At 42.1% G+C, this 115,343-nt stretch carries 115 protein-coding genes and 1 other RNA gene (1 of these 116 cut by a window edge); 63 read left to right on the top strand and 53 right to left on the bottom strand.

Features of this window, described 5'->3' with window-relative positions; translation table 11 throughout:
- Positions 1-91: 91 nt before the first annotated feature.
- The 9 genes from ACSSVW_RS06635 to ACSSVW_RS06595 all read left to right on the top strand — a co-directional run bounded on the left by ACSSVW_RS06635 (position 92) and on the right by ACSSVW_RS06595 (position 6,311).
- Complete coding sequence (locus tag ACSSVW_RS06635; RefSeq protein WP_036971394.1) at positions 92-712, top strand: MarC family protein; 621 nt, start codon at positions 92-94, stop codon at positions 710-712.
- A 95-nt stretch (positions 713-807) separates the two neighbouring features.
- Positions 808-1,287, top strand: coding sequence for a hypothetical protein (locus tag ACSSVW_RS06630; RefSeq protein ID WP_075594342.1), 480 nt, complete (start codon positions 808-810; stop codon positions 1,285-1,287).
- Positions 1,288-1,510: 223 nt separating this feature from the next.
- On the top strand, positions 1,511-2,488 hold the full coding sequence (dusA, locus tag ACSSVW_RS06625) for a tRNA dihydrouridine(20/20a) synthase DusA (RefSeq protein WP_454179041.1): 978 nt from the start codon (positions 1,511-1,513) through the stop codon (positions 2,486-2,488).
- Between the two features lie 241 nt (positions 2,489-2,729).
- The gene (locus tag ACSSVW_RS06620) at positions 2,730-3,404 is read left to right on the top strand and encodes a PspA/IM30 family protein (protein ID WP_036971361.1); all 675 of its coding nucleotides are present in this window, start codon (positions 2,730-2,732) and stop codon (positions 3,402-3,404) included.
- Between the two features lie 10 nt (positions 3,405-3,414).
- On the top strand, positions 3,415-3,621 hold the full coding sequence (locus tag ACSSVW_RS06615) for a PspC domain-containing protein (RefSeq protein WP_036971358.1): 207 nt from the start codon (positions 3,415-3,417) through the stop codon (positions 3,619-3,621).
- Between the two features lie 9 nt (positions 3,622-3,630).
- The gene (locus ACSSVW_RS06610) at positions 3,631-3,957 is read left to right on the top strand and encodes a hypothetical protein (RefSeq protein ID WP_036971355.1); all 327 of its coding nucleotides are present in this window, start codon (positions 3,631-3,633) and stop codon (positions 3,955-3,957) included.
- An 80-nt stretch (positions 3,958-4,037) separates the two neighbouring features.
- Positions 4,038-4,544 carry a copper chaperone PCu(A)C gene (locus tag ACSSVW_RS06605; RefSeq protein WP_199525463.1) on the top strand — a complete coding sequence of 169 codons (507 nt, stop codon included), beginning with the start codon at positions 4,038-4,040 and terminating at the stop codon, positions 4,542-4,544.
- An 8-nt stretch (positions 4,545-4,552) separates the two neighbouring features.
- Positions 4,553-5,539: a DUF2333 family protein gene (locus ACSSVW_RS06600; protein WP_065978189.1), complete on the top strand. Its 987-nt coding sequence runs from the start codon at positions 4,553-4,555 to the stop codon at positions 5,537-5,539.
- A 4-nt stretch (positions 5,540-5,543) separates the two neighbouring features.
- Complete coding sequence (locus tag ACSSVW_RS06595; RefSeq protein ID WP_075594345.1) at positions 5,544-6,311, top strand: TIGR04219 family outer membrane beta-barrel protein; 768 nt, start codon at positions 5,544-5,546, stop codon at positions 6,309-6,311.
- 17 nt (positions 6,312-6,328) lie between these two features.
- Here the strand turns inward: ACSSVW_RS06595 and ACSSVW_RS06590 are convergent, their stop codons facing one another.
- Positions 6,329-7,216, bottom strand: coding sequence for a TIGR03899 family protein (locus ACSSVW_RS06590; RefSeq protein ID WP_065978187.1), 888 nt, complete (start codon positions 7,214-7,216; stop codon positions 6,329-6,331).
- The gene (locus ACSSVW_RS06585; RefSeq protein WP_065978186.1) at positions 7,185-7,691 is read right to left on the bottom strand and encodes an SRPBCC family protein; all 507 of its coding nucleotides are present in this window, start codon (positions 7,689-7,691) and stop codon (positions 7,185-7,187) included. Before ACSSVW_RS06585 ends, ACSSVW_RS06590 begins: the two co-directional genes overlap by 32 nt.
- A 254-nt stretch (positions 7,692-7,945) precedes the next feature.
- Here ACSSVW_RS06585 and ACSSVW_RS06580 point away from each other — a divergent pair, with 254 nt between their 5' ends.
- Both ACSSVW_RS06580 and ACSSVW_RS06575 read left to right on the top strand, forming a co-directional pair.
- Complete coding sequence (locus ACSSVW_RS06580; RefSeq protein WP_118843973.1) at positions 7,946-10,141, top strand: bifunctional diguanylate cyclase/phosphodiesterase; 2,196 nt, start codon at positions 7,946-7,948, stop codon at positions 10,139-10,141.
- Between the two features lie 121 nt (positions 10,142-10,262).
- Entirely contained in the window at positions 10,263-12,440 is a 2,178-nt protein-coding gene (locus ACSSVW_RS06575; RefSeq protein ID WP_065978184.1) for a YgiQ family radical SAM protein, read from the top strand.
- Positions 12,441-12,480: 40 nt separating this feature from the next.
- Here the strand turns inward: ACSSVW_RS06575 and mgtE are convergent, their stop codons facing one another.
- The 12 genes from mgtE to ACSSVW_RS06515 form a co-directional block, all read right to left on the bottom strand.
- Positions 12,481-13,839 (bottom strand): magnesium transporter, encoded by a 1,359-nt coding sequence (gene mgtE, locus ACSSVW_RS06570; protein ID WP_036971332.1) that lies wholly within the window; start codon positions 13,837-13,839, stop codon positions 12,481-12,483.
- Between the two features lie 215 nt (positions 13,840-14,054).
- A complete protein-coding gene (locus ACSSVW_RS06565) occupies positions 14,055-14,327 on the bottom strand; it encodes an HPr family phosphocarrier protein (RefSeq protein ID WP_036971331.1) in 273 nt (90 codons plus the stop codon).
- 9 nt (positions 14,328-14,336) lie between these two features.
- Positions 14,337-15,185 (bottom strand): RNase adapter RapZ, encoded by an 849-nt coding sequence (rapZ, locus tag ACSSVW_RS06560; protein ID WP_036971328.1) that lies wholly within the window; start codon positions 15,183-15,185, stop codon positions 14,337-14,339.
- Complete coding sequence (gene ptsN / locus ACSSVW_RS06555; RefSeq protein WP_036971327.1) at positions 15,186-15,638, bottom strand: PTS IIA-like nitrogen regulatory protein PtsN; 453 nt, start codon at positions 15,636-15,638, stop codon at positions 15,186-15,188. It lies immediately after the preceding gene.
- Positions 15,639-15,641: 3 nt separating this feature from the next.
- Positions 15,642-15,929 (bottom strand): ribosome hibernation promoting factor, encoded by a 288-nt coding sequence (hpf, locus tag ACSSVW_RS06550; RefSeq protein WP_036971325.1) that lies wholly within the window; start codon positions 15,927-15,929, stop codon positions 15,642-15,644.
- Between the two features lie 26 nt (positions 15,930-15,955).
- A complete protein-coding gene (locus tag ACSSVW_RS06545; protein ID WP_036971323.1) occupies positions 15,956-17,452 on the bottom strand; it encodes an RNA polymerase factor sigma-54 in 1,497 nt (498 codons plus the stop codon).
- Between the two features lie 114 nt (positions 17,453-17,566).
- Positions 17,567-18,292 (bottom strand): LPS export ABC transporter ATP-binding protein, encoded by a 726-nt coding sequence (lptB, locus tag ACSSVW_RS06540; RefSeq protein ID WP_036971319.1) that lies wholly within the window; start codon positions 18,290-18,292, stop codon positions 17,567-17,569.
- Positions 18,289-18,810, bottom strand: coding sequence for a lipopolysaccharide transport periplasmic protein LptA (gene lptA / locus ACSSVW_RS06535; RefSeq protein ID WP_036971315.1), 522 nt, complete (start codon positions 18,808-18,810; stop codon positions 18,289-18,291). The genes lptB and lptA overlap by 4 nt, the downstream gene beginning before the upstream one ends.
- A complete protein-coding gene (gene lptC, locus ACSSVW_RS06530; RefSeq protein WP_036971312.1) occupies positions 18,800-19,354 on the bottom strand; it encodes an LPS export ABC transporter periplasmic protein LptC in 555 nt (184 codons plus the stop codon). Before lptC ends, lptA begins: the two co-directional genes overlap by 11 nt.
- Positions 19,351-19,902, bottom strand: a complete 552-nt coding sequence (gene kdsC / locus ACSSVW_RS06525) for a 3-deoxy-manno-octulosonate-8-phosphatase KdsC (protein ID WP_036971309.1) — start codon at positions 19,900-19,902, stop codon at positions 19,351-19,353. Before kdsC ends, lptC begins: the two co-directional genes overlap by 4 nt.
- Positions 19,903-19,904: 2 nt before the next feature.
- A complete protein-coding gene (locus tag ACSSVW_RS06520; protein ID WP_036971306.1) occupies positions 19,905-20,876 on the bottom strand; it encodes a KpsF/GutQ family sugar-phosphate isomerase in 972 nt (323 codons plus the stop codon).
- Positions 20,877-20,879: 3 nt separating this feature from the next.
- A complete protein-coding gene (locus ACSSVW_RS06515) occupies positions 20,880-21,848 on the bottom strand; it encodes a calcium/sodium antiporter (protein WP_036971303.1) in 969 nt (322 codons plus the stop codon).
- A 248-nt stretch (positions 21,849-22,096) separates the two neighbouring features.
- On the opposite strand from ACSSVW_RS06515, the gene ACSSVW_RS06510 reads away from it, so the two are divergent.
- The 7 genes from ACSSVW_RS06510 to murA are packed head-to-tail and all read left to right on the top strand — an operon-like array spanning position 22,097 to position 26,753.
- Positions 22,097-22,915 carry an ATP-binding cassette domain-containing protein gene (locus ACSSVW_RS06510; protein WP_074989679.1) on the top strand — a complete coding sequence of 273 codons (819 nt, stop codon included), beginning with the start codon at positions 22,097-22,099 and terminating at the stop codon, positions 22,913-22,915.
- Positions 22,908-23,687: a lipid asymmetry maintenance ABC transporter permease subunit MlaE gene (gene mlaE, locus ACSSVW_RS06505; protein ID WP_036971298.1), complete on the top strand. Its 780-nt coding sequence runs from the start codon at positions 22,908-22,910 to the stop codon at positions 23,685-23,687. Before ACSSVW_RS06510 ends, mlaE begins: the two co-directional genes overlap by 8 nt.
- 13 nt (positions 23,688-23,700) lie before the next feature.
- Entirely contained in the window at positions 23,701-24,249 is a 549-nt protein-coding gene (gene mlaD / locus ACSSVW_RS06500; RefSeq protein ID WP_036971296.1) for an outer membrane lipid asymmetry maintenance protein MlaD, read from the top strand.
- Positions 24,250-24,251: 2 nt separating this feature from the next.
- Positions 24,252-24,929: an MlaC/ttg2D family ABC transporter substrate-binding protein gene (locus ACSSVW_RS06495; protein WP_074989675.1), complete on the top strand. Its 678-nt coding sequence runs from the start codon at positions 24,252-24,254 to the stop codon at positions 24,927-24,929.
- Positions 24,922-25,215 carry an STAS domain-containing protein gene (locus ACSSVW_RS06490; RefSeq protein WP_036971292.1) on the top strand — a complete coding sequence of 98 codons (294 nt, stop codon included), beginning with the start codon at positions 24,922-24,924 and terminating at the stop codon, positions 25,213-25,215. Before ACSSVW_RS06495 ends, ACSSVW_RS06490 begins: the two co-directional genes overlap by 8 nt.
- 5 nt (positions 25,216-25,220) lie before the next feature.
- Positions 25,221-25,478 (top strand): BolA family protein, encoded by a 258-nt coding sequence (locus tag ACSSVW_RS06485; RefSeq protein ID WP_065978178.1) that lies wholly within the window; start codon positions 25,221-25,223, stop codon positions 25,476-25,478.
- Between the two features lie 15 nt (positions 25,479-25,493).
- The gene (gene murA / locus ACSSVW_RS06480; protein WP_036971287.1) at positions 25,494-26,753 is read left to right on the top strand and encodes a UDP-N-acetylglucosamine 1-carboxyvinyltransferase; all 1,260 of its coding nucleotides are present in this window, start codon (positions 25,494-25,496) and stop codon (positions 26,751-26,753) included.
- A gap of 53 nt (positions 26,754-26,806) precedes the next feature.
- On the opposite strand, the gene ACSSVW_RS06475 is transcribed toward murA, so the two are convergent.
- The 3 genes from ACSSVW_RS06475 to ACSSVW_RS06465 all read right to left on the bottom strand — a co-directional run bounded on the left by ACSSVW_RS06475 (position 26,807) and on the right by ACSSVW_RS06465 (position 29,907).
- Positions 26,807-27,889: a trypsin-like peptidase domain-containing protein gene (locus ACSSVW_RS06475; RefSeq protein ID WP_036971284.1), complete on the bottom strand. Its 1,083-nt coding sequence runs from the start codon at positions 27,887-27,889 to the stop codon at positions 26,807-26,809.
- Positions 27,890-27,987: 98 nt separating this feature from the next.
- On the bottom strand, positions 27,988-29,340 hold the full coding sequence (locus ACSSVW_RS06470) for a Do family serine endopeptidase (RefSeq protein WP_454179040.1): 1,353 nt from the start codon (positions 29,338-29,340) through the stop codon (positions 27,988-27,990).
- 123 nt (positions 29,341-29,463) lie between these two features.
- Positions 29,464-29,907, bottom strand: a complete 444-nt coding sequence (locus ACSSVW_RS06465) for a YhcB family protein (protein WP_036971279.1) — start codon at positions 29,905-29,907, stop codon at positions 29,464-29,466.
- Between the two features lie 177 nt (positions 29,908-30,084).
- Here ACSSVW_RS06465 and zapE point away from each other — a divergent pair, with 177 nt between their 5' ends.
- The 8 genes from zapE to ACSSVW_RS06425 all read left to right on the top strand — a co-directional run bounded on the left by zapE (position 30,085) and on the right by ACSSVW_RS06425 (position 36,831).
- Positions 30,085-31,173 (top strand): cell division protein ZapE, encoded by a 1,089-nt coding sequence (zapE, locus tag ACSSVW_RS06460; RefSeq protein WP_036971276.1) that lies wholly within the window; start codon positions 30,085-30,087, stop codon positions 31,171-31,173.
- Between the two features lie 332 nt (positions 31,174-31,505).
- Positions 31,506-31,934 carry a 50S ribosomal protein L13 gene (gene rplM, locus ACSSVW_RS06455; RefSeq protein ID WP_036971273.1) on the top strand — a complete coding sequence of 143 codons (429 nt, stop codon included), beginning with the start codon at positions 31,506-31,508 and terminating at the stop codon, positions 31,932-31,934.
- Positions 31,935-31,942: 8 nt separating this feature from the next.
- On the top strand, positions 31,943-32,335 hold the full coding sequence (gene rpsI, locus ACSSVW_RS06450; RefSeq protein WP_095209788.1) for a 30S ribosomal protein S9: 393 nt from the start codon (positions 31,943-31,945) through the stop codon (positions 32,333-32,335).
- A 760-nt stretch (positions 32,336-33,095) separates the two neighbouring features.
- Positions 33,096-33,686: a ubiquinol-cytochrome c reductase iron-sulfur subunit gene (gene petA, locus ACSSVW_RS06445; protein ID WP_036971266.1), complete on the top strand. Its 591-nt coding sequence runs from the start codon at positions 33,096-33,098 to the stop codon at positions 33,684-33,686.
- Positions 33,686-34,951, top strand: coding sequence for a cytochrome b (locus ACSSVW_RS06440; protein WP_036971263.1), 1,266 nt, complete (start codon positions 33,686-33,688; stop codon positions 34,949-34,951). The genes petA and ACSSVW_RS06440 overlap by 1 nt, the downstream gene beginning before the upstream one ends.
- On the top strand, positions 34,948-35,685 hold the full coding sequence (locus ACSSVW_RS06435) for a cytochrome c1 (RefSeq protein WP_036971260.1): 738 nt from the start codon (positions 34,948-34,950) through the stop codon (positions 35,683-35,685). Before ACSSVW_RS06440 ends, ACSSVW_RS06435 begins: the two co-directional genes overlap by 4 nt.
- Positions 35,686-35,764: 79 nt before the next feature.
- Positions 35,765-36,391 carry a stringent starvation protein SspA gene (gene sspA / locus ACSSVW_RS06430; protein ID WP_036971257.1) on the top strand — a complete coding sequence of 209 codons (627 nt, stop codon included), beginning with the start codon at positions 35,765-35,767 and terminating at the stop codon, positions 36,389-36,391.
- Complete coding sequence (locus ACSSVW_RS06425; RefSeq protein ID WP_036971255.1) at positions 36,391-36,831, top strand: ClpXP protease specificity-enhancing factor; 441 nt, start codon at positions 36,391-36,393, stop codon at positions 36,829-36,831. The genes sspA and ACSSVW_RS06425 overlap by 1 nt, the downstream gene beginning before the upstream one ends.
- 69 nt (positions 36,832-36,900) lie before the next feature.
- Here the strand turns inward: ACSSVW_RS06425 and dolP are convergent, their stop codons facing one another.
- The 4 genes from dolP to ACSSVW_RS06405 are packed head-to-tail and all read right to left on the bottom strand — an operon-like array spanning position 36,901 to position 40,360.
- Positions 36,901-37,467, bottom strand: a complete 567-nt coding sequence (gene dolP, locus ACSSVW_RS06420; protein WP_036971254.1) for a division/outer membrane stress-associated lipid-binding lipoprotein — start codon at positions 37,465-37,467, stop codon at positions 36,901-36,903.
- Positions 37,467-38,054, bottom strand: coding sequence for an SIS domain-containing protein (locus tag ACSSVW_RS06415; RefSeq protein ID WP_036971252.1), 588 nt, complete (start codon positions 38,052-38,054; stop codon positions 37,467-37,469). The genes dolP and ACSSVW_RS06415 overlap by 1 nt, the downstream gene beginning before the upstream one ends.
- A 31-nt stretch (positions 38,055-38,085) precedes the next feature.
- Positions 38,086-38,457: a YraN family protein gene (locus tag ACSSVW_RS06410; protein ID WP_036971250.1), complete on the bottom strand. Its 372-nt coding sequence runs from the start codon at positions 38,455-38,457 to the stop codon at positions 38,086-38,088.
- A 25-nt stretch (positions 38,458-38,482) separates the two neighbouring features.
- Positions 38,483-40,360 carry a penicillin-binding protein activator gene (locus tag ACSSVW_RS06405; RefSeq protein WP_454179039.1) on the bottom strand — a complete coding sequence of 626 codons (1,878 nt, stop codon included), beginning with the start codon at positions 40,358-40,360 and terminating at the stop codon, positions 38,483-38,485.
- A gap of 61 nt (positions 40,361-40,421) precedes the next feature.
- Between ACSSVW_RS06405 and rsmI the strand changes: the two genes are divergently transcribed.
- The 3 genes from rsmI (at position 40,422) to ACSSVW_RS06390 (ending at position 42,502) form a co-directional block, all read left to right on the top strand.
- Complete coding sequence (rsmI, locus tag ACSSVW_RS06400) at positions 40,422-41,279, top strand: 16S rRNA (cytidine(1402)-2'-O)-methyltransferase (RefSeq protein WP_036971244.1); 858 nt, start codon at positions 40,422-40,424, stop codon at positions 41,277-41,279.
- Positions 41,280-41,321: 42 nt separating this feature from the next.
- An RNA gene (gene rnpB / locus ACSSVW_RS06395) (RNase P RNA component class A) lies at positions 41,322-41,687 on the top strand.
- Between the two features lie 293 nt (positions 41,688-41,980).
- A complete protein-coding gene (locus ACSSVW_RS06390) occupies positions 41,981-42,502 on the top strand; it encodes a hypothetical protein (protein ID WP_454179038.1) in 522 nt (173 codons plus the stop codon).
- 30 nt (positions 42,503-42,532) lie between these two features.
- Here ACSSVW_RS06390 and ACSSVW_RS06385 read toward each other — a convergent pair whose 3' ends face one another.
- Together ACSSVW_RS06385 and ACSSVW_RS06380 are read right to left on the bottom strand one after the other, a co-directional pair.
- Positions 42,533-44,059 (bottom strand): histidine kinase, encoded by a 1,527-nt coding sequence (locus ACSSVW_RS06385; protein WP_454179037.1) that lies wholly within the window; start codon positions 44,057-44,059, stop codon positions 42,533-42,535.
- A 4-nt stretch (positions 44,060-44,063) separates the two neighbouring features.
- Complete coding sequence (locus ACSSVW_RS06380) at positions 44,064-44,693, bottom strand: response regulator transcription factor (protein ID WP_075594470.1); 630 nt, start codon at positions 44,691-44,693, stop codon at positions 44,064-44,066.
- Between the two features lie 230 nt (positions 44,694-44,923).
- On the opposite strand from ACSSVW_RS06380, the gene ACSSVW_RS06375 reads away from it, so the two are divergent.
- Both ACSSVW_RS06375 and ACSSVW_RS06370 read left to right on the top strand, forming a co-directional pair.
- Positions 44,924-45,166, top strand: a complete 243-nt coding sequence (locus ACSSVW_RS06375) for a YdcH family protein (protein ID WP_036971241.1) — start codon at positions 44,924-44,926, stop codon at positions 45,164-45,166.
- Positions 45,167-45,337: 171 nt separating this feature from the next.
- Positions 45,338-48,022: a M14 family metallopeptidase gene (locus tag ACSSVW_RS06370; RefSeq protein ID WP_454179036.1), complete on the top strand. Its 2,685-nt coding sequence runs from the start codon at positions 45,338-45,340 to the stop codon at positions 48,020-48,022.
- A 49-nt stretch (positions 48,023-48,071) separates the two neighbouring features.
- On the opposite strand, the gene ACSSVW_RS06365 is transcribed toward ACSSVW_RS06370, so the two are convergent.
- Positions 48,072-49,898, bottom strand: a complete 1,827-nt coding sequence (locus tag ACSSVW_RS06365) for a metallophosphoesterase family protein (RefSeq protein ID WP_454179035.1) — start codon at positions 49,896-49,898, stop codon at positions 48,072-48,074.
- A 52-nt stretch (positions 49,899-49,950) separates the two neighbouring features.
- Positions 49,951-52,707 carry a TonB-dependent receptor gene (locus ACSSVW_RS06360; protein WP_454179034.1) on the bottom strand — a complete coding sequence of 919 codons (2,757 nt, stop codon included), beginning with the start codon at positions 52,705-52,707 and terminating at the stop codon, positions 49,951-49,953.
- Between the two features lie 233 nt (positions 52,708-52,940).
- Here ACSSVW_RS06360 and ACSSVW_RS06355 point away from each other — a divergent pair, with 233 nt between their 5' ends.
- From ACSSVW_RS06355 to ACSSVW_RS06345, 3 genes are all read left to right on the top strand, one after another.
- On the top strand, positions 52,941-53,480 hold the full coding sequence (locus ACSSVW_RS06355; RefSeq protein WP_230237437.1) for an RNA polymerase sigma factor: 540 nt from the start codon (positions 52,941-52,943) through the stop codon (positions 53,478-53,480).
- Positions 53,481-53,525: 45 nt separating this feature from the next.
- On the top strand, positions 53,526-54,407 hold the full coding sequence (locus ACSSVW_RS06350; protein WP_421419265.1) for a FecR family protein: 882 nt from the start codon (positions 53,526-53,528) through the stop codon (positions 54,405-54,407).
- Positions 54,408-54,478: 71 nt separating this feature from the next.
- The gene (locus tag ACSSVW_RS06345) at positions 54,479-57,343 is read left to right on the top strand and encodes a TonB-dependent receptor (protein ID WP_454179033.1); all 2,865 of its coding nucleotides are present in this window, start codon (positions 54,479-54,481) and stop codon (positions 57,341-57,343) included.
- A gap of 250 nt (positions 57,344-57,593) precedes the next feature.
- Here the strand turns inward: ACSSVW_RS06345 and ACSSVW_RS06340 are convergent, their stop codons facing one another.
- Together ACSSVW_RS06340 and ACSSVW_RS06335 are read right to left on the bottom strand one after the other, a co-directional pair.
- Positions 57,594-59,054, bottom strand: coding sequence for a Gfo/Idh/MocA family protein (locus tag ACSSVW_RS06340; RefSeq protein WP_075594468.1), 1,461 nt, complete (start codon positions 59,052-59,054; stop codon positions 57,594-57,596).
- 183 nt (positions 59,055-59,237) lie between these two features.
- Entirely contained in the window at positions 59,238-60,311 is a 1,074-nt protein-coding gene (locus ACSSVW_RS06335) for a mechanosensitive ion channel family protein (RefSeq protein ID WP_454179031.1), read from the bottom strand.
- Between the two features lie 122 nt (positions 60,312-60,433).
- Between ACSSVW_RS06335 and ACSSVW_RS06330 the strand changes: the two genes are divergently transcribed.
- The 3 genes from ACSSVW_RS06330 to ACSSVW_RS06320 all read left to right on the top strand — a co-directional run bounded on the left by ACSSVW_RS06330 (position 60,434) and on the right by ACSSVW_RS06320 (position 63,314).
- Entirely contained in the window at positions 60,434-61,402 is a 969-nt protein-coding gene (locus tag ACSSVW_RS06330) for a YihY/virulence factor BrkB family protein (RefSeq protein ID WP_421419269.1), read from the top strand.
- Between the two features lie 82 nt (positions 61,403-61,484).
- Positions 61,485-62,327 (top strand): pirin family protein, encoded by an 843-nt coding sequence (locus tag ACSSVW_RS06325; RefSeq protein ID WP_036971229.1) that lies wholly within the window; start codon positions 61,485-61,487, stop codon positions 62,325-62,327.
- 9 nt (positions 62,328-62,336) lie between these two features.
- Positions 62,337-63,314 (top strand): glutathione S-transferase family protein, encoded by a 978-nt coding sequence (locus ACSSVW_RS06320; protein ID WP_074988820.1) that lies wholly within the window; start codon positions 62,337-62,339, stop codon positions 63,312-63,314.
- Between the two features lie 28 nt (positions 63,315-63,342).
- Here the strand turns inward: ACSSVW_RS06320 and ACSSVW_RS06315 are convergent, their stop codons facing one another.
- The 4 genes from ACSSVW_RS06315 to ACSSVW_RS06300 all read right to left on the bottom strand — a co-directional run bounded on the left by ACSSVW_RS06315 (position 63,343) and on the right by ACSSVW_RS06300 (position 65,058).
- On the bottom strand, positions 63,343-63,918 hold the full coding sequence (locus ACSSVW_RS06315; protein ID WP_074988821.1) for an AAA family ATPase: 576 nt from the start codon (positions 63,916-63,918) through the stop codon (positions 63,343-63,345).
- A gap of 92 nt (positions 63,919-64,010) precedes the next feature.
- Entirely contained in the window at positions 64,011-64,271 is a 261-nt protein-coding gene (locus ACSSVW_RS06310; protein WP_371915648.1) for a hypothetical protein, read from the bottom strand.
- Entirely contained in the window at positions 64,268-64,714 is a 447-nt protein-coding gene (locus ACSSVW_RS06305) for a hypothetical protein (RefSeq protein WP_454179030.1), read from the bottom strand. The genes ACSSVW_RS06310 and ACSSVW_RS06305 overlap by 4 nt, the downstream gene beginning before the upstream one ends.
- A 5-nt stretch (positions 64,715-64,719) precedes the next feature.
- Positions 64,720-65,058 (bottom strand): DUF883 domain-containing protein, encoded by a 339-nt coding sequence (locus ACSSVW_RS06300; RefSeq protein WP_074988822.1) that lies wholly within the window; start codon positions 65,056-65,058, stop codon positions 64,720-64,722.
- A 470-nt stretch (positions 65,059-65,528) separates the two neighbouring features.
- On the opposite strand from ACSSVW_RS06300, the gene mraZ reads away from it, so the two are divergent.
- From mraZ to lpxC, 16 genes are all read left to right on the top strand, one after another.
- Positions 65,529-65,987, top strand: a complete 459-nt coding sequence (gene mraZ / locus ACSSVW_RS06295) for a division/cell wall cluster transcriptional repressor MraZ (RefSeq protein ID WP_065978167.1) — start codon at positions 65,529-65,531, stop codon at positions 65,985-65,987.
- 29 nt (positions 65,988-66,016) lie between these two features.
- Entirely contained in the window at positions 66,017-66,952 is a 936-nt protein-coding gene (gene rsmH, locus ACSSVW_RS06290) for a 16S rRNA (cytosine(1402)-N(4))-methyltransferase RsmH (protein WP_036971210.1), read from the top strand.
- Positions 66,952-67,278, top strand: a complete 327-nt coding sequence (ftsL, locus tag ACSSVW_RS06285) for a cell division protein FtsL (protein WP_065978166.1) — start codon at positions 66,952-66,954, stop codon at positions 67,276-67,278. Before rsmH ends, ftsL begins: the two co-directional genes overlap by 1 nt.
- Entirely contained in the window at positions 67,275-69,092 is a 1,818-nt protein-coding gene (locus ACSSVW_RS06280; protein WP_036971205.1) for a penicillin-binding transpeptidase domain-containing protein, read from the top strand. The genes ftsL and ACSSVW_RS06280 overlap by 4 nt, the downstream gene beginning before the upstream one ends.
- A complete protein-coding gene (murE, locus tag ACSSVW_RS06275; protein WP_454179029.1) occupies positions 69,085-70,563 on the top strand; it encodes a UDP-N-acetylmuramoyl-L-alanyl-D-glutamate--2,6-diaminopimelate ligase in 1,479 nt (492 codons plus the stop codon). The genes ACSSVW_RS06280 and murE overlap by 8 nt, the downstream gene beginning before the upstream one ends.
- Positions 70,560-71,948, top strand: a complete 1,389-nt coding sequence (locus ACSSVW_RS06270) for a UDP-N-acetylmuramoyl-tripeptide--D-alanyl-D-alanine ligase (protein WP_454179027.1) — start codon at positions 70,560-70,562, stop codon at positions 71,946-71,948. The genes murE and ACSSVW_RS06270 overlap by 4 nt, the downstream gene beginning before the upstream one ends.
- Positions 71,942-73,024, top strand: a complete 1,083-nt coding sequence (mraY, locus tag ACSSVW_RS06265) for a phospho-N-acetylmuramoyl-pentapeptide-transferase (RefSeq protein ID WP_036971198.1) — start codon at positions 71,942-71,944, stop codon at positions 73,022-73,024. Before ACSSVW_RS06270 ends, mraY begins: the two co-directional genes overlap by 7 nt.
- Positions 73,025-74,350 carry a UDP-N-acetylmuramoyl-L-alanine--D-glutamate ligase gene (murD, locus tag ACSSVW_RS06260; RefSeq protein ID WP_454179026.1) on the top strand — a complete coding sequence of 442 codons (1,326 nt, stop codon included), beginning with the start codon at positions 73,025-73,027 and terminating at the stop codon, positions 74,348-74,350.
- The gene (gene ftsW / locus ACSSVW_RS06255; protein ID WP_036971195.1) at positions 74,347-75,522 is read left to right on the top strand and encodes a cell division protein FtsW; all 1,176 of its coding nucleotides are present in this window, start codon (positions 74,347-74,349) and stop codon (positions 75,520-75,522) included. The genes murD and ftsW overlap by 4 nt, the downstream gene beginning before the upstream one ends.
- A complete protein-coding gene (gene murG, locus ACSSVW_RS06250) occupies positions 75,519-76,595 on the top strand; it encodes an undecaprenyldiphospho-muramoylpentapeptide beta-N-acetylglucosaminyltransferase (RefSeq protein WP_036971193.1) in 1,077 nt (358 codons plus the stop codon). Before ftsW ends, murG begins: the two co-directional genes overlap by 4 nt.
- Before the next feature lie 14 nt (positions 76,596-76,609).
- On the top strand, positions 76,610-78,046 hold the full coding sequence (murC, locus tag ACSSVW_RS06245) for a UDP-N-acetylmuramate--L-alanine ligase (protein WP_206770699.1): 1,437 nt from the start codon (positions 76,610-76,612) through the stop codon (positions 78,044-78,046).
- Positions 78,043-78,963, top strand: coding sequence for a D-alanine--D-alanine ligase (locus ACSSVW_RS06240; RefSeq protein ID WP_074988827.1), 921 nt, complete (start codon positions 78,043-78,045; stop codon positions 78,961-78,963). Before murC ends, ACSSVW_RS06240 begins: the two co-directional genes overlap by 4 nt.
- Position 78,964: 1 nt before the next feature.
- Positions 78,965-79,744, top strand: coding sequence for a cell division protein FtsQ/DivIB (locus tag ACSSVW_RS06235; RefSeq protein WP_065978161.1), 780 nt, complete (start codon positions 78,965-78,967; stop codon positions 79,742-79,744).
- Positions 79,741-80,973 carry a cell division protein FtsA gene (ftsA, locus tag ACSSVW_RS06230; protein WP_036971185.1) on the top strand — a complete coding sequence of 411 codons (1,233 nt, stop codon included), beginning with the start codon at positions 79,741-79,743 and terminating at the stop codon, positions 80,971-80,973. The genes ACSSVW_RS06235 and ftsA overlap by 4 nt, the downstream gene beginning before the upstream one ends.
- Before the next feature lie 21 nt (positions 80,974-80,994).
- Positions 80,995-82,245, top strand: a complete 1,251-nt coding sequence (gene ftsZ, locus ACSSVW_RS06225; RefSeq protein WP_036971183.1) for a cell division protein FtsZ — start codon at positions 80,995-80,997, stop codon at positions 82,243-82,245.
- 102 nt (positions 82,246-82,347) lie between these two features.
- Entirely contained in the window at positions 82,348-83,259 is a 912-nt protein-coding gene (gene lpxC / locus ACSSVW_RS06220; protein ID WP_036971181.1) for a UDP-3-O-acyl-N-acetylglucosamine deacetylase, read from the top strand.
- Positions 83,260-83,536: 277 nt separating this feature from the next.
- Here lpxC and yjjG read toward each other — a convergent pair whose 3' ends face one another.
- From yjjG to ACSSVW_RS06205, 3 genes are read right to left on the bottom strand one after another with little or no spacing between them, the layout of a single operon-like run.
- Positions 83,537-84,211: a pyrimidine 5'-nucleotidase gene (gene yjjG, locus ACSSVW_RS06215; RefSeq protein WP_036971178.1), complete on the bottom strand. Its 675-nt coding sequence runs from the start codon at positions 84,209-84,211 to the stop codon at positions 83,537-83,539.
- A 12-nt stretch (positions 84,212-84,223) separates the two neighbouring features.
- A complete protein-coding gene (gene yjjX, locus ACSSVW_RS06210) occupies positions 84,224-84,763 on the bottom strand; it encodes an inosine/xanthosine triphosphatase (protein ID WP_065978158.1) in 540 nt (179 codons plus the stop codon).
- A 49-nt stretch (positions 84,764-84,812) separates the two neighbouring features.
- On the bottom strand, positions 84,813-85,712 hold the full coding sequence (locus ACSSVW_RS06205) for a phosphoribulokinase (RefSeq protein WP_036971173.1): 900 nt from the start codon (positions 85,710-85,712) through the stop codon (positions 84,813-84,815).
- A gap of 168 nt (positions 85,713-85,880) precedes the next feature.
- Here ACSSVW_RS06205 and ACSSVW_RS06200 point away from each other — a divergent pair, with 168 nt between their 5' ends.
- Entirely contained in the window at positions 85,881-86,750 is an 870-nt protein-coding gene (locus tag ACSSVW_RS06200; protein ID WP_454179025.1) for a hypothetical protein, read from the top strand.
- Between the two features lie 64 nt (positions 86,751-86,814).
- Positions 86,815-87,180 (top strand): hypothetical protein, encoded by a 366-nt coding sequence (locus ACSSVW_RS06195; RefSeq protein WP_065978156.1) that lies wholly within the window; start codon positions 86,815-86,817, stop codon positions 87,178-87,180.
- Positions 87,181-87,330: 150 nt separating this feature from the next.
- On the opposite strand, the gene ACSSVW_RS06190 is transcribed toward ACSSVW_RS06195, so the two are convergent.
- The 6 genes from ACSSVW_RS06190 to ACSSVW_RS06165 form a co-directional block, all read right to left on the bottom strand.
- Positions 87,331-89,901: a M1 family aminopeptidase gene (locus ACSSVW_RS06190; RefSeq protein WP_454179024.1), complete on the bottom strand. Its 2,571-nt coding sequence runs from the start codon at positions 89,899-89,901 to the stop codon at positions 87,331-87,333.
- A gap of 112 nt (positions 89,902-90,013) precedes the next feature.
- The gene (locus tag ACSSVW_RS06185; protein WP_065978154.1) at positions 90,014-90,691 is read right to left on the bottom strand and encodes a site-specific integrase; all 678 of its coding nucleotides are present in this window, start codon (positions 90,689-90,691) and stop codon (positions 90,014-90,016) included.
- A gap of 105 nt (positions 90,692-90,796) precedes the next feature.
- Positions 90,797-91,147: a DUF2750 domain-containing protein gene (locus ACSSVW_RS06180; protein WP_036971160.1), complete on the bottom strand. Its 351-nt coding sequence runs from the start codon at positions 91,145-91,147 to the stop codon at positions 90,797-90,799.
- Positions 91,148-91,164: 17 nt separating this feature from the next.
- Positions 91,165-91,743, bottom strand: coding sequence for a glutathione S-transferase family protein (locus ACSSVW_RS06175; protein ID WP_230237408.1), 579 nt, complete (start codon positions 91,741-91,743; stop codon positions 91,165-91,167).
- 60 nt (positions 91,744-91,803) lie between these two features.
- Positions 91,804-92,085: a peptidylprolyl isomerase gene (locus ACSSVW_RS06170; protein WP_036971157.1), complete on the bottom strand. Its 282-nt coding sequence runs from the start codon at positions 92,083-92,085 to the stop codon at positions 91,804-91,806.
- A 75-nt stretch (positions 92,086-92,160) separates the two neighbouring features.
- Entirely contained in the window at positions 92,161-92,700 is a 540-nt protein-coding gene (locus ACSSVW_RS06165) for a glutathione peroxidase (RefSeq protein WP_371915649.1), read from the bottom strand.
- A gap of 111 nt (positions 92,701-92,811) precedes the next feature.
- On the opposite strand from ACSSVW_RS06165, the gene ACSSVW_RS06160 reads away from it, so the two are divergent.
- The 3 genes from ACSSVW_RS06160 (at position 92,812) to ACSSVW_RS06150 (ending at position 96,532) form a co-directional block, all read left to right on the top strand.
- Positions 92,812-93,324 (top strand): GNAT family N-acetyltransferase, encoded by a 513-nt coding sequence (locus tag ACSSVW_RS06160; RefSeq protein WP_036971153.1) that lies wholly within the window; start codon positions 92,812-92,814, stop codon positions 93,322-93,324.
- A 111-nt stretch (positions 93,325-93,435) separates the two neighbouring features.
- Complete coding sequence (locus ACSSVW_RS06155) at positions 93,436-95,385, top strand: hybrid sensor histidine kinase/response regulator (RefSeq protein ID WP_118843982.1); 1,950 nt, start codon at positions 93,436-93,438, stop codon at positions 95,383-95,385.
- 19 nt (positions 95,386-95,404) lie between these two features.
- On the top strand, positions 95,405-96,532 hold the full coding sequence (locus tag ACSSVW_RS06150; RefSeq protein ID WP_036971147.1) for a response regulator: 1,128 nt from the start codon (positions 95,405-95,407) through the stop codon (positions 96,530-96,532).
- Between the two features lie 35 nt (positions 96,533-96,567).
- On the opposite strand, the gene queG is transcribed toward ACSSVW_RS06150, so the two are convergent.
- The 7 genes from queG to ACSSVW_RS06115 form a co-directional block, all read right to left on the bottom strand.
- Positions 96,568-97,719 carry a tRNA epoxyqueuosine(34) reductase QueG gene (queG, locus tag ACSSVW_RS06145; RefSeq protein WP_454179023.1) on the bottom strand — a complete coding sequence of 384 codons (1,152 nt, stop codon included), beginning with the start codon at positions 97,717-97,719 and terminating at the stop codon, positions 96,568-96,570.
- A gap of 59 nt (positions 97,720-97,778) precedes the next feature.
- Complete coding sequence (locus tag ACSSVW_RS06140; RefSeq protein WP_074988893.1) at positions 97,779-98,996, bottom strand: methyl-accepting chemotaxis protein; 1,218 nt, start codon at positions 98,994-98,996, stop codon at positions 97,779-97,781.
- 87 nt (positions 98,997-99,083) lie between these two features.
- Complete coding sequence (locus tag ACSSVW_RS06135; RefSeq protein WP_065978148.1) at positions 99,084-99,782, bottom strand: glycerophosphodiester phosphodiesterase; 699 nt, start codon at positions 99,780-99,782, stop codon at positions 99,084-99,086.
- Positions 99,779-100,645, bottom strand: coding sequence for a DMT family transporter (locus ACSSVW_RS06130; RefSeq protein ID WP_417698937.1), 867 nt, complete (start codon positions 100,643-100,645; stop codon positions 99,779-99,781). The genes ACSSVW_RS06135 and ACSSVW_RS06130 overlap by 4 nt, the downstream gene beginning before the upstream one ends.
- 86 nt (positions 100,646-100,731) lie before the next feature.
- Positions 100,732-102,258 carry a polyamine aminopropyltransferase gene (locus tag ACSSVW_RS06125; RefSeq protein ID WP_256719436.1) on the bottom strand — a complete coding sequence of 509 codons (1,527 nt, stop codon included), beginning with the start codon at positions 102,256-102,258 and terminating at the stop codon, positions 100,732-100,734.
- The gene (locus ACSSVW_RS06120; protein WP_454179022.1) at positions 102,248-103,066 is read right to left on the bottom strand and encodes a hypothetical protein; all 819 of its coding nucleotides are present in this window, start codon (positions 103,064-103,066) and stop codon (positions 102,248-102,250) included. The genes ACSSVW_RS06125 and ACSSVW_RS06120 overlap by 11 nt, the downstream gene beginning before the upstream one ends.
- Before the next feature lie 16 nt (positions 103,067-103,082).
- A complete protein-coding gene (locus ACSSVW_RS06115; RefSeq protein WP_227006840.1) occupies positions 103,083-103,931 on the bottom strand; it encodes a DUF350 domain-containing protein in 849 nt (282 codons plus the stop codon).
- 181 nt (positions 103,932-104,112) lie between these two features.
- Here ACSSVW_RS06115 and rnr point away from each other — a divergent pair, with 181 nt between their 5' ends.
- A complete protein-coding gene (rnr, locus tag ACSSVW_RS06110; RefSeq protein ID WP_182396110.1) occupies positions 104,113-106,578 on the top strand; it encodes a ribonuclease R in 2,466 nt (821 codons plus the stop codon).
- A 14-nt stretch (positions 106,579-106,592) separates the two neighbouring features.
- Positions 106,593-107,339, top strand: coding sequence for a 23S rRNA (guanosine(2251)-2'-O)-methyltransferase RlmB (gene rlmB / locus ACSSVW_RS06105; RefSeq protein ID WP_075594453.1), 747 nt, complete (start codon positions 106,593-106,595; stop codon positions 107,337-107,339).
- Positions 107,340-107,414: 75 nt separating this feature from the next.
- On the opposite strand, the gene ACSSVW_RS06100 is transcribed toward rlmB, so the two are convergent.
- Complete coding sequence (locus ACSSVW_RS06100) at positions 107,415-108,341, bottom strand: manganese-dependent inorganic pyrophosphatase (RefSeq protein WP_036971127.1); 927 nt, start codon at positions 108,339-108,341, stop codon at positions 107,415-107,417.
- Positions 108,342-108,492: 151 nt separating this feature from the next.
- On the opposite strand from ACSSVW_RS06100, the gene ACSSVW_RS06095 reads away from it, so the two are divergent.
- Complete coding sequence (locus tag ACSSVW_RS06095) at positions 108,493-109,002, top strand: hypothetical protein (protein ID WP_454179021.1); 510 nt, start codon at positions 108,493-108,495, stop codon at positions 109,000-109,002.
- Entirely contained in the window at positions 108,995-109,804 is an 810-nt protein-coding gene (gene mutM, locus ACSSVW_RS06090; RefSeq protein WP_196857573.1) for a bifunctional DNA-formamidopyrimidine glycosylase/DNA-(apurinic or apyrimidinic site) lyase, read from the top strand. Before ACSSVW_RS06095 ends, mutM begins: the two co-directional genes overlap by 8 nt.
- Before the next feature lie 50 nt (positions 109,805-109,854).
- Here the strand turns inward: mutM and ACSSVW_RS06085 are convergent, their stop codons facing one another.
- The 4 genes from ACSSVW_RS06085 to ACSSVW_RS06070 are packed head-to-tail and all read right to left on the bottom strand — an operon-like array spanning position 109,855 to position 113,467.
- Positions 109,855-110,343, bottom strand: coding sequence for a DUF3299 domain-containing protein (locus tag ACSSVW_RS06085; protein ID WP_454179020.1), 489 nt, complete (start codon positions 110,341-110,343; stop codon positions 109,855-109,857).
- 8 nt (positions 110,344-110,351) lie between these two features.
- Positions 110,352-111,692, bottom strand: coding sequence for an ABC transporter permease (locus tag ACSSVW_RS06080; RefSeq protein ID WP_454179019.1), 1,341 nt, complete (start codon positions 111,690-111,692; stop codon positions 110,352-110,354).
- Positions 111,679-112,377 carry an ABC transporter ATP-binding protein gene (locus tag ACSSVW_RS06075; protein WP_454179018.1) on the bottom strand — a complete coding sequence of 233 codons (699 nt, stop codon included), beginning with the start codon at positions 112,375-112,377 and terminating at the stop codon, positions 111,679-111,681. The genes ACSSVW_RS06080 and ACSSVW_RS06075 overlap by 14 nt, the downstream gene beginning before the upstream one ends.
- Positions 112,378-112,393: 16 nt before the next feature.
- Positions 112,394-113,467 (bottom strand): CDP-glycerol glycerophosphotransferase family protein, encoded by a 1,074-nt coding sequence (locus ACSSVW_RS06070; RefSeq protein ID WP_454179017.1) that lies wholly within the window; start codon positions 113,465-113,467, stop codon positions 112,394-112,396.
- A 217-nt stretch (positions 113,468-113,684) separates the two neighbouring features.
- Here ACSSVW_RS06070 and ACSSVW_RS06065 point away from each other — a divergent pair, with 217 nt between their 5' ends.
- Positions 113,685-114,791: a phosphoribosylaminoimidazolesuccinocarboxamide synthase gene (locus ACSSVW_RS06065; RefSeq protein ID WP_036971109.1), complete on the top strand. Its 1,107-nt coding sequence runs from the start codon at positions 113,685-113,687 to the stop codon at positions 114,789-114,791.
- Positions 114,792-115,106: 315 nt separating this feature from the next.
- On the opposite strand, the gene ACSSVW_RS06060 is transcribed toward ACSSVW_RS06065, so the two are convergent.
- Positions 115,107-115,343, bottom strand: the 3' end of a protein-coding gene (locus ACSSVW_RS06060; RefSeq protein ID WP_454179016.1) for a glycosyltransferase family 9 protein. It continues 771 nt past the right edge of the window; only the last 237 of its 1,008 coding nucleotides appear in the window; its start codon lies beyond the right edge, outside the window; its stop codon occupies positions 115,107-115,109.

Raw genomic sequence — 115,343 nt, 5'->3', positions numbered from 1 at the left:
TCTTATCCTTACGCTACCGTGATATACTATCATACTGTATTGTAGTTGCAGCGTTTTTATTCGCTAGCAGGTTTTCTTGGGAGTTTTCGGTATGAGTGAATTGCTTGCTGCGTTCATTTTCTTTTTTGCTGTCATTGATCCAATTGGTACTGTGCCGGTCTTTATCGCGGTTACACGAGGCGAAGACGCTAAGTTTAAACGTAAAGTAGCATTAAAAGCGGTGGGAGTGTCGGCACTGGTTTTATTGTTTTTTGTACTCGCGGGTGAACTACTTTTAAACGCAATTAAGATTCCTTTGTCTGCTTTTCAAATTGCCGGCGGAATTGTGTTACTAATATTTGCCTTGTCGATGATTTTTGGTGAAAGTAAGCCTGAAAGTGAAATAAAAAGTGTCCGCAATAGTACCGAAACGGCTATTTTTCCACTCGCTATTCCGTCAATAGCAAGCCCCGGAGCAATGCTTGCTGCAGTACTAATGACTCGAAACAATGAATACACATGGCTGGAGCAGTTAATCACGTCATCAGTGATGTTATCGGTGTTGATTATAGTGCTGGTTTTACTGTTACTTGCAACGCATGTACATAAACTCATCGGTGATAGTGGTGCAAGTATCATAAGCCGTGTGATGGGATTAATTTTATCTTCGGTTGCGGTAACAAATATTCTGGGTGGCATTGCTCATTATTTTGGCTTAACGGTTGCGGTATAGTAAAAATTAAAGCGCATTTTCAGTCATTTAAACTTTGAATTATTGCCTTCTATTATCTAACTTAAAAGGAGGCAATATAATTTAAGGAACAAAGAATGCGACTCAAACATGTTGTTTTATCTGTTTTTCTGCTTTTTAGTTTAGCTGCTTGCATGGAGCCGACCTATGATAGTGGCAAATTAAAAGTGATCGAAGTGACAGATCATGACTTTAAAATCAATGATGAAAGTGCAGTAACCTTGATCATCGGTCATGCCAATGTAGCTGAATATAGCTTTTCACTTCGCAAGAGCGATCTTAAAAAAGGCACTCTGTTGCAGTCGGTGTCTGACAGTAACCCGAATGTGCGCGCTGATGGTACATTCTTCAGTGAATATTATGTGCAATCAAAAGATCATGACACGCACGCATCAATTGAAATTGTAGAAATCGATCCTGTTGAGAAAGTGGCACGCATTGCTGTGGGTGCTAAGCTCGTTAATCTAAAAAATGAAGATTATAAAGAACTCGAAATTACACTATTTGAACTTACCGGCCAAAATTTAGAAAATCTCTTAAATAAAGTAGAGATTTAGTCATTACTTTATTTCCTCCCAGATGAAGTGTGTTAGTTACACACTTCTTCATTATCTGATCTACGATTAAGTCATGCCGTCAGCTTTGTTAAGTGGTATAATCACGCAAACTTTATTTTTATTGTGATGGCTAATTATCTTAGCCGTTACTGCTTTAATAAGCGTTAATGTATTAGGTAATCAAGTTGCAAGTGAACGCATTGATATTTAAAGGGGCCATACTATGAGCACGACGACATTAAATCGCCGTTTGTCGGTGGCACCCATGCTCGATTGGACTGATCGTCATTGTCGAACATTCCATCGTAAAATGACAAAACATGCTGTGCTTTACACCGAAATGGTGACAACAGGTGCTATTTTATTTGGTAAGGGTGATTACTTACACTTTAATCAACATGAAGGTCCTGTTGCGTTGCAGCTGGGTGGGTCTGACCCTGACGCACTTGCTAAATGTGCTAAGTTAGCGGCAGAGCGTGGTTATGACGAGGTTAACCTTAATGTAGGATGCCCATCTGATCGCGTGCAAAACGGTCGTTTTGGTGCGTGTTTAATGGCTGAGCCAAAGCTTGTTGCTGAGTGTGTCGCGGCGATGAAGGCTGAAGTATCGATTCCAGTGACCGTTAAAACACGGATCGGAATTGACGAGCAAGATTCGTATGAGTTTTTATGTGCTCTGATTGAAGCAAGCCACGATGTAGGCTGTGATGACTTTATTATTCATGCCCGTAAGGCATGGCTAAATGGGTTAAGCCCGAAAGAAAACCGTGAAATTCCGCCGCTTGATTATCCGCGAGTTTATCAACTCAAAAAAGACTATCCGCAACTGCACTTGAGTCTAAACGGTGGCGTGAAAACGATTGCTGATACAATTACGCACCTTGGTTATGTTGATGGCATTATGATTGGTCGTGAGGCATACAGTAATCCATTCATTTTAAGTGACGTTGACGAAAAAATTTACGGTGATACCCCGTTTACTCTTAATCGTCATCAGGTTGTGCGAGCTATGTATGATTACATTGAAGATGAGATGAGCCAAGGCGCGAATTTTTGGCATATTGCTCGCCATATGTTGGGTATTTTCCAAGGCCAGCCGGGCGCGCGAGGCTTTAGACGCCACCTTTCAGAAAATGGTCATGGCAAAACGGCCGATTTAAGTGTTATGGATAAAGCATTGAGCTTTGTACCAGAAATTTAATGTTCAAATTGGAACAGAAAAAAAGCCACTCTTTTGTGGCTTTTTTTGATCCTAAAATTTGGTTTAAAAGTTAGTTTTTTAGTCAAATTAGTTATTTTCCATTCAGCTTAAAGTCAGTGTTTAGTTACGTGAAAACTAATTAACCTTATGTATTTTAATGGTTATTTTAAAATTTTTTGTAGTTGGCATAAGAATTGGAATCTCCTTGGTGTATTAACCCAATTATCAACAGGAGAATCACATGGGTGTATTAAATCGCGTAAACGACATTATTCAGGCTAATTTATCTGCTGCACTCGATAAAGCAGAAGATCCTGAAAAGCTGCTTAATTTACTCGTGCAAGAAATGCAGGATGCACTTAATGAGTGTCGTGCAACCGCAGCAACATTCTTAACTCAAGAAAAGCAAATAAAGCGTGAAATTGCAGCAAAACAAGCAAAGCAAGCTGATTGGCAAGCGAAAGCTGAAAAAGCACTTAGTAAAGACAGAGATGATCTTGCTAAAGCAGCATTAATTGAGAAACAGCGTTTAAACGCAGAGATTGAAGCGCAGCAACGTGAAATGGATAAAGTGGCTGACTCATTAGCGAAGTTAACAGACGACTGTCAGCGTTTGCAAAATAAGCTTGCAGATGCCAAAGCAAAGCAACTGACTTACATGCAAAAAGAGCGCGTGGTTACGGCACGCTTAAAAGTCAAAGAGCAGCTTCATAGTAACAAAGTTGCGGATGCGTTAGCGCGATTTGATTATTTAGAGCAGCGCGTTGAAAACATCGAGTCGCAAGTTGAAGCCTATGAGCTTACACACAGTGATGCTGCAAATTCGACAGCGGCGCAAATTGCTGCGTTAGAAAAAAATGATGCTATAGACAAAGAGCTGGCCGATTTAAAAGCCACAATGAAACAGTCGGCTTAGGAGGAAAACGATGAATACTTATCATACATCATCACGTTGGTTTAGAGATTTAACTAATAAGAAAATCTCTGGAGTGTGCAGCGGTTTAGCTGCTCGATTGGGCTTCCCTGTATGGTCAACGCGTTTGCTCATGATCATACTGTTTTTACATATGCCTTTCATTGTTGGGGTGGGTTACCTTGTTGCACATTGTAGCTTGCCAGTAAAAGGTTATTAGGAGCTGGTCATGAAAACGTTAGCTATTATTGTCTTAGCAATTTTACTACTGTGCACAGATACATTTGCATTTGTATCCTTTGATTCATGGCAGCTGCCTTTATCAATAGCCGATATGAGCTGGGCTGGGCTTGAGGTGGTTGGTGCACTTGTCGCTGTTATTGCTCTAGTTGCTGGGGTTGCTTTATTTACCATAGGCTTAATTGGTGCAGGTGTGGTTGCTTTAGTCGGGGTAGTGCTTGCGTTTTTATTTGGTTCTGTGGTGATTGCATGGCCCTTATTATTAATTGCAGCTTTGTGTTGGCTGATTGCTGATAACAAGAAATCACCAGCTTAAGGTACGAATAAACTGCCTTAATAAATAAAGTATGCTAAATTTAGCGGGTAAGTTGATGTCTTAACAAGGATTAAAACATAATGAAACTGTTGCCCGCATTCTCTTTTCTTATCACAAGTTTATTTTATAGTACTTTTTCATCTGCCCACAGCGGTCATGACCATAACGATGTTGCAGAAGTAACCGTGAGCAATGCCCAAGTTCGCGAATTTTTACCTGCCAGTAAGGCCAGTGTCGCTTATTTTACGATTACCAATCCGAGTCAGCAGGCTACAACATTAACAAAGGCAACATTGGATGGTTTAGGGCGCGTTGAAATTCATCAACATACCCATGTTGATGGCATGATGAAGATGGAACAGGTTATTTCGTTAGAGATAGGTGCTCACAGCAGCATTGAATTCAAACCCGGTGGTTATCATTTGATGGTGTTTGACCCTGAAGATGAGTTAAAAGCAGGGCAAGAACGAAAACTCACGCTATATTTTAAAGATGGCAACCGAGTATTTACTCAAGCCAAAGTTGTCTCTTTACATGATATGTCTAAAGAGGCATCACAAAAAAGTAAAGAGCACTCACATCACTAGGAGGTACCATGTCTGAGCATAAAGGAAAAATAGCCAGTGCATTACTTATTATCTTAATTATTTTTTACGCGGTTTCGGTTTACTGGAGTAGTGAACCTGACCGTATGGATGTTGTAGGTAAAGCAAAGCAAGAAGCACAAATGCGTGGCGAAAAGTTTGTCACGGGGTACACCACTACGACAACGTTAATTAATGTAGCTAGTACATTATTGAATAAGCCCGGTGGTTACTTGTCTAACGATATTATGCCACCCAGTGTCATGATGGATAATATGCCTGCATGGGAATATGGGGCGCTTGAAATGACGCGTGACCTTGTATTATCAATGCGTAAGGACTTTAGTCGTTCTCAGTCTCAATCAACAGAGCATGAAGCACTTAAAAAAGCGCAGCCGCAGTTTAACATCAGCTCCGAAGCATGGGCGTGGCCAAGCGCTGAAGCTGAATATCAAAAAGGCATTGATTTACTTGTTGTTTATCGCAGCCAAATTGCCGACCAAAATGACAGAGACAGTCAATTTTATGCACGCGCTGATAATTTACGTGGTTGGCTAAAAGAAGCCGAAAAGCGCTTAGGCAGTTTAAGTCAGCGTTTAAGTGCAAGTGTTGGCCAAGAACGCCTAAACACTGACTTGGCCGGTGATACGGCTGCCCACCAAGCAACTTATGCACCATTACAAAACCAAGTGAAAACGTCGTGGTGGGAAATTGATGATGTATTTTACGAATCAAGGGGAGCCACGTGGGCGCTGTTACACTTTTTACAGGCTGTTGAATACGATTTCGCAGATGTCTTAGAAAAGAAAAATGCCCGTGTTAGCCTACAACAAATTATTCGTGAATTAGAAGCCACACAAGAAACGGTGTGGAGCCCAATGATTTTAAATGGCAGTGGTTTTGGTTTTGTTGCCAATCATTCACTGGTAATGGCAAATTATATTTCTCGAGCCAATGCGGCTCTAATTGAACTTAGCGAACTTTTAGCGCAAGGATAAAATGATGAAAAAGTACTGTTTAGCGGCCGCGCTTTCGATGGCCTGTTTAGCTCCTACAGCTCAAGCTGACACTCTATTAGGTTTATACCTTGGGGTCGATGGCTGGCAATCAGATAATAGCGGTAGCTTTGCTCAAGACGGTAATTTACAAAGTTTTAATTTTGAAGATGAGACTTTCACAAGCTACTATGCAGCACTAGAACACCCAGTGCCTTTAGTACCTAACATTAAATTAAAATACACCGAGCTTGAGCTGAATGGTTCAACCATGTTGGATGAGTCATTTAGTTTTGGTGGTTCAGATTATGTTGTTGGTACACAAGTAGGCACTGTCAGTGATCTTTCTCACGTAGATTACATTCTTTACTACGAAATTTTCGATAATGATTTAGTGTCGATTGATTTAGGTGTGAACGCCAAGCAATTTGACGGTGATATTGTCGTGACAGGCACCTCGCAAGACGGTGGCCCAAGCACAACAGAACGTGTTGATTTCTCTGGTTTTGTTCCACTTGTATACGGCCGCGCAGAAGTGGGTTTACCGTTTACAGGTTTAAGTGTTTTCTTTGAAGGCAGCTTATTAGCGATTGATGACAGCAAAGTACAAGACTACCAAGCCGGTATTGCGTATGCGTTGCTTGATAATCTTGCTATCGATTTAGATGTTAAAGCGGGCTACCGTTCAATGACATTAGAATTGGATGATATTGATGATATCTATACGGATTTAGATGCGTCAGGCCCATTTGCGGGTATCCAAATTCACTTTTAATTGAGTATGCTGGCAGGTTATTTTGTAGCTTGCCAGCTTATTTCAAACTCATCGTCTAATGAGGTTGTTAGTATTTGCTTATAAGCCTTATTGATAGGTGAGACGATCAGTTTTCTTAATTCATCCCCCGTTTGTGTAAACTTATAATAGCTCAATACAAGGTCATTACTTTTAGCTTTTAAAATGAGTCGTTGATTCATAAAGCTTAGTGAGAGTTCTTGGCCAGCTTTCAATACTGCTGACTCTATTTCTTTACGATACAATAAGTTGATATCCATCAACGTTAAAATGTCAGGAAAACTAACAGGGGTTTTACCCAAGTTAAGGGAGACTTTGTTACCTTTTCTGAGTAAATCAAACAAGGATGGCTTTTTATAAAAGCCTAACAAAATTAGGTGACTGTTGTCTTTTTCGTTGTAGCCACATAGCGACGTGCTGCGTTGCAGTGCATCTGCTTCACGTTGTGTCATGTATTTAAGCGTTTGCAAACTCTTGATTGAAAATGTGCCAGGTGAGACGGTTTCACCGGCCAGTATTTTAGCCCATAGTTTTTGCATCGAGATGTTTGCGGTGTCTTCACATAAGCTAATAAATCGTTCTATCCAGTCTGAATCAGGCTGTTGTTGGCCTGTAACATCTGGGCAAAATGCCATCGCCATTGCCATGATGGTTTCAATATTCTCTTGGCGCTTAATAAATTGAATTTCTTGGCGTGTTTGCGCTCGTTGCAGTAAGCTGGCTTCTGCATTTATTTTATACGCCAACTGCTGCTGCCCTTGTGAAGAGTAGCTGTCATCGCTGGGACTGTTGATTTTGACAGTCGATGACTTATGAATGGGATAACCAAGCTGGTTTTCAATGATATTAGCAAGATTAACTCTTGCCTGAGCCGCTTTGACTGTCATCGGGAGCAATGGCCTTGTTGTTAGTAGCTAACTGCGCAGTGGTCTTAATATTATTGAGCGCCAGTTTAACTGTGTTGTTAAGAATATATTGGCTTAGCAAAGCGAGGTAGCCGCCAATAATAGGGGTATTTACTTCACCATGTAGGGTGCAGATAATCTCAACTTCACTGCCTTTACCAACATAGCTTATCGAACCTTGGGCGATATGTTCCTGATTAAACAAAATATTGAAAGTCATTTTATCTGGACTTAACTGGGTGATTGTCATTTCACCTGAGCCAAACTTACTTTGCCAAAATTGATGAGCTCCAACGCCTTTACTTGGCTCAGCGACAGTAAACTTAATACTGGGATCAACTGCTTGCCATGGTTGCCAACGTGGCCATTGTGTGAAATCGCTCACTAAGCTGGCTATTTCATCCGGCGCTGCTGTGACGTTAACCGACTTATTAACGGTGTATTTTTGTGACAGCATTAGGCCAATTACCAAGGCGATTAGCGCACTGATAAACAGCGTTTTTAGGCATAAAATGAATAATTTAATGATCCCACCTCAGGCAATAATTTGATAGCTTTCATAACATTATACGTATCATAGACTATAATCTACACAGTATAAGTTATCACTAATGTATCATAGCCGAATAAGTGATAGAATTTTAAGCAACACTGTAAACCGGAATTGAGCCATCGTTACTGTTTTACGCTGATTTGTCTAAGGAATTATTAATGGCATCAGAATCTAACGACTTTTTGTTTAGTGACCAAGATGATGAGCCGCTATTGAGCGAAACAGCCTCAGAGTTTTGGGATGTCTTAATTGTTGACGATGATCCAGAAATACATTCAGTAACAAAATTGGCGCTCTCAGGCGTTGAGTTTTGGGATAAAGGTCTGCGTTTCCATCATGCGTATTCCGGAGCAGAAGCACTTTCTGTGCTTAAAGATAATCATTCAATTTCCGTTGTATTACTGGATGTAGTTATGGAATCTGATGATGCGGGCTTGCAAGTTGTGAAGCAAGTTAGAGAGTCCCTCAATAATCATAATGTGCGCATTATTTTGCGCACGGGTCAACCAGGCTACGCACCAGAAGAAAAAGTAATTCGTGAATACGACATCAACGACTATAAAACAAAAACAGAGCTTACCCGCAGTAAGCTTATTACTGCGCTCGTGACGGCGATTCGTTCTTATGAGCAGGTCTGTCAGCTGGAGTTTCAAAGTCGAGCACTCAATAACATCCTCTATGCCTCAAAAGCTATTTTAGGTTTCACAGATATCAAAGCGTTTACCATGGCGGTAATAAAACAGCTTTCATTTATTTTAGAGTGTGAGCCACAAGGGTTGCTATGCGGATCATTAGACGATGATAACCAAGTCTGTGTGCTTGGTGGTTGTGTCGAATACAACGAGTTTATTGGCCAAGGTGTTGAGCAGTTAGACAATGGGCGTATTATTTTACAGGTGAAAAACTGTCTAGAGCAGGGCACACATCAACACACTGAAATTGATAGCACTTACCTACTAAAAAGTAAAAATCGCCAAGCCGCTATATACTTAGAGACCGCACATATCCCGAGTGAGTCGCAGTTACAATTTGCAGAAATATTTCTCACCAATGTGAGTGTGGGACTTGATAATGTGCGTTTGTTTAACCGTTTACGTGATGCAGCTTATAAAGATACGTTAACCGGCCTTTCTAATCGCAATGATTTTATGAACAAGGTCGAGCGTTTTTATCATCCTGGTAAAAATGATTATGTTTTTTTACTGATCGACGTTGCGCAGTTTTCAGATATTAACAATGGGTTAGGCCAAGAAATTGGCAATTTAATACTCGTTGCTATCGTTGACAGGTTACGTCAAGAGTACCCTCAAGCTGAGTTGATATCGCGAATTGGTGCTGATGTATTTGGCTTATTACTGCCAAAAGAGCAATGTGATATTGAGATGCTATGTGAGCATTTAAGCTTGCCATTCAATGCGGGTGAGCACATTTTGCCGATCAATTTTAAAATTGGTATGTGCTGCCAAGGGGATTTCAAGCCATCAGGTATCGAAACCCTAAAGCTCGGTTATATTGCATTAAACCAAGCAAAAAAACAGTCAATGGAGGCTGTTATTACTTATACGCCTGACATGGAAGAGCAAATGGCATGGCGGTTAGGCATTATCAGACAGCTTCGCCAAGATTTTGAACAGCGTAAACTCGAAGTGTGGTTTCAGCCACAACTCGATTTGAAAACATTAGACATCATAGGATGTGAAGCTTTATTGCGATGGCCCTCAGGTAATGGCCAGTACATTTCACCCGCCATATTTGTGCCGATGGCTGAAGATGCGGGTTTAATTGTCGAAATAGGTCAATGGGTATTAGAGCAAGCATGCATGCAGCAAAAGCGTTTGGAGCAACTCGGTTTTGCAATTAGCATTGCAGTCAATGTCTCGGTGCCGCAATTTAAAGTGAAAGGTTATGCGCAGCGCGTAAAAGACACCTTAATTAATTACCAAGTTGAACCAAAGTTTATTGAGCTTGAAGTAACCGAGAGCGTTGTAATGGACGAACTTAGTAATGTTATTACGACGTTGCAGGAGCTTAAAGACTTTGGGATCGAAATTGCTATCGATGACTTTGGTACAGGCTTTTCATCGTTAAGTTATTTACAACGCTTACCACTCGATCGACTAAAAATAGACAGGGCATTTATCAAAGACCTTCCCGGTGAAGATTGTGAAGCCATTGCGGCGTTAATTATTTCTTTAGGCGCAAGATTAGGGTTGAAAACGATTGCTGAAGGAGTTGAAACACAAGCCCAAGCAGACTATTTAAGTGAACTTGGTTGCGATGAAGTGCAAGGCTTTATGTACGCTAAACCTATGCCAGAGAAAGAGTTAATTACGTATTTACAAGCTAAGCACTAATTGGCTTTGATAAAACTCAACGATTTAGAAGCGCCCTTCCATTTGAAGGGCGTTTTGTTTTCTATAATAATCCTTAAGAGTGGGGTATAATTCGCCCCTTTTTGGTAGCAGAGTACATTTTATGAGCGCATTAAAAGCCGAGCGTGGCCTGTTTTCTTACCCTAAATATTGGGCCGAATGCTATGGCACAGCGCCATTTTTACCAACCACCCGAGCAGAGATGGATGCGCTAGGCTGGGACAGCTGTGATGTCATTATTGTCAGTGGTGATGCCTATGTAGATCACCCAAGCTTTGGAATGGCTGTTATCGGGCGCATGCTTGAATCACAAGGTTTTCGCGTTGGTATTATTGCCCAGCCAGATTGGAATTCTAAAGATGCTTTTATGACACTTGGAAAACCAAACCTCTTTTTTGGGGTGACTGCGGGCAATATGGACTCAATGATCAATCGTTATACTGCCGAAAAACGTATGCGTCATGACGATGCTTACACACCTGGTAATGTTGGGGGAAAGCGTCCTGACCGTGCAGTTGTTGTTTATAGTCAGCGTTGTCGTGAAGCGTATAAAGATGTGCCATTAGTGATTGGTGGTATTGAAGCGAGTTTACGCCGTATTGCGCATTATGATTACTGGCAAGAAAAAGTGCGCCGAAGCATATTGTTCGACGCCAAAGCTGATATTTTGATCTATGGTAATGCTGAGCGTCCATTGGTCGAGGTTGCTCATCGTATTGCAGCCGGTGAGAGTGTCGATTCAATTCAAGACATTCGTGGTACCGCGGTTATTCGTAAAGAGCCATTACCAGGGTGGCGCGGCAGCGATTCAACAGCCATCGATAAAATTGGCAAAATTGACCCGATCCCTAATCCGTATGGTGCGGATGATGTTGGCTGCAGTAAATCTGAATTTAAACAAGCCGGTATTGATTTAAGTGCTGAGGCGGCAAAGCCGATAACAATTCAGCCTGCGCGTCCTAAGCCTTGGGAAAAAACCTATGTTAAGTTGCCAGCTTATGAGCAAGTAAGTGTAAACAAGCCTTTGTATGCGCATGCATCGCGTATTTTACACCAAGAAACAAATCCCGGATGTGCACGTGCATTATTTCAGCGCCATGGCGATCGCTCTATTTGGGTCAATCCGCCGGCTTTTCCGCTTGAAACAGAAGAGATGGATGGCGTTTTTGGTTTGCCATATCAACGTATTCCACATCCAAGTTATGGTGATGAAAAAATTCCTGCTTACGAGATGATCAAAACGTCCGTGAATATCATGCGAGGCTGTTTTGGTGGGTGTTCATTTTGTTCGATTACTGAACATGAAGGACGTATTATCCAAAGTCGCTCAGAGCAATCTATCATTGACGAAATTGAACAAATTCGTGACAAGGTGCCAGGGTTTACAGGGGTTATCTCTGACTTAGGCGGCCCAACAGCGAACATGTATAAATTACGTTGTAAGAGTAAAAAAGCAGAAAGTACATGCCGTCGTTTATCGTGTGTTTACCCTGATATTTGTAAACATATGGACACCGACCACACGCCGACGATTGAGTTATATAAAAAAGCACGTGATGTAAAAGGGATTAAAAAGATCTTAATTGCATCGGGTGTGCGTTACGATTTAGCCGTTGAAGACCCTCGCTATGTTAAAGAGCTGGTCACTCACCATGTTGGTGGTTACTTGAAAATAGCACCGGAACACACCGAAGATGGCCCGTTATCGAAAATGATGAAGCCAGGTATGGGCGCTTACGACAAGTTTAAAGAGTTGTTTGATAAATACTCGAAAGAGGCAGGTAAAAAGCAGTATTTGATCCCGTATTTCATCTCAGCTCACCCAGGCACCAAAGATGAAGACATGGTGAATATGGCGCTGTGGTTAAAATCGAATGACTTTAAGCTTGATCAAGTTCAGAACTTTTATCCTTCACCCATGGCGAATGCGACGACAATTTATCATACCGAGATGAACTCGTTGCGTAATATTAAAAATAACACGGAGCAAGTACCTGTTCCAAAAGGGGCACGTCAGCGTCGTCTGCATAAGGCAATTTTGCGTTACCATGATCCGGCTGGTTGGCCGATGATCCGTGAAGCTCTTAAAAAAATGGGTAAAGCGAATCTCATTGGTAAAGGCCCTCATTGTTTAGTTCCTGAGGAAGGGCGTAATGAAAAGGCAGCAAAAGGGAAAGGGCGCACAGGCCGAGCTGCACTAACCCGCCACACAGGTTTTAGCCAATTTAAGAAGGCGAACACCAAACCGCGTGTTGGTAAAAATAAGCAACGTGCAACATAGATTATACAAAGTAAAACGGCTCACAAGGGCCGTTTTTAGTTTAAATAAGTAACCAAGTCGCAGTGCCTAAAAAGGCAAAAATACCCACTATATCTGTCACCGTCGTAAGCACTACGCTGCCTGCTAATGCAGGGTCAATTTTCATTCTCTTTAAAATAAGCGGAATACTGGCCCCTGCAATACCTGCTGCCACTAAGTTCATGAACATAGCAAAGGCTAGCACCGCACCGAGTTTAAAGTCCCACTGCCACAGCGCGACAACACCCGCGATTAAAATAGACCAAATTACCCCGTTTAGCGCGCCGATAGCGAGCTCTTTGAGTAATAAAAAGCGTTGGTTAGTTTGGTTTATATGGCCAACAGCAATACCACGAATAACAAGTGTAAGCGTTTGGCTGCCTGCTACGCCTCCCATTGAGGGAACAATACCATTTAGTACAGCAAGAATAGGTAAGATAGCTAATGTATTCTCGAAAAAACTAGCGACTATTGCAGCGAGTAAAGCAGTTAATAAGTTGACTCCTAGCCAAATAGAGCGGCGCTGCGAGCTTTTCAATACGGGAGCAAAAGTATCTTCTTCATCATCAAGACCCGCTAAGCTTAATAAGCTATGTTCGGCATCTTCACGGATAACGTCAACGATATCATCGATGGTAATACGCCCTAGTAAGTGCGCGTTATCATCTACAACGGGGGCTGAAATCCAGTTATGGCGTTCGAATAATTGTGCCACGTCGCTTTCATCCATCGATATTAAGATAGATTCACAGTCTTCATCCATCAGGTCGCGAACCACTTTATCTGAGGGATTGGTCAACAACGTCGTTAAAGATAATGCCCCTAAAAAGCAATTATGTTTATCAACGACGTATAAATCATCGGTGCCTTCAGGTAAATCGCCGCGTAAACGCAGGTAGCGTAAAACAACATCTAGTGTGACGTCTGGGCGAATGGTTACCGTATCGCTGTTCATCAAGGCACCAGCTGAGCGCTCTTGATAAGACAGGGCTTGGGTGGCTCTTTCTCTGTCTTGCGAGTCCATGGCGCCGACAACGTCTTGGTAGACTGTATCAGGTAGGCTTCGAAGAACCTCACCTAAATCATCGTCGTCCATGTCTTCGGTTGCGGCAGCAATGTGCTCAGGTTCCATTTGGGCAATAATGCCTAAACGTACATCTTCTGAGAGCTCTTCTAATACGTCACCACGCACATCAGGGTCTACCAGCTGCCAAAGCATACGGCGAATTTTATGCGGGGATGATTCTAAAAGGAGTGCGGTATCACACGGTGCTGTTTTTGCTAACATGCCGCGCACTTGAACAAATTGACCACTATTGAGTGACTTGGTCACCTGTTTTAGTTGTTGTAGCGGGTAATCTTGTTCAAAGGCTTCTGGCATTGGCGTCCTTACAACTGAAAAAATAGCTTAAAATCTGACTCAGCAAATACAGCATAGTTGCTAAATTTAGTATTTGCAGGGATATCGCCGCACTGAGATAAATTTACTAAGAAAAATGTATTTTAGAGAAGCGAGCGATATAAAAGTAGGATATTTAACAGGAATTTTAAATACCCAATGCAAGTTTAACGTAAACAGTCAAGGCTTAGCAAATGCTATTCTTGTTCATGAAAGCGTTGTGCAATTAATTCGCCTATTGCATTGAGTGCTGCGTCAGCATCGGGGCCTTCACACACCACACGGACTTCTTTGCCTTGGCTGCTCTCGAGTAACATTAAGGCTAATACACTATCGCCTTCGGCTTCTTTATCGTCTTGGTAAAGCGTTATTTTAGCATCGAATTGCAGTGCAAGTTGTGCCAAAACCGTGGCTGCTCGTGCATGTAAACCTAGCTTATTTTGGATTAAAAAAGTGTCTTCAGCATGCATCGTCGTTGCCTATTGGGTATCTTGCTCGCGGTGGCGTATTTTCACGTTTGCGTGACTTTTCGAAAAGCTCTCACCAATGGTTTGCGCTAAGTAAACCGAGCGATGTTGTCCACCTGTGCAGCCAATCGCAATGGTTAAATAACTGCGATTATTTCGCTCTAAGTGAGGGAGCCATGTTTGTACAAAGGTTTGAATTTGCCATGTAAACTTTTGCACTATGCTGTGACTAGCAAGGTAATCTTTTACTGGTTGGTCTAAGCCTGTCAGTGGTTTTAGATCCGGTTCCCAGTGTGGATTCGGTAAAAAGCGAGCATCAAATACGTAATCAGCTTCTTTTGGAATACCGTGCTTAAAGCCAAACGACATAAAAGTAATAATGAGCTTTTTGTCTTTTTTACCCAGTATTTTTTCGCGAATAGATTCGGCAAGCTGATGCACGCTGAGATCGGTCGTATCAATCATAAAATCGGCACGGGTGATCAAAACATCCAGTAATACTTTTTCTTGTTTAATCGCTAAATCAAGCGGCAGCGAGTCAATCGATAATGGGTGTAAGCGGCGTGTTTCAGAGAATCGTTTGATCAGTGTTTGATCATCACTATCTAAATAAAACAACGTGGGTTTTGCAAAGCCCGGTAAATACTCAAGAATATCGTTAAATTCTTGCTGTTCTTTCGGCAGGTTACGCACATCGATACTTACAGCAATTTTGTCGTAATTATCTGACACACTGCGTACTAACGAAGGAAGTAGGTTTACAGGAATATTATCAACGCAGTAATAGCCTAAGTCTTCAAGTACTCGTAAAGCGACCGATTTACCTGAACCAGAGCGACCGCTGATAATAATTAATTCCATTTATGCCTCTGATGCAATGACTTTAAACAGATCACTATCTGTTTTAGCACTGCGTAGCTGTTTACAAAATTCTTTGTCTTTAAGTCTATCAGCAATTGTTGATAAGGTCTTTAGATGAAGTTGACAGTCACCATCTGGTACGATGAGTGCGACAAAAATATCCACTGGACGATTATCAATTGCGTCAAAATTTATAGGTGACTCACTCACAATTACAAATGCGTGTGGCTGATCTGCACCGCTCATACGACCATGTGGAATCGCAATACCTCGGCCAATACCCGTGCTGCCCAATTTTTCTCTGTTCAATAGGGCATTGAGTATATCTTGCTGAGATAAATGAGGGAGCTGCTCATGAGCCAGTTCGCTGATAAATTCGAGAATTCTTTTTTTGCTATTAAAAAGGACCGCAGCTTTGCTGCAGTCCTGGTTAGTAAGTGAACTAAGTTTCATAATTTAGTGTCGAGCTAATTTCTCTTTGTGTTTAATTACTTGACGATCAAGTTTATCGATTAACGAGTCGATGGCTGCATACATATCTTGGTGTTCAGTAGAGGCAAATAACTCGCCTCCGTTTACATGTAAAGTTGCTTCTGCTTTTTGGCTTAGTTTTTCTACATCTAGAATGACATGAACATTATTAATGTGGTCAAAATGCCTTTCTAGTTTCGCAAACTTGGTGTTTACATAGTCTCTTAATGAATCTGTGATTTCTACATGACGACCAGTTAAATTTAGTTGCATAAGCATTTTCCTTCTATGTAAAACGTCTAAATCAGACTCTTACGCTGATTCGACGGAGGTATTGCTAGAGACTCTCGATATTTTGCTATTGTCCGTCTAGCTACTTTAATTCCTTGCTCAGCCAATATATCTGCAATTTTGCTATCACTCAATGGTTTAGCTGTGTTTTCTGCGGCGATTAGCTTTTTGATTAAAGCGCGAATTGCCGTAGATGAACACTCACCCCCATTTTCAGTGCTTACATGGCTGGAGAAGAAATATTTCAACTCAAAAATTCCCCGCGGGGTATGCATGTATTTTTGTGTTGTTACTCGCGAAATTGTTGATTCATGCATTTCGACCATTTCTGCGACATCATTTAATACCATGGGTTTCATGGCCTCAGGACCATGTTCAAAGAAAGCCTGTTGTTGTTGAACAATACAGTTAGTCACTTTTAATAACGTGTCATTACGGCTTTCTAAGCTTTTAATAAACCATTTTGCTTCTTGTAAATGAGAGCGAATAAATTGGCTATCACTGCTTGATTTTACAGAACGTGACATCGCCGCATAGTGGCTATTCACTCTGATTTTCGGCATGCAGTCTGGGTTTAGTTCAACTACCCAACGGCCTTTTATTTTTTTTACGGATACATCGGGTATCACGTATTCAGATTCTTCTCTAACAATGGTATCCGCAGGCTTTGGATTTAAGCTGTGGATCAATGTCATGACTTCTTTCAGCTCACTTTCTTTAAGCTTAGTCTTTTTCATCAAAGTGCGATAGTCACGACTCGCTAATAATTCAATATGTTCTGATAACACCATTTTAGTTTCAGCTAAATAGGGGGTGTCAGCATCGAATTGGCGTAATTGAATACACAAACATTCTTGTAAACTACGGGCGCCAATACCGACAGGATCGAATAATTGAATTCTTTTTAAGACAGCTTCGACTTCATCAAGTTCGATTTCTTCTTCATCGTTATTTTGATTGAAGCTTTCAACAATGTCTTCGCAGCTTACGGTTAAAATACCCGAATCATCAATTGCCTCAACAATCGCAACGGCAATCGCTTCGTCTGTTGGGCTGAATGGAGTCAGTTGTAACTGCCACATTAGGTATTCGTGGAGAGTTTCGGTTGATGCGCCTTGGTAAATTGACTCATCTTCAGGCATTGGACCTGAGGAACTTGATGGGGCAGCACTCATGTACTCATCCCACGTAACATCCATTGCTAAGTCGTCACTTACGGTGTCTTTGTTGAGGGCATCACTGCTTTCTTGCTCGTACTCGCTCGCAGCTTCGTCAGCCGACGCGCTTAGTTGGGTATCGTCAGATTCGGCTTTTTGCTCGTTTTTGCCAATACTCTCTTCTGCATAATCTGCTTCTTCAACTTCAAGCAAAGGGTTAGAGTCTAACGCTTCTTGAATTTCTTGCTGGAGATCCAATGTACTGAGCTGCAACAAACGGATAGCCTGTTGCAGTTGTGGAGTCATTGTAAGTTGCTGGCCCATGCGCAGCTGTAATGATTGCCTCATGTATCCCTAACAATCCTTTTTAGTCTTATCAAACAATAGAACGATGCCGTTAACTATTTATTTGATTTATTGTCATTGTTATAAGTCTAGCAGATGCTCTAGTCGGTGGCGTATTTAAAGCCTGAATTGCTCGCCTAGATACACATCGCGTACAGTTTGGTCGGCTAACACATGTTCAGGTGTACCTGATGCAATTAGCTCCCCATGAGAAACAATGTAGGCTTTTTCACAAACATCAAGGGTTTCTCTCACATTGTGGTCAGTAATTAATACACCAATACCACGATTTTTTAAGTGCTCAATAATTTTCTTTATATCTAACACTGAAATAGGATCAACACCAGCAAAAGGCTCATCGAGCAAAATAAATTTAGGGTCAGCGGCCAGTGCACGTGCTATTTCAACACGACGGCGTTCACCCCCTGACAATGCCATACCTTGGCTGTCACGAATGTGTTGAATGCTAAATTCATCAAGTAAACTGTTAAGTGTTTCTTCGCGGCCTTGTTTATTGAGATCTTTACGGGTCTCTAAAATGGCCATTAAGTTTTGATAAACAGTCAGTTTTCTAAAAATCGATGATTCTTGTGGCAAATAGCCAATACCTAAGCGAGCGCGGCTGTGCATTGGCAATAAGGTGATGTCGTTATCATCAATGCTTATTTTACCTTTGTCACTGGGCACTAATCCCACAATCATGTAAAAGGTGGTTGTTTTACCTGCGCCATTTGGCCCAAGTAAACCGACAATGCTGCCAGCTTCTACCTCAAGGCCTACATTTTTTACAACTTGGCGACCCTTATAGCTTTTAGCTAATAGCTCTGCTTTTAGTGTGCTCATGGCTGGCCTTCATCGTTCTTTTTGTTATCAACAGGCACTAAAATAGTGTGTACACGATCGGTCGAGTTTTCATCTTTCTCGGCACTTATCAGTTGCTGTTCCATATCGTATGTAATGCTCTTGGCACTGACTTTTTGGCCTGCTTGAGTCACTTGTGCATTGCCAACGAGTGTTAATAAGCGTTTAGCAACATCGTATCGAACTTCTTCAGCACTGGCGCTCATAATAGTGCCGTCAGCTTGTTTTTCTTCAAAGTAAGCGGGCTTTCCTGTGGCAATAATTAATTCAACCGTGCCTTCAACTTCACCTGCATGTGCTTCGAGTCGATCCGCTGTAATACGACGGTTACCATGTATGATCTCGACATTATCTTCGAAGATACCAATGCCATTTTTTAGCTGACCTTCTTGGCGATCAGAGCTAATGCTGATTGGTGTGCCAGCCTGCTCAGCAGCTGCGCCAGAAAACGCAATCAATAAGCTTGGGATCAGGAGTAATTTCTTAAGTTTATTGGTCATAGTATATGGTTCGTGTATGGTTAGTTAACTCAACAATTTCGGCTTTTAAATCGGCTTTTAAACCTTTACCGGTAATTTTTAAATTCGGCCCTGTCAGCGTGACAGGTTGCTTAGAAAACATGGTCATTTTGTCAATGTCTATGTTAATGTTCTCAGCTTTAATATCTTCGATCATGCCATTATGGGTAAGGTTTTTAGCAACCACATCCCCTTCGAATACAAGCTGATCGTTTTCATATAACGTGGCTTCTTTGGCTTTTACTTGCCAAACTTGCTGATCACCGTAAATGGTGAAAATGGGTTGCTCAAAAAAGGTAAACCCGAGCTGTTGATACAGCTCCATTTTAGCAGCGGCCACTTTATGACTGATTTTACCTTGATCATCATAGGCTGTTTGCTTTAATGCGATTGCGGTGTAATCAGGTGTAGCGATAATCTCGTCTTCACTGAGCACTGTGTTTGTCGGTTGATTAAAGTACGGATACCATAACCAAACCATGCTACAAACAAAAACAATACTTAGTAAAATACGGGCTATATTCATGCGCTCGTTCCATCGCTAGTTAGCGGTTTGCCATTTTCTAGCATTAATAAATCAGTTAGTTCACGCACAGCTCCAAAGCCACCAGGTAACAGGGTGGTGTAATGAGCCAGTTTTTTGATTAATGGATGAGCATCATTAACAGCAACGGCAAATCCGACTTTTTCCATAACCGGTAAGTCTGGACCATCGTCACCAATATAGGCAATTTGCTCATCTGTTAAGCTAAGTTTATCTTTTAACTCTTGATAAGCAATGAGCTTATTCTCTTGGCCCTGATAAATATGTTGTACCGTAAGGCTAGTCATTCGCTGCTGAACTATTTGTGAATGGCGTCCCGTGATTACGGCCACCTGAAAACCACTATTGATAAGGGCTTTAATGCCGAATCCATCTTTTGTATTGAAAGCTTTAAGCTCTTCGCCTTGATTGCCCAAATAAATACGGCCATCTGAAAAAACACCATCAATATCACAAATAAGCAGTTTTATTTTTTGAGCACGTTGACTCACGTCTGTGCTTACTGGTTGGTAAAGCTCAGCAAATGTCATGCTTAAAGTACTCCTGCTTTTAAAAGGTCTTGCATGTTAAGCGCGCCAATGGGGGTGTTGCTTTTGTCGATTACAATCAAACCATTAATACGTTTACGTTCCATAATATTAAGCGCTTCTGCGGCCAGCATATCAGCGTGTGCAGTTGTGCATGAGCGAGTCATTACTTGGCTAATTGCGGTGCTGTGAATATCAACTCGTTGCTCTAAAATACGACGTAAATCACCATCAGTAAAAAGTCCCGATAGTGTGTTGTCATCACCAACAATTGCGGTCATACCGAGGCCTTTAGCCGACATTTCAATTAATGCATCTTTGATACTTTGCGATTCATTAACAATGGGAGTGGCCTCACCTGCGTGCATAACATCACTAAGACAAAGTAATAAACGTTTTCCTAAGCTTCCGCCCGGGTGAGAAAGTGCAAAATCGTCTGCTGTAAAACCTCTTGCCTCAAGCAGTGCTACAGCCATTGCATCGCCCATGACTAGCGTTGCCGTTGTGCTGGCTGTTGGCGCAAGGCCCAGTGGGCAAGCTTCTTTGCTTACTTTAATACACACATGTACGTCAGAAAGCGTGGCCATTGTTGAGTCTGGGTTACCTGTTAGCGAAATCATTTTTGCGCCAATGCGCTTAATGACAGGAATAATACTGACAACTTCGCTCGTTTCCCCTGAATTTGAAATGCACATAACCACGTCATCACGGGTAATCATACCAAGGTCACCGTGGCTTGCTTCACCTGGGTGAACAAAAAATGCAGGTGTTCCTGTGCTGGCGAGTGTGGCAGCAATTTTATTACCTACGTGGCCTGACTTGCCCATGCCAATAACGATAATTCGCCCAGTACATTGGAACATTAATTGACAGGCATTATTGAAATGCTGGTCAATGTATTGATCAATTTCTTTTAATGCTTGCGCTTCAATTTCGAGTACGCGCTTGCCTTGCGCGATAAAGCTATGTTGCGTCATTGATTATCCTATTTGGCTGAAAATATAGCCTTGATATGCAATAAATGCGACTAACAAAAAGCCACCTTCAATTCTATTGATACGACGTGCACCTTTTAAGTTCAATGACATGGCAATTAACACAATGGTGGCCGCTATCATAATAAGTGCATCGCGGTTAGCGGCTGATGGGTCGATAACCGATGGATTAATAATACCTGCCAGTGGCAGTACAGCCAGCAAATTAAAAATATTTGAGCCAACAATGTTGCCCAGTGCTAAATCGTCTTCATTTTTTAAGACACCTGCAATACAGGCAGCAAGCTCAGGTAAACTGGTACCAATAGCAATAATTGTTAAACCAATAACCAGATCAGAAAGACCAAAATATTTGGCAATATCAACCGCCGAACCCACTAGAAAGTGTGAGCTAATTGGTAGCAAAATCATGCCGACCACAAGCCATAATACTGCCGAACGCGTGCTGACATTATCGGGCACATCTTCACAGGCTTCACTAACAAAAGGGTCATCTTGATTTTTTGCTCGCAATGAAATGATCACTAATCCGGCAATAAATACGGCAAAAGCAAGTATTAAAGCAATCCCTTCGGCGAATGAAAAATAGTTGTCTGAAAATACATACCACGCGCCAATCGATACGATTAACACAAGTGGCATTTCGCGTTTTAGCGTCATTGAAGAAACAGACAGAGGACGTAATAGGGCCGTGACCCCCAGTACAAGCAGAATGTTGGTAATATTAGAGCCAATAGCGTTTCCGACAGCGGTATCTGTTTTGTTTGCAAGTGCTGCAGATGCCGACACCATCATTTCAGGTGCTGATGACCCCATAGCCACAACCGTTAAACCGATAATTAGGGTGGGGATCCCCATATTTTTTGCCAGCGCGGCTGCCCCATAAACAAAACGATCGGCACTCCAAACGAGTGCTGCAAAACCAATAATTAAAATGACAAAAGAAGTCACCATTGTGATACGCCAATATTACTTAAACAGATGACTGCAAATAGTAACAAAACCGAACCTGAAAGTATAAGTAAAAGAATGAGCTGGCAATGATTAAGGGCGGTGTTGTTACAATCTTAATTTAAGCGGGGGTTAAGCCATACGTTATTAGTCTTAGATTCATTTGATAGTAAATATTACAAAATTTTACGATTTGTTTTTTCCATCTTGACTAAAAAACCCTTAAAATGGCAGAACTAGTGAAAAAAGTTATGGAGAGCGACTTGTCGCAATCAATAGTAGAAATCAAGGATGTAACCTTTTCACGGGGCGATAGAATCATATATAAAAATATGAGTTTTAACATTCCGAAAGGCAAAATAACCGCTATCATGGGACCCAGCGGCATTGGTAAAACCACCATGTTGCGTTTAATTGGCGGTCAACTTAAGCCTGATTCTGGTGACATTTTATTTGAGGGCAACAGTATTCCAAGCATGTCGCGCAAGGAGCTGTACGCTGCCCGAACCAAAATGAGTATGCTGTTTCAAAGCGGCGCTTTATTTACCGATATGTCTGTATTTGACAATATCGCTTTTCCTTTGCGTGAACATACTCAACTTAGTGAAGATCTTATTCGCCTTGTCGTGCTCATGAAATTACAAGCGGTTGGTTTGCGTGGTGCGCAAGACTTAATGCCTTCAGAGTTATCTGGAGGAATGGCACGCCGTGCGGCGTTAGCGCGCTCTATTGCGCTTGACCCCGAACTTATCATGTATGATGAGCCATTCGCTGGCCAAGACCCAATTTCAATGGGGGTGCTGGTTAAGTTGATAAAGTCATTAAACCAAGTGTTAGGTTTATCTTCATTAATTGTGACGCACGATGTGACAGAAGTACTCAGTATTGCTGATCATGTCATTATTATTGCTGATCAAGGCGTGATTGGTGAAGGCTCGCCTGAGCAAATGCTAAATCATCAATCAGAGCTTGTTCAGCAGTTCTTAAAAGGGTTGTCGGATGGTCCTGTCCCATTTCATTATCCTGCTCCTGCGTATGAAGAAGAGTTGTTAGGAGTACACCATGCTTGATCTATTACAGAGGTTAGGTCACAAAACGCTAGGGCGTTTTGCTGCGCTTGGTCGCTCTACGCAAATGCTGTTTGGCGCTTTGGTGAGTGTGCCAAACGTTAAAAAAGGCACGCCATTACTGATCCGCCAATTGTATATGGTCGGGTCACAGTCATTACTCATTATCATGGTATCTGGCTTATTTATCGGTATGGTGCTCGCGCTGCAGGGCTACACCGTATTAGTTGGCTATGGCGCCGAAGACAGTTTAGGTCCCTTAGTGGCGCTGAGTTTGCTTCGTGAGTTAGGGCCTGTTGTCACCGCTTTGTTATTTGCAGGTCGAGCAGGCAGTGCGCTGACCGCTGAAATTGGTTTAATGAAAGCCACAGAGCAATTATCAAGCTTAGAAATGATGGCGATAGACCCACTGAAACGCATTATTGCACCGCGTTTTTGGGCGGGCTTTATAAGCATGCCATTGTTGGCTCTTATTTTTTCTGCCGTCGCTATTATTGGGGCGCATTTAGTGGGGGTTGATTGGCTAGGTGTTGACTCAGGTAGTTTCTGGTCGATTATGCAATCGCAAGTGTCATTTCAAGAAGACATTGTAAATGGCATGATTAAAAGTTTTGTTTTTGCCATGATTGTGACGTGGATTGCGCTTTACAAGGGCTATGACTGTATTCCTACTTCTGAGGGGATCAGCAAAGCGACAACAGAAACCGTTGTGCACTCGTCACTGGCAGTTTTAGGTTTTGACTTTATTTTAACAGCGGTAATGTTTACCAGCTAATTAGGGTATAAAGATGAATTCACGGAAATTAGAAATTTTAGTTGGCTTTTTTGTAGCCCTTGGTATTGCTGCGTTTGCTTTATTAGCATTTAAAGTGGCTAACGCTGGCATTAGTGGTAACGGTGAAACTTACCAACTGAATGCAAAGTTTGAAAATATTGGCTCTTTAAAAGCCCGTGCCCCAATTAAAGTCGGGGGCGTGGTGATTGGACGTGTTGAGTCTATTTCAATTCACCCAAAAGAGTTTGTGCCAGTGGTTAATATGGCCATTGACGCCAATTATTTATGTAAGTTTTCAGACACAACGTCTATCTCTATCTTAACATCAGGGATTTTGGGTGAGCAGTATTTGGGGATTAATCCTGTTATTGCACCGCAATCTGCTGAACAACGTTGTATGGGTGAAGATGTGACTGTGGATGAGCAAGATGCAGGATTGGATGATTTGTTCGGTGTTGAAAGTAGAGCGCTCGCCGATGGTGACTTTATTACCGATACAAAATCAGCGTTAGTATTAGAAGAGTTGATTGGTCAGTTCTTATTCAACCAGGGTGGTGAATAATTATGTTTAAGAAATTTTTAATCTGTTTGGCTGTGGTATTTGCGTTTAATACACAGGCCGCTGAACCCGAGGTTGATTTAAAAGACCCTTATAAAATGGTGCGTAAAGTGTCTGATAACACTTTTGCAAGAATCACCAACGATCAACCACTAATAGAGAAAGACAAAGAGTATCTTCGTACCATTGTTGAAGAAGAGTTAATGCCCTACATTGATTACAAATACGCGGCATTGCGTGTATTGGGTAATCATGTCTCAAAAGTGCGTGCGATTGAAGATAAAGAAGAAAAAGCCAAAGCGATTAAAGAGCTTCAGCGCTTTATCGATGTATTTCAAAAATATTTGATCGCCACATACGCCGGTGTGTTTACTCAGTACACCAATCAAAGTGTCGAGTTTGCACCTGCGCAGCCGTTTAAAGGCCAAGATGTTGTCGTTGTAAAAACGAAGATTGTTGAACCAGGTAAACCTGATATTAAAATCGATTTTAAAGTACGCGAAGACAGAGATGGAAATTGGCGTGCATACGATATGATTGCTGAGGGCATCAGTTTACTAGATGCTAAGCAAAGCGAAATGCAAGGTATCCTTCGCCAGCAAGGTATTGAGTATGTGAGTGACTTACTTGAGCAAAAGAGCCAGCTTCCTGTTCAGTTTAGAGGCGAAGGTGGTGATGAGTAAAATATCGATTACTCAGCTTGAAGATAACCAGTTTCGAGTCAGTGGTGAACTGACTCGAAATTCAATCGGCCATGAACGCCTTCTTAACGCTAAGCCAGAATCTAAGCATAAAACATGGTATTTTGACCTTTCTGATGTATCGAGGGTTGACACAGCGGGCTTAGCTTGGTTAATTCACTCTTTCGCAGAATTAAAGCAGCAAGGTATTCGCCTTGAACTGCAAAATACACCTGAGCAATTGCAAAAATTAATGCAGTTGGGACAGGTCACAAACTTATTTGAGTGAGATTTATGGAAACAAGCCAAGTCGAAACGTTATTACGCGACGAACTAAAATTAGATGAAGTCATTGTTAAAGCAAATGGTAGCCACTATGAAGTGATTGCAGTGGGTGAGTGTTTTGACGGTTTAACTCGCGTTAAAAAACAGCAATTGGTGTATGCCCCGTTAATGTCAACTATCTCAGACGGTACAATTCATGCGGTGTCAATTAAAGCATTCACACCCACTGAATGGAAACGCGAACAAAAATTCATTTTACCTCAATAGTCGTAGGCTCCACTTATGGATCAATTCGTTATTCAAGGTGGTACCTCACTGGCAGGTGAAGTTACTATCTCTGGCGCTAAAAATGCCGCTCTTCCAATTCTTTTTGCTGCGCTTTTAGGGCAGGGTAAAAGTACTTTTAGCAATGTGCCTCGTTTACGCGATATTGGTACCACAGAGGCTTTATTAAAGACCTTAGGTGCTAATGTTGAATGGCAACAAGATACGCTGGTTATCGACGGTGCAACCGTTAATAAAACACTCGCTCCGTATGAGTTAGTAAAGCAAATGCGTGCGTCAGTGCTTGCACTTGGCCCGCTTGTGGCACGTTTTGGTGAAGCACAAGTATCGCTGCCTGGCGGCTGTGCGATAGGTGCACGTCCTGTTGATATCCATATCCAAGGCCTTGAGCGTATGGGGGCGGTTATCAAAGTAGAAAACGGCTACATTAACGCCAAAGTAGACGGTCGTTTGAAAGGCGCTGAAATTTTCATGGAAATGGTAAGTGTAGGGGCCACAGAAAATTTATTGATGGCAGCGACACTGGCTGATGGCAAAACGGTGCTTGAGAATGCAGCACGTGAGCCTGAAATCACGGACCTTGCTAACTGTTTAATTGCCATGGGGGCAAAGATAACCGGAGCCGGTACGAGCCGAATTGAAGTTGAAGGTGTCGAATCACTGTCAGGCTGCGAGTACAGTATTTTACCTGACCGTATCGAAACGGGCACTTTTTTGGTTGCTGCTGCGATGGCCGGTGGTGAAGTGCTTTGTAAAAACACCGATCACCATAGCCTTGACCCTGTTATTGAGAAACTGCGTGCGACAAATGCATTCGTAGAAGTAACTGATAACAGTATTTACTTAGATATGCGTGGCCGTGAATTAAAAGCGGTGAATATTAAGACCATGCCACATCCTGGCTTCCCAACAGACATGCAAGCACAATTTACCGCGCTTAATGTCGTGGCGAAGGGCAGTGCAACAATTACCGAAACGATATTTGAAAATCGTTTTATGCATGTCCCTGAGTTACAGCGTATGGGAGCCAATATCCGCTTAGAGGGCAACACGGCGATTTGTGGTGATACCGAAAGGTTATCGGGTGCACAAGTGATGGCGACGGATTTACGTGCGTCAGCCAGTCTTATACTGACGGGGATTGTGGCACAAGGTGAAACAATCGTTGATAGAATCTATCACGTTGACCGTGGTTATCAACGCATAGAAGATAAGCTCAGTGCATTGGGCGCTAATATTAAGCGTCGTTCGAGTTAAGAGCAGCACTGCTTGTTTAAAAAAGGCCTATATTATTTAGGCCTTTTTTATTGCTATAACTTGGTTTCGAGTTCTGCGACGGTGACCATTATTTTTAGAATCTTGCCATCACGGTACAGCTCAAATTCAATTTCTTTACCCGGCTCTGTATTGCCTATTTTCTCAAGCACTTGCTGTGGGTTTGCAACCGATAATCCGGCAATTTTAATGACAATATCTTGCTCTTTTATACCCGCTTGCCATGCAGGACCAAGGGGATCTAGGTTATTTATACGCATACCCGTTACTGGAGTGTAGCTGTCGCTTACATCTTTTCCGGTGCTGTCCACAGCGGTTCCAGTAAAGCCTAGGTAACCACGGACGACACGGCCATGTTTAATTAGCTTTTCCATAATATCTTTTGCAAGAGAGTAGGGAACAGCAAAGAAGATACCTTGAATATCTAAGTTTTCACGGGTTTTAAATTGCGCAGATGTGATACCCACAAGGTCGCCTCGTGAGTTAACTAATGCTCCCCCTGAGTTACCCACATTTATGGCCGCATCCATTTGTAATAGGTTATTGTAGGGGCTGTCGGTGATCTTTTGTTTGCCGGTAGCGCTAATAATCCCTTGGGTAATTGTTTGACCTAAATTGAGTGGGTTACCAATTGCGAGCACAACATCGCCTACTCGGGGCTTGAAGTTATCGTTGACGGGGATCACAGGTAAATGATCAGAATTTATTTTTAGGAGGGCTAAATCAGTTATGGTATCAAAACCAATTAGTTGAACGTCGTAAAAGCGACGGCCATCGGTTAAGATCACAATAATTTGGTCCGCATTATTGATCACATGGTAATTGGTTAATATGTAGCCATCTTGCGACATGATCACGCCAGATCCTAACTCTTGAATCGTATTTTGACGTTTGTATCGCGGTTGGTTTGAAATGCTCTCAGAAAAGATGGTCACCACCGAAGGAGCGGCTCTTTGCACAGCGCTAGAAAAGCTCATATGCTCAGACGACATCGCGGCTGGTAAGTTTACATTAGGAAAAAGTGCGCTGCGTAAACTGGGGCTAAATAACACCACCAAAAAAGCAATCCCTAATCCGGTAAAAAGTGGTGGAAGAATAAATTTAAATAGTTTTAGCACAATATTCTTATTATCAGTGAGCAATCCCCTAATGATGGCACAAAAAAAATGACAGCGGCAAGCACCGCTGTTATTTTTTCATGATTTATCAATTAAGTTTACTGGATCAGAACAAAAACAAGCTCTCTGCCGCGTTTCACACCGAGTACGATGTTACCTTGCGTGTTTTCGATAATTTTATTCATGTCACGAATATTCTCAACACGTTGGCGGTTCACTTGCATGATCACGTCACCTTCTTCTAAGCCCACACGTGCGGCAGGTGAACGTGCTTCTACTGAGGCAACTTCAACACCTTTCCCATCGCTCTTTTGCGTGTTTTCAAGCGTTGCGCCTTGGAATGCAGGGTGTGTTTCTTCACCTGCTGAAACAGAAGTCGCGGCGCCATCAAGTGTGACATTTACTATTTTCACTTTGCCATCACGATAGATACCGAGCTTCACTTTTTTGCCTTCACCTAGGGTCGCAATTTTACTGCGCAGTTCGTGGAAGCCACTGATCTCAGTACCATCAACACTAATAATAACATCTCCGGCTTTTATGCCCGCTTTACTCGCTGCGGTGTCATCCATTACCTGCATGACATAGGCACCTTGCTTAACATCAAGCTTTTGCGCTTTTGCAAGCCCTGCATCCAACGGACGGCCTGAAATACCGAGTGAGCCGCGGCGTACCTCACCGTGTTCAATAATTTGATCAACAAGGTTTTTCATCATTGTTGATGGAATGGCAAAGCCAATTCCCACGTTACCGCCAGAGGCACCTAAAATTGCGGTGTTAATACCGATTAACTCGCCGTTTAGATTAACAAGCGCGCCTCCCGAGTTACCTTGGTTAATCGCAGCATCGGTTTGGATGAAATCTTCATAGCCCTCTATATTTAGACCACTGCGGCCAAGGGCACTTACGATCCCAGAGGTTACAGTGTGGCTTAAACCAAACGGGTTACCAATCGCGACAGCAAAATCACCGACGCGAAGCTTATCTGAATCTGCAATTTTTAAAGCGGTTAAATCCTCAGCATCGATTTGTAACAAGGCAATATCAGACTCTTTGTCACTGCCAATTTTTGTTGCTTCATACTCACGGCCATCTTCAAGCGTGACCACCATTTTTTCGGCATCTTCAACAACGTGATTATTGGTCACTACATAACCTTCATCGGCATCGATAATCACACCAGAACCAAGACCACTAAATTGACGCTTTTGACTGCCCCCACGCGGCACACCAAAAAAGTCATCGAAAGGGGTTGCTCTACGGCGGACTTCTTTAGACCCTGATACTTGAATACTCACGACGCCTGGGGTGATCTGTTCAAGCATTGGTGCGAGCGTTGGCAGTTGTTGACCATTGACAGCCACCGGAAGTTTGGCCATTGAAATTGCAGGGGTTAACAAGAAGCTAGTAGATAAAATAGCAGCACTAATAACAGATAATTTCATTTTCATAGTCTGGGTTTACTCCACTTCAGAGATAAAGCAAAAACTAAAAAGGGCTGCATAAGCAGCCCTTTTCTTCGTTTAGATATAAAGCTGTTATATCTAAAGACTATGGGGTCAAAAAAAAGTTCATCAAGAGGCTTTAGAATGTTCTGAAACTTTATTTGAACCAGCAAATAGACCTGTTTCACCTACTACATAGTCGGCAGGCTGCGCTTCTGCGTTTGAGCGATCGCTTTGGCGGTCTTGTAATGAATGTTGTAATTGCTCCGTGGTTTCTTTTGAAAAGAACGGCTCATTAGGGTGCTGCTTTTTATCTGTTAGGAGTAACTTATTTGTTTCTTCAACATGATTGAGCAATTGATCGTAGTTGTCTTTCATTTTTGAAACCAGTTTGCCAGTGCTTGCAAGGTGATCGGCAACGTCTTGACGATATTGTTCAAGTGCATTGTTGGCTTGTTCTACTTGATGCTCTAGCTCGTCTTGTTTAAATTGCTTTTTGGTTACAAATGCACCAATAAAGAATGCTGCGATTGCAACGATGATTAAAATACCTACCCAGGTAATTGTGCCCATAAATCCACCCCTTTGGGAAAAATAACTAAAACTTATGCCTTAAAAGCATTTATAGTCCAATCTTTATTAAAATATGCTTAATTTGATTGTGAAATCATACTGCGGGCTAATATACCCTGAGATACGATGCGTGTTAATATACTGTGCAAATTTAACTGTGTTTTATTGTAACGACCTATGACTCCTTGGCAGAAATACCAACAAGATTTACAACGTGAAGACTTCGTACATGATGCAGCGCAAGAAAATGCGGTTCGTCATTTGCAAAGACTCTATGATGACTTAACTGCTGACAAGCCAGCCGCCAAGGGATGGTTTGCCAAGCTCTTTTCTAAAGATAGCACGCCAGCTATAAAAGGGCTTTATTTTTGGGGCGGTGTTGGTAGAGGTAAGACCTATTTGGTTGATACATTTTACGAAGCACTGCCTACTGAGCGTAAAATGCGTGTGCACTTTCACCGGTTTATGCACCGTGTACATGATGAGCTTAAAAAGTTAAAAAACACCAGTAATCCACTGAACGTCGTTGCTGATATCTTTAAGTCGGAGACAGATATTATTTGTTTCGATGAGTTTTTTGTACAAGATATCACGGATGCAATGTTGCTAGGCGGCCTGATGGAAGCCTTGTTCGAGCGCGGTATTGTGCTTGTGGCAACGTCGAATATTGTTCCGGATGAGCTATATAGAAATGGCTTGCAGCGTGCGCGTTTCTTACCAGCAATTGAATTAGTAAAAGCAAATACTGAAATAGTAAATGTTGATTCAGGGGTTGATTACCGTTTACGGACCTTAGAGCAGGCCGAAATTTTTCATAGTCCGCTCGATGCGCAAGCAGACGCAAACTTATTTGAATACTTTGATAAGCTTTCACCTGAGCCCGGCATTTTAGATACCGCTATTGAAATAGAAGGGCGCATGATAAAAACCCGTAAAGTGTCTGATTGTATCGTGATGTTTGACTTTAGCGAGTTGTGTGAAACAGCCCGTAGTCAGGTCGACTATATGGAGATCAGCCGTTTATACAACACCGTCATACTCTCGAATGTAAAAGCATTAGGACAAGCAAATGACGATGCCGCACGTCGTTTTATTGCATTGGTTGATGAGTTTTACGAGCGCAATGTGACGCTTATTATTTCTGCAGAAAAACCGATCACTGAACTTTACAGTGAAGGTAACTTAAATTTTGAATTTAAGCGCTGTATTAGCCGATTACAAGAAATGCAGTCGCTCGAATATTTAGCGCGAGAGCATTTAGCATAGTCATTGTTGAGTTGTTTATTGTGAGTTTTCAGAAATTAGCCATTTGAGATGACGCTTTCTTTACAAGTTGATAAAAAAGCCATTGCTCACATTAAGTGCGTAAATATTCATTCTGATTTCTTAGAATAAAAAACAACCATCATCTAGCAATGTGGTTTAAGTGCTGGTATACTCCCGCGTCTGCCACGTTGCGTTCTATTGCCAGATATTAGTTTAGCCTCTAATTGATGGCGCAAAGTCTTAAACTCGAAGGGGTTAAAGCATTCAACTTAGAGCGGTAATTAAAAATAATTACCTGTGGTTTTAAATTAAAAAACATTGGATTTTAATAAATGAAAACGTTTGTTGCTAAGCCAGAAACAGTAAAACGTGACTGGTACGTAGTTGACGCTGAAGGTAAAACTTTAGGTCGCATCGCTACTGAAATCGCTCGTCGCCTACGCGGTAAGCATAAAGCTGAGTACACTCCTCACGTAGATACTGGTGATTACATCATCGTTATCAACGCAGAGAAAGTTACTGTTACTGGTAATAAAGCAAAAGACAAAATGTACCACTCACATACTGGTTTCCCAGGTGGTCTTAAGTCTACTACTTTCGACAAGCTTCAAGCTGCAAAGCCTGAAATGATCATCGAAAAAGCTGTTAAAGGCATGTTGCCACGTGGTCCTTTAGGCCGCGCTATGTACCGTAAACTTAAAGTTTACGCGGGTACTGAGCACAACCATGCTGCACAACAGCCTCAGGTTCTAGACATTTAAGGAGCACTATCATGGCAAATCAATACTACGGTACAGGTCGTCGTAAAAGTTCAAGTGCTCGCGTATTCTTACGCCCAGGCACTGGTAACATCGTAATTAACAAGCGCTCTCTAGAAGAGTACTTCGGTCGTGAAACTGCTCGCATGGTTGTTCGTCAAGCATTAGAGCACGTTGAAATGACTGAAAAGTTTGACTTACACATCACTGTTTCAGGTGGTGGTACTACTGGTCAAGCTGGTGCTATCCGTCACGGTATCACTCGTGCACTTATGGAGTTTGACGAGTCATTACGTCCTACACTTCGTAAAGCAGGCTTCGTTACTCGTGATGCGCGTAAAGTTGAACGTAAGAAAGTGGGTCTTAAGAAAGCTCGTAAGCGTCCACAATTCTCAAAACGTTAATATTTACGTTTATCAGAATTTCAAAAACCCAGCTTCGGCTGGGTTTTTTGTTTTTAGCTATTTCTTCTAGAAATTAGACATTAGAAATTAGAAGTTAGAAGTTAGAAATTAGACGTTAGATCACACACATAAAAAGCGTGTTTAAGGTTAAAGTGATTTATTTTGTTCTAACCACTAACCACTAACCACTAACCACTAACCACTAACCACTAACCACTAACCACTAACCACTAACCACTAACCACTAAAACTACTTTTAACTCCTCGATTTTACGATTGCTGATGTGAATAGGGATCAAACAGAGAAAGTTGTATCCTGCGTATGGTCCGTTTTTTTCGTTCGATATTTAACCGGTCTTGGCAATTCCTTCGTATTACATTAAAAAAACTTCACGATTTCGCAAAATAAGCTCAAATCCATCAGTTAATTGATGAATTTTTTTGCTACAATTGGGGGGCAAGTAATGTGAGTGAGTTCAACAACAGCTAATGCAGATTTCTGTTTCCTCTTAGTGAGGTTGATCTTGGTCAGTATATTGTTTTTTATATGCGTTATCATAACCAACGGCTTCATACTCGAGCTTACCCAAATTAATAATTCATTAAATGGGGTTTATTCGAGCATGGGACTGTGAATAACCTTGTTTTAATCAAGGGTTTTAATTATGATCGCGTCTATTTTAAAATTTCTAAAAATTAACCTGCTGTAACTGATGTTCTCAATATGGCAAGTGTTGGGAATCATAGTGGAGATAAGTGGATGAGCAATGCGCCTGTAGACAATGGCCGACGTCGCTTTTTAACCATAGCTACCTCTGTTGTTGGTGGTGTTGGTGCGGCTGGGGCTGCTGTTCCTTTTATTGCGTCTTGGAATCCAAGTGAGCGAGCTAAATCTGCGGGTGCGCCTGTAGAAGTAGATATCAGCAAGCTTGAGCCAGGACAATTAATTCGTGTTGAGTGGCGAGGAAAACCTGTTTGGGTTATCAATCGTACACCAAAAATGCTTGAGCAGATGAAAGCTCACGAAGGTCAACTTCGTGATCCAGCGTCTGAAGAGCCTCAACAACCTGAATCATCAACGAACGAATACCGTTCGCAACGTCCAGAAATTTTCGTTGCTGTTGGTATTTGTACGCACTTAGGTTGTTCACCAAGCTTCTTACAAGGTGGCTTTGGTGAAAAAGTTGAAGGCACAGATGATGGTTTCTTCTGTCCGTGTCACGGTTCTAAATTTGATATGGCGGGTCGTGTATTCCAATCTGTACCTGCACCATTGAATCTAGAGATTCCTCCGTATACCTTCCTTGATGACACGACTATTTTAGTCGGTGAAGAAAAAGGAGCGGCGTAATGTTTGGTAAAATTATTGGTTGGATCGACGATCGTATTCCAATGACTCGTGTTTGGAACATGCACATTGCACAGTATCCAGCACCTAAAAACTTTAACTTCTGGTACTTCTTTGGCTCATTAGCTATGTTAGTGCTTGTTAACCAGATCGTAACAGGCATTTGGTTAACAATGAACTTTGTACCATCAGCTGAAGGTGCATTCGCATCAGTAGAATACATCATGCGTGATGTTGAATACGGTTGGTTACTTCGTTACCTACACTCGACAGGTGCATCAGCGTTCTTTATCGTTGTTTATCTGCACATGTTCCGTGGCATGATCTACGGTTCTTACCAAAAACCACGTGAGTTACTGTGGTTGTTCGGTATGTTCATCTTCTTAGCGCTAATGGCTGAAGCTTTCATGGGTTACTTACTACCTTGGGGACAAATGTCGTTCTGGGGTGCGCAGGTAATCATTTCACTGTTCGGTGCGATTCCGGTTATTGGTGATGATTTAACGCTTTGGATCCGTGGTGACTACGTAATTTCGGGTGCGACGCTTAACCGCTTCTTTGCACTACACGTAATCGCGCTTCCTTTAGTTATCGTTATCTTAGTGTTCTTACACATTGTTGCGTTACACGAAGTGGGTTCAAACAACCCAGACGGTGTTGAAATTAAGCGTAAGAAAGGCTCTGTGGCTGAAGAAGATAAGCCTAAATTTAAATTCCACGAGTATTACACCAACAAGAAAGACATTGTTGATGCAATTCCGTTCCACCCTTACTACACAGTTAAAGATATTGTGGGTGTGGTTGGTTTCTTAATCTTATTCTGTTGGGTTGTATTCTTTATGCCTGCGATGAATGGTTTCTTCTTAGAAGCGCCAAACTTCGAAGCAGCGAACCCACTGAAAACACCTGAGCACATTTTCCCTGTTTGGTACTTCACGCCATTCTATGCGATTCTGCGCGCTATCCCAGATAAACTAATTGGTGTTATCGCGATGGGTGCATCTATCGTAGTGCTTGCGTTACTACCTTGGATTGACCGTGGTTCGGTTCGTTCTATTCGTTATCGTTGTGGCTTACACAAGTTAAACATTGCTCAATTCGTGGTAACGTTTGTTATCTTAGGTTGGGTTGGTGCAACACCACAAACTGATTTCAAAACGTTGTTATCGCAAATCACGACTGTGACATACTTTATGTTCTTCGTATTGTTATTTGTTTACAGCAAGAACGAGAAAACTAAGCCATTACCAACGAGGTTGACGAAATGATGAAAAAGCTAATTATCGGTTTATTCGCATTGTTGCCAACGTTGACGATGGCAGCAGGTCCTTCGGTTCCTTTAATGGACGCGAACATTGACCTAAAAGACAATGCGTCTTTGCAACGTGGTGCTAAATTGTTCATGAACTACTGTCTTGGTTGTCACCAAATGCAGTATCAACGTTATGAGCGTACGTTCCGCGATATCGGTATTCCTACTGAAATTGGTCAAGAGCAACTTATTTTTGACGGTTCAAAAGTAGGTAGCCACATCAAGAATGCAATTGCGAAAGATGACGCAGCTAAATGGTTTGGCGCAGCGCCACCGGACTTAACGCTTGTAGCGCGAGTTCGAGGTACTGACTGGATCTATACGTATCTGAAGTCATTTTATAAAGATGAATCTCGCCCGTTTGGTGTAAACAACATTGTTTTCCCATCGGTAGGTATGCCGCACGTTCTTCAAGAACTACAAGGTTTACCGACACCTATCACTGAAGAAGTCGAGGAACATGGTCACACAGTGACTAAGGTTGTTGGCACTGAAACAGATGGTACAGGTGAAATGAGTGACGACGAGTACGATCGTGCTGCTCGTGACTTAACTAACTTCTTAGCTTACGTAGGCGAACCGTCACGTTTAGAGTCAGAAGCGTTAGGTCTTAAGGTAATTGGTTTCTTAGTGATTCTATTTATCTTGGCATTCATGCTGAAGAAAGAATACTGGAGAGATGTTCACTAATTCTGGACGTTTTGAAAGGTAATTTTGTGATAGGGGCTTAAGCCCCTATTGCTGTTTTTGTAATATAATGGAGGTAGGCATGGCCGTAGCTGCCAATAAGCGCCCTGTAATGACCCTGTTTTCTGGTGCTAACTGTATGTATAGCCATCAAGTACGCATTGTACTTGCTGAAAAAGGTGTAAGTGTTGACATTCACCTGGCTGAAAAGGATAACCTGCCAGAAGCACTTCATGAAATTAACCCTTACGGTACAGTACCCACACTGATCGATCGTGAGCTTGGTTTATATCAGGCAAACATCATCATGGAATACCTTGATGAACGTTTTCCTCATCCTCCACTAATGCCTGTTTATCCGGTTATGCGTGGCCGTAGTCGCTTAATGATGCACCGTATTGATACTGATTGGTACAGCTTAGCGAATAAAATCACAAGCGGTAGCAGTGAAGCAGCACAAGCACGTAAAGAGCTAACTGAAGCATTACTTGCAATTGCACCAATCTTCTCTGAAGCGCCTTATTTCATGAGCGAAGAATTCAGCTTAGTTGATTGTTATTTAGCACCGCTATTATGGCGTTTACCTGAACTGGGCATTGAGCTTTCAGGTTCGGGAGCTAAAGAACTTAAAGAATACATGCTGCGTTTATTTGAGCGTGAATCTTTCCAAGCTTCATTGACTGAAGCAGAGCGTGAGATCCGTTTATAATGACGCCAAATCGTCCTTATTTACTACGCGCTTTCTTTGATTGGATTGTTGATAATCAGTGTACACCGCACCTTGTTGTGAACGCTGATTTTCCTGCTGTACAAGTACCAACGCAATTTGTTCAAGACGGTCAAATTGTCTTAAACATTAGCCCATCGGCAGTTACAAACTTTGCTATGGATAACCAACAGCTAAGCTTTAATGCCCGCTTTGGTGGTCAACCAATGCAAGTGTATGTGCCTATGGGGGCTGTGCTCGCAATTTATGCACGTGAGAATGGTGAAGGGACTGTATTTACTGCAGAAGAATTCATCGAGGACGAAGAAGAGTTTGCTCCGGTATTAGAAAGTGTTGAAACGCCTGACGATATTTCGCCAGATGATGAGCCACCTGCTAAGCCTGAGAAAAAGAAGGGTGCTCACTTACGAGTGATCAAGTAGCCTTTTCAAATGCTCAAAAAAAAACCCGCTTAAATGCGGGTTTTTTATTAATGACTATTGAGTGATTAACTATAAATACTCAAACACCTTAATGACACGCTCTACGCCTGAGATGTTACGGGCAACATCAACCGCTAAATTAGCCTCTGTATCGCTCACTAAGCCCATTAAAAATACCTCGCCATTCTCTGTGACAACTTTAATGTTATTGGCACTGATGTTCTCTGCGGTAATAAGCTGCGTTTTAACTTTTGAGGTTAACCACGAATCGTGAGTTTGCGTACTCATGCCTATATTTGAGCTGATGCGAATTTGATTATGAATTTTACGAATACCGTCAACACCTTCGATTGCTCGTTGCGCTTCGTCTTTCATTTCTTGGTTGGCGACTTGGCCTATCATCAGCACAATGCCATTAACGCTAACAACATTTACATTCGCGTATTTATGTATGCGCTCGTTTTCACTCAGTGCGATAGAGCTTTTTATTTCGATATTATTATCGTCAATTTGCGAGCCAATAGTACGACGGTCATTGGCCGCAGTGACAGCACCTGCGGTACCAGCAACAACTGCAGCTGCACAGCCTTGCAGCAATAAAATGGTACCAAGTACAATAAGAGACTGTTTAAACATTAATTTTCTTCCTGTGGGAATAAGGTTAAATCGATAAGCTCGCTCAGGCAGTGCAAGTTCACTAAATGAGATTCAACAATGCGACTAGGACGTTTTGATGGCACGCGGATTTCAACATCGTTAGGGCCAAGCAAGCCAACTAATTCACCCCCATCGTCACCTACTAAAACAATCACTTTCATATCGCGAGTTAAGGCCGCTTCTACGGCAGAAATTATTTGCTTTTCATTACCATTGACGGCGATAGCTAGCAGTAAGTCACCTTGTTGTGCGAAAGCACGGATTTGCCTTGCAAAGGTTTCGTGATCATCAATATTGTTGTTGGGACCTAAGTTAACTTGCTCCTGTGCCAAGGCTACTGCAGGTAAACATGGACGCTCAGTTTCGTAAAAGTTAATTAATAAACCAGCCATATGTTGTGCAAGCATATGGCAACTCGCGGTACCACAGCATAACAATTTATTACCATTGATAAGGCTTTGTGCAATGGTAAATGCCGCTGATTCAAGGGCGCTTGGGAGCACCTCGCCAGCCGCAATTTGAACTTGAATATTCTCGGTAAAAATCTTTTTTATTGTATCTTGCATAACCTACCAATTAAGCCGACGCCAAGAGGCGTTAGTACACATTTTTAAACCAGTTTATTTCGCTATTTAGTTCACCTGTTATGGCAACATAATCAATTCGCATAGCCTGATTTGATAATTTTTTTTCAGCAAGGTAATGGGCGATCGTTCGTCTAAGCCGTTGCTGTTTTTGCTTACTGAGCGCGTAATTTGCACCACCGCGAAGTTTGTTTTTTCTAAATTTCACTTCAACAAACACCAAGGTTTGCCCTTCGCGCATAATGAGATCAAGCTCACCATATTGGCATAAATAATTACGTCCAATGGCTGTTAGGCCATATTGCTTTAAATACTGCTCAGCCTGTTGTTCATAGTACAGGCCTTTTTCGCGGCTATTGTGCCACAATTGTTTAAACCACGACATGCTTTCATCCTTGTGCTGTCGTTACTTAATCAGCCGAATTAATCCCTGTTGCTGATTGCATAAATAACGGAATCGGTTGCTCTGTTGCTAATTCAACGGCAATGATTTGTTTGTTTTTGTACTGCGCCCAATCTAACGTACGGGTAACATACCCATTCGTTTCAATACTTAATTCGCCACTGATGCCAGCAAAACGTTTTCCTTGAATCATACTTAGTTGCTTAACATCACCTAATAGGCTGGTTGCATCATATGCCATGGCAAATAAGCGCTGACTTATATCTGTATTTTCAGGCCATAAGCGTTCGTATTGCTGACGCAAGTTATGCTGCTTTATCTGACCGTCAAGCATCCAAGGTAGTTCAGTAAAATACAGCCCTTCTAGATCACCTTTATCGGTACTGTCTATTTGTTTGCTATGGCTTTTAGAGCTTGCGTATAGCGGAATACGATCTGCGAAAGTACTTACATTAACATCTAAGTACGGTTTGATGAGGCGAGTTTCAGTTGCATCACCTAAAATATAAATAACATCAATATCGCTACGTGAGCGAGTTTCACTTTCGACTTCTTGCTTAAAGAGCGACTTAACCACTTGGATCCGCTCTTTACTTTGGTCCACTTCTAACAAGCCCGTGATAGTTTTTGGCATGTCATCTTTACCTGCGTAAAAACCAACTTGTGGTTTCACTTCACTGTAACGTTGCCATTGTTGGTTAAAGTACTCAACGAGGCGCTGGCCGTTACTGTTGTTTGGAGCAAGTAGCATTGGCTTTTGGTAACCAGCGGTTAAAAAGCGCTCTAACGCTTGTTGTATTTCGTGTTCAGGGCTTAATGCAAAGAAAAAATGCTGCTGTGAGATACGCTCACCCTCAAAACTATTAAGATGCATAACAGGGTAATCAATCAGCGTTTGTGCTGTGCTTAGCTTTTCAATATTACTTTTAAGCAATGGGCCAATCACAAAGTCAGCTTTAAATTCACTGAGTTTTAAGCTGATTTCAGCGGCAGAAAGTGATTCATCAATAAACAGTGTTTGTTCAAGTGGGTGAGTATCAAGTGCGGCAAGTACACCCGCTTTTAATGCGTCGCCTAAGCGTTCGTTAGCGCCTGATAGTGGAATAAGCACCGCTAAACGATTGACATTAAGAGGCTCAACTTGCACAAGCTCAGTGACTTTCTTAGGTAAAACCTCTGCGGCAGGGTGACCTGGATAGCGTCGCATCCAGTTATTCATCGCTTGATGCAATTCAACCGGCGCCCCTAAATACACTTGGTGATAAAGCGCCAGATTAACCCAACCTTGTTGTACCACCGAGCCGCGATTAAAGCGCTCAAGCGCATAAGAAGATAGTTGAGTAAGGCTTGCCCATAAGTCTTTATTTAAATCAGCAACCGTGAAATTATTTTCGTTGCTAATGGTTGATGCTGCAAAGTAATAAGGCATTGCTTGTTTAGGCATGCCTTGTGATGCATAAACGCGGGCCGTTAAATATTGATGCCATGCTTTATGCTCTGGCAAAGTGAGTTGTGATTCGAGCAACTGTAATTGCTCTAATGCGCGATCACTTTTACCTTGTTTCTCTTGTGCTAAAGCAATGTAAAGCTTGTTTTGAATTTGATCTACGCTTGGTGTGCTCTCGAGCTCAAAACAGATTGTTTCAAGCAATGACCAGCGCTGCTCAGTAATTGCTGCATCGCGAGCGGTATAAAGTAATTGAATTTTATCGGCACCTTGGCGATTTAACGCTGCTTGGTACATTGATTGCGCATCGGTTAGTTGTGATAGGGCTGTGTTTGCTTGCCCCGAATGATTTTCTGCCGTATTTGATGGTTTTTCGGTTGTGCTACAAGCCGATAACCCCGACAATACAATTAATAGACTAACAAGTTTAAGTCGCACAATGATTTCCCAATACGTTAACGCGATTTGCTTATATTACTGACTGACGCAGGAGACCTCAATGTTAAATGAGGAGAATTCAGATAAAATCGGCACTCTTTACATTGTAGCCACACCAATTGGCAACTTTGATGACATCAGCCAGCGTGCCATACAAACCCTATCTGAGGTTGACTTAATAGCCGCTGAAGATACTCGTCACACAGGAAAGTTGCTAAGCCACTTTAATATCAAAGCAAAAACCTTTGCTTTGCATGATCACAATGAAAAACAAAAAGCCCAGCAAATCGTCGATTGGCTAGAGCAAGGAATGAATATCGCGTTGGTTTCAGATGCAGGCACGCCACTGATCAGTGACCCGGGTTATGCCGTGGTAAACTTGTGTCGTGAGCAAGGTGCACATGTTACACCTGTACCTGGTGCATGTGCAGCCATTACGGCAGTGTGTTGTTCAGGTTTGCCGACCGACCGTTTTCAGTTTATCGGTTTTACACCTGCGAAAAGTAAAGCCAGACAAACTTTTTTTATTGAGGCTGTTAATTCAGGTATCACGAGCATTATGTACGAAAGTACCCACCGCATCATGGCAAGCCTTGATGATTTAGAAGCCGCATTAGGCTCAGACCAACCGGTGGTATTTGCCAAAGAATTGACCAAAACATTCGAAACTTTTTTCAATGGCAGCGTTGCTGAGCTAAAGCAGTTTTTAACGAATGATCCAACAAAGCAGCGCGGCGAAATAGTATTAATGCTGCCGGGTAAAGCGAAGCAAAGCGATGATATCCCAGAAGATGCCCGCCGTATGCTTGGCTTACTCGAAGCCGAAATGCCACTTAAAAAAGCCTGTGGCGTGGTTGCAGAGTATTTCGGTTTAAAGAAAAACGCGCTTTATAAAGCAATTATTGACGAAAAAGACTAATTCTTTACTGCACTCGGCTGCATGCTCAGGTATACTGCGCGCCGAGTCAGCCAAGATAATCGCTGCCTGCAACGAAAATGCGCAGGGGGAGGAAAGTCCGGGCTCCACAGGGCAGGGTGCCAGCTAACGGCTGGGGGGCGCGAGCCTACGACAAGTGCAGCAGAGAGGAGACCGCCAACTTCGGTTGGTAAGGGTGAAAGGGTGCGGTAAGAGCGCACCGGGCCACTGGTAACAGTTGGTTGCAAGGTAAACTCCACCCGGAGCAAGACCAAATAGGGTTCTATCATTTTAAATAATGAACGCGTGGCCCACGTGAGAACCGGGTAGGTTGCTTGAGCCATAGAGCGATTTATGGCCTAGACGAATGATTATCCACGACAGAACCCGGCTTACTGGCTGACTCACCAAATTAATGAAAGCCCACAGTGAAAACTGTGGGCTTTTTGCTATCTAAAAGAAAATCCATTCCGCGCATATAAAACAGCCGCTTACAGGCTAACTCACCACATTAAAGAAAGTCCGTAGTTAACGCCACGGGCTTTTTGTTTTGAATTGTGCGAGTCAGTCTGCTCTTATAGTTTTTAACTGATTATAGCGTATAGGAATTTTTCTTAGGCTTACTAAGAAAGCAGCCAATTACCATAACCGTGTGTTCTGTATATTCTTTTATCTTAAACGAGCTAAGATTAAAGGAATAAACAATGAGTATTATTGAGGGAAGCACTAAAGAGTTTGGTAATACAAGTGTGTTACTGCATAGCTTAGGATCTTCATGCTATAGAATTGAATGGTATAGCAGGATGACGGGGGCATCAACGAGCTTGGCTAAACTCACGCAGGGAAAGTACGTTGTGATCAGAAAGTGGGCACAAGCGCGAAATATGTCTGATGTGTCGAGTGAGTTTAACAGCAGGAATAGTGCGCTGATTCATTTTTTAAATAATGTCGATATTGTAAAGTCTCAAGATGAATGGATTATTGCAGCTAAGCAGCACTGTCTTAATTTATTCGTTGAAAATGAGGGGCTTAAACCAGTCACAAAAGCTAGTTTTCCAAAGCCCAGATTACAAGGTGCTATTGGTAAAGAAGTGGTGGTTAAATCGAAAGTAGGCGAAAAAGAAATCGCTCACGGCTTATTGCTGCAGCTTGTTGGTAATCAAGCTGAAATTCAACTTATGAATACCAAAAAGAAATATTATTCGAAACAGGTTTATATTCGTTAGGTACGTGTGATCATAGATCAAAAGTAACCTCTATTTTATAGCCATCACTTTCATCAATAGTATATTTGCCACCGAGCGCAATCGCCCGTTCTTCAATGAATGACAACCCATACCCCCCGAGTCGCAGCTTATACCGTTCGCTGTACCATTATCCTTTAATTCAAGTTGAATATGAGCATCGTTTGCTGTCAGGTTGAGTCTTAATTCGGTTGCTGTGCTATGTTTGATGCAGTTAGTAATTGCCTCTTGGCAAATACGATAAATAGCGGTTTGATGCTCATCAGAGAGTGTCGTTTTTAAGTTTAATTCGACCTTATAATTTATAGACGATTTATTAAGCAGAGATTTAAATCGGCCATTTTTTAGCGCTTGCTCTAAACCTAGTTCATCAAGCTCTCTTGGTCGAAGGTGATGCATGATCTGATAGACTGAGTCATACATCGCTTTGGCATTTTCTTTTAGTCCTGCTACAAGGGGACTTGTATCGTTTTGCTGCTCGATTGATAAAATGGTGAGATCAGTTTTAAGGGCTGTCAGGCTCTGACCTAGTTCATCGTGCAGCTCTTGAGACAGATATTTGCGTTCATTTTCTTGGACTGTCACCATGCGTTTGGCAAGTTGTCTATTTTTTTCCAGTAATGCCGTGAGCTTTTCATTGCTGTCTTGTAGTTGGTTATTTTTTAGTTTTAGCTCGCTTGTTGCTGTGCCTATTAATAGCCCTGTCACTGAATTAGCTATAATAAAAAGCTGGCTTATGTATGTATTGGTTGTGTCTTGAACAATAGCCGCTTCAGCGACAATTAAGCAATTACTGACAAATGCGCTAGAAATTGCGCCCGTAATGCCAAACTTATAAGAAAACCAAATAATAGGAAGGAGCGAGCAGAGGCGTAAAAGCGAATATAAGTCAGCATGGTTTACATAGATAAGTAAGTAAATGAGAGTGAGTGTTAATAAGCTGATTAAAATCAAGATATTATAGTAAGAGAGTATGCGTTTATAGTTATTGCTCAGTAGCAATAGGGCGGGAGCGATAAATAGCGCACCTGTCAGATCGCCTAATGTCATATTGAGTTTGTATTGTAATAACTGGCTATCCTTAAGCCACGTTGTAAATTCAAAGGCGCTCGAAAATAAAAACCATTTAAATGCAGCCGTGAATACGGCGAGTAATATGAGAGATAAAACGCCAGAATTAGAGTCAATTTTGGGTGGCCAGCGGTTCTCTTTAAAACCATACACAATAGCCATATAGGTTAGCTCTTGTAAAAAGCCGTGAAACAAATCGAAGTCCCATTCATTATTATAATAGACACCTAAATAGGCTGCATAAAGCCGAGACGTGAACCACAGTATGGGCCAAAACCTCAGGGGGAAAATTACGAAGAACGCAAGTTTTACTCCTGCAGGTAAGTAAATTGCACTACTTTGAGCTACGGTTTCTAAATGGTTACTTATCAACGATGAGCAATATAAACCGACAAAATACAGGATAAATGTTAATAATTGCTTCGATAACTCAATCACTACATTGACTGAGTTTACGTGTATTGGCATGCAGTTACGCCAGTTCATCAAGCGCTATTACCCCAGAGTCGATGGCAATTTTTAGTAAATCAAAAGAACTCGTAGATTCTAGTTTATTGTAGATATTGGTTTTATGGACATGAGCTGTTTTGGGCATCATATTAAGTTGCTGAGCAACTTGTTTAGCATTTAATCCTTTGGCAAATAAGGGGAAGGCTTCTCTTTCTCTTGGTGTGAGTAAATCGAGTTTGTTTGATGCAGAGGTCGCATTGAATTTTACATCTTCACTAATGTATCTGCCTCCTTTCATAATCGAATTGACTGCATCAATTAAAGCTTCCGATGCTGAGCGTTTAGACACATAGCCTAATGCACCAAGTTTTAAAGCATTACTCACATAGGGTTCGTAATCATACATGGAGGCAACGATGGTTTTTATTTCAGGAAATGTCGTGTTTAAATAAGATAAAAACGCCATTCCATTCTCACCTTCATGCATTGAAATATCGACAATAAACACGTCAGGTTGTTCTATCTCGACAGCAAGTTTTGCTTCATTGACTGAGCAGGCTTCGATGATAACGTGCCACCCAGATTGCAGCTCCAATAGTTTTTTAAAACTATCTCTTACCAATTGATGATCTTCGATAATACCTATACGCATGACTCTCTCCTTAGAGTTTTTATTATACATCTAATTCAATAAGTTATGTCTAGGAATTATTCTTATATAAATTAAAGCAACCGATCTATTGATTCATCTGTATTGGGGGCAATAGGGTATCTGTGCCTTATCGCCATCATTATTGATCTTGAACAAGGTTGCTACGTTGACTCTGTTTCACAGAATGATACAGTGAATTTGAACTTTAATTCTAGCCAAAGGAGCTGCCCATGCTAGGCGAAAAACACTCGTTATTGAATGAATTCCCAGAGTTTAATGAATTAATCCACAACCTTGCCAAAAGCGATGCCCATTTTAAAAATACCATGCAACGATACGATGACATGGATAAAGAAATTAGAGAGCTTGAGCTGAATAGTTCTCCGATTGATGACAGTGAAATGCATGAAAAGAAACACCAAAGAGCTGCGCTGAAAGACGAACTTTATGATTTCTTAAAAGCGAAAGCATAAAACAGAAAATGACACCTAATGCCCCTTGCTCTTATGACTCTCGCTGACAAGGGGTGTTATTTCCCAGTTAACCCTAATTTATACCTTTCTAACGCTTTTAATTCCCTTATTTTCAATAGTTTTATATGTTAGTAACTGTTTATTCAGATTTTTTAAATGGGTGGAATTTATATGTTTGCGAAGGGAGCAATCAAAGCCGTCTCACTGTGTATTATGGCTATGTCTGTCAGCCTGAGTGCCGCAGCAAGTATCAAAAATACAGAGACTATGTGGCCAGGCACGGTTTACAACACGGATATACCTACATTTAAGCAGGTTCTTGGTTATGATGTAGGTGAGCGCATTACTAATTACAACGATATGCGTCGTTATTTAACAGCCCTTGAGCAAGCCGCTCCTGAGCGTATTAAAGTTTTTAAGTATGCAAACAGCTGGGAAGGTCGTGAGCTTGTTTATGCGGTTGTTGGCACCGCTGAGCATATTCGATCATTAGGAACCCTTGCAAACAACACGCAAGCGCTGGCAGACCCGCGAAGTACATCTGCGAAAGATGCAAAGTCACTCATCAAAAACTTACCCACTTCAGTGTGGCTGCAGTATGCAGTACACGGTAATGAAATTAGCTCGACCGATGCGGCACTGTTCACCGCTTACCATTTATTAGCGGCACCGAACGATACCATTAACAGTAAAATATTAGAGAACACCGTTGTATTTATTGATCCCCTACAAAACCCTGATGGCCGTGAGCGCTTTGTTTCTCGCTATTATGCCACTGTCGGATTAGAGCACAGCGCAGACCGTTTAAGTGCAGAACATAATGAGCCTTGGCCTCGAGGTCGAGTTAATCATTATCTGTTCGATATGAATCGTGATTGGTTAGCACTTACTCAGCCTGAAACAAAGGGGAGAGTAGCTGCAATTAATAAATATAAACCTCAAGTGGTGGTTGATATTCATGAAATGGGCGGCGATCAATCATATTATTTTGCGCCGGCTGCTCAGCCATTCAATCCCCATATGACAAAAACGCAAATAGCTAATATGGATGCTATTGGCCAAAATCATGCTAAATATTTTGATGAGTTTGGCTTTGATTATTTTACCCGCGAAATTTTTGATGCTTTTTATCCTGGGTACGGTGATAGTTGGCCTGTATTTTATGGTGCGTCAGCATCAACCTACGAAGTAGGCTCTGCTCGCGGCCATGTTTTTGAAAAAAACACTGGTGAACTTCTCACTTATTTTAATACAGTGAAGCGTCAGTTTGTGGCATCAATTTCTACCGCTGAAGGTGCAGCTAATCAACGTGAGAAGCTACTTAATGACTTTTACCAATATCAAGTTGATGCAATTGATTCAGGTAAGAAGAGTAAAGAACGAGTGTATATTTTACCGAACCAAAGTAACCGTGAAGGAACGCATAAACTTGCTACGTTAATGGCTGAACACGGCGTAGAAGTTCAACAAGCAAATGAAGATTTCAAAGCATGCGGTGTTAAATACAAAGCGGGTAGCTACTTTATTGATACAGCGCAGCCGCGTGGTGTATTTGTTCGTACCACATTTACAGACCAAGTTGATATGGCTGAAGCCTTTGTAAAAGAGCAAGAAAGACGCCGTGCTCGTAACCTAGGCGACGAAATTTATGATGTCACAGGCTGGTCGCTACCAATGATGTTTAATGTTGATAGCGATAGCTGTAGTAAGGCTGTGAGCGCTGACAGTAAAACGGTTCAGGCTAACGACACACTGATTGGTAAAGTGAATAACCCAGAAGCCTCAGTGGCTTATATTGTTGCTTGGGGCGACACGGCCGCTGCACGCTTTTTAACCGCAGCGCTGCAAGCAGGCGTTAAGCTTAAAAGTGCTGACCAAGCATTTGTATTAGGTGATAAAACTAACTACCCAGCGGGCAGTTTAGTGATTGAAAAGCGCTTAAACGATAAAGACTTACTGACTAAGATTAGTCAAATTGCAGAGCAAACAGGTGCCATAGTCGATGGTGTTGATTCAAGCTGGGTGATTGATGGCCCCAGCTTTGGTAGTAATAAAACAGTACCAATGGTGGCGCCAAAAGTGGCGATTGCATGGGATGTACCTACCAGTGAGCTAAGCGCTGGTAACACCCGTTTTGTTATAGAAAGACAGCTCGGCTATCCGGTAACGGCTATTCGTACACCAATGCTTGCATGGGCTGATTTAAGTGATTACCAAGTGTTGATTTTACCGGAAGGTAATTACGAGCAAGCATTAGGTAAATCGGGCGCGGCTAATTTAAAAAGCTGGGTTGAAGCTGGTGGCGTGTTGATTGCTCTCGGTAATGCAAACCGCTTTACCACCCATGCTGATTACGGCTTATTAGATGTTAAGCGCGAGCAAGCCTACCGAGAAGAAAAAGCCGACAGCAGCGATGATAAAAGCAGTAAAGTGGCAGGGCAGTTATTCGCTTCTCGTGATGATTTAAAAGCAGCGAGCATCGAACCACACACCTCGCCAGACTATGTAGCCGGTGTACTTGCTAATGTTGAAGTAGACCAAGAGCATTGGTTAACCGCAGGCGTCGATAAAAATTTAGTGGCGGTGGCTTACGGTAATGATATTTACACGCCAATTAAACTTAACTCAGGCAAAAACTTGGCGTGGTTCACTGGTAAAGACGATGTACTGGCGAGTGGTTATTTGTGGCAGCAAAACAAAGCTCAGCTAGCTTACAAGCCGCTCCTTGTTCATCAACCACTAGGTAAAGGCATGGTGATAGGCTTTACACAATCACCGACGTATCGCGCCTACCTTGAAGGCATGAATGTATTGCTCACTAACACGATTTTCCGTGCTGCGGCTCATGCTCAGTAATAAGTAATATTAATAAAAACGGCACCCTCTTAGGTGCCGTTTTTATTTGTTAGGAGCGGCATGCTTTTGCTAGTTTATTCGTTTTTAAGTTTAGATCAATGATCAAGCAGCGATCGTTTTCACCTTGTGCTAGTTTTTCAAAAATAGCGAATGCTTTGCTAAGGCCTACTTTAAAGGTACATATATCAACGTCTTGTGCTATTTTATTCCCCTTTTTTGGTAAGCATTGCCCCATAGCATCTAAGTGGTGAGCCATGAGCTTGTAGGCTTTAAAGTGTGTTTCTGAAATATCTTCAAGCGCTAAAGACCCCGCATTTCTCAATAAGTAAAAGTCGCGAATAAAATCAAATAGACTGACCTTTTTGAGAAGGGCATCAGATGTTTGCGTTAATGAGAGAGGTGTTTGGCTATCGTAAAGTGTTAATAACTCATGAAAGCTGTATGCGAGTAACTGGGTTCTAAAACTTTCAGGCCATTCACTCGGTATAAAACGCCACTTTGCGAGTCCTGCGAGATGTTGCAGCGTAAATTGGTGATAGTTATTGCTTTGTAGGATATCAGAAAGCCATTTTTCATCTTGGTTATGCTCTTCTAAGTAATTGTATTCCTTTTTATAAGCCGGGAATAACGTATCAAAGTTCGCAATAGAATCGAGTAAAACGGTATCTACTTTCGCTTCACTTCCTGTAATACTAACAAGCTTGTAAGCAGGGCGGTAAGCGCTTATAGATGGGGCTTGAATATTATAAAGGGTATTCTGCTTAGCTTTAATAATACTGGTGTCATTCATATGCATGTGCCCCCCAATATGTAAGCGTAGACCAGTGTTTGCTAACGTACTTTGTGTATTGGTTGTCGGTTCTCTCTTTAGCTGAAAAGCATGGTCATTGAACAAATCTTTAATTGATGCGCTTTGTTGATCGTAAAACTCTCCCATCGGAAAGTGGCTAAACGCTATCAGTGTTTTGTGTTGCTCTTTTGCTGCAGTAACAAGCTGTTTTATCCAACTTAATAAGTACGGTTTTTCAGTTAAGACCTTGTTGTATCCTGCATTGCCTGAACCCTTGAAAGTAAGTTGATTGTTTTTAAACTCAGGTAAATAAACATTGGCATCGATAGCTAAAAGCCATAATCCTGCAACAGGTTCAACAAGGTAACTCGTATCAGGGAGCATTACGCACTGCTTATTATCATTAGTGCATTGTTGGTACTGCCGCTCGGCTAAAGAAGCGTGATTATTTAAAAAAGGTGTTTGCCATAGCAAGTCTTGGCTCTGTGGCGTTAAACCAAATTCAGACATCGCGTCCATAATTTCTTGATAGCCACCGTGACTAATAGCATCATCGCAAAACAAGAAATCGGTATGAGGGCCTTTACACATAGCGTGGCCTTTACTAAAAATAGCCACCTCGCGTCCCTCACTATTTAAAAAATCTGATTTTCCAGCATGGGTTCGTATTGGCTTAACGGGATCATGATTCCCCGGAATAGCAAAAAAGCGCATGCCATAGCGTTTTGTGTATTCACTTAATAGAGCCTTTAGGCCCTGTAAGTGAACAGGCTGCCCGTCATCGGTAAAGTCGCCAGGCAAGGCGACTAATTTCACGTTACGCGCTGCAATATCATCGAGTGCGGCGATGAGTGCAAAGTAGTTTTCATTGAATAATCTGGTTGAATGGAGTTGTGCCTTCATACTGCGGATTGTGACAGGCTTTGTATGGTTATCGAGCGCAATGCCTTTAAATCCAGCATGACTAAAGTCAGCATAAATATCATGAAAGTGAATGTCGGGAATAAAGGCTATTTGTGTGTTTAGTTCTTTTGCATTGAGCTTAAACGTCACAATAAGTATTAAAAAAAGTGTAAATAATCGCATTGTATATGCCTTGCTATAAGGATAACGGGGCACTTAGGCCCCGACGATACGCTTAGAAGCTGCCGCGGAGGCCTAACGAGAAACGACGACCTGAAAACTCATACATCGTTGGGAACACCGGAGCGATGGTGTAGCCAGTGGTTTCTTCATCAGTGATATTAATGCCCTCAAGAGTGACTTTTATTGTGTCGTTGATTTGATAACCAAACGAGATATCTGTTTGGCCATATGCATCACGGTAAACGGGGTACATATCGCGCTCAATATACTCAACATATTTGTCTTTGTAGTTGTAAGAGATGCGCGCATCAAAGCTGTCATTTTCGTAATAAAAAGTAATGTTATAGGTTTCGTCTGCTAAGCCTTCTGGTGGTGTTGGTATCGCTAAATCAGACGCACCCGTGAGTGAATTATCTAACGTCGTGTAGTTAGCATTTATACCAAAACCTTGTAACATTGGGTGGAAACGAGCAAAAGGAATTTGTGCAATAAATTCAATACCACTTACATCGTATGAACCCTCAGCGTTTACTTTTTGGTAGACGTCGAAGTCGTACACACCGTCGACAGTACCGTTATCATTATATTTAGTTACGTCAGTCACAACACCGGTTAAGGATTCACGAACAACGCCTTCAATTTCTTTTTCGAAATAAGACACTGCAAGTAAACCACCTTCTTCTAGGTACCACTCTAAACCGGTTTCCCATTGATCAGCGTAGGTTGGTTTTAAATCTGGGTTACCGTCACGGTATTTAAACTCGCTTAAACTTACCGTGCGTTTATAAGCAATATCAGTCAGGGCAGGGCGAATAAAGGTTTCTGATGCTGCAGCGCGAAATAATAAATTATCAGTAAGCTCTAAGCTAAAGTTAAGACTTGGTAGCGTCTCTTTGTAGCTACCTTCTTTTGAGATAGGTGCCGACGTATAACCTGTGCTGCCGTTATCACTTTGCACTTGGTGATAACCCGATGAATCAACATTCGTATCAATATATCGAACACCCGCATTCAAAGTGGCAGGTAATGTGCCTATTTCAAATGCAAAGTCTGCCATCGCATAAATAGCGGTTGTTTTTTCAGAGACTTCGTAGAATTGATCGGGGGCGTACTGAACTCCAAAACCATCATAACGCAATTCACTACGTGCATAGTTATTGGAAATTTGGCTCCAATCTTGTTTAGATGATACTGCTGATAAATATTCGCCACCAGATACTAGATCTGAAATTACTGTGAGCTCGCTATCGGCTAAAGTGCGTGTACCAACCCATGATGAATCATCAGCAGAAGCACCTGTTATGCGGTTTGTACCATAATTACGTTGTTTTGATTTGTCGGTGTAGCGTGCACCAAATTGCACTTTAGATAACGCAGGGAAAAAATCTAACTGGAAATGGCGACTAAAATCGAGCTGAGCCGCATATTTGTCATCAGAGATATCTTCTAAATTGACCTCGTAGTAATCGAATGTATACGCTTCTGGTGAGTTATACATATCAAATGTATTAGGGTTATCGCTGGCAATGGTTTCACCACCTGTTGATGTATAGCGAGAACGCGTTGGGCGATAAGCGGTGTGTTTGAGGTTGGTCGTTTCTGCCAGTTTATCTGCGCCACTATAACCAACAACGCCGTAAACTTCCCAGTCACCTAGCATCCAATCAAGGGTTAAACTGAACTGTTGGTAATCTGTATCACTGCTGTTCTCTTTACTTAAAAACTCATGCTGAGTTGCTGCGTAGTTCACATCTGTGAGTACGGTGATGCCATAGTCAGACAACGTGTTATCATCGTAACTATTTATTTTTTCAAGTGAACTTATACTTGAAGCAGAGTAAGCCGCAGCATCATATTCATCTTCGTGATTATCAAAGTTACCAAGTAGCGCATCAAAAGTAAGGCTAAATTCACTGCTAGGTTTGTATTGTAGTGATAAGGTAGCGCCCCACTTTTCTTGTTCTGTCAGGTAAGCACGATCGCCAACTTTATCAAGAAATACCACGCGACTTGTTTCGTCTTTATCAAAACGGTCATTAATACTGATACCAGTATCGCGCTCTAAAACGTCAGCAGCTTGGTCTGATTGCCATTGTGACGAACCTGATTTTTCTAACCAGCGAGATAATGGGCGAAAGTTAATGCCAGAGTTGCTGTCAGTTCTGTTGGTACGCTCTGAGTAAGCAAATGAAGCCAGGGCTCCCCAGTTACCAAAGGTATCACTCGCTAAAAATGCAAATTTAGGATCGCTCTTTTCTGAAATGTCGTTATAGGCGCCTTCAACGGATGCCACAAGTTGGCGACCATCATAGTCAAATGGTCGTGCCGTTGTTATTGCGACAGAGCCCGCAATACCGCCTTCTTCATCAGCCGCTGTTGGTGACTTTTTAACTGTAACACTTTGAATAATTTCGGAAGCGAACATATCAAATTCAACATCTCGACCACCACTGCCTGAGGCTGTCGCAAGATTATTGATTGATACAAATGTAAACTCAGACGGTAAACTACGTACATTTACTTTTTGACCTAGACCTTTATTACGCTCTATGGTGACACCCGGCATACGCTGCAAGGCTTCGGCTAAATTTTGCTCAGGGAAGTCTGCTATGTCAGAAGCGACAATTGAATCTGAAAAGCCGATATTGGTGCGTTTTAAATCAATTGCTTTTTCTAAACTCTTTACGTAGCTGCCAGTGACAACAATTTCTTCAATCGGCTCTTGGTTTTGTTCTGCGTAAGCGGGAGCGATTACTAATGAGCCAACAGCAAGTGCTAAAGGCGATAATGAAAATGCACGGTAAGTCATGAGGGTTAATTCCTGTTAAATGCAATATTTGGTTTAAATTCGCCTCTAAAGACGATGCATTAACAAAGAAGGGGACCAATTTTTAAATGAAGCTTTTGTGACATTTTTAAGTCGAGAATTACGTAAAACTGTCACTCAATATTCATCATACCGTTGTCCCCTTTAGGTTAGGATTCGCGTCATACCTAGATAAACAAGCTAGCCTCATCACTAAAATTATGTCTCTATCTTCAATGACTAACGGTTTAAATAATACAGCTTCTGTACATAGTAGAGCGCTATTGCAATGCTTTATTGCTAATCAAGACGCATTAAAAGGATTTTTTTGCAAAGCAGTGAGTGAGCGTGCCGATGCCGATGATTTGTTTCAAAAGTTGCTATTAAAGGCACTTAACTCTGAACACTTAGACCCGATAGATAATCCGCTCGCGTATGGTTATCGTATGGCGCAACATCTGGTGATTGATCATCATCGTCAACAAAGTAAATCTCCTGAAACTTTAGAGCATGAGCCGCATTGCGAAGCATTATCGCTTGAGTCAGCGCTTGAATATGAACAACGTATTGCACTTTACCAACAAATTTTGTTGCAAATGCCAGCACTGCGCAGAGATGTATTTATTCGACGCCGTATTAAAGGCCAAACACGGGCAGAAATTGCGAGTAGCTTGGGGTTGTCTGAAGAAGCTGTGAAAAAACATATTTCGCGGGCAATGGAGATGCTGAAAAATGCCATGGCTGAGCATTTTTTAGTGCACGAATGTCCCCGTTAGGGCGGTTAAATCGTCATATTAACATTACGAGTAATTGAGATAGCGATGAACTCTTCACATCAACATGATTATGAATCGGATAATGCATTGGAAAAAGCCATTTGGGACGATGCGGCGTTATTAGCTGCGCTTGAGCTGGTGGGCACGCAACAGGATGAACAACTTGCACGAGCTAAAAAGCGTCGTCGTTTAGCGTTGTATTCTTGGGGAGGAGGTGCTGTCGCAGCATGTTTTGCGGTCGTTATGTGGGCGCTGATACCTACTTATGAACCGCCGCATTTACCAGCAGTAAACACGGTAACTGCCAAGCAGTTTATCAGCGAAGAAGCCCAAGATGTGAGCTTGTCTGATGGCACTTTGGTTGCGATGAATGTGCATTCTCAACTTGAATTTAGTGAAAACAACCAAGCCCGCAAAGCGATTCTAAGTAAAGGCGAAGCGTATTTTTCTGTACATCGTGATGAATCGCGTCCATTTACAATCGATGTAGGCAATGCGAGTATCGAAGTGCTTGGTACAGCTTTTAATGTTGATAAAACATTGCGAGAAACCTTAGTGGATGTTTTTCATGGGAAGGTTTCTGTTACTAGCTTGGATGGTTCGCAGCATGTTGAATTAGTAAAAGGGCAGCGCGCACGAGTGAGCGACTCTGCAATAAACGTATCACGATTTAATGCGTTACAACCTGATTGGCAAGAAGGTTGGTTAGATTTAGATAACGTGTCTATTAATGATGCTTTATTTCAATTAAATCGTTATAGCAAAAAGCCAGTGGTTTTAAATAATGTGTCTAGTGATATAAAAGTCAGTGGCCGCTTTGCGATAGACGATATACTCGGTGCAGCAAAGCTGATAGCTCAGTTAAATACGCTTAAAATTAAACAGTTTCCTGACAGCATTGAGTTAAGTGAAAAGGCCGAAAACTGACATGATTTCGTCATAAACTTTTCATCGGAAATAGGCACAATATACTCCTCTAGTTATGAGGATGTAAGTTAATGAGGTGCATTTGCTGTTGTATTTTAATGCTGCTTGGTATGTTCACTAAGCAGCTTTATGCTGCACAAAGCACGCTAAAGGCGCAGCTCATCGCTTTGGCAGAGCAATATCAAACAGCGATCATCTACCCAGACGACCTAGTCAGCTCAGTGATTTTACAAGTGCCATTGACTTCTAAAGCTGACAGTTTAGAAGCAAGCCTAGATGCGCTGCTATTAAAAAACGGCTTTATCTGGCAACAAACTACGTCAGGCATTGTTGTTTTAAAGTCCATTCAATTAGACACAAATATTAAGTCACAGCCTTTGATGGAAGAAGTGACCGTAACGGGCGATAAAGCAAGTCACGCGGTTTCGCATGTTTATGATAGCAATTATCAACAAAGTGCCTATTACGCGCAGCAGCAAAAGCAAAATTATATAGGTGAAGCTGATTTTGCCAGTGGTGCTATGTTGTCCTTATTACCCGCGGAGAATTTGGCAGAGGCGCTTCAAGCGATCCCTGGCGTGAGTATCTCCCGGGACCGAGGTGAGGCACTAAATATTAATGCGATGGGGCTAGGACCTGAGTATCAATTAACTCTGTTAAATGGGCATCGATTAGCAAATACTGAAAATGTTCGCAATTCAAATCAATATGGTCAGCAGTACCGCTTTGATACCTTCAGTGCAGAACTTTTTTCGAATATTGCGGTGTATAAACTGGCGGATGCAAGATTACCAAGCGGAGCTGCGGGAGCAACTGTTAATTTAATGAGTGATGATCCGCTCTCACTTAATAGTAATCACTTTAAGGCAACCCTAACCAGTGCTGCGCTTGCGGGAGATCGTAATTTTCAACCAAGCTTTGGTTTAACGAGTAATGCTATTTCAGCTGATGGCAAATTGGCTGCGTTAGTTAAATTTAATTATGAAAATCGCCTACAAAGACAATTTCAATTCGAAACTTGGCATTGGGGCGAGAATGGTGGTGCACCAGATAGCTATCACTGGAAAGAACTTGATGATACCAGTTTAGTTCCCACTGATACGCTAGCGCTTACCATTGAAAATGAGGATAGAACTCGCACTAGTTACTACGCAAATATTGCCTGGCAGCCCCACCCACAATTTGAACTAAATACACTATGGCTTCGGTCAGATACTGATTTTACCTATGATGAGCATCGACTTTCTATTAATCCTCTTAATGAACATGCAGAAGCGACACGCGATGAGAAGAAAAACAGCATCCAAAACATGCAATTTAATGCTGCACAAGGTAAATCTTCACGAGAAGAGTCGGGTCTGTATTACCATAATCAGACGCTGCAAATAATGCCCACATGGTACGCAAAGGATGAAACGCATTGGCGAATAAGTCCTTTTTATAGCCACAGTGAATCGTTAAGTGCAACTCAAACCCCAATTACGCGGACTCATGTAGGGCTAAAACCAGTACCAGCAACGGTTGCTATCTCTAAAAAACAAGTCGCGCAGTATGAGTTCGCAACTAATTTAGCCCTCGTTGATAGTTACTCACGCTTGTCACAATTGAGTCGCCGTATGATTGAGGTTAATGACGAAGTTACAGAATGGGGAGTGGACAGTGTATGGCAAATAGCATCAACATGGGGATTATCGAATCTGCAATTTGGTACAGAAAAATCCGAACAGTCACATAGATATCAACGCCAAGATATTAGTTTGTCGAGTTCACAGTTAGCGACTTTGCCTGCGCTTGATGGTCGTTGGCTAGTGCCATTGACTCACGCATTTAAAGCTGATTTTTTGTCGCAGCCAGTGCAACCTTGGTTGATTCCAAAGCGTGATCTTTTACAGTTATATGATATTGAGTTGCCCTTTGGTGAGCGACACGAAAATGATCATTTAAATAGTTATGAAACTGAATTTACAGCCTATGAAAGCTATGTTCATAGCGTATGGCAGATACCTTATTTAGAAAACTTAACTGCGGCATTTGGGCTTAGACACAGTAATACAAAAAGCCATACATTAGGGCATCAACTTGATGAACGTGGTCAATTAAAAACGTTATCAGAGCAGGTAAAGTTTGCGATGTGGTTACCCTCGTTTAGTTTAAAATGGCAATTTTCTCCACACTGGCTTGGTAGATTAGGCTATAGTCGTTCAGTAAATCGACCTAATTATTCTGATTTAAATCCTAAGCTTCATGTGAATTCAGGTGGTTTGCCGTATGCTGTGTTAGGCAACCCAGCCTTAGAGCCTGTCGTTGCTAACACCACCAGTATGTCGCTAAACTGGTTAGGTGAAGAAAATAGCCTGCAACTTATGACATTTAATCATCAACTCGATAACTTTATTGTTGATCAAATAAAAACCGTTACTTATCAACAGCAGGATTACTCAGCTCTGCAAGCAAATAATGATGGTCAAGCAACGATCACTGGACTGCTATTCAGTGCTGATTGGCGATTGCCATTCCTATCAGATAACTCAGTGCAAACCAGTATGATAACGAGCGTGAATCAGTTGGTGGACGCGAAGTTAACGGCAGAGCAAATTAATAACCCTGATATTGAAGGGGTGTCAGAGCTGACTGCAAATCTGCGCTTAATGTTTAATGCAAAGAAGTGGCAAGGTGCCGCCAATATTAATTACCGTAGTGAGTTTTTAGAGCAGCGAGACTTATCGAACAATGCTGATGTATATGTCGATGATTTTACGAGTGTCGACTTAAGTTACAGCTGGTTTTTCTCTGATGCGGTCGCACTGCGGTTTGATATTTTTAATGCAACAGACAAAAGACTTGTTCGAGAAGTGCAAACAAACGATGCAACATCCCTCATGAAAGTAGAGCAATTTGGTCGCCGTTTTGTACTTAGCCTTGCACTGACTCTGTAAAGAAAATCCATCGAATTTTTATGTCTGCTGCTAGGTTAGCGCTCGTTGAAGCATTGCCATTTAGCTGTCATCACTCATCATTAGTTAAGAGTATCAACATAGCGCTTTGGTTATGTTGAGTTTGTGGGGCCAATGGAATATGCCAGATATAATGAGTCTTAATCGTGACAATGACTTACTTTGTGCTAATCACTTTATGTATTAATCAACAAGCCCGCAATGCAAGGTGCGGGCTTTTGCATGTAAGTTGTTAAGACACAATCCCGAGTGGCTTACCTGTTTGCCAAGCGCCACGGGTAAAGTCTGGTATCGTTTTGCTGTTACTTCTGTCTGCAACCGATGCCATACTTTGTGGGAAGATTGATGACCAGGCTGCAGCATCGTAAACATCTTGATCCAGTGGTTCATTGTTACGCAAGCAGTAAATCATGCGCCATAACATTATGAAATCCATGCCGCCGTGACCACCGTTGCGAACGGCTTCTTCACCCATACGTTGCCATAATGGATGATCAAACTCTGCACGCCATTTTTCCATATCGTGATCCCAGCTATGGAAATTTTGCATATGTGGTTTACGACCTTGTGAGCCCGCACTTTCCCATGCAGCTACTTCAGCTTCATATTGCTGCTGGTAGATTTTTGCAATGGCTGGTGGTACATCTTCTAGGGCAATGCGGTTAGGAAAACCTGCAAATGTCCCATTAGTACCTTGAATTAGGTTATGGCGGCTGTACGGGCGTGGGCTTGTGGTGTCGTGCTGAACCATAATGCTTCGGCCTTTCACTGTTTTAATAATGCTGGTGTTCATGTCGCCAGCAGTAAATTTCAGTGAACGACGTTCGTGGCCTGCAGGAAATTCACGTTCTGCGTAGGCTGCACGGCCAAGTGCAGGTGAGCTGACTGATGTTACGAAATCAAAGCGATCACCCCGGTTGATGTTCATATATTGAGAAACGGGGCCTAAGCCATGAGTGGGGTATAAGTTACCGTTTACTTTTGTATGCCAGTAAGTACGCCATGAGCCGGTACTGCGGTCAATTTCTTTCATTTGCCAACGCAGGTCATGAATATAAGCGGCTTCACCATGCAGTAACTCGCCAAATACGCCTTTACGAACCATGTTTAGAACCATTAACTCGTCACGGCCGTAGTTAACGTTTTCCATCATCATGCAGTTCTTTTGAGTGCGCTCAGCGGTGTTTACTAGTTGCCAGCACTCTTCCATTGTGGTTGCTGCGGGAACTTCAACAAAGGCATGTTTACCACTTTCCATGGTTTCAACACTCATTGGTGTGTGCCAACGCCAAGGTGTTGAAATGATCACGATGTCGATGTCATTGCGAGCCAGCATGTCTAAATAGGCTTTATCAGAACCCGTGTAAGCAGTTGGTTTAGGTAAGCCTTTTTCAACAACATAGTTAATTGATTTCTCGAGCATTAGCTGATCTGTGTCACAGATAGCTTTAATTTCAACACCTTCAATGTGGCAAAGGTGTTTTACATGGCCGCTACCACGTTGACCAACGCCAATAAAACCAACACGTACCACATCCATCGCAGGCACAGCTAAGCCCATTACGCTTTTACCTTGTGAAGCAAGTGGTGTGCTTTGATTATCACCTTGTTGGCTTTTCGCACAGCCAGTCACGACTGTCGCGGCGGTAATGGCTGCGGCAGATTTTAAAAAACGTCGTCTATCTATCGTCATATCAATACTTAACTCACTGAGATTATTATTAAGAGTATGTGTCAGTTGTTTCTTTTTATCTTAATTGAAAGACAATTACAAAAGTTAACAGGTAATCAAAACTGCTGCATGTCCGCAATAATACATACAGCTAATACAGTTCAATCTTGATTTAATAGATGTATTTAATTTACAGGATAAATATTAAATAATATTACTGCCTTGCTCTGGATCGCGAGATTGATCGGCTTGTTCACGAATATCATCTGCATCACTACTTATATCATCCAAGCTATGGTCGTCGAGAGTGTTTGATGTTTGTGGGGGTGAAGTGGTGTGATGACTGGTGTGCTCGGCATCGGTATTTAAAATAATTCGTTCGCGAGCAACATCTGGCATACTAATTTTTTCTGCTAAATAGGTGTTTACTAACATTCGCATTAGCTGAGATGCCACTTTAACCGTGCTATGTTCACTGCTGTTTACCCAAAAATAAATGGTTAAATTAAGTGTGGCAGATCCAAGCGATTCAATCAGAACCTGACTGGGGGGATCATTAATAACAGCAGGGTTTTGACTTACGACTTGCATGGCTAATTGCTGAGCATAGCGAATGTCATTATCGTAGCCAATGCCTACTGTAAAATGGCCGCGCATTTTGGGGTTCGCAGTAAGGTTTTTAATGACATTTTTATAGACGGTAGCATTCGGTATTTGAATATGATTACCATCAAAATCCACCAAAGTAGTGGCGCGAGCTGTGACTTTTTTTACTACCCCTAAGCGGCCATCTACTTCTATTACATCGTCAATTCGAAACGGTCGCTGTACGCTGAGTAGCATACTCGAGATAAAATTTTCGGCGATATCACGAAATGCAAAGCCAAGGATCAAGCCCACCAATCCTGTACCACTCATGATAGCGACGGCAAAACTGGTTAGCCCTGCAAGACGTAAAAATAAGTACACCCCAAACAAAATAATAACGATGCTAAAAAAGCGCCGTGTAACGACATGTAAAAGCTTACTTTCACTCACAAAACCCAGTGGTTTAATCAGTACATATGACAAAGGGCGAGCCAGTAAGTAGCAAATAATAATGGCGACAATACCGAGTGTGAGAGCCGGTAACATTTGCCAAGCAGTGTGTAAAAACTGCGTAACTTGTGAGTTTAAATCGTACCACGTAAGGCTTTCAATTGGCGTCGACGTCGTGGTTGATAGTGTGGGTGTGATTAAATTAGTTACTTGATTAGTAAGATATAAATAAAAATTCATTGCACCACTCCATGGATTATAGCCGGGCAGTTATAAGCGTAGCTCAATGCAAGTTAGGCGCCATTATTAGTGGCAAGTAGTTTGCAACGACACCTTAAGCTAAGTAGAAAGTGAGGAAGAATATGTCTCAGGGCAATCGCGGTTTTCAGGCTCGCTCGCCGCTGGAAATCCCATTACGAGGTTGGTGGGATATAAGCAAACGGGTATATCATAATTTATCACAAGATAATTTATCGTTTGTTGCGGCAGGTGTCGCATTTTATGCACTGCTAGCAATCTTTCCTGCACTGGCTGCCATTGTGTCTATTTATGTCTATTTTGCTTCACCAACGGACATTCATGAGCAGTTATCTAAAGTGATTGCAATTTTACCTGCCAGTAGTCGCGATATTATTTTACTGCAAGTGAGTGAAGTGACGCAGCAATCGCAAAAAGTCTTGAGTATGAGTGCTATAGGCACTTTATTGTTAACAGTCTGGAGTAGCAGTAAGGGCTGCCAAGCGCTGATCACGGCCTGTAATATTACATACCATCAGCATAACAAGCGGCAATTTTTTGTGGCGTTACTGGTCCGTTTTTTATTTTCGTTGGGCGCCATAATCGTCGCTCTCGTGGCGTTATTAATTATTGGTATTTTACCTATTGTGCTTAATCTGGTTGGCCTAACAGAGTTAATCGATTTAATGATCACGCTGATAACTTGGCCGCTGCTGGCAATCATTTTTAACGGTGCATTGGCATTTTTATACCGCTACGCACCTCATCGAAACCCTGCTAAGTGGCGTTGGATCACACCGGGTTCAATGATCGCGACAGTATTATGGATCGTGGCATCGGTTGGTTTTTCATTTTATGTCTCGCAATTTGCACGTTATAACGAAACCTATGGCTCTTTAGGGGGCGTGGTTATTATGCTGATGTGGCTTTATATCAGTGCTTATATCATTATTTTTGGGGCGGCAATTAATGCCAGTGCTGAACAGCAAACGGTCATTGATAGTACAGTCGGCCCCGAAAAAGAAGTCGGAGAGCGCGGAGCAACCGTAGCAGATACATTGATGACACAACAGACTAAACATTCTTCTGAATAGAACGATTGGCGCTAATTTTACGCATGGTTGTTAGTTAAATTGGCGTCTACAATCATTTCATATGATTTACGGGAGTAACGTTATGAAAGTGATTCAACAATTAAATAGCCATGCCACTCAAGATGGTGATGGTGTCAATATTAGCCGTATCCCAGGCTTTGATGGAAAATACTTAGATCCTTTTTTAATGATCGATGAGCTTAAGTCTGACGATCACAGTGATTTTATGGGGGGCTTTCCTGCACACCCTCATCGTGGCATTGAAACCTTCACTTATATTATTAAAGGAGGGTTTGAGCACCAAGATCAAATGGGTAACAAAAAAGCGATTCGTGCAGGTGATGTGCAATGGATGAGTACTGGCTTTGGTGTGATCCACAGTGAAATGCCGTTAGCAGATGCAAAAGAAGGCATGCATGGATTCCAAATCTGGTTAAATATGCCAAGTGCAGAAAAGCTCAGAGCACCGCGTTACCAAGATACAACAGAAGCCCCCGCACCGGTGACTCGTAATGATCAAGGGGTTGAGTTAAAAGCGCTTGCAGGTAGTTGGCAGTTTGCCAGTGAAGAGCAGGTTTCAAGCTTACAAGATTTAGCCGCTAATGGCATGTTAGCTGATGTGACTTTGCCTGCCGGCACTGAATTTAAACACGCGCCTCTTAAGCAAACTAAAGTCATGTTGTATATACACACGGGAGAAATTAACACTGAACAGGGAGGGCCTGTTAAAGCGGGGAGCTTGTTAATTTTAGAGCCTGGCAGTGACATTGAATTTAATTCGCAAACGGGGGCGGGTGTTTTGGTGCTTGCGGGCGAGCCACTAAAGCAGCCGATTGCTCATATGGGACCTTTTGTTATGACGACGCAAGCAGAGTTACATCAGGCTGTAAGAGATTATCAACAAGGTAAATTTGGCACACTCTAGGAGGTTATCGTGGGATTACTTGTAAACGGCCAATGGCAAGATAAATGGTACGACACAGACAACAACCAAGGTGAATTTAAGCGTGAATCAGCGCAGTTGCGTAACTGGGTAACGGCTGATGGTAGCAAAGGGGCAAGTGGCGATGGGGGATTCAAGGCTGAGAAAGGTCGGTATCACTTGTATGTTTCATTAGCGTGCCCATGGGCTCATCGCACGCTGATTTTTCGCCATTTAAAAGGCCTTGAAGACTACATTAGTGTCTCGGTTGTGAGTCCTGACATGCTAGAGCATGGGTGGACATTCGATAAAGATAATCACAGCACAGGTGATGCTTTATTTGATAGCGACTACATGCATCAAATTTATACGCGTAACAAAGCTGATTATTCTGGCAGAGTGACGGTACCTGTACTTTGGGATAAACAGACCCAGCGCATTGTCAGTAATGAGTCTGCAGAGATTATTCGGATGTTTAATAGTGCATTCAATGAACTTACTAACAATGAACGCGATTTTTACCCTGCAGCGCTACGTACTGAAATTGATGAAATAAACGAGTTTGTTTATCACAATATCAATAACGGTGTGTACCGTGCAGGCTTTGCAACAACGCAAGAAGCGTACACCGAAGCGTTTGATGATTTGTTTGCCGCTCTTGATAAAATTGAACAGCGTTTGACTCATAATCGCTACTTAGTGGGCGACACTCTCACAGAGGCTGATTGGCGTTTATTCACGACCTTAATTCGCTTTGACAGTGTTTATGTGGGTCATTTTAAATGTAATTTACGCACCATCGAAAGTTACCCTGCAATTAGTCATTATTTACGCGAGTTATACCAAATTGAAAAGGTGAGTGAGACGGTCGATTTTTACCACATAAAACGTCACTATTACTTCAGCCATACGATGATAAATCCGACGCAAGTAGTGCCAAAAGGACCCGATATAGACTATGGCCGAGCGCACAATCGTGGCCAATTATAGTACTCAGAGTAGCAGCTCATGTGAGCTGCTACTGATACCCTTTCATTACGTCGCGAATAGTGTCAATACCAAACATGACTTTTTGAATAAACGACTCAGCGCTTTTTACGAGGTTAAAATGCGGGTGCTGCGACCATACTGCTTGTAATTTATCATCTAGCAAAATTGCTTGCTGGTCAGACTCGTTACGAACAGGGTTGTTACTGTGGATACTTTGCCCTGACTTGGCCGCGGTTTCAAAAAAAATCACAGCATCATATTGATTAAGCTCAGTGTGAAGATCGGTTCCTAAGCATTGAAAAAACTCCGCCTGATCACCTGGCCAATATGCGAGACCATCTAAGCTACCACGATCGCACAGCATTAAACGATCAGGGTGCATAGTACGTTGAATATGTTCAAGGTGTTTCTGTAAGCTGAAGATAGCTTGCTGGTGAGCTTTTACAAGGTGAGGGGCATTACCCCGTTCTATTCCGCCGCCAAATAACATGGTTGCCGATTCAGGCACTACCACAATTTGTTTCGAGAACTCGCGTCGTAATAAGTCGATTGCTGTTGTTTTACCGCCACCGGGGCCACCGGTTAATACAATCCGTTTTTTCAATTAGGTTATCCTGTTAACACGCAAAACTTATTTACACGGTAAAGAAAAGACTAACAAATGAGAAGTAAAAAGCGTATTTTTTGTGATAAAGATCACAACAGTCGTAACAGCCAGCTAAACTGACTGAGTTGTTTGAGTTTTCCATGCTGATGATCATCATTTTTTAAAGCCCCATAACCTACACCCGCCGAAAAGGCACTCGCAAGCCCGACTTTAGTAACGGCGAATCGCTTTAAGCGATAATTAAATGCTTGGTGATGTTGGCGTTTCAATTCATCGAGTAAATCCATTTGCTGGCTTAAGTTATTAACCTTTTTCTGCGGTTTTTTTATGAAGTAATCAATAAACATCATTCTTCCTTATTGAGGTTTAGTAACTGTCGAATACTTGTTATGGTTTTATCAAAGCCAATTTTGCTGCTGATATAACCAATATTTTTCCACAGCCAAATTAAGCAAAGTATTTGCATGGTAAACAGCGACACCGCTGACAGCCAAATTGATTCACTTAGACTAAATATAGCAAGACCGATGGATGCTAATAGTCCAGCCCAAAGTAACACCAATCCCCCAGCAAAACAGACGATCAATATTATGGTGAGTGCCAGTGAACGCATTGACAAACGCCATTCAGCAGCAGCTAAATCTTTGCAGATCCCCATTTGTTGACGGTAATCAACGTAAAGCTGTTTAGTGTAGTCAGTGAGTTTGGCAAGATGATCTTGCCACTGATCAGCATGGAGTTGCTGATCAGTGGTTTCTTGCGTTTTCTCATCAGTAGGGTGAGAGTGCGGCATAATCGTTACTTATTACGACGGATTAGTGCGCTCACAAGCATACCTGCTGCAAATGCAATACCCGCTGTCGCTAATGGGTTTTCAGATGCTAGTTGACGTGTTTTGCCGCTGTATTCATTTATTTTTTCACGCGCAACCGCTTGTTTTTCAGACAATGTTTTTGCCGAATTAGTAGCTCCCTCTCGAACACTGTGTTCAGCGCTTGCTGCACGTGATGATAGAGCATCAACGGCATGATGCGCTGCTTCGGTTGCTTTTTCAGTAAATGGCGCCTCTACTTGAGCCGCTTTCGTATCTGCACTGCTTGTGGTGCTTGAATTCGATTTGTTTGTTGCGGTAGTCATAATCATTCCTTAAAAATTGCCATTAAATTGGTAAGTACACTGTCGCAACCTTCGTACCAACAAATAATATTATTTAATATCAGATTGTTATGAAATTAATGGCTCATATAAGTCGGTATTACCCGTAACTATTGCAGGGTTATTGCGTAAAAATTACCGAATTCGATTTTATTCTACTAATTTGTAATTATTCATTGGTCATTCATTAGCCATTTTTACCCAATAGCTTGCCAAGAAAACCGCAAAAAAGATTTTTTTCTTTGTTTCCCACTTTTTCCCACGTAATTCAGTAGCTTTGCTTGAAGCCTTATTTTTTCTGGCTTTACAAGCAAGTTATGATGATCTGCTTACTTGACAAAATAGCTTGTCAAGCCCTAAACTGGAGCACTGTGGTAAAAAGTGGTTTTTAGTGGATCAAATTGGATCAGTAATAATCGTTAACGATTTACAACCTAATTTTAAGGCAAGCTATGTTTCGGGGTGCGAGCTCTCTGAGTTTGGATGATAAAGGACGCTTTGCGGTACCGACTAAGTACCGAGATGCGATCTTGTCTGAAGATCAGGGCACCGTTATTTGCACCGTAGCACTTAATGAGCCTTGTTTGTGGTTATATCCGTTGGCTGAGTGGCTTGAAATTGAAGCGCGGTTATTAAAAATTTCTAATATGAATCCACGTGCACGCCGAATGCAACGCATGTTGCTTGGTAACGCTACAGAGTATCAACTCGATAAAAATGGCCGAATTTTGCTTGCACCGTCTTTACGTGCACATGCTGAACTTGGAAAAAAAATCATGTTGGTTGGCTTGATGAATAAGTTTGAGATTTGGGATGAAGATCGTTGGCATGAACAAATGCGCCAAGATACTGAGATAGAACGCCTAGGCGATTTTGAGGCGAATCCCGAATTCGATAATTTCTCACTCTAACCACAAATAAAAAAGGCAAAAAATAGCTAATGACAGCGCAATTTGAACATGTCTCTGTACTGATGGAAGAAACCATAAATGCTTTGGACATAAAGCCCGAAGGTATTTACATGGATGGCACATTTGGTCGCGGTGGACACTCAGGACAAATTTTAGCGCGTCTAAATGATCACGGTCGCTTACAAGCAATCGACCAAGATCCGCAAGCTATTAAAGCTGCCGAAAAATTTGCTGATGATGCCCGTTTTTCAATTGCCCATACCCGTTTTTCTAATTTAAAAACGGTGGCGGAAGACAATGACTTAATTGGTAAAGTCGATGGCATTTTATTAGACATTGGTGTGTCATCACCTCAACTAGACGATGCAGAACGCGGTTTTAGTTTCATGAAAGATGGCCCGCTTGATATGCGCATGGACCCAACCAGCGGTCGCAGTGCTGCACAGTGGTTAGCCGAAGCGGAACTTGAAGACATTACCCATGTGATCAAAACCTTTGGTGAAGAAAAATTTGGTCGTCGTATTGCTCATAAAATTATTGAAACTCGCGAGCACACACCGATTACGAGTACCAAACAATTGGCTGATTTAGTTGATCAAGCCGTGCCAGTAAAAGATAAACATAAGCACCCTGCAACACGCACCTTTCAGGCGATTCGAATTTATATCAACAGTGAGCTCGAAGAAATTCAAACGGCGCTTCAAGCTGCTGTTGAAGTATTAAAGCCGGGTGGACGGCTGGTGGTTATTTCGTTCCACTCACTCGAAGATCGTATTGTTAAGCAGTTTATTAAGAAACAGAGTAAGGGAGAGGCGATACCCAGAGGTCTGCCTTTAACAGATGCACAAATAAATAAAAACCTGACGTTAAAAGCAGTGGGTAAAGCCATTAAGCCGAGCAAGGAAGAAATTGAATTAAATCCTCGTTCGCGCAGCTCGGTGCTAAGGGTTGCACAGAGGTTGTAATGAAAGCAAAAGCGACACATCGCCAACCAAATTTATTTGTAGAGATTTTCAAAGGCCTAGGAGCTAATAAGCTGACCTTGGCCTTGTTGGTTGTGATTCTCGCATCGAGCTTGAGTGTCGTGCAGGTAACTCACTTAGCTCGTCAACAGTTAATAGAACAAGATAAGTTATTGCAAGAGCGTGATGAACTAGACCTTGAATGGCGCTACTTGTTGGTAGAAGAAGAGTTTTATTCACAGCATGCACGTATCGAAGAAGTTGCAACCATGCAATTAGAAATGAAACGGCCAACCAGCCAAGACGAAAAGGTGGTAATACTGCAATGATAAGCAGAAGGAAAAAGCCAACTAATACCTTGATCACATGGCGCTTTATGCTGGTGTGCTCGGTTGTATTTTTAGTCTTTATGACGCTGGTAGCGCGTGCCGCATTTTTGCAAGTAATTGAACCAGACAAAGCGCGTTCAGAAAGTGACAAACGCACAGTACGTGTTGAAAAACAACATGTACAACGCGGTATGATCTTTGATCGCAATGGCAAAGAGCTGGCGGTAAGTGTGCCTGTGGTTAGTGTGTATGCAGACCCCAAAGCCTTGCATAAATCGTTGGTCAGCAAAGTGCTTCGCCAAGCGCGTAAAAATGGTGAAGATCAAAATGCACTGGCAGAGAACACCGCAGAATTAAATAGACGCATTGCCGCTTATTACAGCAATGATATTCGTTGGCGTGAGCTGGCGGATGTACTGCGTATTGAGCCAACTAAAATCAATGCGCGCCTGCGCGATAATCCGAAACGTCGATTTGTATATTTAAAGCGTCAGGTAACGCCTGCGGTTGCTAATTATATTGGTGATTTACGTTTGCCTGGTATTCATTTACTCGACGAATCAAAACGCTATTACCCTGCTGGCGAAGTGACAGCGCACGTGATTGGTTTTACGAATATCGACGGTCATGGAATCGAAGGAATCGAAAAACTATACGAACAACAACTAACCGGTGTTGAAGGCCAGCGTACTATTCGTAAAGATGCCCAAGGCCGCGAAGTTGAAGTACTTGATGAGCGTGAGCGTGTAGAACCAGAGAATATCCATTTAAGTATTGATCAACGTATTCAAGCCATTGCTTATAAAGCGGTGAAGTCAGCCGTATTATCTTACAAAGCAACATCGGGCTCGGCTATGGTCGTAGATGTAAAAACCGGTGAAGTACTGGCAATGGTTAATAGCCCTTCATTCAACCCGAATAATTTATCAGACGCAGCACCACACAAACGCCGTAACCGTGCCATTACCGATTTGTTTGAACCGGGTTCGACTGTTAAGCCACTAGCCATTTTGGCTGGTTTAGACTACGGCTCAATCCAACCGGATGAAATTATTGATACTTACCCAGGCTGGATGCGCGTTGGCGGGAGCTTAGTACAAGATACGCGTAATCACGGCGAAATGAGCTTAAGAGAAATCTTAAAGTACTCAAGTAATATGGGTGTGACGAAGGTCAGCCAAACCGTACCGAAAGACTATTTTGTGGGCCTTTATGAAAAAGTTGGCTTTGGCAGTGACAGCGGCACCGGAATGGTCGGTGAAAGTAGTGGCTTATTTTATCCACACCGTCGTTGGTCTGATCACGAAATTGCCGCTTTATCGTTTGGTTATAACTTAGCGGTAAGCACGGCACAAATGGCGCGTTTTTATGCCATGTTAGGGTCGGGTGGCGTTATGCGTCCTTTGACTGTGCTGAAGCAAGATTCAATTCCTGAAGGCGAGCGTGTTTTTCAACAAAAGGATGTTGAAGCCGTTGTTCACATGATGGAAAGTGTATTTGAAAAAGGCGGTACGGCACAAAAAGTTCACGTAGATGGCTACCGTGCAGCGGGTAAAACAGGGACCTCTAAAAAGGCCGCTGTGGGTGGTTATGGTGACGAATATGTCGGTTATTTTGCAGGTATAGCGCCAGCCAGCAATCCTCGTTTAGCTGTTGTGGTAATGATAAATGAACCGGGTGGAGATGTTTATTATGGCGGAGCGACGGCAGGTCCTGCATTTGCAGAGATTGTCTCCAATGCCTTAAGAATTTTAAACGTCGCACCGGACAAAGATGCGGTTGCGTACGTGGAAGGCAAAGATAACGATGCGTGATTTAAAACCCATTCTTAATCATATTGACGTAGAGGCTAATTCTTTATTAGTCAATCAACTGCGTCTAGATAGTCGCGATGTTCATCCCGGTGATGTATTTGTGGCAATTAAAGGCCATCAGCTTGATGGCGGCCAGTTTATAAAGAAAGCCATTGAAAATGGTGCGGTTGCTGTGATTGCTGATCGCTTATGTGAGTTTGAAAGTCATTTCGAACCACTTTACTTAGTGTCTGACTTAGCTAAAAAGCTGCCAGCACTCGCTGCTGCATTCTACCAACAGCCCTCTGCTGAGTTAGATTTAGTGGGCGTAACAGGCACCAATGGCAAATCAACAACGACGGCAATGATCGCGCATTTAGCGCAGCAATGCCATAAATCTGCAGCGGTTATTGGTACGCTGGGTTATGGTCACCCTGAACAGCTAACACCCTTAGCCAATACCACTCCATCAAGTGTTGATTTACAACGTATTTTATCTGAACTACGTGATCAACATATGAATGTGGTTGCAATGGAAGTTTCATCGCATGGTCTGGTGCAACAGCGCGTTGATCATTGTCAGTTTAAAGCCGCCGTTTTTACCAATTTGTCGCGTGATCACTTAGATTATCATGGCACAATGGATGCGTATGGCGATGCCAAATTGATGTTGCTGCGTGATCATAATCCAGAAACTGTTGTGCTTAATCAAGACGATGCACAAGTCGAACAGTGGTTAGAAAAGTACGACTTCAAGAACCTAATTTGTTATGGCCATAAAAATTTAGCACCGAAAGGCGCACGCTATGTCTATTTTAGCGATGTCGTTTATAGCAACACCGGTATTTCGGCAACGTTCGAAACAAGCTGGGGTCACGCTGAGGTGCAATCTGCATTATTTGGTGAATTTAACCTCTATAACCTAGCAGCAGCAATGGCCACGCTATTAGGTATGGGTTACCCGCTTTCACAGTTAGTAGACGCATGTAAATCATTGCAACCGGTTGCTGGGCGCATGCAAGCGTTTAGCGCACCGGGTCAACCAACTTGTATTGTTGACTATGCACATACACCAGATGCACTTGCACTGGCATTGCAGGCTTTACAAAAGCATGTCCCTGGGGGCGTGAGCTGTGTGTTTGGCTGTGGCGGTGACCGCGATAAAGGCAAGCGTCCAATGATGGCAAAAGCGGCTGAAGGTAATGCTGATCGTATTATCGTCACCAGCGATAACCCACGCAGTGAAGACCCAAATGCAATTATTGCTGACGTGGTCGCAGGACTTGAGCACCCAGAGCGCGCGCACTGCGAAGCAGACCGTGCTCGTGCAATTAGTTATGCAATAGAGCAAGCAAATGCCGATGATGTGATTCTTATTGCAGGCAAAGGCCATGAAGACTATCAAATTATTGGCGATCAGCGTATCGACTTCTGCGACCGCCAATATGTACAACAACAACTAAAAGAAAAATCGCAAGGGGCGCAGTTATGATCCCGATGGATTTTGATTGGCTAGCACAAGTTCTAGCAACCGATTACCACGGTGGTAATCACAAAGTGAAAAATATAAATACCGACACGCGCACACTGTGCGAGGGTGAAGTATTTTTAGCATTACAAGGGCCTAACTTTGATGGTCATAAATTTGTAGCGCAAGCAAAAGAAAAAGGGGCGATTGCAGCCATTGTTGCGCGCCCTGTTAACGTTGATATTGTGCAGTTTGTTGTCTCAGATACTCGCATTGCGCTGGGTCATATTGGGGCGGCGGTGATGGCAGAAGTCTCACCAAAAACCATCGCAATAACAGGCAGTGTTGGTAAAACGACCGTAAAAGAAATGTGTGCAGCAATTCTGTCAGGCCACGGTGAAGTGCTCTCGACTAAAGGCAACTTTAATAACGATATTGGTGTGCCGCTAACATTGTTGCGCCTTGAGCCTCAGCATGAATATGCCGTGATTGAATTGGGTGCTAATCATATTGGTGAGATTGCTTACACTGTTGCCATGACAAAACCAGATGTGGCTGTTGTGTGTAATGTTGCCGCGTCGCACTTAGAAGGTTTTGGCTCGTTACAAGGCGTAGCGACAGCGAAGGGTGAAATTTACGATGGCTTAAAACCGGATGGGGTTGCCATTGTTAATTGTGATAGCGACTTTGCTGATCATTGGTTAGATAAACTGACTCACCGAACAGTAAAGCGTTTTTCTACCACACAACAGTTAGATTATTGGGCTGAAGATATAGTGCTTGATGAACAAGCGCGCGCTTCATTTATGCTGTGTACAACAGAGCACAAAGTCCCTGTAACGCTTGCTTTGCCTGGTAAGCACAATATTGCTAATGCGCTTATCGCTACCGCGTTAACCACTGAATTAGGTGTGAGTTTAGACAGTATTGCAACTGCGCTTGCATCCATGGGCGAAGTAAAGGGACGTGTTAACGTACTGAAAGTATCAGATAAGCTAACGGTAATTGATGATACTTACAACGCAAATGTGCAGTCAGTTAAAGCAGCCATTGATTTATTGAGCGATATGCCCGGACGCCGTATTTTCGCCTTGGGTGATATGGGCGAACTTGGTGAAGAAGCACGTTTTTATCACCAACAAGTGGGTGAGTATGCTCAGCAAAAGGGCATTGATGAACTTTACAGCCTTGGCGTATTGAGTAAGTCGGCCAGTGATGTTTTTGAAAAGCCAAACCGTCATTTCTCAAGCCGTGAGCAATTATTACAACAATTACAAAGTGTGCTCGCTGAATCTCAGCAAAAGACCACCATTGTAGTGAAAGGATCGCGAAGTTCTCGTATGGAACTTGTGGTAGCAGATTTAGTTAACAGCCAGCAAGATGGCAACAATGGGGTAACGTCATGTTAGTGTGGTTGGCAGAGTATTTAACACAGTATTACAGCGGCTTTAATGTGTTTTCATACCTGACGCTGCGAGCGATTTTAGGTATTTTAACCGCCTTACTTATTTCACTTTATTATGGCCCTAAGCTTATTCGCGGTTTACAAAAAATGCAGATTGGTCAAGTGGTTCGCCATGATGGTCCGGAATCTCATCTGTCTAAAAAAGGCACGCCTACTATGGGCGGAATTTTGATTCTTGGTGCGATTTTTACCAGTACGCTGTTGTGGGCTGATTTATCAAATAAATATGTGTGGGCAACGTTATTTGTTGTGGGATCATTAGGCGTAGTGGGCTTTATTGATGACTATCGCAAAGTAATTCGTAAAGACCCCAAAGGTCTCATCGCTAAGTGGAAGTACTTTTGGCAGTCAGTGATCGCCTTAGTTGTGGCAAGCGCACTTTATTTTACTGCGCAGCAAGGCACTGAAACATCGTTAGTAGTGCCGTTTTTTAAAGATGTACTGCCACAACTTGGCTTGTTTTATATCGTCATGACTTATTTTGTTATTGTCGGCACATCTAACGCGGTAAACCTAACGGATGGGCTTGACGGTTTAGCAATTGTTCCGACTATTTTAGTCGCGTCGGCTCTGGCCATTATTGCTTATTTAACGGGTAACGTGAATTTCTCTAGCTACTTACATATTCCTCATTTACCGCTGGCAAGCGAACTGGTTGTGGTGTGCACCGCGATTGTGGGGGCAGGGCTTGGTTTCTTATGGTTTAACACATACCCAGCACAAGTATTTATGGGCGATGTAGGCTCGCTTGCGCTTGGCGGCGCACTGGGCATTATTGCGGTATTAGTTCGCCAAGAATTAGTGCTCATTATTATGGGCGGTGTGTTTGTGATGGAAGCTTTATCGGTAATTTTACAAGTCGGTTCATATAAGTTACGTGGGCAGCGCATTTTTAGAATGGCGCCTATTCATCACCATTATGAGTTAAAGGGATGGCCAGAACCACGTGTGATTGTGCGCTTTTGGATTATTTCGATTGTGCTCGTGCTTGCGGGCCTTGCGACATTGAAGATCAGGTAAATGACAGTAATTAACGAGATTAAAAATAAACACATAACAGTGCTCGGACTCGGTGTAACCGGTCTGGGCATTGTGCGTTTTTTATTGTCTCAGAATATTCAGCCAAAGGTTGTGGATAGCAGAGAGCAGCCGCCAGGTGCTGATTGGCTAGCTGAGCATGCGAGTGAGCTGGTTACCCACTTTGGTGATTTAGATAATGCAGCGCTTAGCAATACTGACATCATTATTATCAGCCCTGGGCTTAGTTTAACAACGCCAACAGTCGCAAAAGCAATGGCTGCGGGGGTAGAAGTGATTGGCGATGTTGAGCTCTTCGCGCGCTTAACAGATAAGCCTATTGTGGCAGTGACGGGGTCAAACGGAAAATCAACCGTGGTGACGCTGGCATTTGAGGTACTCAAAGCTGCGGGTTATAAAGTGGGCCTTGGTGGTAATATAGGTACAGCTGTACTTGATTTATTAGCGCATGACTACGATGTTTTTGTGCTTGAGTTATCAAGTTTTCAGCTTGATACCACCCAGAGCTTAAAAGCACACAGTGCGTGTGTACTCAATGTGAGTGAAGATCATTTAGATCGCTACCCAAGCTATCAAGCTTATATCGACTCGAAGCAACGTATCTATAATGGCGCAGCGCTTTGTGTTGTGAATGCCATTGATGCGGCAACGCACACTGCAAAGCAGCCGCAGTTAAGCTTTGCACTTCGTAATGCCGATTACTCTTTAGTTGATCAACAGGGTGAACAATATTTTGCAGCACAAGGTAAGCCTCTGTTACCTGTAAGCAGCTTAAATGTTGTGGGTTCGCATAATCAACAAAATGCATTGGCAGTGATGGCGTTATTAAGCCCATTTGAAATCACAGCCGAGCACTATCTGCAAGCATTTAGTGCCTTTACTGGACTTGCGCACCGGTGTCAGTTTGTCGCTGAAATTAGTGGTGTAAAGTATTTTAATGACTCAAAAGCAACGAATGTTGGCGCGACTATCGCCGCAATTGAAAGCCTAGCTGATCAAGCTAAGCAATTAGTTGTTATTGCCGGTGGCGATGCGAAGGGGGCTGATTTAGATGCCCTAAAACCGTATTTGAACGACAAAGTAAAAGCCTTGATCTGCTTTGGTAAAGATGCAAAAGCATTAGTGGCGCTTTCAGATAAAGGCCACCTTACTAGCAACATGCATGAAGCAGTGCTACTTGCAAAACAGCTGAGTGATCAGGGCGATATCGTATTACTTGCCCCCGCTTGTGCCAGCATAGATATGTATAACAACTATATGCAGCGTGGGGATGATTTTACCCAGTGCGTATTGGCGGAGGCAGTATGATTGCATTTGCTGATATTCGTGACGCGCTTACACCTAAACAATCTGCACAACTTTATGATGTGCCGTTGATGTATTGCATGTTGATGTTGATTGGGGTTGGCTTTGTGATGGTGACCAGTGCATCGATGCCCACCGCTGAGCGTTTATTTGATAATCCTTATCACATCATTATTCGCCATAGCATGTTCTTAATTATGGGCTTTTTTCTATTCTGGATAGCCACCAATGTCCCAATGGATTGGTGGAAACGCAGTAACCCTTATTTACTCTTGCTGGGCTTAGCTTTACTGGTACTGGTATTGATAGTTGGTCGTGAGGTTAATGGTGCAAAGCGCTGGATACCAGTAGGACCCATTGGTTTTCAGGTGGCAGAAGCCGCTAAGCTGTATTTTTTTAGTTATATTGCTGGCTACTTAGTGCGTAAGCGCGCAGAAGTGCAAGAAAACCTGAAAGGCTTCTTTAAGCCGTTAGCCGTGTTTGGTGTGTATGCTTTATTGATATTGATGCAGCCTGACTTAGGTACCGTAGTGGTTCTGTTTGTTACGACGGTGGGCTTGCTCTTTCTAGCGGGTGCAAAACTATGGCAATTCTTTGGTCTTATATTAACGGGGATTGCTGCGGTAGTCGTGCTGATTATTGCTGAACCTTACCGTATGGCACGTGTTACAGGCTTTCTTGAACCTTGGGAAGACCCGTTCGGAAAAGGTTACCAATTAGTACAGTCGCTAATGGCATACAGTCAAGGTGGTTGGTTTGGTCAAGGCTTAGGTAATAGTGTGCAAAAGCTACAGTACCTTCCCGAAGCACACAATGACTTTATCTTCGCTGTTATAGGTGAAGAGCTAGGGTTTTTTGGGGTGTTAAGTATTTTAGTGGTGCTTGCAATATTTGTTTTTAGAGCCTTGCTTATTGGTCAAAAAGCGTTGAAGTGCGGTAAAGAGTATGAAGGTTATTTTGCCTTTGCGATTGGTATTTGGTTTGCCTTTCAAACCATGGTAAATGTCGGCGCAAGTGCGGGGATCTTACCGACCAAAGGCTTAACCTTGCCGTTTATTTCGTACGGTGGTTCTAGTTTATTAATTATGACCATCGCAACAGGTGTACTTTTGCGAATTGATTTTGAAACCAAAATGGCGACAAAGCAAGCTACCTCACGCGGAGGCAAACGATGAGTAAAAAATTACTTGTAGTTGCTGGTGGCACCGGTGGGCATATTTTCCCTGGCATTGCGGTTGCAGATTTTTTAAAGCAGCAAGGTTGGCAGGTAAGCTGGATTGGAACACCCGATAGAATGGAAGCCAATGTTGTGCCCAAACACAATATTGAAATTGACTTTATTAACGTAAAAGGTGTGCGCGGTAATGGTATAAAGCGCTTGATTAAAGCCCCTTTTATGGTGATAAATGCCATTTTGCAGGCGCGTAAAATTTTAAAAGCGCAAAAGCCTGATGTCGTACTCGCCATGGGCGGCTATGTGACAGGCCCAACAGGAATTGCCGCAAAAAGCTTAGGGATCCCTCTGGTTATTCATGAACAGAATGCAGTGGCAGGTATGAGTAACCGTTGGTTAGCAAAGTGTGCGAATAAGGTTTTGGCTGCTTTTCCTTCGGCTTTTGCTAAAGGGCAGTGTGAAATCGTTGGTAACCCAGTGCGCGCTAGTGTTGCGACGGTAACGGCTAAGCAAACGCAAACGCCGATTAATGTGCTAGTGGTCGGTGGTTCACTGGGGGCGCAAGTATTGAATCAGACTTTACCGGCTGTATTCAGTGAGCTTTCAGCGCAAACAACGCTTAATATATGGCACCAAACGGGTAAAAATAATGAACCTAATGTCACCGCGAGCTATCAACAGTTAGGGTTAGCTGATTTTAGCAAAGTGACTGAATTTATTGATGATATGGATAGCGCTTATCAATGGGCCGATTTGGTAATTTGCCGTGCTGGTGCATTGACAGTAAGTGAAATCGCTGCGGCGGGTCGAATGGCTCTATTTGTGCCGTTTCCACATGCAGTGGATGACCATCAAACGGCTAATGCAGGGTATTTAGTCGCCGCGCAAGCCGCTTTGCTGATGCCGCAAAGTGAGTTTACAAAAGATGCGGTTGTGAATGTGTTATCACCTTACTTAAACGCACCAGAAAAAATTTCAACTATGGCAAGTAAAGCGAAACAGCTTGCCATTTTAGATGCCACAGCCAATGTTGCGAAGTGCTGTGAGCAGCTAGCAAATAGAAGAGATAAGTAGTGAAAGAAAGCACGATGAAAGAAAACAGCACTCGTCCTGCGATGCGTCGAATTGACACCATCCACTTTATTGGTATTGGTGGCGCAGGGATGGGTGGCATTGCCGAAGTACTTGCTTTTGAAGGCTACCGTATTACCGGCTCAGATATCGCACACAGTGCCATGACAGAACGCTTGATTCATGTCGGCGCAGAAGTGTTTATCGGGCATGATGAAAATAATGTCAAAGATGCCAGCGTGGTCGTGGTATCAAGTGCGATTAACGATCAAAATCCAGAAATTAAAGCAGCAAAAGCGGCGCGTATTCCGATTGTTCGCCGCGCAGAGATGCTTGCAGAATTAATGCGCTTTCGTCATGGCATTGCCGTGGCAGGAACACATGGTAAAACCACGACAACAAGTTTAATTGCGAGCATTTATGCACAAGCAGGGCTTGATCCCACTTTTATTATTGGCGGCCTGCTAAACAGTGCGGGTAGTAATGCAAAGGTTGGGAAAAGTGATTTTTTAATTGCCGAAGCCGATGAGAGTGATGCGTCGTTTTTACACTTACAGCCGATGGTGTCGGTGATCACGAATATCGAAGAAGATCATATGGATACCTATGGTGGCAGTTTTGAGAAAATGAAAGACACCTATGTCGACTTTATTCATAACTTGCCATTTTACGGTTTAGCGGTTGTTTGCATAGATTCTGAGGTGGCTGCAGAGCTTATTCCTCGTTTTGGTCGCCCAGTGATCACCTACGGTGAATCGGCCGATGCTGATTACCGCATGGTTGATTTTAGCCAGACAGCCAATACCTGTTCATTCAATGTAGTGAATAAACACGGTGAAAGCTTAGCTGTTAGCTTGAATATGCCAGGCAAGCACAATGCATTAAATGCAACCGCTGCGATTGCGGTGGCAAAAGATCAAAATATTGCAAATAATGCAATTTTAGAAGCGCTGGTAAAATTTGAAGGTGTAGGCCGTCGTTTTCAACATTACGGCACATTTGAAAATGAACGCGGTAATGTGATGTTAGTCGATGATTATGGGCATCACCCATCTGAAGTGGCCGCAACCATTGCTGCTGTACGTGAAGGCTGGCCAGATAAACGGTTAGTCATGGTGTACCAACCGCATCGTTATAGCCGTACTCGAGATTTATACGAAGATTTCGTTAAAGTACTTGCCGATGTCGATCAGTTATTACTGCTTGATGTTTATGCTGCAGGTGAAGAGCCCATAGTCGGTGCCGACAGTAAGAGTTTATGTCGTAGTTTACGCCAACGCGGCAAAGAGCCATTGCATGTAGCAAGCAGTGCAGAGCTTGCAGGTGTGCTTGCTGATGTAATGCAAGATAATGATTTAGTTTTAACGCAAGGCGCTGGTAACATAGGCCAATTAGTGAAAAAGTTAGCAGCAAGCAACTTGTCTATTGAACAACTTAAGCAGGTAAATGTATGAGCCAGACAAGCGACAAATTTGGCAAAGTAGCAGTTCTTTTTGGCGGTACATCAGCTGAACGAGAAGTCTCGCTTAAATCGGGCCAAGCCGTATTGAACGCATTGCAGAGTGTTGGCGTTGATGCCATCGCATTTGATCCTAAAGAACAGCCTCTTTGGCAATTAAAAGAGCGCAATATTGAACGAGTATTTATCGCACTTCATGGCAGAGGCGGTGAAGATGGTACGATTCAAGGTGCGCTTGAATTTATGGGACTTCCTTATACTGGCAGTGATGTATTGGGTTCTGCATTGGCTATGGATAAAGTGCGTTGTAAGCATTTATTTAAAGCAATGGGCTTAAGCACAGCACCTTACACCGTTGTCGATAGCCGCCATGAGTTTGATAGCCAAGCAATCATAAATGAATTTGGTAAGGTGATGGTTAAGCCATCGCACGAAGGGTCAAGCATTGGTATGGCTGAAGCGCATACGGCTGAGCAGTTAGATGCCGCTTTAAATGCGGCCTTTAAATTTGACAGCCAAGTACTCGTAGAGCAATGGATTACGGGTCGTGAATTTACCGTCGCTGTTTTAGGTCAAGATGTTCAGCCTGTTATTGAAATGACAACACCGAATGGTTTTTACGACTATCAGGCTAAGTATCAATCAAATACCACGCAGTACCATTGCCCTGCAGATTTATCTCAGCAAGAAACACAATTATTGCAAGATATGGCTCTTAAAGCCTTTGATTTAGTTGGCGCGAGTGGCTGGGGGCGTGTTGATGCAATGCGTGATGAACAGGGGAATTTTTACTTATTAGAAGTGAATACAGTCCCAGGCATGACCGAAAAGTCGTTGGTGCCAATGGCGGCTAAAGCCAATGGTGCAAGTTTTGAACAATTAGTTGTTCGCATTCTGGAGCAAACACTTTAATATGCATCCTTTTTTGAAGAAAGCGCAACAGTTAAAACAGCAACTTAATTGGTCGCTGATTTTTGGTGTGAGCTTTTTTCTGGTGGTCATTTTTTCTTTGGTGAAGATTACTACTGGGGTGTCTGATTGGTTGGTTGAAAACAAAGATGCGCAAATTAAGCATTTATCAGTGCTTGGACAGCCTCAATACACTGATGAAAAAGCAATTATTAGTGCGATAAAAAAAGCCGACTTATCGAGTTTTTTTGAATTGGATGTCAAACATGTGCAACGCTTGGTACAAAGTCTGCCATGGGTCGCAACGGCATCGGTAAGAAAACAGTGGCCAGATACCTTACAAGTGTATGTGGTTGAGCACCAAGCGGTAGCCCATTGGAACAGTGATTTACTCTTGAATCAATCAGGGGAAGTGTTCCAAGCAAGTAGTGATAAATTACCTGATACGCTACCGCAGCTATATGGCCCTGAAGGCAGTGAAATAGAAGCTTGGACGGCTTTTCGTCAGTTTCAAGCAATGCTAAGGGTGAATGATTTAGAGCTGACAAGTTTAGCGCTCTCTGAGCGTTTTTCGTGGCAGTTATGGCTTGATAACGGCATACGCCTGAATTTAGGCCGCAAAGAAAAAGCGAAGCGTGTACAACGTTTTATTGACGTTTATCCGCGCATGGAACAACGTGCAGATGCACAAATTGATGTTGTTGATTTACGGTACGATACCGGTCTTGCAGTGAGCTGGAAGCCACTTCAAGAAGAACAATTAGAAAATAAGAGTAAGGCATGACTAAGTCAGCAGAAAGAAACCTAGTGATTGGATTAGACGTTGGCACCTCAAAAGTAGTGGCCACCGTTGGTGAAATCACCGCAGATAATAAGCTCAGTATTGTGGGGGTAGGCAGCCAGGTATCGCATGGTATGGATAAAGGCGGCGTAAACGACCTTAACCTTGTTTCTGAATCGATTCGTCGTGCTATTGACGAAGCAGAACTGATGGCCGATTGCCGCATTAGTTCAGTGTACTTAGGTATTTCTGGTAAGCATATTCAGTGTCAGAATGAAAGCGGTGTGGTTGCTATTAACAACACCGAGGTGACAGATGAAGACATTGAAAATGTGATTCATATTGCGCGTTCAGTGCCAATTTCGGCAGAGCGCAAAATGCTGCATGCATTACCGCAAGAATACAGCATTGATATGCAAGAAGGCATTAAAAACCCATTGGGTATGAGTGGCGTGAGAATGGAAGCGCGAGCCCACATTATTACTTGCTCAAACGACATGGCAAAAAATATTGAAAAATGTGTAGAGCGATGTGGTCTTGAAGTGGACCAACTTATCTTTACTGCATTAGCGTCATGTTATTCCGTACTGACTGATGATGAAAAAGAGTTAGGGGTAGCGGTGCTGGATATTGGTGGCGGTACAATGGATATCACCATTTATATTAATGGTGCGCTTCGTCACTCAGCCGTTATTCCTGTTGCGGGTAATCAAGTAACGGGTGATATTGCAAAAATATTTAGAACACCTATATCACATGCAGAGTCACTCAAAGTACAATATGCCTGTGCAAGCAGCCAAATGGCGAGCAACGAAGACACGATTGAAGTGCCAAGTGTGGGTGGGCGACCTGCGCGTATTATGTCTCGTCATACCTTATCTGAGGTTGTTGAGCCGCGTTTTAGAGAATTATTTGAGCTGGCTATGGAAGAAATACGCCGCTCAGGTTTAGAAGACCAAATTGCTGCGGGTCTCGTCATCACTGGCGGAACAGCAAAAATGACAGGGGCAATGGAAGTGGCAGAAGACATTTTCCAAATGCCAGTCAGAATTGGCAAACCAATCGGGATTGTTGGTTTGACAGATTATGTGGATGATCCTTCGTACGCGACCGCGGTTGGTTTGTTACAATACGGCCGTACTATGCAATCGATGAATGCACAAAAATCGAAAGCTGAAGGTGATAATAATTGGTGGAACCGTATTACGAAGTGGTTCCAAGGTGAGTTTTAAAGCTCAAGTCGGAGAGTAAAGATGTTTGATATGATGGAACAGCACAGCGAAGAAGCTGTCATTAAAGTAATTGGTGTGGGCGGCGGCGGCGGTAACGCTGTTGAACACATGGTAAAACAACAAATTGAAGGTGTACGTTTTATTGCGGCAAATACGGATGCACAAGCATTACGTAATTCATCTGCCGATGTAACCGTGCAACTAGGCACACAGATCACCTCTGGTTTAGGTGCGGGTGCAAACCCTGAAGTAGGCCGTAATTCAGCAGAAGAAGACGCTGAAACTATCCGTGCTAGCCTTGAAGGCGCTGATATGGTCTTTATCGCAGCCGGTATGGGTGGCGGTACAGGTACAGGGGCTGCGCCTGTGGTTGCAAAAATTGCAAAAGAGTTAGGGATCTTAACGGTTGCAGTGGTTACTCGTCCGTTTGATTTTGAAGGTAAAAAGCGTGCTGCAGCGGCTGAACAAGGCATTAATGAATTGTCAGAAATTGTAGACTCTCTTATTACAATTCCGAACAATAAATTGCTTAAAGTTTTAGGCAAAGGGACTACACTATTAGATGCCTTCGCAAAAGCAAATGACGTGTTATTTGGTGCTGTTCAAGGCATTGCAGAATTAATCACACGCTCAGGTCTAATCAACGTGGATTTCGCCGACGTACGTACTGTAATGTCAGCGATGGGAACTGCGATGATGGGCACAGCGTCAGCATCTGGCCCAGACCGTGCACAAGAAGCAGCAGAAGCCGCTATTTCAAGTCCATTACTTGAAGATGTTGATTTAACAGGTGCTAAAGGCATTCTTGTTAATATCACTGCGGGCATGGATATTGCGATTGAAGAATTTGAAATTGTGGGTAACCACGTTAAAGCATTAGCGTCTGAAAACGCAACCGTGGTTGTTGGTGCGGTAATTGACCCAGAAATGAGCGACGAGTTACGTGTAACTGTTGTTGCAACAGGTTTAGGGGGTGATCGTCGTCCACAGTTTGGCATCGTTGATAATGGCTTTAAGAAAGCATCAGGCTCTGATGTACAAAGCTCAATGAACCAAACGACTAGCAGCATGTATGTACCAAGCTTTGCAAGTCAAGGCAGCAGTGATGATGTGAGCATGTCAGCTACATCTGAAAAGCAAGAGCCTGTAAAGCAAAGCACAACAAGCAGCTCTGTCTCGTCAAAGACAGCTGAGAGCAATAAAAAGTCTGATAAATCAGAGGGTGGCGATTATTTTGACATCCCCGCTTTTTTAAGAAAGCAAGCTGACTAAGACTTTTTACTGATAATTTGTTCGATAAATAAACAAATTTGGCAGCTGGATGTATTTATGATACAATCCGCCGTCTAACTGTAACTATAAGTGAGCGAACCTATGATTAAACAGCGTACGATTGCAGAAGTAGTCAAAGCCATAGGAATTGGACTTCATAAAGGTGAGAAGGTCACTATTACTCTCCGACCTGCGAGCGCAAATACTGGGATAGTATTTCGTCGTGTGGACCTTGATCCGGTTGTTGATTTTGAAACAACACCTGAAGCCGTTGGTGATACGCAATTGTGTACCTGTTTAACAAACAAAGATGGCGTTCGCTTATCAACGACTGAGCACCTAATTGCTGCGGTAGCGGCAATGGGTATTGATAATCTAATTGTTGAATTAGACAGCTCAGAAGTGCCTATTATGGATGGTAGTGCATTACCATTCATTTACTTGTTACAAAAAGGCGGCATTAAAGAAGTAAATGCAGCTAAGCGCTTTATTCGTATTAAAGAAAAAGTACGTATTGAAGAAGGTGATAAATGGGCTGAGATCGAACCATACGATGGTTTTCACATCGATTTCGAGATCGCATTTGATCATCCTGCTATCAATGAAAGTCGCCAACGTATTGGTTTAGATATTACGGCACAAAGCTTCACTGAAGAAATCAGCCGTGCGCGTACTTTTGGCTTTATGAAAGACATTGAATATATGCATGCAAACAACCTAGCCTTAGGTGGTAGCATGGATAACGCAGTTGTTTTGGATGAATTTAAAGTATTGAATCCAAACGGCTTACGTTACAGCGATGAGTTTGTTAAACACAAAATCTTAGACTGTGTGGGCGACATGTTTATGACGGGCCATAACATTCTAGGTAAAATCACGGCTTATAAGTCAGGCCATGATTTAAACAATAAGTTACTTCGTAAAATTATGGCGACTGAGTCAGCATGGGAATGGGCAACATTCGATACGCCAGTGACGATGCCAGCACCAGGCCTAGAAGTAGCAACAGCTTAATCGCACGCATATTACAGTTATAAAAAATGACGCTTTAAAGCGTCATTTTTTTTGCTTTACGATAAGCATAACGTGTATTACCAATCCGCAAAAATACTTATACCATTCCGCAAAAATACTTAATCATTTTGAGTGATTAAACCAGTCGCTACCTGCGTTAAAAATTTCTGATTTAGAACAACTAAATAACTAAATTTTTGCCTTGTTATCAACGCGGTTTTATTGCCTCAAAATAGATCACTAAATTAAGCGGAATGGTATTAATCATTTTGAGTTGCTATAAACCAAGAATAGCTTCCAGTTCATATAACTGATTTATTTGGTAGGTGGGTGTAATCCCTTCAGGTAACTCAACGCCAGGGTGCTGAAGCCAGCAGGTATCAATGCCAACATTATGGCCACCGAGAATGTCACTGGCTGCGGTGTCACCCACCATTAAAATCTGTTCTTTCGGTGGATTACCCATTAACTGAAAAGTGTGTTGAAAAATCTCGGGTGCGGGTTTGGCTTTACCCACTAGCTCAGAAATCACCAGCCAATCAAACATGTCTTGCAGTCCTGTATGCTCTAGGCGCTTTTGCTGAAGTTTGGCAAAACCATTGGTAATGATACCCAATCTTGCGTGAGGCTTTAGCTTATTGAGTAGCTCAACGGCACCGGGCAATGGCACACAAATAGATGCCATCGCTTCTAAAAAGGCATCATTAAGCGTTTGAGCGGGCACATTGAGTTTGTTTGCCCATTCGGTAAAACGGGTTATCTGTAGCTCATTGGCAGTAATTTCATGCTTTTGATAGGCAACCCATAGTGGTTTATTGGTTAATTGATAGTCATGATAATCTGTCTCTGTAAAGTCTACGCCGTAATTGGCGAACATTACTTTAAGACCTGCAAATGCGTTAAAACTAAACAGGGTTTCATCGGCATCAAATAAAACATGTGTATACTTCATGATATTCCAAGTTTATTGGTTATAAAGTGTAGGGTGTAAAAACGGTGCCATAGCCAATGTAAGCGCTTGTATATAGGTGCTTTCGCGTGTTGCATTGTGATTGGTTAATAAGCCAATTGCACCACCTTGCTGTTTGATATTGACGGTATTGAAAGCTTCATCCATCACATCGCCCAACTCTTTACCCGCAAGTAATGCCTTGAAGAAAGGAGGGGGTAAAGGTAAGTTGCTGCTGCGACCGACACTGAATTGTTCGCTATTGGCAATAACGACGAATGCAAACGTTGCTGCGCCGTAACTAAATTGCTCTGCGCCACCTTCCATTGCTGTGTAGAAATCGGCTTCGTAATGCGCTTGGCAGTATTTTACGCGATTTTCTGCCCCTATGCGGGTTTCATCTTCACCTAAAGGTTGGTCGGGGACGCCAGACGGTGCGTGAACACCTTGGCACTGAATGGTGTGCTCAGGAAAGTAAAGGCTAAAAATATGTTTAGCAGCATTCACTTTTACAGGATTTTTAGATCCCACTATTACATTTAATGTCGTTTTCAAGCTGACTACTCCATCATTCCAGGCTGAGTCAGCAGTGTACCCGAGTCATTTAAATCGGCAAGTCAACGGGGGCTAAATTTTCAAGGGCACGTTTTTTTAGAATAATATCTTTAATGAGTGGTGTTAGTACCAGCTCCATGGCTAAGCCCATTTTTCCTCCAGGCACCACTAGCGTATTGATACGTGACATAAAGCTGCCTTCTATCATGCGTAAGTAATAGGGGAAGTCTACATCTTCAATACCTCTAAAGCGAATAACCACAAAGCTTTCATCAAGCGAGGGAATATCTTTTGCACTAAATGGGTTTGAAGTGTCTACAGTCGGTACGCGCTGGAAATTGATGTGAGTACGAGAAAACTGAGGGGTGATTTGGTTTATATAGTCATCCATACTACGAATAATAGACCCCATTACCGCTTCACGCGTGTGGCCTCGCTCTGAGGTGTCGCGGATTAGTTTTTGGATCCACTCAAGGTTGATAATTGGCACCATACCAATCAATAAATCAACATGCTTCGCGACATCGTGATCTTGGTCTACAGCACCGCCGTGTAAGCCTTCATAAAAGAGTATATCTGTATTCGATTCTAAGTCTTGCCACGGTGTAAAAGTCCCCGGTAGCTGATTATAAGGAACGGCTTCATCAAAGGTATGTAAGTAACGTCTGATTTTACCTTGGCCTGTTTCGCCGTATTGATAAAACAGTTGCTCAAGCGCACCAAAGTCATTCGCTTCACGACCAAAATAACTGATATGTTTACCTTCTTGCTGTGCTTCTCGCACTTTTTTATCCATTTCTGGTCGTGTATAACGATGAAAGCTATCGCCTTCAATAAAGGCCGCATCTATATTTAAGCTTCTAAAAATATGCTTAATGGCATTGGTGGTGGTGGTGGTGCCAGCGCCAGATGAGCCGGTAATTGCGATGATAGGATGTTTAGCTGACATAGTTGTTCTCGTTATTTGTTAAGCCGTGCAGTGTTACTTTTACCAATCAGAAAAACTGATAAAAAACGAACACGTCCTAGTTATAAAGGTCGAGCATAGTAAGGTCAAGTGACTGCCTGATTAAATAACGCTATCATGAGCCAATAAAAATTAAAACGAGAGAACATAATGAGATTACTTACCTCTTTCCTTTTTGGCGCATTTGGAACGTTTTTAAGCAGCCAAGCGGACGCAGCTATGCCTAAAAGCGAAGTGTTACTGGCTGATCTTGAGACCCCTTATGGTATGAAGGTAACAAGAATTACGGATAATAAAAGTTACAATAACCAACCGTTCTTAATTGATGAGGGGCTTTATTACACGCATGAGGTGCTTGGCGATGATGGACAATCGCAAACAGATTTATATTTCTATAATTTTACAACTCAGCAAGCAACAAATTTAACGTACTCTGCTGTTAGCGAATATTCACCCACATTAATGCCTAACAAGCAGGCGTTATCAGCCATCGTTGTGGAAGAAGATGGTAAGCAAAAGCTCTGGCAATATCCGTTGCAGGGTGAACAATCTGCTGCGCGTATCTTCGAGTGGATTGAGCCTGTAGGTTATCATGCATGGGGCGCTGACAATGACCTTGTTATGTTTATTTTGGGCGAACCACATACCTTACAATATACCACGGTTGCAGCTGCTAAACCGAAGGTCGTTGCGAATGCCATTGGCCGAACCTTACTTTTTGATGCGCAAACGAATAGCTACTTATTTAGCTACCACAAAGATAAGCAACATTGGCTGGCGCGTTTTACACCCCAATTTGAGCAAGTAACAGATATTTTACGTCTACCGGCACAATTACAAGATTTCACCTTGTTGGATGAGCAGACGGTTATTTATGCGATTAATAATCGCGTTTATAAGCGAGATTTAATGAATCCAGAGCCGGTTTCTCAATGGTTAGATTTAACGTCTTATTGTGAAACCAAGATAACACGTTTGAGTTACCATAATAAGAAACTTGCCTTTGTTTGTGATAAATAAGTAACGCTTTTTAAGGGATTACTGTAATGTGGCTACTACTTCTCGTTTTAAAATAGGCGCGCATTTGTCTTTCTCTGCAGAACAACTTACTGAACAACTGATAAAACTTGGCTGTCGTAGTAACTTTAAAATAAAAAATATTAATGAGTTTATGCCCGCTAATTCCAAAGAAGCATTTTATGTGCATGAACAAAGCGGGCAGGCTAAATTAGTCATTAGGCCTGTTTTTGAGGTGTTTAGTGACGACTTTGAAGCATTGGACGGCATCTCTCGCATTAAAGATTATTTTCATAGCAGTGAAATGACACGTTTTCCTACACGTATTTATAAAAGTGCCCAGCCTATTCATTATGGGCTCGCATTTAAAGTTACTTCAGTGTTAGCGGCAGAACAGTTTATTAAGCAATTTAATAAAATTTTAGCGCAATAATTTTAGCGCAATAATAGTGTCGCTATTTTAATGAATGCAGTTGGTTAATTGCATTATAAGTTAATGATAGACACGGCTATAAGTGCGGACTCGTTAAGAGTTATGGTAATAAAAAAGGGTCACAATGTGACCCTTTTTCACATTGTGCTGTTAACGTTTAAGAAAACTATTCACCGAGGCCAGCTCGCGCTTTTTAAGCGAAAGGCAGTCATTGACGCTTTCTTCAAGCTTGCTGAGTGAGCGCTCATACCCTGGTACTTCAGAGATTTTATCAGTGAAGAAGGTTTTTGTTGTGGCTAAGCTTTGAGCATCACAACTTGCCGTTGTGAAAAACGGTAAGTTAGGTACAAAAAATGGCGGTAAGTTTTTAGTGATGGCATCGTAGTTGTTATAAATCCAATCAATGAACAACGCTTGGCGTTCTTTACCATAACTTAGACCCCCTAATAAAGTACGCATATCTGAGGCCGTTACTTCATCAGTTAGGCTGTACTCAAGGACTGCTTTTTGTAGCTCTGGTTTACCAAAATAACCCATTGCAGCAAGCATTTTTGTGCGTACTTGCGGATCTTTTGTGGTTTTGAACGTTTCTTTGTACTTCGCGAGTAGTTTTTCATCACCATGATAAGCTGCAAGGTTTAAGTAGGTTGATGCTAAATATGGGTCAACATTTTCAGGATTGTTTAAGTAAAGTGCGGCTTGTGCTTTAGCCGTATCAATGACTTTGCGATCTTCACCATCAAAACCTAGTCGGCTGATCACTTGTGCTCGTAGCTGAGATACTGCAGCATCTTCACCAGCTTTGGCTGTTAAGCCATATTGCTTCGCGGCAGGAGCAATGCTCTTACGGATAAACTTAGGCCATAAGTCGCGGTTGCTATCATCTTCAAAAACACGTTTTTGCGAAGCTAAGTAACCCAATGCTGTATTCGCTACAAGTGGGTGTGCATCGCTCACAAATGTTTCTAGGGTTTGCATTAAGCGGGCAGCAGAAATAACACCGGCATCAAGTAAAGAGTCAGCGGCAGAAAGGAGTGCCAAACGCTCACGGACTGTTAATTTGTCAGCTGCGTTATCTAGCAGGGCATTAAACTGCGCATCGTCTAGTAACCAACGGTAATAGCCCATAGCTCCTTGATCTGGGTAAATCCACTCAGGTTCAAAATCAAGTGTTAGCTGTTGTGTTTTTTTGTTTAGCAGCAAGTTAGCTGTTTTTACTTTATCACCTGCACCATATTTTATAGCAACAGGCACGTTCCACAGTTGAGCAGGGGCTTCAACACCTGCATTCACAAAACGGCTCTGGCTGATGGTAATTTTCTTACCGTCTTGGGTTACTTTGATAAGTGGAAAAGAAGATTGCTCAATAAATGACTTTAATACACTCGCCACATCTTTATTTGAAGCTTCACCTAATGCTTGCCACAGGTCAGCTGCTTCAGCATTTTTATACGAGAATTTTTTCAAGTAGGCTTGAATACCTTGCTGAAAAGCATCTTCGCCTATCCAGTTTTCAACCATAGACAGTACCGCGCTCCCTTTACTGTAAGCAAGGCCAAGGCCATCCATGATATCAGCTTCGGTTTTAATCGGTTTACGAATGGGTTTCGTGCTTAAGCGTGCATCTAACGCCATCACATAGTTTTGCGGTAAATTTAAGTGAGATTCAAATTCAGGGTTAATTTGTGCCGTAATTTTTGCCGCCATCCAGCTTGCAAACGCTTCATTTAGCCATAAATCATTCCACCATTTCATGGTAACAAGGTTACCGTACCATTGGTGTGCAAGTTCGTGTGCAATGATTGATACATTACGTTCTTTTTTGCTACGAGTCGCGGTCGCTAGGTCAACTAATAGAATGTCTTCACGATAAGTTACAAGACCAGCATTTTCCATTGCACCGAATGGAAACTCAGGCACTGCAACAGAGTCTAATTTTTTATAAACGTAAGGGATACCAAAGTAATCTTCCAGTGCTTTGAGAACGCGAGGCATATTTTCTTTGGCGTAATCCGCAAGATGAATCTTACCTTGTGGCGTTAATACTCTGCCAGGAATTGGCATGCCTTTAATTTCTAGCTCTTCAAAAGGACCGACCGCCATTGCTACAAGATAAGAGGGAATAGGAGGCGTTTTATCAAAATAGTGTGTTGTCATATCGCCATTGACCGTGGTTTTTAATACCGGCGTGTTGGCATACACTTTTTGTGTTGTCGGTGCAGTAATCGTTAACTGAAATGGAATTTTATAACTCGGTTCGTCAAAAACAGGGAAGGCACGGCGTGCATCACTCATTTCAAATTGAGTAAATAAATAGGGAGTACCTTGATCAAGCGTTTTATATAAGCCCACACTTTGGCGGTTATAAGGCGCAGTAAAATCAACCATTAGCGTATACTTTCCAGGTTGGATTTTTTCATCACACGAAAATTTTACTTTGCCTGTTTTCAGCATGTCTGCACTTAGATCACAATTTTCGTCACCTAGAATTTTTGCCATACTGACCGCGTAATCAATACCGTTTAATTCAATATAGTTCGTTGCTTTGAGTACTTCGATGGCAATTTCAGTGTGGCCAGAAAAAGTGTCTTTAGCAGGATCAAGTGTCAGCTCTACCTGTTGTGAGCTAGGTTTTGCTAGTTTTTCTATTACATATTCATTGGCATGGGCTGAGCTAACCGCAAGTGCAACACTCACAGTTAATAGGCTTTTTAAGAACATAAGTATCCCTGATTTTTTGTTGTTAGAAAGGCACCGACTTTGAGTGCTGTTTTCCATGCTATCAGGTTTTAAATTGAACAGTAATAATTAGTTAGTAACAAAGTTTGTCAATTTAATGATGGCGTTCAATGAAGCGTTGCCAGTGCAACTGTGGATTAATTTGCCTCACATTTTGTAGAATGCCGTTAAGCAACGACATATCGTTAAATAAAGAGCCTGAAAACTCTTTAAAGCCCATTAAATAGTTAAACGCATCTTTACTGTTAGCTTGTATTGCATGAATACGCACTTGTTGTTCAAAGTTGAGTCTTAAACTGCTGATAGCCGTTTTCATCCCTTGTTGATCAACATTGGGAATGGCACATTTTTGTAGATAACCAGCTCGTTCACCTTCACCAGAAAACCAAATACGGACTTTTTCACTGTAACGTCCTGACTTAGAAGGTAAATCAAACATTAAGCGGGTATGCCCTTGTGCTTTTAAAAAGTCTAGGTATGGGTCAAGTCCTGCTGCGAATAAGGCATCATGAATCGGCACAAAGCGTGACTTTATCTTGCCGTGGGTATGAAAGTGAAAGCAACGCACATCTGACAATGTGACAATATCATCAAGGGTGAGATGGCCAATTTCATCACTGTAAGCGCCAGTATAATAAGCAAAAAGAGGAAGCCAAAAATGCCAGTGTTTTGCTTGTTCACGGGGCAAAAGCTGATCACTAAAGATGTAACCAGTATACAGGGTATGTAACTCCATGGCCGAAAAGGGCCTACGACCGAGATGGGACTTCAACCTAATACCTTGATAATAAAGATGTCTTGAAGAGTATACCTGAGAAATGTAAAGTTTCCAGCAAATGGCACTCTGTAACCACAGTACCATTTGCTGTCAATATAGTTAGTCGCAAAGGGCCTTAGCAAGACCTACAGGCTCTATTTCGACGCATACTTGGTCGTCGTTCCAATTTAGACCAACGAGCGCATCATCCTCGTTTAAGTCTTCAACCCACTCATCTAAAAATTCGTCTAAACCAATTTCTACCGGTGTATAGTCATTCCACTCGTCTTTACATTGTGCTTTTGCAGCGTCTTCTGTGCCCCATAGCAACAACACATCGGTGTCGCTAAATTGGTTTGATTCACACACAACAAAACCACCATCTTCGGCACCAAGTGCCCACATAGACTCGTTTAAACGTACTTTTTCAACAAAGTTAACTAATTCTGATTCTATTTCGATATCGCTCATTTGCTTAACCCTTATCATTAATTTCGTGGATCTGTGTGTTTTACAGCTGCTTTTGCTGAGAATTGTTGATAAAAGTCCGCTAAATTCTCGAGTTGACTCCAATCAGTTAATTCACGAAAGCAAATCCAATCTAGCAAGCAGTATAAACTGATGTTGAGGTATTCACAGCTTTTAAATGCAGGCTCAGATAAATGACTATTTAAATAGCGCAATGTTTCAGCAATTCGTTCATTTTGTAAATTAAAGAACAATTTATCGTCTTTTGTATCAAATCCTGAGCGCTGGCACAGTAGCATTTCAACGAGCGAATCATTGCAGGCGTTAATAATGGTTAAAAGGTTTTCTTGCTGCCAGCTCAATAAAGGTTGATCTGATTTTTCTAATAAGTAGCGAATAATTGAGTTTGAATCGCATACACTAAAACCATTATCAATTAATACCGGAACTTTTCGAGCGGGATTGTGTGCAATCATAGTGTGTCTATCTTGCTGTGAAAAAATATCTAAATTAATAAACTCAAGCGCAATATCATTGTTCAGTGCCCACATTCGTATCCGGCGGACATACGGTGAAGTTGTTGAACCAAGCAGTTTCATAGATTAGTTTCCTATCAAAAAAAAAGCCGCGAAAGCGGCTTTTAACGATTCATTATGAAGTTAGTCTGTTCGGCTAGTTACTTCAAGTAGATGATAACCAAATTGAGTTTGCACAGGCCCTTGCACTTGATTTATTGGCGCTGAAAAAACAACTTTATCGAATTCAGGAACCATCATGCCCGGACCAAACTCACCTAACGCACCGCCATCTTGGCCTGAAGGACAATTTGAGTGAGTACGTGCGAGTTCTGCAAAGTCTGCGCCTTGTTCAATTTGTTGTTTAAGGTCTAGACACTGTGCTTCACTGTCTACGAGTATATGTCTTGCGCTGGCTACTGCCATAATAACTCCCCATTGTGTGTTTTTCTAAATTAAATAATGAGTTTAGTTCAAAATTTGCTGAACGAAAGGTTAAATTTATTTTGCAGCTAACTGCGCTTCAATCGCGTCACGCATAGCTTTTGATTCTGGTTTGGTTTTACTGTTAAAACGCTCAACCGTTTTACGGTCTGCCGAAACAATATATTTGTAAAAGTTCCAATTAGGTGAACTTGTTGCTTCGTTTAGGTGCTTAAAAATTGGGTTTGCGTCACTACCACGCACCGCGCTGGTAGCGAACATGGTAAAGGTAACACCGTAATTAATGTAGCATACTTTTGCGGTGTCTTTTTCGTCATCTTCTTCTTGGAAAAAGTCATCAGAAGGGAAACCAAGAACAACGAGACCACGGTCTTTGTATTCTTTATGAATTGCTTCTAAACCCTCAAACTGTGGCGTAAATCCACAGTTACTTGCGGTATTCACTATGAGCAATGGCTTACCTTTAAATTCGCAAAGATTAACACTTTCTTTTGAGCGTAATTTACGCAGCGTTACATTGGTAAAGTCATCACATTGAGTTTCTGCGACTGGGTCTTGAATTGACGGGGGAGATTCTGCTGCAAGATGAGTAGACATAAGGCTTGCACAGAGTAACAAAGCATATTTATTCATAATGATTTCCTGCTAGTTATTTGTGATGAATATACGCTAATATGCGAGAAAGTGATCATTTAATTTCAGTTATTTATGACTATTCGAACAGCAACAGAACACGACTTAACACAGATTGTCGCTATTTATAACGAAACAATTCCTGGGCGTATGGTAACCGCAGATACCGAAGAGGTAACGGTGGCTGAGCGACAAGCATGGTTCGCAGCCCATACAGAACAAAGGCCGATTTTTGTGTATGAGCAAAACTCGAAAGTACTTGCATGGCTCAGCTATAAATCTTTTTATGGGCGTCCAGCGTATGATGGCACAGTCGAAATTAGTATATATATTACCTCAAACGCTCAGGGGCAGGGGTTAGGCAAAACGTTGCTTTCGTTTGCAGAGGAGCATGCCAAAACGCTTAATATAAAAGTTTTGCTAGCGTTTATTTTTAGTCATAACCTGCCGAGCATTAAACTGTTTAATCGTTTTGATTATCAGGTTTGGGGAGAACTGCCTGAAGTTGCAATTATGGATGATAAAGCATATAGCCTCGTTATTTTAGGTAAGCACTTAGATCTTAAAGTAATAAAAAAAGCAGTGTAAATTTAGTGACTTTGTTTTTTTTCGACTACTCTAATTAGGTAATTATCATTAATTTGAGCCTAGTGTACTGTGCGAAGAATATTAATTGTCGATAGTAATAGTGTTTTAGCAATGCGCGTAAAAGTGTTATTGGAACTCATTGGCTGTAAAGTCGAGTTATTGCACTTTTCGATGATAGATGACACTGTTTTAACTCAAGAATTTGATTTAGTTGCGGCTTCTCATGGTGTGCCGACAGAAACTATAAAGAAACTGAGTGGGGTGTTTTCGCAAGAAAATTTTTTATTGCTTGCACCCAAAGCACAGCGTAGTGATTTACTCGAGCACTTCAGTGAAATTAATCGCTTGCTGCCTAATTCAGTGGTTATTTACCCATTTTTTGCAAACAAAGAAATTAGCACTTTATTAGAAGGGGTGTTAGAGCTGGGTAGTGACAACATCTTAAAGCTGCCCACGGTATTGGTTGTTGACCATCTCCCAGAACGATTAGAAAAAATTACTCAAAACTTAAAAGGCGCGCACATTAAAACCTTTAAAGCTGGGAGTAAGCTTTCAGCTATTGAAATAATAAATCAACACAGCATTGATTTATTAATAAGCGACTTTACCTTTGAAGATGGCACTGGACTTGAGTTGTTTAACAAGCTGAAAGGGACGCAGCCTAACAGCCGTTGTTTACTGTATACCTCAAAGCCTGAACAGGTTTCGATGATTGAAGCTATTCGTCAGGGGGTGGAGGATGTGCTGGTTAAGCCCGTTGATGATAATAGCCTATTACAGTCGGTTCATAAATTGTGGCAAACGGAGCTACTTAAACGCCACAACGCAGAGTTAGTTGAGCGTTTACAAAATACTGTTGATGCCCTCATAGAAAAAGACAGCCTGTTAAGGGTTATTTTTAAACACACTCCTGATGCGATTATATTGTTTGATCGCACGGGTAAAATTATTGAAACCAATGATGCCTGTGAACTGTTATTTGAAAAACCGCTTAAAGAGTTTGAAAACTGCTCGGTGTTTGACTTTTTTGATACACCTTCAATAAACCGTATTAAAGATAAAATAAGCACCCTGAATAAAAATCGTCAATTTAGCTGTGACTTAAGACTGCTTAAAGAAAACGGCAATGAGGTTCCTCTGGTAGGCTCGTTTAACGAAATAGATCACCATGGTGAAATTGCGTTGGCGGTTATCTTTAAAAATGTTACCCACCTGAAAGAAAAAGAAGACTTGCTGCTTGAAGCAAAAGACATGCTCGAAGAAGAAGTTAAAGCGCGTACAGCACAACTTGAGCATGCTAAAAACGTTGCCGAGGCCGCAAATCTGAGTAAATCAGAGTTTTTAGCTAATATGTCTCATGAGTTAAGAACTCCCATGCATTCTATTTTAAGTTTTGCACGCTTTGGACTTGAAAAAGTTGCAAATGACGATCTAAATAAAGATAAGTTAAACAAGTATTTATCGCGGATAGAGCAAAGTGGAGAGCGGTTGTTATCGCTGCTTAATAACCTACTCGACTTATCTAAATTGGATGTTGGCAAGTTTCCATTTAACCCTCAAAAACATAATCTGATCAACATTATAAAAACCAGTATTGATGATGTGTCTGGCACAGCACTTGAGCGAAATATAATGATTCGTCTACTGGAAACTGGGCAAGATATCGTTCTGGATTGTGATGAAGAACAGATCAATCAAATTATGCGCAATTTATTAGGAAACGCGCTGAAATTCAGTGAACCGTTCAGCGAGATAGATATTCAGTTATCAGTGCAAAATAATATCGCTGAAGTAGCGGTTGTTGACCGTGGTATTGGTATTCCAGAGTGTGAACTTGAAAAAGTATTTGCCAAGTTTGAACAAAGTAGCAAAACCAATAGTGGTGCAGGAGGCACAGGCCTTGGGTTAGCTATTTGTCGGGAGTTTGTGAGCTTGCACCAAGGCACTATCTCCGCACATAACAACGAATATGGGGGCGCTACAATTTTAGTGCGATTACCTTTGAATATAGATTTGCCTCAGCATTTAGCGACTGAAGAGCAAACTATGAAGCTTAATTAACAAAACGGAAGAACTAGACATGGCCTTGAAGCGAATTTTAGCCGTCGATGATGAACCATTTAACTTAGAAATAATTGAAGAGATCCTCGAAGAACTCGATTTTGAGCTGAAAATGGTCAACAGCGGTCCAGAATGTTTAGATGTTGTTGAAGCGTTTGATCCACAAGTTATCTTGCTGGATGTTAGCATGCCACAAATGAGTGGTTATGAAGTATGCCGAAAGTTAAAAGAAAACCCGAATACAGAAAAAATAATCGTTATGTTTGTGTCGGCCAGAGGCACGGTTGAAGAGCGTATGGAAGGGTATTCTGTAGGGGCTGAAGATTATATTGTAAAACCTTTTGGGCATGATGAATTAAAGCTCAAGCTACAACACTTAAACCAAGTACTGATCGAAAAAGAAATGCTTGAACAACAAGTGGAAGACGCCACATCAACAGCCTTTAATGCAATGGCTAACAGTAGTGAAATGGGCCAAATTGTTAATTATATCGAGCATATCGGTTTAATTGATGATGAAAAAGAGTTGGGCAAAGCATTACTTCATTGTTTAAGCGCATTTGACTTACAAAGTAATGTTGAATTTCGCTTAGCATCGGGTCTCGAGCACTTTTCAGTGTCAGGTGTTTGTTCGCCCATTGTTGTTGAGCTATTTGAAATGCTTAAAAACAAAGGCCGTTTACATGAGTTTTCGAGTCGAATTTTAGTAAATTATGAAATGATTAGCTTACTCATTTTGAATATGCCAGAACAAGATCCCGATAAACATGGCCGTATTCGTGACCACATTTGCTTTTTAGTGAGTGTGACCGAGCAGCAGCTTAAAGCGATAATTACAAAAAAAGAACTGGTTAAACAGCAACAGCAACTGAATGACGCAGTGTCTAAAGTACACAGTAAGTTTAAGGGGCTCATAGAGCTTTTGAATGACAATCGTATTAATAACGAAGCGGTGTTTAAACAGTTACAAGAGGATTTGGAACAACGAATACCTACAATGGGATTAGACGAAGACCAAGAGATCTTTATTTATCAAAAAGTCGATGAAACCATTCAAAACTCAGTAGCGCGTGAAGAGTCAGTGCAGGGAGTAAAGGCCGCATTTAAAGAGATTGAAAACGATTTATCGGTCTTATTAAAGCAATGACACACTCATTGAGTACGCGCGGTGCTGGCCGCGCTTTAAGCATCTCGTGGTAAGCCTTTTTCAACAATACGAATCAAACGTGCGGTTTTACGTAATTTAAGCTGACGCTTGTTCTGTTGTTGTGAAAGCGCCCACTCTATGTGCTCTGCGACCAGTGGCGTTGCACTTTGAAGCGCCTTTTTAAGCGCGATAATAATTGTGTCGCTATAGTCAGCATTACCAAGTCCAACCGCTAGATTTCTTTGCCAGCGCTCATGGCCAATACGACGAATCGGGCTGCCTTCAGTGTTTTTTAGGAATGTGGCTTCATCCCATGCAAAGAGTGTGAGTAAGTCTTGATCTTTTAATTGCGTTCGAGGATGGAAGTCGGCTTCATCGGTTATTTGTCCATAACGATTCCACGGACACACGAGTTGACAGTCATCACAGCCATACACACGGTTACCAAGTAATGAACGGTACTCTTCAGGAATAGGGCCTTGCAGCTCAATCGTGAGATAAGAGATACATTTACGGGCATCGACTACATACGGCTCAACAATCGCACCTGTCGGGCACAGAGTCATACACGCCACACACTTGCCACAGCCTTCAAAGGTATTTTCGTTATCGATAGGCAGTGGAATATCAACAAATAACTCGCCTAAGAAAAACCACGACCCCGCTTCTTTATTTATCAGAAGGCTGTGTTTTCCACGCCAGCCTAACCCTGCTTTTTCTGCTAATTGCCGTTCAAGGACTGGCGCAGAGTCCACAAATGGGCGAAATCCTAGCTGACCTACTTGTTGTTCTATTTTTTGGCCTAATTTTTTGAGGCGATTACGAATGAGCTTATGGTAGTCGCGACCTAGCGCATAGCGACTTATGTACGCTTTTTCGGTTTGCTTGAGGTTTTTAGCAAAGCTGGCATCGGGTGGAAGGTAGTTCATTTTAACCGAGATAACACGCTGAGTACCCGGCACTAATTCTACTGGACGGGCACGTTTCATCCCATGCGCAGCCATGTATTCCATGTCGCCGTGGTAACCCAAATCTAACCAACGTTGAAGCTGGACTTCGTGCTGAGTGAGATCAATATCGGTGATCCCGACTTCTGCAAAACCAAGGTCTTTACCCCATTGCTTAATTTGCTGCGCGAGTTGCTGGTAATCGATAGGTGTTGTCACGGTGAATAAAAAAGTAGCCAAGGAATGGCTACTTTATCATAGTTAAAGAAAGCTTAGAATTAAAAGCGTTTCAGCGCCCATTAAACAAACCGTTTTAGCTGTTGTTGGGTTTGTTGGCTAAGTAAATGTGATTGCTCACAATCAGCAAGGGATTCATCTATTTGCTGTTTCGCTTGCTCACCTAGCGCCACAATTTGCTCGACACTTTGGTGTGTTTGAGTTTGTGTTTGTTCTAGTAAATGAACAGCACTAACAATCTGTTGCAGCTGCTGTTGATTTTGCTCAAACTCACTCAGCATGTTGCTAAACCCTGCTGAGGTATTGCTAATGGCTGTTTCAGCTTCACTTGAATGGCTAATTAATAACTCAGACTCTTTATTTGTTTCGTTTACCAAGCTATTCATTTGATTAATAAAGTCGCTAATTTGACGGGTTGCATCGTTCACTTTTACAGAAAGAGTTCTGACTTCATCAGCAACAACCGCAAACCCTCGGCCAGCTTCACCGGCACGTGCAGCTTCAATCGCGGCATTTAAGGCTAACAAATTTGTTTGATCAGAAAACTCTTCAACCATTTTTAAAATAGCACGAATATTTTCACTGTTTTCTTTTAACCCCGACACGGTCGCAGAAAAGTTGCCAAGAATTTGGCTGATCATGGCCACTTTTTTTACCAGAGTAGATAGTTCCGCAGCTGAATGTTGTACAAAACTTAGATGCTCACTGTTAACCGTATGAACACTGTCGGTGTTTGCAGAGATATGCTCTAAACTTGTCGTAATTTGATTACTTGCATCGGTAATTGTATGGCTAAACGTAATTTGTTGATGGCTAAGCTTCGCTGTTTGCTGCATCGATTCTGTCATTTTTGAACTACTATCGGCACTGGCTTGCGCACTTTGGTATGTGGTGGCCAGTAGCTGGCTTAGGTGAGATGTAAAAGTATTGTATTGCTCGCTTAAATCGCGAAATTCATCAAAGGTAAAGTGTGGGAGTTTTGCCGATAAGTCAGCATCATGACGATTAATTTGCGCTAAAGTATCGCGCATAGCCTGTACGGGCCGCACAATTAAAAAACGCATATAAAAAAGTGTGAAAATAAAACTGCCAACAATAACGAGTGTCATGAGCCAGAATAGCCCTGTGCTTGCTTGCTGTTCAGATAAGCTGCTGTAAAGCCAAATTAAAGTAATGACCTGAAAGGCAAACACAAACCCCAAGTTACCGACAATTTTACGCGTTAAGGTGTAAAAGAAAGTTTGTTCGATAAAATTATAAATGCGCATATAGCTACTCATTGAGGTGTTATGTTGATTCATGTCGGGCGTTTCTTAGTCTTATTTAATTCCACGTTATTCGACACAGTATAGCTTATTCTTTTTGAGTCACAGCGACTGCAGTGTCATTTGTGTATGGCATGGGAAATTAGTAAAAATTCCATCCACGCCATAATCAAGCATTAACTCGATATCTTCTACCTTATCGACCGTATACGCATAGACTTTAAGTCCACGTTGTTTGGCATCGGCAACAAACTCATGGTTTATAAAGTTTTTATCAATATGAATGCTGTAGGCATGCAGCTTTTGCGCAAACTCACTGTAATTGATAGGAATTGATGCGGTTAACGCGCCAATCTTCACCCAGGGTAACTTTTGCTTGAGCCACATGAGTTGATGATGATCAAAGGATGAGACTAAAAGATTATCTCTTGATAACTTTCCAGTGCTAATGTTTGATTCAATAAGCTCTACAAACTTATCAAGTGAAAAGGTATGTTTGAGTTCTAAATTGAGCAGTGTTTTATCATTAACCCAATCAATCGCTTGCTGTAGCGTTGGCACTATTTCGCCATTACCTGCATCGAACTGTTGAATCTGGGCTTTGCTGCAGGCATTCACTTTACCGCGACCTGATGTGGTCCGGTCAAGCCATGTGTCATGAATAATCATATAATCATCAAGGCAGCTTTGTACGTCGATTTCAATACCGTCAACAGCCAAATCTACAGCGGCTAATATGGCACTTTTGGTATTTTCTGGGTAGGTACCACTGGCACCTCTGTGAGCGAATACTTTTATCATTGCGTGTGTTTCCGAGTCACTGACCATGTTTCATAAAAAGCGGCGCTTATAACCAAAACGCCCCCCATAATTGTGCTTATTGTTGGTTGCTCATGCAAAATTAAAAAAGCCAAAAACGTGCCGTATAGCGGTTGCAAGCAAGAAATTAATCCAGCCGTTGAGGCTGATAAGTGTTGTAAACTTGCAGCAAAAAGTGAATGCGGCGCTGCTGTAAAAATAACCCCAGCGGTGATCAATAGCAGCCAATTAATTGTATCAACTTGTAATGGCGGTACTTCAAGGAAGGCGCACAGCATAATACAGGCAATCCACGTTTGATAAAGCATGGTCTGTGGGCCACCGTATTGGCTAAAGTAACGCTTATGAATAATATTTCTAAAAGCAAAAAAGAAGGCTGATAAAATACCGGTCGCAATGCCAAGCGTAACATCATTCCCAAGGTTTGCATCTGGGATGAGTAAGTAAATACCGAACATCACCACTACAGCGCTAATAATATCTTTCAGTTGCGGTTTACGACCATGAAAAAGAGGCTCTAAAAATACAGTGATCACGGGGTAAGTAAAAAAGGCAATCATGCCAACAGCAATACCGGCTAATTGCATTCCTGCAAAATAGGTTAACCAATGAATACCGACTGTCACCCCGAGTAATAGAGCAATAAGATAATCACGGCGAGAGTGGAGTTTAATCGCCTTTTTTTGGATATAAAGTAAGATCAATAAGGCACAACCGGCAATACCTGTTCTGTATACGGTAATGTCTAATGCACTTAAGTTAATGAGCTTGGCAAACAACGCAGTTCCACCAAATAGCAACACTGCAATGTGTAAGTACATAAGACTTTGTTTGTGCGCCTGCATTGCGACCCTTGTTATTATTATGCTTAACTCTCTTTTTAACGGTAATCCTTTGCTTTGTAAACCATCCTATGGGCTAATCCATTGGTTTAGTTCCAGTGTTTCCAGCCTTTTAAATAATAGTGCAGCACATTGGGCTCATCGAGGGTCGAGACTTTTTCGTTATTTGCACTGATATCTGGCGTAAAAATAAATAGCTGTGCATCATTTTCTGGCCGATAGTAACGAGTATCTACATTGAGTGTTTGATGATTAGCACATTGAAGTTTACATGCCATAACAAACCCCCACTCACCAAATGAAGGAACGTTCAAGTGATAAGGCAAAGTATGGGCAAAGCCTGCTGCACTCATCGTATTATTAATTGACCAGAATGCGCGTTTTGCGAAAAACGGACTGGTAGCTTGCGTTACGACGATTCCATTGTCGGGTAAGCGACGTTTTACTCGTTGGTAAAATTGTTGGCTATATAATCGAGCTAAATTGATTGCTTTAGGATCTGGCAAATCAATAAAAACAATATCAAACAATGTTTTATCTTGTTCTATAAATACATATGCATCCTGATGAACCACCGTGACTTTAGGGTTACTGAGCGAGTGTTGATTAAGCTCTGTAAGGTTGTAGTTAGATCGAGCAAGCTCTGCGACGCTAGGGTCTAAATCAACAAGGGTAATGGATTCTAGTTGTGGGTATTTAAGCAGCTCTCTGGCAGCAAGACCATCACCGCCCCCTAAAATTAAAATGCGTTTTGCATTACCGTGTCTCACCATCGCTGGGTGAATAAGCGCTTCGTGATAACGGTATTCATCTATCGAAGAAAATTGTAAACCGCCATTCAAATAGAGGCGAATGTCATCTTTGTGGCGCGTTAGAACGATTTGCTGATAGGGCGTTTGTGCTGAGTGAACCACGCGATCATCATAAATTTGGCTCTGCCAATGATGTGTGAGTTGTTGACTGGCATATAAACTCAATCCTAATACTGCGCTGACTAATACAAGCGTTAGTCTGAGTATTTTCCGTCGGTTGCGGCTTATATGGTCTACAAAATACCACAGTAATAACAGTGCAATACTGAGATTCATTAAGCCAAAGCTAAGTGACGTTTTAAATACACCTAACCACGGCAAAAATAGAAAAGGAAATAACAAGGTCGCCAGTAGGGCGCCAAAGTAGTCTATTGATAATACATTGGCAAGATTGGCTTTTAACGCGTAGTGCTTTTCCATCAAACGGCTTAAAAGCGGAATTTCTAAACCAATTAACACCCCGATTAATGTGGTTAATATGACACTGATTGCCTGTAACGGCAAAGAGTATGCGTAAGCAAAGTAGAGAAGGGGAACACTAAGCCCGCCTAACAATGCGAGCACTAGTTCAAAGGCTATAAAATACACCAATAAGGGGTTATCAGGGACAAAGCGCGAAAAATACGACCCGATGCCCATCGCCGCCATATAAACGCCGATAGTGAGAGAAAATTGGGTGATGCTGTCACCCAAAAAATAAGCCCCTGTTGTGGCAATTAATAGCTCATAAATAATAGAGCACAGACCCGCAACAAAAATACTAAACAGTAAAATATGGCTTTCACGGATTGTTTTACTTTCCACCAGAACCGCCTCGAGAGCGAAAACCTGGGCTGCCAATACTCTGTTCTCGTAATTGTTTATCTACCGTGATGTTGCTGTGATAAAGAGAGTACATAAGCCAATCACGTTCATCATCATTTTTGCTGTAAGCATACATAGAGGCAAGACCAATGGGGGTGAAAAAAAGCAGCACGATAGGCCAAACGGCGACACGGGTTTCCATGGCTTTTATGGCTTCGGGGTTTAATTTATTAATTGGCTTATATGTAATATCAGAGCCTTCACGCTCTGCTTCAAAGCGATGTAGAACCACAAAAATGCACATGCCCGCTACTATTCCTGATAGCCACATAAAGGGTAATAATATGTTGCTATTGCCTTTAATCGGAATGATGCGAAACGAATAACTAAAATGCTCTGCACGTGTGTTTGGGCCAAAACTGCTACTAACATAAGCACTGTATTGGCCTTTCTTAGGAAAATGCACCTCGTGATGAACTTTCTCTCGGTACTCGGTCCATTTACCTTCTGAATCTCGACCCGTTTCAGCCCATAGTTCATCAGAATAACTGAATAGGTAATTACCTTCAGGATCAAAAATTTCAATATCGATGGCTTTCCATGAGTTCAAAGGTAAGCGGCCTTTGATCTCGAAACGCATCATTTGGCCATCTTCAGGAACATTAAATAAATAGGGCTTATCTTGGCCATTATATTCTTTGAAGTTGCCATATTGGCCATTTTGCAGAGGCTCTTGAAGGTCTGCGCGTATCAAAAAACAGCTTAAAAAAGCAATCGACGCGATAGTAAAAAGCTTATAGATGCTCATCCTTACTCCAATAAGCTTAAATAGCGATCGTGATAATCACTGCAACACTTATTGCGATGCTGCTTTCGATAACGGCAACAGCGGTATTATTGTCATGCATAGCTTGGTCAAGAGAGATTTTACTGAAGATAATTTTATCAACCAAGTAACGTACGATCGGCAAGATTAAGAAGCCAAACAACGCATCAATAAAAAATAAACTAAGACTTTGTTGCCAAGTATGAAAGCCACCAAGCAGGGCATGGCACAGAATGATTGCTAACGCTAACATGGTGCCTGAGAAGCTCATCGCTACAGCTTTATTGCCTTTTTCAAGCTGTTCATGCAGGTCAAAAGCAGTGAGGTGATCATAGCCTTTAGCAAACATGATCAGCAAAAGCTGTCCGAGTGCATAAAATACAATGGCTGATAACCACGTCCCTTCACCCGTTAAAGCGCCACCAATGATTAAGGCTGCAGCCATGTAATTAGCAGCTTGTACTAAGCCAACGGCTTCATTTTGTCGATTAATTAACTGTTCTTGGTTGCAGAATAAACGCAGCAGTAACTTATCATTTAGAAAGCGTGAGCATGTTAATAACACCATGCCGAGTACACTATACAGCGATACATTAATTAAGTCGGTCAGTAGGCCTTTGCTTGGTCCTGCTAGTACAAAACCATAAATAATCGTAATAGCGCCCAAATAGCCACCAATTGATAAACCTAATGCTGTATTGGCATTATCTGTTAACTGATTTGTGGTGTTGTAGGGGGTTGCTAAGTTATACGACAGCTTAGCGAGTGCGATTATCGCGATAAAAAGAGCGATGTATGCGCTGTTGTACGCCATTGCTGCAAGGTAGTGGGTTAAATTAATATCCATATAAATTTGTTAGGTTGTTGTTATTTTCAGAAAATATTACCACAGACTCTTTACTGCGAAGAATATCAACGTGTTATTTTTGGCATATTTAGTTAATTTCTTAAAAGTTTCATAGCATTTGCCTGTCTCATTGCGTGGTTATGGGTTAAAATAACAACATAACCAACTAACAAGATAGTGAATGACAAAACAGGATCCCAATCTCAGTCGAGAACAAGAAAAGTACGAAAACCCAGTCCCTAGCCGTGAGTTTATACTTACTCACTTAGAATCTCGCGCTAAACCAGCAAACTTCACACAACTTTGTGACGAATTACACGTGGATGACACTGAACGCCAAATTGCGTTTAAACGTCGTTTGCGCGCTATGGAGCGTGACGGTCAGTTGTATTTCAATAAATTTAAATGCTACGCGTTGATTGATGAATCAGGCCTTGTGAAAGGCAAAGTAGTTGGCCATCGTGATGGGTTCGGCTTTTTAGAAGTTGAAGGCGAAAATAAAGATTGGTTTATCGCAAAACACCAGATGAACATGGTGCTGCATGGCGACATTGTGCTTGCTAAAGGCAATCGCAAAGGCGGCAGTGGTAAATGCGACGCGCGTATCATTAAAGTGTTAACGAATGAGCGCGCCCCGATTGTTGGTCGTTATTTTGTTGAGCATGGCATTGCGGTGGTTGTTGCCGAAGACCCGCGAATCACGCAAGATATCATGATACTGCCTGGCAGTGAGAATGGCGCGCGCCATAATCAAATGGTGCAAGTTCAGATCACACAAAACCCAAGTCGTCACATGAATGCAGTGGGTAAAGTAACGGAAGTATTGGGTGAGCATTTAGCCCCCGGTATGGAAATTGAAGTAGCACTTCGAAACCATGATATTCCGCATGTATGGCCTGAAGCCGTTGAAAAGCAAGTTGCCCATTTAGGTGAATTTGTTGATGAGCAAGCAAAGCAAGGCCGAGTCGATTTACGTGATTTACCATTAGTAACAATTGATGGTGAAGATGCACGAGACTTTGATGACGCCGTTTACTGTGAGCGAAAACCATCAGGTGGTTGGCGTTTATGGGTCGCGATTGCTGATGTATCACATTATGTTGGTATGAACACGCCACTGAATAAAGAAGCGATAGAACGCGGTAATTCAGTGTACTTTCCTGAGCAAGTGATCCCCATGTTGCCGAAGGTGTTGTCAAATGGTTTGTGTTCATTAAACCCCAATGTTGATCGCTTATGTATGGTTGCCGAGATGACCGTATCTGAGCAGGGCACCTTAGAGAATTATAAGTTTTACGAAGCGGTGATGAATTCACATGCCCGTTTTACTTACACTAAAGTGCATGCAATTTTGCAAGGTGATGAAAGGCTGTGCGAAGAATACGCGCCAATGGTGCCGCATTTAACTGATTTACATCAAATGTACATGGCACTGAAAGCAGCTCGTCAAGAGCGTGGTGCAATTGAGTTTGAAACGCTAGAAACGCGTTTTGTGTTTGATGCTCACCGAAAAATTGAATCAATCGTCCCTGTGGTGCGTAATGATGCGCATAAGCTCATTGAAGAATGCATGATTTTGGCGAATGTATCGGCAGCTCGTTTATTAGAAAAACATGAGGCCAGTGCACTTTATCGTGTGCATGATGAACCTGATGCTGAAAAGCTTGGTTTCTTCAGAAACTTTTTATCTGAACTGGGCATTGAGTCAACATTGTCAGATGAGCCGACACCAAAAGAAATAACACATGTACTTGCAAAACTAGGTGACCGTCCTGAAGCCGAGTTAATTCAAACCATGTTATTACGTTCGATGAAACAGGCTGTGTATCAACCCGACAACATTGGGCACTTTGGTTTGGCGTTACCTGCTTACGCGCATTTTACATCGCCAATTCGCCGTTACCCTGATTTAGTTGTGCACCGTGCGATTAAAGCTGTTTTAAAAGCACAAGGCCAACAAACGTCGGGCGAGTATGCTTACAGTAATGATGAAGTTGATATTTTAGGCGAGCAATGTTCAACCACTGAACGTCGCGCAGATGATGCGACCCGTGAAGTCGCCGATTGGCTTAAATGTGAGTTTATGCAAGACCATGTTGGCGATGAATTTGGCGGGGTTATTTCATCGGTCACTAACTTTGGTTTATTTGTTCGCATAGACGACTTACAAATAGATGGCATGATCCACGTAACGAATCTTGGCAATGAATACTTCCATTATGACAATGCAAAACACTGTCTTATTGGTGAGCAAACTCATACGGTTCATCGCTTAGGCGATAAAGTGACGGTTCAGGTATCGTCTGTCAGCTTAGATGAGCGTCGAATTAATTTAGTGTTTGCTGGTGATGTGCCGCAAGACCGCTATGCGCGACGCCGTGCGCAAAGTGCACCTGCAAAACCGAGTATTCGTGCGCAGTTAAAAGCGGGGAAAATCCCTGGCAAAAAAGGGGATGATAGTCGCTCAGACCCTAAATCTTCAGAGAAAGATAATGCAAAGCGTGGCAAGTCTTCTCATGCAAAAGGGCGTAAAAAACCTAACAGCAAACAAGCGGATGTTGTAAAAGCAGGTAAGAAGAAGAGCAAGAAAAAAGCCACCAAAAAGGCAAAAAGACCGGGCAAGAACGCCCGAAAACGTACTAGCTGAGGAGCAAATAATACGTGAGTAATGAATTAATTTTTGGTTTTCACTCTGTTGAAGCTATTTTAGCAAAAGAGCCTGAGCGCTTTTTAGAAATTTATGCGCTAAAAGGGCGTGAAGATAAGCGTTTAAACCCGATTATTGATGAAGCTCGTAAGTTCGGTATTTCAGTGCAATTTATGCAGCGCAAAGCACTTGATAACAAAGCCAATGGTGAACAGCACCAAGGGATCATTGCTAACGTGAAAGCAGCGCGAATGTACAATGAAAAAGATCTCGACGAAATCATTGCCCGCGAAGACACGCCTTTCTTGTTAGTGTTAGATGGCATAACCGATCCGCATAATTTAGGTGCGTGTTTACGCAGTGCGGATGCAGCAGGCGTGCACGCGATTATTGTGCCTAAAGATAAGTCTGCAAAGCTTAATGGCACAGCACGTAAGGTAGCCTGTGGTGCCGCTGAAACTGTGCCTTTAGTACAAGTGACAAACCTTGCACGCACATTACGTGAAATTAAAGACGCAGGTGTGTGGGTTGTTGGCACAGCGGGTGAAACTGACACCGAATTATTTGACGCTAACTTAACAGGTCCAATGGCCATAGTGATGGGAGCCGAAGGTGACGGTATGCGTCGTCTAACTCGCGAGCACTGCGACCTACTCGTTAAAATACCCATGGCTGGCACGGTATCAAGTTTAAATGTATCGGTTGCGACCGGTATTTGCTTATTTGAGGTATTACGTCAGCGTAATGCGACGCAGCTTTAATCTTTGCGTTCGACAATAAAAAAGCCGATTTAATATCGGCTTTTACTTATCTATATTCGGCACCGCGAATGACTATTAGATTTTTGCGAATGCGTCTTGTAGTGGCGGTACAACTTGCTTTTTACGGCTTAAAACACCATCTAACCATACTTTGCCATTCTCAGATTTAACATCATATGCCGCTTCAATAACAGCAACGTCATCAGAGCTTATCAGCATCTGTGAGCCTTCTTTCATGATATCTGTTAATAGTAGTAATACTGAGTGACGGCCGCCTTCTTCTTTTAGCTTCACGATGTCAGCTTCAAGGTCTGCTTTGATCTCATCAAAAACAGCAAGGTCAATGACTTCTAGTTGACCAATACCGACTAGCTTGCCGTTCATGTTGAAGTCTTTAAAATCACGCATAACTAGGTCGCGAGCTGGCGTGCCTTCTACTGCAGATTTTACTTTGAACATTTCCATGCCAAGTTCTTTGAAATCTTCGATACCGGCAATGTCAGCAAGTGCTTCAACACACTTAATATCAGCAGTGGTGCATGTTGGTGATTTAAAGATAACGGTGTCGCTTAAAATAGCGCATAACATGATGCCCGCGATGTCTTTCGGGATTTCTACATTGTAAAAATCATACATCATTTTAATAATGGTATTTGAGCAACCCACCGGACGAATCCAACACTCAAGAGGTGTTGATGATGTTAAGTCGCCTAATTTGTGGTGATCGACTACACCTACAACGCGTGCTTCGTCGATGTCATCAGGTGCTTGTGTTTTTTCTGTATGGTCAACGATATAAACGTCTTCACCTGCGTAGCTAAGTTTAAGCTCAGGTGCTTCGAAGCCAAATTTATCTAAGATAAATTGTGTTTCAGGTGATATTTCACCTAAACGCGTTGGAATGGCCGGTTCATTGATTTGGTTTTTTAAGTAAGCAAGCGCAATTGCACCGCAAATTGAATCTGAATCAGGGATCTTATGGCCCACTACATACATTGACATTGACGGAACTCCTTTAAATTTGGCAGATATTTTAGCAAAGTCTCTACAGATTGATACATAACAGACATGAAATTTTGTTGATCAATTACAACTGCCAATTAACCAGAATTTTAGTTACACTTTAACGTATTGAAAGTAGAGGAAGATACACATGCGATTGAGCAGAAAAGCGTGGAATAATGTGGTCATTATTTCAATGCTATTGATGATTTTTTTCTTCAATGGTTTACATAAAAAGCTCAATACTCAACCTGCAGAGGACGGCATGCACGCGCTGCTACCTGAACAAAGTTTTATTTTGGCGATGGCATTTCCCGAACTTAAAATTGAGCGAATTGGCACTTCTTGGCGTAGTCAAATATTACAAGAAACAACATGGCACGGGGATGAACAAGCGTTAGAGCAATTAGTTGAGCTGTGGCAGCATCAACAGCTCAATCTTGCAAGTATACCTGTGAGTAAGCTTTCGAAGACATCAGCGAACTATGTTGCTTCAGTGTGGTTAGCGGGTGAGCAATTACCTGCGGTGTATCAACTTTATACCATTGAAGGAAATTACTACCTACTCGATAAGCGGTTACAGCGTGTATTTGCGCTTGAACACGCCGATGCCACTCAGTTATTTCCGTTATATCCGTTTAAGAGAATGACAGATGCCTGAATTACCAGAAGTTGAAGTAAGTCGGTTGGGGATTACTCCGCATGTGCTCGACCACGTAGTGACTAAAGTGAATATTCATAATGCCAGCATGCGCTGGCCAGTGCCTGATGATGTATATCAGTTACAAGGTCTTAAAGTTAACTCGATTGAACGCAGAGCAAAGTATTTATTACTGGGTTGTGAGCGTGGAAGTGTCATATTACATTTGGGAATGTCAGGCAATTTACGCGTTGTGAATGCCGATGAACCACTTAAAAAACATGACCATATCGAGTTTGTTTTAGAGTCTGGAAAAGCGCTTAGGCTAAATGATGCGCGCCGCTTTGGGGCATGTTTATGGCAAGCACCTGGCGAATGCCATACTTTACTGACCAAGCTAGGCCCAGAACCTCTTACTGATGATTTTTTTGCTGAGCGTGTTTACGAGCAATCAAGAAACAAGAAAGTACCGGTTAAGCAATTTATTATGGATAATGCCGTGGTTGTTGGTGTGGGGAATATCTACGCCAATGAGTCGCTATTTAAAGCGGGGATCCACCCCAAACGTGAAGCGGGAAAGGTATCCTTAAAACGTTATCAACAATTAGTGCCTATAATTAAAGACACACTAGCTGCGGCGATTACTCAAGGCGGCACGACGTTAAAAGATTTTGCGCAAAGTGATGGTAAACCGGGTTATTTTGCTCAGCAATTATTGGTGTATGGCCGCAAAGGTGAGCCGTGCGTTACCTGTAAAGAGCCGTTAAAAGAAATTAGATTAGGCCAAAGAAGTACCGTGTTTTGTGCAAATTGCCAAAAATAAGCGTGTATTAATAAGGCAGTAAAAAGCACGCCCGTTGGCGTGCTTTTTAATTATAGCTCGAACGAGGCAACACCGACGGCTTTCATTTTATAGCCTACTTGGGCTATTTCACCGGACCAAGTCTCAGTGCTTATTACCCCTGTTACCACAATGGCATCATATAGGCTCTCGATTGGTACGCCACCTTTAATGGTTACATGAACAATTTGATTAGGCGGTGGAGGTGGCACATGAATACAAGCACCAAAATACGGCACAAGTAAAAATTCAGTAATTACCTCACTGTCCCCTTCAAGCGGGACGACAAAGCCCGGAAGACTGACTGATTGGCCATCAAGTTCTTTGACTACAGGAGCATCAAGGTCTGGTTGTACCCAGTTTTGCTCGCTGCCTTCATGGTTTGCTTGTGCTTGCGTGTCAATTTGCACGTGCCCTTTAGGGATTAAATCTTCCCAGAAGATTTCCTTTGGTGGTCCAGCATAAGCCCCTGTGCATAGTAATAATGTCGCTAAGACTGCAAACTTTTGAAAAAACTGCATAACATTCCTTAAATTTTAATACTCATACCATCTGCAAGTGAGTAGAAATACGCGCGGGTCGCAGGAATTAACCCAACAATAAAGCCTGCTGCTATTATCGCAGCTAATAGCATGAGTTCATAGGATGACAATAACGCTATATTTAGACTTATTCCTGCATGGCTTTGCAAGTAATCTGCGCTCAGTAGCATTAAGCCATAGAACAGTACAATGCCGAGCAGGCAACCTAACCCAGTGATGAGAATCGATTCAACACTGATCAAGGTGAATATATGCCACGGTCTCGCGCCAACAGAACGCAAAATTGCCAACTCTCTTCGGCGTTGGTTTAGGCTCGATAACAGGCTAGTTAGCATACCAAGTAAACTAATTAAGACCACGACGATGGAAAACAGCAGCAAGATTTTTTCGACAATTGACAGCATCTCCCACAGTTCACGCAATGTGACTCCCGGCATAATCGCTAATAAAGCCTCCGGTTTATATTGGTTGATATTACGGCGAACTTGTAATGTGTAAAGCGGTGAATCGAAGCCAAGCAAAAAAGCGGTAATTTGCTTAGGATTTCCAACCAAATTAATCTCGTCATGCTCATGCTCATGCTCATGCTCATGCTCATGCTCATGCTCATGCTCATGCTCAAGCTCAAGCTCAAGCTCATGCTCATGCTCATGAGATTCATCTTCGACATGGTCGGCTTCGTGCGTATGAGATTTACCATGAATCGTGTCAATTGCAGCAAGTGGTATATGGAGAGTTTTATCAACCGGCGTACCTGTTGGCTCTAAAATACCGACTACCGTGAATGGGTTATCATCATGATTATGAAAACTAGTGTTACCCATGCCATGCGCAATAACGACTTTATCGCCCAATTTATAATTAAGCGAACTGGCAACTTCTGAACCCAGCACCACTTCAAATAAGTGATTAAACTGCTGGCCTGATGCAAAACGAAGAGGCTGCTTTTTTCCGAACCGATAATGGTTGAAATAATCTTTATTGGTCCCGAGCACTGCCAGGCCTTTGTGACTATCACCCAACGACAGTGGAATGGCCCATTTTACGCCACGTTGTTGCGTAATGTATTGATAGCTGTGCCAGCTAACCCCGTTATTAGCATGGCCAATACGAAACACCGAAGATAACAATAATTGGATGTCGCCGGTGCGAGCACCAACAATTAAGTCAGTGCCGGAAATCGTGTTACTAAAGCTACTTTTAGCATCGACCCGCACTCGCTCAATTGACATCAAGAGCATGACGCTAATGGCAATCGTAAATAAGGTGAGTAAGGCACTGGCTTTGCGGTTTAGTAAACTTTTAATCGCGAGTTTAAGCAGCGACATGTGTGCCTCCTTGTAACTCAACAAGGTTAACACTGCGCTTAAAAAGCCCTTGCAAGGTTTCGTCATGGCTTACAAATACCAGTGTACTGTGCGTTGCTTTAGCTTGTTCAAACAGCAGTTTAACGAATGCTTGGCGATTTTGTGTATCGAGTGCGGAGGTCGGTTCATCGGCAATAATAATTTCAGGGCTGCCAATGAATGCACGTGCAGCTGCAACCCGTTGTTGCTGACCGATGCTCAGTTTAGAGACAGCCTGATGCTGTAACGCATCTGTCAAACCAAGTGCTGTTAAAAGACGACTTGCTTCAAGGTTAATAGAAGGGCTGTTATTAAGCGCCTGCTTTTGCCGTAATTTAGAAAATTGGCAGCCTAAAATTACGTTTTCAATAGGTGATAAATACGGCAATAAGTTAAATTTTTGAAAAATATAACCAATGTGATCGGCTCGAAAACGATCGCGTTTACTATTACTTAATTGGTTAATAGCCTTATCTAAAAGAGTGATAGTCCCTTGGTTGGGAGTGGTGACGCCCGCAAGCAAAGACAATAGCGTCGACTTACCACAACCACTCGGGCCATGTAAAAACACATGCTCACCTTGCTCAATATGCAGCGAAGCAATATTAATGGTGGGCGAAGCTTGTTGTGCGTGCCATTTAAATAGCACATTTGAAAGCGTGATCATAACGACCTATTCGTTGTTACCATCGCCAGTAATTTAACTTTTTACGCATTTTAAAATTACGAATAAAGTTACGTGGTTTTGGCTTAAGTACTGGATTGTTCAATAGTAATTCATTGCTTGCTGCAAGTACACGCTGACTCGATAAGCCATCTTGGTAGGGGTGCAACTGCTGACAAAAGTGCTCAATTTTTGTCATCAGCTCAGAAGGCGTTGTGAGCGCATAATCGATTGCGTCTTCAACTTTATCTGGGTTTGTTACATCAATAAGGTGCTCATCGGGTGCTTGATTACAAAAAGTTACCACGGGCTTTCTTTGCAGTAAAAACATCAGCAGAATAGAGGAGGTATCACAGAGCATGACATCTGCCGCTTGTAGTAGCGGTAATACGTTATCGGTTTCTACGAAAGTTAAATTATCGTTTTGTAAGGCTTTATATTGCTCGACTAACTCACTCGGCATTTTTGGGTGGAATTGCACTAAAATACGCCACTTACCTTGCTGACTGTATGCTTTAATGTGTTCGTAAAGTTTAGGGGCTAGCGATAATCGCTTTGAAAACGTTGAGCAGATCAATAAGGTTTTTCTAGGATCATTTGGGTTTTTATAAGGGTTATTTGCGATCTGTGAAAAGAACGGATCGAGCGTTGGCCAACCGGTTTCTTTCACTTCAAAAAAGCCATGTTTTGTTGCAAGTGCCTTAAATGGAGCCGTTGTATTCGGTCCTTGAGTACAATATAAGTCAAAACAACCACGAATTTTAAAGTGATCATTCTCGCCTTTTCTGTTTAGCTTTCCGGCATCAAACCCATGAAAAACGCCGACTTTAATTCCTGGAATAAATGTAGGAATAATATTTGAAGGTGCATAAACAACATCAGGTTGCCAGTTGTGAACTTCTTCTATTGTACTCAGAGTCTGTTCACCCTCATTTAAGAATTCATGATTAACGTTGCTACCCTCTAAAAACCACCTAACTTGGCCACCGCGCGCTAAGATTTCTTGCTGTAATGGGCGCAAAATAGCGTACGAATAGTTTTGTGAAATATACATTAAGTATTTTTTTTCTGCGGTAGCTGTTAAGTAATCCAAAAAAACCTCCTATTGCGAGAGGCGTATTATAGCTAAATATTGTTTATGACAGCAAAATTACGGAGATTTTAATTTTTTTTGATTTTATCTGCGGAGCCTCGTAGCGGATCTGAGCGCAATGATTGAGCTTTCACAGCGTCTAGATTATTATAGGCGGCCATAACCCCAATCCCATACATGTGCTTTTAAGAGCATGCCAAATACTATCGGAGATAGCATGACTAGCTATAAAGTTTTAGACGTAAACGATGATTTACCGATCCGTACCAAAGGTGCGGTACACAGTGGTAAAGTGCGTTCAGTTTATTGGTTAACTGATGAGGACAGCGCGCGTTTAATTAGTGAAAAAGGGTATCAGGTTCCAAAGGGGACTGAGCTTGCTATTATGGTTATCTCTGACCGTATTTCAGCATTTGATTGTATTTGGCAAGGTGAGAATGGCTTAAATGGCGTGCCTGGTAAGGGGATCGCGTTAAACTCAGTTGCATCTCATTGGTTTAAATTGTTTGATAAAGCAGGCCTTGCTGGTAACCATATCGTTGATATTCCTCACCCTTATGTGTGGATTGTACGCAAAGCAAGTACAGTCAAAGTGGAAGCAATTGCACGCCAATACATCACGGGCAGCATGTGGCGCGATTACGCAAAGGGTACCCGTAACTTTTGTGGTATCGATTTACCAGAAGGTCTAACAGCAAATCAAAAGCTAGATAACGTACTTATCACTCCTTCAACGAAAGGAATTATTACCGGCGTAGCTGAGATCCCCGAAGTGGATGATGTCAATATCACGCGTGAAAACATCACTAATAACTTGTCAGTGTTTAATTTTAAGTCGGAAGATGATGTTGCGAAGTACGAACAGTTACTGGTTGAAGGCTTTAAATTAATCAGCGAAGAGCTTGCTAAACTTGACCAAATTTTTGTAGATACGAAATTTGAGTTTGGTTACGTTGAAGACGTTGATGGTTCTGACAAACTTATATACATCGACGAAGTGGGTACACCTGATTCATCACGTATTTGGGATGGGCAAGCGTATCGCGATGGTAAAATTATCGAAAACTCTAAAGAAGGCTTCCGTCAGTTATTAATCAATAATGTGCCTGACAGTGATGTATTATTAAACAAAGATCGTATGGATGAGCGTGAGCAGCTTGCAAAAGACTACACCTTGCCAGAATCTGTGATGCTTGAGGTATCTGATACTTATGTGGGTATTGCAAGTAAGATCATTGGCCAAGAGATCACTATTCCAAGTGATCCACGCAGTGAAGTGATTGCCATTTTAGATACAGAATACGGCTTAATTAAGCAGGGCTAAGCTGTATTCTTTCGTAAGTGACGCACTGATGTAGCGTATAAAAGCCAAGTTTGCTAAAAGGGCACTTGGCTTTTTTGTTTCGAGATGGGTTAAATATGATACCAACCCGCAATAGTGCTTAATCATTGTGAGGGATTAAACCCGTCACTACCTGTGTTAAAAATTTCTTATTTACGACTGCATGGATGCAGGAGGTAGAGCAATGCAGGAGCAATTGCCGAGAACAACTAAATAACGAAATTTTTGCTTTGTTATCAACGAGGTTTTATTGTCTCAAAATAGACCACTTAATTAAGCGAGTTGCTATTACTCGTTTTAAATAAGCTGAGTCACAGCATGACTAATCTGTTCAGGCTTTATATCGCGAATAAATTCACTTTCTTTAAGTTGCTGACCATTGGCGACTAAGGCAATATAATTTTTTTGTTTTGGAGCAACCGTGCTCCAAGGTGAAGTACCTAAACCAACAACGGCAATGAAAGGAACATTGACAGCTGCAGCTATATGCATTGGTCCAGAATCGATTGATATTAGCAAGTCTAAGCTAGCAAT

It is taken from the genome of Pseudoalteromonas sp. MBR-15 (assembly GCF_053628915.1).
This window is presented reverse-complemented; position numbering and strand designations above follow the sequence as displayed.

Coding starts and splice junctions, on each gene's coding strand:
- ACSSVW_RS06465 (WP_036971279.1), bottom strand. CDS start 29,907: ATGGGCACAATTACCTGGGTAGGTATTTTAATCATCGTTGCAATCGCA.
- ACSSVW_RS06490 (WP_036971292.1), top strand. CDS start 24,922: ATGAGTAAAATATCGATTACTCAGCTTGAAGATAACCAGTTTCGAGTC.
- ACSSVW_RS06235 (WP_065978161.1), top strand. CDS start 78,965: ATGCATCCTTTTTTGAAGAAAGCGCAACAGTTAAAACAGCAACTTAAT.
- rnr (WP_182396110.1), top strand. CDS start 104,113: ATGACAAAACAGGATCCCAATCTCAGTCGAGAACAAGAAAAGTACGAA.
- ACSSVW_RS06470 (WP_454179040.1), bottom strand. CDS start 29,340: ATGAAAATGAAATTATCTGTTATTAGTGCTGCTATTTTATCTACTAGC.
- ACSSVW_RS06270 (WP_454179027.1), top strand. CDS start 70,560: ATGATCCCGATGGATTTTGATTGGCTAGCACAAGTTCTAGCAACCGAT.
- murG (WP_036971193.1), top strand. CDS start 75,519: ATGAGTAAAAAATTACTTGTAGTTGCTGGTGGCACCGGTGGGCATATT.
- ACSSVW_RS06200 (WP_454179025.1), top strand. CDS start 85,881: ATGAGATTACTTACCTCTTTCCTTTTTGGCGCATTTGGAACGTTTTTA.
- hpf (WP_036971325.1), bottom strand. CDS start 15,929: ATGCAACTAAATTTAACTGGTCGTCATGTAGAAATCACAGATTCATTA.
- ACSSVW_RS06080 (WP_454179019.1), bottom strand. CDS start 111,692: ATGTCGCTGCTTAAACTCGCGATTAAAAGTTTACTAAACCGCAAAGCC.
- mraY (WP_036971198.1), top strand. CDS start 71,942: ATGTTAGTGTGGTTGGCAGAGTATTTAACACAGTATTACAGCGGCTTT.
- ACSSVW_RS06600 (WP_065978189.1), top strand. CDS start 4,553: ATGTCTGAGCATAAAGGAAAAATAGCCAGTGCATTACTTATTATCTTA.
- ACSSVW_RS06585 (WP_065978186.1), bottom strand. CDS start 7,691: ATGCTGTCACAAAAATACACCGTTAATAAGTCGGTTAACGTCACAGCA.
- mlaE (WP_036971298.1), top strand. CDS start 22,908: ATGCTTGATCTATTACAGAGGTTAGGTCACAAAACGCTAGGGCGTTTT.
- dusA (WP_454179041.1), top strand. CDS start 1,511: ATGAGCACGACGACATTAAATCGCCGTTTGTCGGTGGCACCCATGCTC.
- ACSSVW_RS06280 (WP_036971205.1), top strand. CDS start 67,275: ATGATAAGCAGAAGGAAAAAGCCAACTAATACCTTGATCACATGGCGC.
- ftsA (WP_036971185.1), top strand. CDS start 79,741: ATGACTAAGTCAGCAGAAAGAAACCTAGTGATTGGATTAGACGTTGGC.
- ACSSVW_RS06410 (WP_036971250.1), bottom strand. CDS start 38,457: ATGTCGTGGTTTAAACAATTGTGGCACAATAGCCGCGAAAAAGGCCTG.
- ACSSVW_RS06380 (WP_075594470.1), bottom strand. CDS start 44,693: ATGCGTATAGGTATTATCGAAGATCATCAATTGGTAAGAGATAGTTTT.
- ACSSVW_RS06150 (WP_036971147.1), top strand. CDS start 95,405: ATGGCCTTGAAGCGAATTTTAGCCGTCGATGATGAACCATTTAACTTA.
- ACSSVW_RS06510 (WP_074989679.1), top strand. CDS start 22,097: ATGGAGAGCGACTTGTCGCAATCAATAGTAGAAATCAAGGATGTAACC.
- rsmH (WP_036971210.1), top strand. CDS start 66,017: ATGACAGCGCAATTTGAACATGTCTCTGTACTGATGGAAGAAACCATA.
- ACSSVW_RS06075 (WP_454179018.1), bottom strand. CDS start 112,377: ATGATCACGCTTTCAAATGTGCTATTTAAATGGCACGCACAACAAGCT.
- ACSSVW_RS06305 (WP_454179030.1), bottom strand. CDS start 64,714: ATGCCGCACTCTCACCCTACTGATGAGAAAACGCAAGAAACCACTGAT.
- ACSSVW_RS06575 (WP_065978184.1), top strand. CDS start 10,263: ATGAGCGCATTAAAAGCCGAGCGTGGCCTGTTTTCTTACCCTAAATAT.
- ACSSVW_RS06095 (WP_454179021.1), top strand. CDS start 108,493: ATGCGATTGAGCAGAAAAGCGTGGAATAATGTGGTCATTATTTCAATG.
- ACSSVW_RS06365 (WP_454179035.1), bottom strand. CDS start 49,898: ATGCGATTATTTACACTTTTTTTAATACTTATTGTGACGTTTAAGCTC.
- ACSSVW_RS06175 (WP_230237408.1), bottom strand. CDS start 91,743: ATGAAACTGCTTGGTTCAACAACTTCACCGTATGTCCGCCGGATACGA.
- murD (WP_454179026.1), top strand. CDS start 73,025: ATGACAGTAATTAACGAGATTAAAAATAAACACATAACAGTGCTCGGA.
- mgtE (WP_036971332.1), bottom strand. CDS start 13,839: ATGCCAGAAGCCTTTGAACAAGATTACCCGCTACAACAACTAAAACAG.
- ACSSVW_RS06300 (WP_074988822.1), bottom strand. CDS start 65,058: ATGACTACCGCAACAAACAAATCGAATTCAAGCACCACAAGCAGTGCA.
- ptsN (WP_036971327.1), bottom strand. CDS start 15,638: ATGAAACTTAGTTCACTTACTAACCAGGACTGCAGCAAAGCTGCGGTC.
- ACSSVW_RS06310 (WP_371915648.1), bottom strand. CDS start 64,271: ATGATGTTTATTGATTACTTCATAAAAAAACCGCAGAAAAAGGTTAAT.
- ACSSVW_RS06115 (WP_227006840.1), bottom strand. CDS start 103,931: ATGGATATTAATTTAACCCACTACCTTGCAGCAATGGCGTACAACAGC.
- ACSSVW_RS06440 (WP_036971263.1), top strand. CDS start 33,686: ATGTTTGGTAAAATTATTGGTTGGATCGACGATCGTATTCCAATGACT.
- zapE (WP_036971276.1), top strand. CDS start 30,085: ATGACTCCTTGGCAGAAATACCAACAAGATTTACAACGTGAAGACTTC.
- ACSSVW_RS06435 (WP_036971260.1), top strand. CDS start 34,948: ATGATGAAAAAGCTAATTATCGGTTTATTCGCATTGTTGCCAACGTTG.
- ACSSVW_RS06545 (WP_036971323.1), bottom strand. CDS start 17,452: ATGAGGCAATCATTACAGCTGCGCATGGGCCAGCAACTTACAATGACT.
- ACSSVW_RS06385 (WP_454179037.1), bottom strand. CDS start 44,059: ATGCCAATACACGTAAACTCAGTCAATGTAGTGATTGAGTTATCGAAG.
- murC (WP_206770699.1), top strand. CDS start 76,610: ATGAAAGAAAACAGCACTCGTCCTGCGATGCGTCGAATTGACACCATC.
- ACSSVW_RS06345 (WP_454179033.1), top strand. CDS start 54,479: ATGAGGTGCATTTGCTGTTGTATTTTAATGCTGCTTGGTATGTTCACT.
- ACSSVW_RS06205 (WP_036971173.1), bottom strand. CDS start 85,712: ATGTCAGCTAAACATCCTATCATCGCAATTACCGGCTCATCTGGCGCT.
- kdsC (WP_036971309.1), bottom strand. CDS start 19,902: ATGACATTTGCTGAGCTTTACCAACCAGTAAGCACAGACGTGAGTCAA.
- ACSSVW_RS06165 (WP_371915649.1), bottom strand. CDS start 92,700: ATGTCTACTCATCTTGCAGCAGAATCTCCCCCGTCAATTCAAGACCCA.
- ACSSVW_RS06375 (WP_036971241.1), top strand. CDS start 44,924: ATGCTAGGCGAAAAACACTCGTTATTGAATGAATTCCCAGAGTTTAAT.
- petA (WP_036971266.1), top strand. CDS start 33,096: ATGAGCAATGCGCCTGTAGACAATGGCCGACGTCGCTTTTTAACCATA.
- ACSSVW_RS06360 (WP_454179034.1), bottom strand. CDS start 52,707: ATGACTTACCGTGCATTTTCATTATCGCCTTTAGCACTTGCTGTTGGC.
- lptC (WP_036971312.1), bottom strand. CDS start 19,354: ATGAATATAGCCCGTATTTTACTAAGTATTGTTTTTGTTTGTAGCATG.
- ACSSVW_RS06515 (WP_036971303.1), bottom strand. CDS start 21,848: ATGGTGACTTCTTTTGTCATTTTAATTATTGGTTTTGCAGCACTCGTT.
- ACSSVW_RS06065 (WP_036971109.1), top strand. CDS start 113,685: ATGACTAGCTATAAAGTTTTAGACGTAAACGATGATTTACCGATCCGT.
- ACSSVW_RS06355 (WP_230237437.1), top strand. CDS start 52,941: ATGACTAACGGTTTAAATAATACAGCTTCTGTACATAGTAGAGCGCTA.
- ACSSVW_RS06330 (WP_421419269.1), top strand. CDS start 60,434: ATGTCTCAGGGCAATCGCGGTTTTCAGGCTCGCTCGCCGCTGGAAATC.
- ftsW (WP_036971195.1), top strand. CDS start 74,347: ATGATTGCATTTGCTGATATTCGTGACGCGCTTACACCTAAACAATCT.
- sspA (WP_036971257.1), top strand. CDS start 35,765: ATGGCCGTAGCTGCCAATAAGCGCCCTGTAATGACCCTGTTTTCTGGT.
- mraZ (WP_065978167.1), top strand. CDS start 65,529: ATGTTTCGGGGTGCGAGCTCTCTGAGTTTGGATGATAAAGGACGCTTT.
- rapZ (WP_036971328.1), bottom strand. CDS start 15,185: ATGGAATTAATTATTATCAGCGGTCGCTCTGGTTCAGGTAAATCGGTC.
- ACSSVW_RS06155 (WP_118843982.1), top strand. CDS start 93,436: ATGCGCGTAAAAGTGTTATTGGAACTCATTGGCTGTAAAGTCGAGTTA.
- ACSSVW_RS06580 (WP_118843973.1), top strand. CDS start 7,946: ATGGCATCAGAATCTAACGACTTTTTGTTTAGTGACCAAGATGATGAG.
- lptB (WP_036971319.1), bottom strand. CDS start 18,292: ATGAGCACACTAAAAGCAGAGCTATTAGCTAAAAGCTATAAGGGTCGC.
- murE (WP_454179029.1), top strand. CDS start 69,085: ATGCGTGATTTAAAACCCATTCTTAATCATATTGACGTAGAGGCTAAT.
- ACSSVW_RS06340 (WP_075594468.1), bottom strand. CDS start 59,054: ATGACGATAGATAGACGACGTTTTTTAAAATCTGCCGCAGCCATTACC.
- ACSSVW_RS06120 (WP_454179022.1), bottom strand. CDS start 103,066: ATGAGCATCTATAAGCTTTTTACTATCGCGTCGATTGCTTTTTTAAGC.
- ACSSVW_RS06240 (WP_074988827.1), top strand. CDS start 78,043: ATGAGCCAGACAAGCGACAAATTTGGCAAAGTAGCAGTTCTTTTTGGC.
- ACSSVW_RS06615 (WP_036971358.1), top strand. CDS start 3,415: ATGAATACTTATCATACATCATCACGTTGGTTTAGAGATTTAACTAAT.
- ACSSVW_RS06180 (WP_036971160.1), bottom strand. CDS start 91,147: ATGAGCGATATCGAAATAGAATCAGAATTAGTTAACTTTGTTGAAAAA.
- ACSSVW_RS06350 (WP_421419265.1), top strand. CDS start 53,526: ATGAACTCTTCACATCAACATGATTATGAATCGGATAATGCATTGGAA.
- ACSSVW_RS06170 (WP_036971157.1), bottom strand. CDS start 92,085: ATGGCAGTAGCCAGCGCAAGACATATACTCGTAGACAGTGAAGCACAG.
- ACSSVW_RS06590 (WP_065978187.1), bottom strand. CDS start 7,216: ATGACAGTCAAAGCGGCTCAGGCAAGAGTTAATCTTGCTAATATCATT.
- rplM (WP_036971273.1), top strand. CDS start 31,506: ATGAAAACGTTTGTTGCTAAGCCAGAAACAGTAAAACGTGACTGGTAC.
- ACSSVW_RS06100 (WP_036971127.1), bottom strand. CDS start 108,341: ATGTCAATGTATGTAGTGGGCCATAAGATCCCTGATTCAGATTCAATT.
- ACSSVW_RS06390 (WP_454179038.1), top strand. CDS start 41,981: ATGAGTATTATTGAGGGAAGCACTAAAGAGTTTGGTAATACAAGTGTG.
- ftsL (WP_065978166.1), top strand. CDS start 66,952: ATGAAAGCAAAAGCGACACATCGCCAACCAAATTTATTTGTAGAGATT.
- ACSSVW_RS06595 (WP_075594345.1), top strand. CDS start 5,544: ATGAAAAAGTACTGTTTAGCGGCCGCGCTTTCGATGGCCTGTTTAGCT.
- ACSSVW_RS06630 (WP_075594342.1), top strand. CDS start 808: ATGCGACTCAAACATGTTGTTTTATCTGTTTTTCTGCTTTTTAGTTTA.
- ACSSVW_RS06610 (WP_036971355.1), top strand. CDS start 3,631: ATGAAAACGTTAGCTATTATTGTCTTAGCAATTTTACTACTGTGCACA.
- ACSSVW_RS06160 (WP_036971153.1), top strand. CDS start 92,812: ATGACTATTCGAACAGCAACAGAACACGACTTAACACAGATTGTCGCT.
- ACSSVW_RS06135 (WP_065978148.1), bottom strand. CDS start 99,782: ATGATAAAAGTATTCGCTCACAGAGGTGCCAGTGGTACCTACCCAGAA.
- ftsZ (WP_036971183.1), top strand. CDS start 80,995: ATGTTTGATATGATGGAACAGCACAGCGAAGAAGCTGTCATTAAAGTA.
- dolP (WP_036971254.1), bottom strand. CDS start 37,467: ATGTTTAAACAGTCTCTTATTGTACTTGGTACCATTTTATTGCTGCAA.
- ACSSVW_RS06140 (WP_074988893.1), bottom strand. CDS start 98,996: ATGAGTAGCTATATGCGCATTTATAATTTTATCGAACAAACTTTCTTT.
- lpxC (WP_036971181.1), top strand. CDS start 82,348: ATGATTAAACAGCGTACGATTGCAGAAGTAGTCAAAGCCATAGGAATT.
- ACSSVW_RS06415 (WP_036971252.1), bottom strand. CDS start 38,054: ATGCAAGATACAATAAAAAAGATTTTTACCGAGAATATTCAAGTTCAA.
- mlaD (WP_036971296.1), top strand. CDS start 23,701: ATGAATTCACGGAAATTAGAAATTTTAGTTGGCTTTTTTGTAGCCCTT.
- ACSSVW_RS06085 (WP_454179020.1), bottom strand. CDS start 110,343: ATGCAGTTTTTTCAAAAGTTTGCAGTCTTAGCGACATTATTACTATGC.
- mutM (WP_196857573.1), top strand. CDS start 108,995: ATGCCTGAATTACCAGAAGTTGAAGTAAGTCGGTTGGGGATTACTCCG.
- ACSSVW_RS06335 (WP_454179031.1), bottom strand. CDS start 60,311: ATGAATTTTTATTTATATCTTACTAATCAAGTAACTAATTTAATCACA.
- ACSSVW_RS06130 (WP_417698937.1), bottom strand. CDS start 100,645: ATGCAGGCGCACAAACAAAGTCTTATGTACTTACACATTGCAGTGTTG.
- ACSSVW_RS06605 (WP_199525463.1), top strand. CDS start 4,038: ATGAAACTGTTGCCCGCATTCTCTTTTCTTATCACAAGTTTATTTTAT.
- ACSSVW_RS06325 (WP_036971229.1), top strand. CDS start 61,485: ATGAAAGTGATTCAACAATTAAATAGCCATGCCACTCAAGATGGTGAT.
- lptA (WP_036971315.1), bottom strand. CDS start 18,810: ATGACCAATAAACTTAAGAAATTACTCCTGATCCCAAGCTTATTGATT.
- ACSSVW_RS06620 (WP_036971361.1), top strand. CDS start 2,730: ATGGGTGTATTAAATCGCGTAAACGACATTATTCAGGCTAATTTATCT.
- yjjG (WP_036971178.1), bottom strand. CDS start 84,211: ATGAAGTATACACATGTTTTATTTGATGCCGATGAAACCCTGTTTAGT.
- murA (WP_036971287.1), top strand. CDS start 25,494: ATGGATCAATTCGTTATTCAAGGTGGTACCTCACTGGCAGGTGAAGTT.
- ACSSVW_RS06565 (WP_036971331.1), bottom strand. CDS start 14,327: ATGCATGCTGAAGACACTTTTTTAATCCAAAATAAGCTAGGTTTACAT.
- ACSSVW_RS06520 (WP_036971306.1), bottom strand. CDS start 20,876: ATGACGCAACATAGCTTTATCGCGCAAGGCAAGCGCGTACTCGAAATT.
- ACSSVW_RS06495 (WP_074989675.1), top strand. CDS start 24,252: ATGTTTAAGAAATTTTTAATCTGTTTGGCTGTGGTATTTGCGTTTAAT.
- ACSSVW_RS06370 (WP_454179036.1), top strand. CDS start 45,338: ATGTTTGCGAAGGGAGCAATCAAAGCCGTCTCACTGTGTATTATGGCT.
- ACSSVW_RS06485 (WP_065978178.1), top strand. CDS start 25,221: ATGGAAACAAGCCAAGTCGAAACGTTATTACGCGACGAACTAAAATTA.
- ACSSVW_RS06635 (WP_036971394.1), top strand. CDS start 92: ATGAGTGAATTGCTTGCTGCGTTCATTTTCTTTTTTGCTGTCATTGAT.
- ACSSVW_RS06425 (WP_036971255.1), top strand. CDS start 36,391: ATGACGCCAAATCGTCCTTATTTACTACGCGCTTTCTTTGATTGGATT.
- rsmI (WP_036971244.1), top strand. CDS start 40,422: ATGTTAAATGAGGAGAATTCAGATAAAATCGGCACTCTTTACATTGTA.
- ACSSVW_RS06190 (WP_454179024.1), bottom strand. CDS start 89,901: ATGTTCTTAAAAAGCCTATTAACTGTGAGTGTTGCACTTGCGGTTAGC.